General features: G+C 63.2%; 102 protein-coding genes and 1 tRNA gene (2 of these 103 cut by a window edge). 64 read left to right on the top strand and 39 right to left on the bottom strand.

Features of this window, described 5'->3' with window-relative positions; all coding sequences use genetic code 11:
• Positions 1-135: the 3' portion of a hypothetical protein gene (locus tag GTP45_RS18180; protein WP_166454664.1), read on the top strand. Its footprint begins 54 nt before the window's first position; the window shows 135 of its 189 coding nt (coding positions 55-189); its start codon lies beyond the left edge, outside the window; the stop codon is at positions 133-135.
• Here the strand turns inward: GTP45_RS18180 and GTP45_RS18185 are convergent, their stop codons facing one another.
• On the bottom strand, positions 136-792 hold the full coding sequence (locus GTP45_RS18185) for an energy transducer TonB (RefSeq protein ID WP_161015287.1): 657 nt from the start codon (positions 790-792) through the stop codon (positions 136-138). It lies immediately after the preceding gene.
• A 26-nt stretch (positions 793-818) separates the two neighbouring features.
• Between GTP45_RS18185 and GTP45_RS18190 the strand changes: the two genes are divergently transcribed.
• Entirely contained in the window at positions 819-1,061 is a 243-nt protein-coding gene (locus GTP45_RS18190) for a hypothetical protein (RefSeq protein ID WP_161015288.1), read from the top strand.
• A gap of 3 nt (positions 1,062-1,064) precedes the next feature.
• Here the strand turns inward: GTP45_RS18190 and GTP45_RS18195 are convergent, their stop codons facing one another.
• Together GTP45_RS18195 and GTP45_RS18200 are read right to left on the bottom strand one after the other, a co-directional pair.
• Positions 1,065-2,324, bottom strand: a complete 1,260-nt coding sequence (locus GTP45_RS18195; RefSeq protein WP_161015289.1) for an aminotransferase class V-fold PLP-dependent enzyme — start codon at positions 2,322-2,324, stop codon at positions 1,065-1,067.
• Positions 2,325-2,329: 5 nt separating this feature from the next.
• The gene (locus tag GTP45_RS18200; protein ID WP_161015290.1) at positions 2,330-3,226 is read right to left on the bottom strand and encodes a LysR family transcriptional regulator; all 897 of its coding nucleotides are present in this window, start codon (positions 3,224-3,226) and stop codon (positions 2,330-2,332) included.
• Between the two features lie 118 nt (positions 3,227-3,344).
• Between GTP45_RS18200 and GTP45_RS18205 the strand changes: the two genes are divergently transcribed.
• From GTP45_RS18205 to GTP45_RS18215, 3 genes are all read left to right on the top strand, one after another.
• Positions 3,345-4,394 carry an FUSC family protein gene (locus GTP45_RS18205; protein WP_161015291.1) on the top strand — a complete coding sequence of 350 codons (1,050 nt, stop codon included), beginning with the start codon at positions 3,345-3,347 and terminating at the stop codon, positions 4,392-4,394.
• Between the two features lie 40 nt (positions 4,395-4,434).
• Positions 4,435-4,758, top strand: a complete 324-nt coding sequence (locus tag GTP45_RS18210) for a YkgJ family cysteine cluster protein (protein WP_161015292.1) — start codon at positions 4,435-4,437, stop codon at positions 4,756-4,758.
• Between the two features lie 87 nt (positions 4,759-4,845).
• Positions 4,846-5,430, top strand: coding sequence for a hemerythrin domain-containing protein (locus tag GTP45_RS18215; protein WP_161015293.1), 585 nt, complete (start codon positions 4,846-4,848; stop codon positions 5,428-5,430).
• An 18-nt stretch (positions 5,431-5,448) separates the two neighbouring features.
• On the opposite strand, the gene GTP45_RS18220 is transcribed toward GTP45_RS18215, so the two are convergent.
• The 4 genes from GTP45_RS18220 to pepN all read right to left on the bottom strand — a co-directional run bounded on the left by GTP45_RS18220 (position 5,449) and on the right by pepN (position 10,209).
• Positions 5,449-6,228, bottom strand: a complete 780-nt coding sequence (locus GTP45_RS18220) for an EAL domain-containing protein (protein ID WP_161015294.1) — start codon at positions 6,226-6,228, stop codon at positions 5,449-5,451.
• 131 nt (positions 6,229-6,359) lie between these two features.
• Positions 6,360-6,435 (bottom strand) — tRNA-Thr (locus GTP45_RS18225).
• Positions 6,436-6,542: 107 nt separating this feature from the next.
• Positions 6,543-7,544: a class 1 fructose-bisphosphatase gene (locus GTP45_RS18230; RefSeq protein WP_161015295.1), complete on the bottom strand. Its 1,002-nt coding sequence runs from the start codon at positions 7,542-7,544 to the stop codon at positions 6,543-6,545.
• A 22-nt stretch (positions 7,545-7,566) separates the two neighbouring features.
• Positions 7,567-10,209 (bottom strand): aminopeptidase N, encoded by a 2,643-nt coding sequence (pepN, locus tag GTP45_RS18235; RefSeq protein ID WP_161015296.1) that lies wholly within the window; start codon positions 10,207-10,209, stop codon positions 7,567-7,569.
• A gap of 208 nt (positions 10,210-10,417) precedes the next feature.
• On the opposite strand from pepN, the gene GTP45_RS18240 reads away from it, so the two are divergent.
• The gene (locus GTP45_RS18240; RefSeq protein ID WP_161015297.1) at positions 10,418-11,095 is read left to right on the top strand and encodes a DUF4136 domain-containing protein; all 678 of its coding nucleotides are present in this window, start codon (positions 10,418-10,420) and stop codon (positions 11,093-11,095) included.
• Here GTP45_RS18240 and GTP45_RS18245 read toward each other — a convergent pair.
• From GTP45_RS18245 to GTP45_RS18265, 5 genes are all read right to left on the bottom strand, one after another.
• A complete protein-coding gene (locus GTP45_RS18245) occupies positions 11,092-11,553 on the bottom strand; it encodes a DUF6328 family protein (protein WP_161015298.1) in 462 nt (153 codons plus the stop codon). The genes GTP45_RS18240 and GTP45_RS18245 overlap by 4 nt on opposite strands.
• On the bottom strand, positions 11,550-12,524 hold the full coding sequence (locus GTP45_RS18250) for a quinone oxidoreductase family protein (protein ID WP_161015299.1): 975 nt from the start codon (positions 12,522-12,524) through the stop codon (positions 11,550-11,552). Before GTP45_RS18250 ends, GTP45_RS18245 begins: the two co-directional genes overlap by 4 nt.
• Positions 12,525-12,536: 12 nt before the next feature.
• Entirely contained in the window at positions 12,537-12,929 is a 393-nt protein-coding gene (locus GTP45_RS18255) for a methylglyoxal synthase (RefSeq protein ID WP_161015300.1), read from the bottom strand.
• 13 nt (positions 12,930-12,942) lie between these two features.
• Complete coding sequence (locus GTP45_RS18260; protein WP_161015301.1) at positions 12,943-13,848, bottom strand: DMT family transporter; 906 nt, start codon at positions 13,846-13,848, stop codon at positions 12,943-12,945.
• Positions 13,849-14,003: 155 nt separating this feature from the next.
• A complete protein-coding gene (locus GTP45_RS18265; RefSeq protein WP_161015302.1) occupies positions 14,004-16,523 on the bottom strand; it encodes an alkaline phosphatase D family protein in 2,520 nt (839 codons plus the stop codon).
• A 214-nt stretch (positions 16,524-16,737) separates the two neighbouring features.
• Between GTP45_RS18265 and GTP45_RS18270 the strand changes: the two genes are divergently transcribed.
• The 9 genes from GTP45_RS18270 to rng are packed head-to-tail and all read left to right on the top strand — an operon-like array spanning position 16,738 to position 24,654.
• Positions 16,738-17,463, top strand: coding sequence for a YebC/PmpR family DNA-binding transcriptional regulator (locus GTP45_RS18270; RefSeq protein ID WP_161015303.1), 726 nt, complete (start codon positions 16,738-16,740; stop codon positions 17,461-17,463).
• Between the two features lie 17 nt (positions 17,464-17,480).
• Complete coding sequence (gene purD, locus GTP45_RS18275; RefSeq protein ID WP_161015304.1) at positions 17,481-18,749, top strand: phosphoribosylamine--glycine ligase; 1,269 nt, start codon at positions 17,481-17,483, stop codon at positions 18,747-18,749.
• A 1-nt stretch (position 18,750) separates the two neighbouring features.
• A complete protein-coding gene (hemF, locus tag GTP45_RS18280; protein ID WP_161015305.1) occupies positions 18,751-19,665 on the top strand; it encodes an oxygen-dependent coproporphyrinogen oxidase in 915 nt (304 codons plus the stop codon).
• Between the two features lie 13 nt (positions 19,666-19,678).
• Positions 19,679-20,338, top strand: coding sequence for a nicotinate-nucleotide adenylyltransferase (locus tag GTP45_RS18285; RefSeq protein WP_161015306.1), 660 nt, complete (start codon positions 19,679-19,681; stop codon positions 20,336-20,338).
• Positions 20,339-21,025: a ribosome silencing factor gene (gene rsfS / locus GTP45_RS18290; RefSeq protein ID WP_161015307.1), complete on the top strand. Its 687-nt coding sequence runs from the start codon at positions 20,339-20,341 to the stop codon at positions 21,023-21,025.
• A gap of 6 nt (positions 21,026-21,031) precedes the next feature.
• Positions 21,032-21,502, top strand: a complete 471-nt coding sequence (rlmH, locus tag GTP45_RS18295; RefSeq protein ID WP_072789839.1) for a 23S rRNA (pseudouridine(1915)-N(3))-methyltransferase RlmH — start codon at positions 21,032-21,034, stop codon at positions 21,500-21,502.
• A 12-nt stretch (positions 21,503-21,514) separates the two neighbouring features.
• Positions 21,515-22,135, top strand: coding sequence for a Maf family protein (locus GTP45_RS18300; RefSeq protein WP_161015308.1), 621 nt, complete (start codon positions 21,515-21,517; stop codon positions 22,133-22,135).
• Between the two features lie 21 nt (positions 22,136-22,156).
• Positions 22,157-23,149 carry an ABC transporter substrate-binding protein gene (locus tag GTP45_RS18305; RefSeq protein ID WP_161015309.1) on the top strand — a complete coding sequence of 331 codons (993 nt, stop codon included), beginning with the start codon at positions 22,157-22,159 and terminating at the stop codon, positions 23,147-23,149.
• Positions 23,150-23,187: 38 nt separating this feature from the next.
• The gene (gene rng, locus GTP45_RS18310) at positions 23,188-24,654 is read left to right on the top strand and encodes a ribonuclease G (RefSeq protein ID WP_161015310.1); all 1,467 of its coding nucleotides are present in this window, start codon (positions 23,188-23,190) and stop codon (positions 24,652-24,654) included.
• Here rng and GTP45_RS18315 read toward each other — a convergent pair.
• The 4 genes from GTP45_RS18315 to GTP45_RS18330 form a co-directional block, all read right to left on the bottom strand.
• Positions 24,624-24,995, bottom strand: coding sequence for a hypothetical protein (locus GTP45_RS18315; RefSeq protein ID WP_161015311.1), 372 nt, complete (start codon positions 24,993-24,995; stop codon positions 24,624-24,626). The two genes, rng and GTP45_RS18315, sit on opposite strands and share 31 nt — an antisense overlap.
• 395 nt (positions 24,996-25,390) lie before the next feature.
• Positions 25,391-25,972, bottom strand: coding sequence for a PEPxxWA-CTERM sorting domain-containing protein (locus GTP45_RS28760; RefSeq protein ID WP_229258522.1), 582 nt, complete (start codon positions 25,970-25,972; stop codon positions 25,391-25,393).
• 128 nt (positions 25,973-26,100) lie between these two features.
• The gene (locus GTP45_RS18325) at positions 26,101-27,684 is read right to left on the bottom strand and encodes an isocitrate lyase (protein WP_161015312.1); all 1,584 of its coding nucleotides are present in this window, start codon (positions 27,682-27,684) and stop codon (positions 26,101-26,103) included.
• Positions 27,685-27,933: 249 nt separating this feature from the next.
• Positions 27,934-28,788: an aldo/keto reductase family oxidoreductase gene (locus tag GTP45_RS18330; protein WP_161015313.1), complete on the bottom strand. Its 855-nt coding sequence runs from the start codon at positions 28,786-28,788 to the stop codon at positions 27,934-27,936.
• A gap of 106 nt (positions 28,789-28,894) precedes the next feature.
• On the opposite strand from GTP45_RS18330, the gene GTP45_RS18335 reads away from it, so the two are divergent.
• Both GTP45_RS18335 and GTP45_RS18340 read left to right on the top strand, forming a co-directional pair.
• Positions 28,895-29,794 (top strand): LysR family transcriptional regulator, encoded by a 900-nt coding sequence (locus GTP45_RS18335; RefSeq protein WP_161015314.1) that lies wholly within the window; start codon positions 28,895-28,897, stop codon positions 29,792-29,794.
• Positions 29,795-29,869: 75 nt separating this feature from the next.
• Entirely contained in the window at positions 29,870-30,556 is a 687-nt protein-coding gene (locus GTP45_RS18340) for a DUF3108 domain-containing protein (RefSeq protein WP_161015315.1), read from the top strand.
• Between the two features lie 3 nt (positions 30,557-30,559).
• On the opposite strand, the gene GTP45_RS18345 is transcribed toward GTP45_RS18340, so the two are convergent.
• The 3 genes from GTP45_RS18345 to GTP45_RS18355 are packed head-to-tail and all read right to left on the bottom strand — an operon-like array spanning position 30,560 to position 33,044.
• Positions 30,560-31,939: a VWA domain-containing protein gene (locus GTP45_RS18345; protein ID WP_161015316.1), complete on the bottom strand. Its 1,380-nt coding sequence runs from the start codon at positions 31,937-31,939 to the stop codon at positions 30,560-30,562.
• Positions 31,940-31,941: 2 nt separating this feature from the next.
• Complete coding sequence (locus GTP45_RS18350) at positions 31,942-32,571, bottom strand: TadE/TadG family type IV pilus assembly protein (protein WP_161015317.1); 630 nt, start codon at positions 32,569-32,571, stop codon at positions 31,942-31,944.
• Positions 32,571-33,044: a TadE/TadG family type IV pilus assembly protein gene (locus GTP45_RS18355; RefSeq protein ID WP_161015318.1), complete on the bottom strand. Its 474-nt coding sequence runs from the start codon at positions 33,042-33,044 to the stop codon at positions 32,571-32,573. The genes GTP45_RS18350 and GTP45_RS18355 overlap by 1 nt, the downstream gene beginning before the upstream one ends.
• A 341-nt stretch (positions 33,045-33,385) precedes the next feature.
• On the opposite strand from GTP45_RS18355, the gene GTP45_RS29330 reads away from it, so the two are divergent.
• The 17 genes from GTP45_RS29330 to GTP45_RS18440 all read left to right on the top strand — a co-directional run bounded on the left by GTP45_RS29330 (position 33,386) and on the right by GTP45_RS18440 (position 48,992).
• Complete coding sequence (locus tag GTP45_RS29330) at positions 33,386-35,071, top strand: sensor histidine kinase (RefSeq protein ID WP_161015319.1); 1,686 nt, start codon at positions 33,386-33,388, stop codon at positions 35,069-35,071.
• 18 nt (positions 35,072-35,089) lie between these two features.
• The gene (locus GTP45_RS18365; protein ID WP_229258523.1) at positions 35,090-35,761 is read left to right on the top strand and encodes a response regulator transcription factor; all 672 of its coding nucleotides are present in this window, start codon (positions 35,090-35,092) and stop codon (positions 35,759-35,761) included.
• Between the two features lie 172 nt (positions 35,762-35,933).
• Positions 35,934-36,101, top strand: coding sequence for a Flp family type IVb pilin (locus tag GTP45_RS18370; RefSeq protein ID WP_161015320.1), 168 nt, complete (start codon positions 35,934-35,936; stop codon positions 36,099-36,101).
• A 184-nt stretch (positions 36,102-36,285) separates the two neighbouring features.
• On the top strand, positions 36,286-36,432 hold the full coding sequence (locus GTP45_RS18375) for a Flp family type IVb pilin (protein ID WP_166454665.1): 147 nt from the start codon (positions 36,286-36,288) through the stop codon (positions 36,430-36,432).
• Positions 36,433-36,594: 162 nt separating this feature from the next.
• Positions 36,595-36,762, top strand: a complete 168-nt coding sequence (locus tag GTP45_RS18380; RefSeq protein ID WP_161015321.1) for a Flp family type IVb pilin — start codon at positions 36,595-36,597, stop codon at positions 36,760-36,762.
• A 33-nt stretch (positions 36,763-36,795) separates the two neighbouring features.
• The gene (locus GTP45_RS18385) at positions 36,796-36,963 is read left to right on the top strand and encodes a Flp family type IVb pilin (RefSeq protein WP_161015322.1); all 168 of its coding nucleotides are present in this window, start codon (positions 36,796-36,798) and stop codon (positions 36,961-36,963) included.
• Positions 36,964-37,066: 103 nt separating this feature from the next.
• The gene (locus GTP45_RS18390) at positions 37,067-37,642 is read left to right on the top strand and encodes an A24 family peptidase (protein WP_161015323.1); all 576 of its coding nucleotides are present in this window, start codon (positions 37,067-37,069) and stop codon (positions 37,640-37,642) included.
• Positions 37,643-37,650: 8 nt separating this feature from the next.
• Positions 37,651-39,024, top strand: coding sequence for an ATP-binding protein (locus tag GTP45_RS18395; protein WP_161015324.1), 1,374 nt, complete (start codon positions 37,651-37,653; stop codon positions 39,022-39,024).
• A gap of 119 nt (positions 39,025-39,143) precedes the next feature.
• Positions 39,144-40,007: a Flp pilus assembly protein CpaB gene (gene cpaB / locus GTP45_RS18400; RefSeq protein WP_161015325.1), complete on the top strand. Its 864-nt coding sequence runs from the start codon at positions 39,144-39,146 to the stop codon at positions 40,005-40,007.
• Positions 40,008-40,033: 26 nt separating this feature from the next.
• Entirely contained in the window at positions 40,034-41,593 is a 1,560-nt protein-coding gene (locus GTP45_RS18405) for a type II and III secretion system protein family protein (RefSeq protein WP_229258524.1), read from the top strand.
• A 9-nt stretch (positions 41,594-41,602) separates the two neighbouring features.
• Complete coding sequence (locus GTP45_RS18410; RefSeq protein ID WP_161015326.1) at positions 41,603-41,863, top strand: hypothetical protein; 261 nt, start codon at positions 41,603-41,605, stop codon at positions 41,861-41,863.
• 22 nt (positions 41,864-41,885) lie between these two features.
• Positions 41,886-43,055 (top strand): CpaE/TadZ family protein, encoded by a 1,170-nt coding sequence (locus tag GTP45_RS18415; protein ID WP_161015327.1) that lies wholly within the window; start codon positions 41,886-41,888, stop codon positions 43,053-43,055.
• Positions 43,056-43,078: 23 nt separating this feature from the next.
• Positions 43,079-44,419, top strand: a complete 1,341-nt coding sequence (locus GTP45_RS18420) for a TadA family conjugal transfer-associated ATPase (protein ID WP_371874481.1) — start codon at positions 43,079-43,081, stop codon at positions 44,417-44,419.
• A 2-nt stretch (positions 44,420-44,421) separates the two neighbouring features.
• A complete protein-coding gene (locus tag GTP45_RS18425; protein WP_161015329.1) occupies positions 44,422-45,396 on the top strand; it encodes a type II secretion system F family protein in 975 nt (324 codons plus the stop codon).
• Between the two features lie 10 nt (positions 45,397-45,406).
• A complete protein-coding gene (locus GTP45_RS18430) occupies positions 45,407-46,345 on the top strand; it encodes a type II secretion system F family protein (protein WP_161015330.1) in 939 nt (312 codons plus the stop codon).
• A 17-nt stretch (positions 46,346-46,362) separates the two neighbouring features.
• A complete protein-coding gene (locus GTP45_RS18435; protein WP_161015331.1) occupies positions 46,363-48,288 on the top strand; it encodes an Ig-like domain-containing protein in 1,926 nt (641 codons plus the stop codon).
• The gene (locus GTP45_RS18440) at positions 48,288-48,992 is read left to right on the top strand and encodes an alpha/beta hydrolase (protein ID WP_161015332.1); all 705 of its coding nucleotides are present in this window, start codon (positions 48,288-48,290) and stop codon (positions 48,990-48,992) included. Before GTP45_RS18435 ends, GTP45_RS18440 begins: the two co-directional genes overlap by 1 nt.
• Before the next feature lie 33 nt (positions 48,993-49,025).
• Here GTP45_RS18440 and GTP45_RS18445 read toward each other — a convergent pair whose 3' ends face one another.
• The 3 genes from GTP45_RS18445 to GTP45_RS18455 are packed head-to-tail and all read right to left on the bottom strand — an operon-like array spanning position 49,026 to position 52,885.
• Positions 49,026-50,555, bottom strand: a complete 1,530-nt coding sequence (locus tag GTP45_RS18445) for a sensor domain-containing diguanylate cyclase (RefSeq protein ID WP_161015333.1) — start codon at positions 50,553-50,555, stop codon at positions 49,026-49,028.
• A 60-nt stretch (positions 50,556-50,615) separates the two neighbouring features.
• Positions 50,616-51,659, bottom strand: a complete 1,044-nt coding sequence (gene waaF / locus GTP45_RS18450) for a lipopolysaccharide heptosyltransferase II (protein ID WP_161015334.1) — start codon at positions 51,657-51,659, stop codon at positions 50,616-50,618.
• Positions 51,656-52,885, bottom strand: a complete 1,230-nt coding sequence (locus GTP45_RS18455; protein WP_161015335.1) for an O-antigen ligase family protein — start codon at positions 52,883-52,885, stop codon at positions 51,656-51,658. The genes waaF and GTP45_RS18455 overlap by 4 nt, the downstream gene beginning before the upstream one ends.
• 45 nt (positions 52,886-52,930) lie before the next feature.
• On the opposite strand from GTP45_RS18455, the gene GTP45_RS18460 reads away from it, so the two are divergent.
• Entirely contained in the window at positions 52,931-53,743 is an 813-nt protein-coding gene (locus GTP45_RS18460; protein WP_161015336.1) for a glycosyltransferase family 2 protein, read from the top strand.
• Positions 53,740-54,819, top strand: coding sequence for a glycosyltransferase family 2 protein (locus GTP45_RS18465; RefSeq protein ID WP_161015337.1), 1,080 nt, complete (start codon positions 53,740-53,742; stop codon positions 54,817-54,819). The genes GTP45_RS18460 and GTP45_RS18465 overlap by 4 nt, the downstream gene beginning before the upstream one ends.
• Positions 54,820-54,912: 93 nt before the next feature.
• On the opposite strand, the gene GTP45_RS18470 is transcribed toward GTP45_RS18465, so the two are convergent.
• Positions 54,913-55,521 carry a response regulator transcription factor gene (locus GTP45_RS18470; protein ID WP_161015560.1) on the bottom strand — a complete coding sequence of 203 codons (609 nt, stop codon included), beginning with the start codon at positions 55,519-55,521 and terminating at the stop codon, positions 54,913-54,915.
• Complete coding sequence (locus tag GTP45_RS18475) at positions 55,511-57,139, bottom strand: sensor histidine kinase (RefSeq protein WP_161015338.1); 1,629 nt, start codon at positions 57,137-57,139, stop codon at positions 55,511-55,513. The genes GTP45_RS18470 and GTP45_RS18475 overlap by 11 nt, the downstream gene beginning before the upstream one ends.
• A gap of 235 nt (positions 57,140-57,374) precedes the next feature.
• Here GTP45_RS18475 and GTP45_RS18480 point away from each other — a divergent pair, with 235 nt between their 5' ends.
• Positions 57,375-58,346, top strand: coding sequence for a VirK/YbjX family protein (locus tag GTP45_RS18480; protein ID WP_161015339.1), 972 nt, complete (start codon positions 57,375-57,377; stop codon positions 58,344-58,346).
• A gap of 42 nt (positions 58,347-58,388) precedes the next feature.
• Complete coding sequence (locus GTP45_RS18485; protein WP_161015340.1) at positions 58,389-58,622, top strand: DUF6139 family protein; 234 nt, start codon at positions 58,389-58,391, stop codon at positions 58,620-58,622.
• Positions 58,623-58,703: 81 nt separating this feature from the next.
• Here GTP45_RS18485 and dnaE read toward each other — a convergent pair whose 3' ends face one another.
• A complete protein-coding gene (gene dnaE / locus GTP45_RS18490; RefSeq protein WP_161015341.1) occupies positions 58,704-62,246 on the bottom strand; it encodes a DNA polymerase III subunit alpha in 3,543 nt (1,180 codons plus the stop codon).
• 124 nt (positions 62,247-62,370) lie between these two features.
• Here dnaE and GTP45_RS18495 point away from each other — a divergent pair, with 124 nt between their 5' ends.
• Positions 62,371-63,213, top strand: a complete 843-nt coding sequence (locus tag GTP45_RS18495) for a beta-keto acid cleavage family enzyme (protein WP_161015342.1) — start codon at positions 62,371-62,373, stop codon at positions 63,211-63,213.
• On the top strand, positions 63,206-63,883 hold the full coding sequence (locus GTP45_RS18500; RefSeq protein ID WP_161015343.1) for an LbetaH domain-containing protein: 678 nt from the start codon (positions 63,206-63,208) through the stop codon (positions 63,881-63,883). Before GTP45_RS18495 ends, GTP45_RS18500 begins: the two co-directional genes overlap by 8 nt.
• Here GTP45_RS18500 and GTP45_RS18505 read toward each other — a convergent pair.
• Positions 63,861-65,429, bottom strand: a complete 1,569-nt coding sequence (locus tag GTP45_RS18505) for a glycosyltransferase (protein ID WP_161015344.1) — start codon at positions 65,427-65,429, stop codon at positions 63,861-63,863. The genes GTP45_RS18500 and GTP45_RS18505 overlap by 23 nt on opposite strands.
• Positions 65,430-65,472: 43 nt before the next feature.
• On the opposite strand from GTP45_RS18505, the gene GTP45_RS18510 reads away from it, so the two are divergent.
• Complete coding sequence (locus tag GTP45_RS18510) at positions 65,473-66,351, top strand: sulfurtransferase (protein ID WP_161015345.1); 879 nt, start codon at positions 65,473-65,475, stop codon at positions 66,349-66,351.
• Between the two features lie 75 nt (positions 66,352-66,426).
• On the opposite strand, the gene GTP45_RS18515 is transcribed toward GTP45_RS18510, so the two are convergent.
• The 6 genes from GTP45_RS18515 to GTP45_RS18540 all read right to left on the bottom strand — a co-directional run bounded on the left by GTP45_RS18515 (position 66,427) and on the right by GTP45_RS18540 (position 77,607).
• Positions 66,427-67,761 (bottom strand): TolC family outer membrane protein, encoded by a 1,335-nt coding sequence (locus GTP45_RS18515; protein ID WP_161015346.1) that lies wholly within the window; start codon positions 67,759-67,761, stop codon positions 66,427-66,429.
• Between the two features lie 2 nt (positions 67,762-67,763).
• Positions 67,764-69,128: an HlyD family type I secretion periplasmic adaptor subunit gene (locus tag GTP45_RS18520; protein ID WP_161015347.1), complete on the bottom strand. Its 1,365-nt coding sequence runs from the start codon at positions 69,126-69,128 to the stop codon at positions 67,764-67,766.
• Positions 69,129-69,130: 2 nt separating this feature from the next.
• Positions 69,131-70,939, bottom strand: coding sequence for a type I secretion system permease/ATPase (locus GTP45_RS18525; protein WP_161015348.1), 1,809 nt, complete (start codon positions 70,937-70,939; stop codon positions 69,131-69,133).
• A gap of 196 nt (positions 70,940-71,135) precedes the next feature.
• The gene (locus GTP45_RS18530) at positions 71,136-72,674 is read right to left on the bottom strand and encodes a class I SAM-dependent methyltransferase (RefSeq protein ID WP_161015349.1); all 1,539 of its coding nucleotides are present in this window, start codon (positions 72,672-72,674) and stop codon (positions 71,136-71,138) included.
• A gap of 156 nt (positions 72,675-72,830) precedes the next feature.
• Positions 72,831-75,884: a DUF4214 domain-containing protein gene (locus GTP45_RS18535; RefSeq protein ID WP_161015350.1), complete on the bottom strand. Its 3,054-nt coding sequence runs from the start codon at positions 75,882-75,884 to the stop codon at positions 72,831-72,833.
• A 394-nt stretch (positions 75,885-76,278) separates the two neighbouring features.
• Entirely contained in the window at positions 76,279-77,607 is a 1,329-nt protein-coding gene (locus GTP45_RS18540) for a FecR family protein (RefSeq protein ID WP_161015351.1), read from the bottom strand.
• A 228-nt stretch (positions 77,608-77,835) separates the two neighbouring features.
• On the opposite strand from GTP45_RS18540, the gene GTP45_RS18545 reads away from it, so the two are divergent.
• From GTP45_RS18545 to GTP45_RS18630, 18 genes are all read left to right on the top strand, one after another.
• Entirely contained in the window at positions 77,836-79,728 is a 1,893-nt protein-coding gene (locus GTP45_RS18545) for a CHASE2 domain-containing protein (protein WP_161015352.1), read from the top strand.
• 8 nt (positions 79,729-79,736) lie between these two features.
• Positions 79,737-80,960: a tetratricopeptide repeat protein gene (locus GTP45_RS18550; RefSeq protein WP_229258527.1), complete on the top strand. Its 1,224-nt coding sequence runs from the start codon at positions 79,737-79,739 to the stop codon at positions 80,958-80,960.
• Between the two features lie 14 nt (positions 80,961-80,974).
• Positions 80,975-81,301: a VanZ family protein gene (locus tag GTP45_RS18555; RefSeq protein WP_161015353.1), complete on the top strand. Its 327-nt coding sequence runs from the start codon at positions 80,975-80,977 to the stop codon at positions 81,299-81,301.
• 13 nt (positions 81,302-81,314) lie between these two features.
• Positions 81,315-82,070, top strand: coding sequence for a Crp/Fnr family transcriptional regulator (locus GTP45_RS18560; RefSeq protein ID WP_161015354.1), 756 nt, complete (start codon positions 81,315-81,317; stop codon positions 82,068-82,070).
• A 135-nt stretch (positions 82,071-82,205) separates the two neighbouring features.
• The gene (locus tag GTP45_RS18565; RefSeq protein ID WP_161015355.1) at positions 82,206-83,000 is read left to right on the top strand and encodes an ABC transporter permease; all 795 of its coding nucleotides are present in this window, start codon (positions 82,206-82,208) and stop codon (positions 82,998-83,000) included.
• The gene (locus tag GTP45_RS18570) at positions 83,000-84,223 is read left to right on the top strand and encodes an ABC transporter ATP-binding protein (protein WP_161015356.1); all 1,224 of its coding nucleotides are present in this window, start codon (positions 83,000-83,002) and stop codon (positions 84,221-84,223) included. Before GTP45_RS18565 ends, GTP45_RS18570 begins: the two co-directional genes overlap by 1 nt.
• On the top strand, positions 84,220-85,515 hold the full coding sequence (locus GTP45_RS18575; protein WP_161015357.1) for an FkbM family methyltransferase: 1,296 nt from the start codon (positions 84,220-84,222) through the stop codon (positions 85,513-85,515). The genes GTP45_RS18570 and GTP45_RS18575 overlap by 4 nt, the downstream gene beginning before the upstream one ends.
• A 9-nt stretch (positions 85,516-85,524) precedes the next feature.
• Positions 85,525-88,443, top strand: coding sequence for a glycosyltransferase (locus tag GTP45_RS18580; RefSeq protein ID WP_161015358.1), 2,919 nt, complete (start codon positions 85,525-85,527; stop codon positions 88,441-88,443).
• A complete protein-coding gene (locus GTP45_RS18585; protein ID WP_161015359.1) occupies positions 88,440-89,420 on the top strand; it encodes a glycosyltransferase family 2 protein in 981 nt (326 codons plus the stop codon). The genes GTP45_RS18580 and GTP45_RS18585 overlap by 4 nt, the downstream gene beginning before the upstream one ends.
• Complete coding sequence (locus GTP45_RS18590; protein WP_161015360.1) at positions 89,413-89,790, top strand: GtrA family protein; 378 nt, start codon at positions 89,413-89,415, stop codon at positions 89,788-89,790. Before GTP45_RS18585 ends, GTP45_RS18590 begins: the two co-directional genes overlap by 8 nt.
• A complete protein-coding gene (locus GTP45_RS18595) occupies positions 89,787-90,635 on the top strand; it encodes a GNAT family N-acetyltransferase (protein WP_161015361.1) in 849 nt (282 codons plus the stop codon). Before GTP45_RS18590 ends, GTP45_RS18595 begins: the two co-directional genes overlap by 4 nt.
• Positions 90,625-91,401: a PIG-L deacetylase family protein gene (locus tag GTP45_RS18600; RefSeq protein ID WP_161015362.1), complete on the top strand. Its 777-nt coding sequence runs from the start codon at positions 90,625-90,627 to the stop codon at positions 91,399-91,401. The genes GTP45_RS18595 and GTP45_RS18600 overlap by 11 nt, the downstream gene beginning before the upstream one ends.
• A 42-nt stretch (positions 91,402-91,443) precedes the next feature.
• On the top strand, positions 91,444-93,570 hold the full coding sequence (locus GTP45_RS18605) for an ArnT family glycosyltransferase (protein ID WP_161015363.1): 2,127 nt from the start codon (positions 91,444-91,446) through the stop codon (positions 93,568-93,570).
• Positions 93,567-94,253 (top strand): NAD-dependent epimerase/dehydratase family protein, encoded by a 687-nt coding sequence (locus tag GTP45_RS18610; RefSeq protein ID WP_161015364.1) that lies wholly within the window; start codon positions 93,567-93,569, stop codon positions 94,251-94,253. The genes GTP45_RS18605 and GTP45_RS18610 overlap by 4 nt, the downstream gene beginning before the upstream one ends.
• On the top strand, positions 94,243-95,214 hold the full coding sequence (locus GTP45_RS18615; RefSeq protein WP_161015365.1) for a glycosyltransferase family 2 protein: 972 nt from the start codon (positions 94,243-94,245) through the stop codon (positions 95,212-95,214). Before GTP45_RS18610 ends, GTP45_RS18615 begins: the two co-directional genes overlap by 11 nt.
• Positions 95,214-95,603, top strand: coding sequence for a GtrA family protein (locus GTP45_RS18620; RefSeq protein WP_161015366.1), 390 nt, complete (start codon positions 95,214-95,216; stop codon positions 95,601-95,603). Before GTP45_RS18615 ends, GTP45_RS18620 begins: the two co-directional genes overlap by 1 nt.
• 7 nt (positions 95,604-95,610) lie before the next feature.
• On the top strand, positions 95,611-96,936 hold the full coding sequence (locus GTP45_RS18625) for an NAD(P)/FAD-dependent oxidoreductase (RefSeq protein ID WP_161015367.1): 1,326 nt from the start codon (positions 95,611-95,613) through the stop codon (positions 96,934-96,936).
• A gap of 3 nt (positions 96,937-96,939) precedes the next feature.
• On the top strand, positions 96,940-98,880 hold the full coding sequence (locus GTP45_RS18630) for a hypothetical protein (protein WP_161015368.1): 1,941 nt from the start codon (positions 96,940-96,942) through the stop codon (positions 98,878-98,880).
• A 3-nt stretch (positions 98,881-98,883) separates the two neighbouring features.
• Here the strand turns inward: GTP45_RS18630 and GTP45_RS18635 are convergent, their stop codons facing one another.
• A complete protein-coding gene (locus GTP45_RS18635) occupies positions 98,884-100,848 on the bottom strand; it encodes an acyltransferase family protein (protein WP_161015369.1) in 1,965 nt (654 codons plus the stop codon).
• Between the two features lie 124 nt (positions 100,849-100,972).
• On the opposite strand from GTP45_RS18635, the gene GTP45_RS18640 reads away from it, so the two are divergent.
• A complete protein-coding gene (locus tag GTP45_RS18640) occupies positions 100,973-102,088 on the top strand; it encodes an acyltransferase family protein (RefSeq protein WP_161015370.1) in 1,116 nt (371 codons plus the stop codon).
• On the opposite strand, the gene GTP45_RS18645 is transcribed toward GTP45_RS18640, so the two are convergent.
• A complete protein-coding gene (locus tag GTP45_RS18645; RefSeq protein ID WP_161015371.1) occupies positions 102,048-103,526 on the bottom strand; it encodes a DEAD/DEAH box helicase in 1,479 nt (492 codons plus the stop codon). The genes GTP45_RS18640 and GTP45_RS18645 overlap by 41 nt on opposite strands.
• A 138-nt stretch (positions 103,527-103,664) precedes the next feature.
• On the opposite strand from GTP45_RS18645, the gene GTP45_RS18650 reads away from it, so the two are divergent.
• Complete coding sequence (locus GTP45_RS18650; protein WP_161015372.1) at positions 103,665-106,727, top strand: diguanylate cyclase; 3,063 nt, start codon at positions 103,665-103,667, stop codon at positions 106,725-106,727.
• Between the two features lie 7 nt (positions 106,728-106,734).
• The gene (locus GTP45_RS18655; protein WP_161015373.1) at positions 106,735-106,890 is read left to right on the top strand and encodes an oxidoreductase-like domain-containing protein; all 156 of its coding nucleotides are present in this window, start codon (positions 106,735-106,737) and stop codon (positions 106,888-106,890) included.
• 93 nt (positions 106,891-106,983) lie between these two features.
• On the opposite strand, the gene GTP45_RS18660 is transcribed toward GTP45_RS18655, so the two are convergent.
• The gene (locus GTP45_RS18660) at positions 106,984-108,681 is read right to left on the bottom strand and encodes a methyl-accepting chemotaxis protein (protein ID WP_161015374.1); all 1,698 of its coding nucleotides are present in this window, start codon (positions 108,679-108,681) and stop codon (positions 106,984-106,986) included.
• A 114-nt stretch (positions 108,682-108,795) separates the two neighbouring features.
• Entirely contained in the window at positions 108,796-111,042 is a 2,247-nt protein-coding gene (locus GTP45_RS18665) for a TonB-dependent receptor (RefSeq protein ID WP_161015375.1), read from the bottom strand.
• Between the two features lie 119 nt (positions 111,043-111,161).
• On the opposite strand from GTP45_RS18665, the gene GTP45_RS18670 reads away from it, so the two are divergent.
• Positions 111,162-111,491: a hypothetical protein gene (locus GTP45_RS18670; RefSeq protein ID WP_161015376.1), complete on the top strand. Its 330-nt coding sequence runs from the start codon at positions 111,162-111,164 to the stop codon at positions 111,489-111,491.
• Here the strand turns inward: GTP45_RS18670 and GTP45_RS18675 are convergent.
• The 3 genes from GTP45_RS18675 to GTP45_RS18680 are packed head-to-tail and all read right to left on the bottom strand — an operon-like array spanning position 111,484 to position 114,513.
• Positions 111,484-113,397: a putative bifunctional diguanylate cyclase/phosphodiesterase gene (locus GTP45_RS18675; protein ID WP_229258528.1), complete on the bottom strand. Its 1,914-nt coding sequence runs from the start codon at positions 113,395-113,397 to the stop codon at positions 111,484-111,486. The genes GTP45_RS18670 and GTP45_RS18675 overlap by 8 nt on opposite strands.
• Positions 113,309-113,974, bottom strand: coding sequence for a hypothetical protein (locus tag GTP45_RS28770; protein WP_229258529.1), 666 nt, complete (start codon positions 113,972-113,974; stop codon positions 113,309-113,311). The genes GTP45_RS18675 and GTP45_RS28770 overlap by 89 nt, the downstream gene beginning before the upstream one ends.
• Entirely contained in the window at positions 113,908-114,513 is a 606-nt protein-coding gene (locus GTP45_RS18680; protein ID WP_161015377.1) for a LysE/ArgO family amino acid transporter, read from the bottom strand. The genes GTP45_RS28770 and GTP45_RS18680 overlap by 67 nt, the downstream gene beginning before the upstream one ends.
• Before the next feature lie 87 nt (positions 114,514-114,600).
• Here GTP45_RS18680 and GTP45_RS18685 point away from each other — a divergent pair, with 87 nt between their 5' ends.
• On the top strand, positions 114,601-114,694 hold the start of the coding sequence (locus GTP45_RS18685) for a LysR family transcriptional regulator ArgP (RefSeq protein WP_161015378.1). 797 nt of this gene lie beyond the right edge of the window; 94 of the gene's 891 nt are visible here — the first part of the coding sequence; the start codon lies at positions 114,601-114,603; its stop codon lies off the right edge, out of view.

A 114,694-nucleotide genomic window follows, 5' to 3' on the forward strand; every position in this document is an offset into this window, starting at 1 on the left:
GCCATCGCCATGGCGGAGGAAAAAGGCCGCGAGGCGGCGGCCGTGTTTCTGGAAGATGCAGGCGTGCCCCTGCCGGTGATCGCCCGCGTGCTGAGCGAGCCGGAAAAACGCCGCGCCGAGGATCAGCGCATTTAATCAGCGCAGCAGCACGCGGCCGAACCCGGTGTCGGTACGCTCGGCCCGGCTATTCGGGTCGTGAGCGAAGCGGCAGCTTTGCAGATAGGCCACGGCCTGCGCGGTCAGTTCCTGCGGCTGGCTGCCCGCTTCGGCCACGATGCGCACCGGCGCACCTTCCTGATTGACCAGGAAGCGCAGCAGGATGCCTTGCTTGTCGCTGGGCCGCGGATCGGCTTCGCGGAAGGCGGCAAAACGCTCGGACGTCTGGCAACTACCGGCTACCAGCAGCGGCCGGGCCGGCGGAGGGCCATCCAGCTTCCACGCGACTTGAATCGGAAATACCGTGCCTTCGCGCGCGGCGTCGAGCTTAGGCTGAAAGAGGCATTGCGCAATGCTGTGGAGAGCGGCATCATCGAGAATCCGCCAGCCGCTGCTTTGGGTGACGGCCGGTTGCAGCACCTTGCCGTCCATGCCGATGGCGAAGCGCAGAGTGGTGACGCCTTCGATCTCGTAGCGGCGCGCCTCGGCCGGCCATTGCGGCTGAATGCAAGCGCTAGAGCCGACCAGCGCCTGCAAAGGCGCGCGCTGCGGCCCCGATTGCGCAGCCCGGCTAGCCAGATTAAGCACGGCAAAAATCACCGCAACGGCGGCAACGGCAAGCAATTTCTTGTTCATGCCACGATGATAGCAGGAGCCCGACCATGACCAGCGAATACCAACCCATCAGCTGCGACTTCCACGATCTGCTGGAAGTGCACGCGACCAAGCGCCAGGCCACCGACATCCAGTTCCGCGACGCCGGCGGCCAGCTGCAAACCCGCAACGCCGTCATCACCGACGTCTTCGCAAAAGAAGGCGCCGACTACCTCACCCTCAGCACCGGCGAAACCCTGCGGCTGGACCAGCTGGTCGAAGTCGACAAGGCCAAGCTGGCGGATTATTAAGCCTTAGCCGATGGCGAGGTCGCGGATGGCGGTGACTAGTTTGTCGAGGTCGGAGGTGCGGGTGAACAGGCCGGGGGTGACGCGGATGCAGGCGCCGCCTACTGGGCCTTTGCGCATCACGGTGAAGATGCCGTACTGCTCGACCAGGCGGTTCACCAGCACGGCGTTGGCTTCCGGCGTGGTGTGGCCGCGCACGCGGAACGAGGTCACCGCACCATAGGTGCCGGCATCGTCCGGCGTGAGCACCTGGATGTTGGGCAGCTCGCGTACCTGGTGCACCCAATAGTCACGCAGCTCGCGCAGGCGGCGGCCGCGATTGGCGACGCCGATTTCTTCGTGCAGCTTGAGTGCCGCCGGTATCGTCATCAGCGCCGCTGCGTTCACCGTACCCGAATGCACGCGCGAGCGGATGTCCGTCACCGGGTAGTCTTCATCGCCGCGCTCCACGCCGATATCGGCCAAGCGTTCTTTGCGAATGTGCAGGAAGCCCGTACCTAAAGGCGCGCCTACCCACTTATGCAGATTCGCGCCGACGAAATCCGCCCCCAGATCCGGCAGCTTGTAATCAAGCTGCCCCCACGACTGCGCCACGTCCACTATCACGTCGATGCCGCGCGGCTTGGCGATCTTGATGATCTCCTGCACCGGCAGCACGAAGCCGGTGCGGTGGTTGATGTGCGTGAGCAGCAGCAGCTTGGTGCGCGGATGCTGGCGCATCGCTTTCTCGTACACGTCGATGGCGGCCTGGCGCGATACCGGCTCGGGAATCTGCACCAGCGCCACATTGGCGCCGTTGCGCTTCGCCAGATCGTTCATCGCATACTGCATGGCGTCGTAATCGAGATTGCAGTACATGATGGTGTCGCCGCGCTTGAGCAGGCGGTAATTGCAGATCAGGTTTTGCAGCGACTCGGTGGCGCCACGCGTGATCGCCAATTCGTCTGCCGGCACGCCGGTATGCGCCGCCAGTTGCGCGCGCAATTGATCCATGCCTGCGCGATCAAACTGGCGGCGCAAATGGAAGGAGTTATAGCGGTTCAAGTAATCGATATTGCGCTTGAAGTCCTCCGCCACCGGCCGCGCCATGATGCCGTAGTAGGCGTTTTCCAGGTTGACGAAATCGCTGGCGATGTCGTAACTCTGAGCGATACGATCCCAATCCGATTCCGCGGCAGGCGCCGCATACGCGCCCGGCGCCGCCAACGCCGTCAATCCCGCTGCTACTCCCAACAATTTACGCCGATTCGCCTGATGTGCATTCATACTCTCTACTCCTGGAAATGTTTAGCCGCGTGCCGCACCAACTCCGTGAAATTCTTCACCGTGACCGACTTTTCGCGGGGGCGCGTAATCAAAGCAATCGCCGTGCCCAAGTCCTTGTTGCGGATATCTTGATAAGTCACGCCCTCGGCCCGGAACTGCGCTATCGACTCCGGGATGATGGCAACGCCGAATCCCGCCGCCGCCATGTTCACGCCCGACGAAATCTGCGGCGACTCCATTTCAATGCGCGGCGAGAAGCCGGCGGCGCGACACGCACTGATGATGGCGTCGTGAAGTTCAGGATTGATCGCGCGCGGATAGAGGATGAAGGGATCACCGGCCAACTGCTTCAAATCGATGCTCCGGCGGTGGCCCAGCGGATGGCCGCTGGGCAGCACGGCGATCATCTTCTCCTGCACCAGCGGCGTCACCTTCAACTCACCGCAATCGAGCGGCAGACGCACCATGGCGCAATCGACCTGCGCGTCGGCCAGCTTGCCGAGCAGCGCCACGCTGTTGCTCTCCTCCGTGCGGATCTTCACGCCGGGATAATCTTCCCGGAACTTGCGCAGCAGCCGCGCCACCGTGGGATGGAAAACCGTGGAGCCGGCGAAGCCGATCGACAAGTTGCCGCTCTCGCCGCGCGCGGCCATCTTCACGTGTTCCAGCGCGTCGTTGGCGTCGTCCAGCACGCGCTGGGCGCGTTCGCGGAAAATCACGCCGGCCTCGGTCAACTCCACGCGGCGCGGGTGGCGCAGGAACAGCTTGGTGCCGATCTCGCGTTCCAGCTTGATGATCTGCTGGCTCAAGGGCGGTTGCGCGATCCCCAGACGCTCCGCCGCCACCGTGAAATGCAGGTGCTCGGCCACCGCCAGGAAGTAGCGCAGCTGGCGAAATTCCATGATTAGCCTTTCATCTCAAAATGCGTGATTGATTCACGCTTCGATATCTTTTTCGTCTTGAAGAGACTATCACGAAATATTGGATTCGAGGGCGATGCTCTTTTAAGCTGTAGTCATCATGTTCAAATCCATGCTCACCACTGCTGCTGCCAAGGCCAACCTGATGGATGGCATGCGCGCCGCCTCGGCCTCCGCCATCATGCTGCTGGTGGGCTGCGCGCTGCACGCACCGGATTTTTCCTGGGCGGCCATCGGCGCCTTCTGGACTTCGCTGGCGACCGCGCCGCAGACGGCGCGCAGCCGCTTGGCGTCGATGCTGTCGTTTGCCGTGCTATCGACGCTGGGCGGCGGCTTGGCCATCTACGCCGCGAGCCTGGGCGCAGCGGCAGCCGCGCTGACTATCCTGTTCTTCGTGACTGTCGCCGGTCTCACGCGCATTTGGGGCGACCAACCCTATCAAGTGGCGATCCTCGCGGCCACCGCGTGCGTGGTGATGGTCGACCACCCTGCGGCTGGCGGCGCAAGCGGCTACGCGTATCTTGGCCTGTACTTGCTGGGCTGCCTGTTTGCCGCCGCACTGAGCACGGTGCTCTGGCAGATACACCCATCCGCGCCTGAATATCCTCACGATCGCTGGCATCAAGCGGCTGTGCAGTCGGCGCGCGGCGCCCTGCGCCAGCTGCGTGCCCATGCCTCGCTGTCCAGCGATGGCGTCCACTTCGCGCTGCGTCTCGGCGTCGCCACCACGGCGGCCTACCTGACGGTGCACGTGTTGGAACTACCTTGCGGTTATTGGGCCACCATGGCCGTGCTGCTGATCTTGCAGCCGTCGGCGGCCGGCACCCTGCCGCGCAGCGTGGAGCGCGCGCTCGGCACCGTGGTCGGCACGCTGATCGCGGTCGCCATCGGCGAATTGGCGCACACGCCGCTGACCATCGCACTGGCCGTGTTCCCGTTGATTGGACTGACGATGGCCTTGCGGCCGGTGGGCTACAGCGTGTTCGTCGCCTTCCTGACGCCATCGTTCGTGCTGGTGGCCGATTACGCCATGCCTGCCATCGACTACAACTACGCCATGGCGCGACTGGAAAACAACCTGCTCGGCAGCGCCATCGCGATCGCTGCCACACTGATCCTGTGGCCTTTAACGGAACGCGTTAAAAAATGACGGTAAAATGGAAGGCATTGATTGCACTTCCGTTCAACTCATGTCTTTAGATTGCCAGTCCTGCGGCGCCTGTTGCGCCGCCTTCCGTGTCAGCTTTTACTGGAGCGAGTCCACGCTGCATCCCGAGGGCAGCGTTCCGCGTGAACTGGTCACGCCGGTCTCGCCACACTACGTTGCGATGAAGGGCACGCTGCAACTGCCGTCGCGCTGCGTGAGCTTGCGCGGCGAGCTTGGTCAATCTGTCAGCTGCGACATCTACCCGCTGCGCTCCAGCACCTGCCGCGAATGCGAAGCCGGCTCCGAGCAGTGCCTGCGCGCCCGCGAGCTGGCGGGACTGGCTAACGACACGCGCGTCGCGGTCTGACAAACAAATCGGCGCCCTCCTACACGGGCCGGTGGCGGCGGCCAATAAGATGAAACTCCCAGCAGCCCACCCGCCAGGAGTCTTGCCATGTTTTCGCTCAAAAAACTCAGCCCGACCATTACCGACATGATCCGCTTCGACCACTCGCATGTGCTGGTCAGCTTCCACCAATACACGGCCGACGCCAAGCCCAAGGTCAAGAAGGCCCTGGCCGAAACCATTGCCAGTGCGCTCGAAATCCACGCCACGCTGGAAGAAGAACTGTTCTACCCGGCCGTGCGCAACATCGACAGCGGCGAGCCTGTGCTGCTCAAGAGCGTCCCCGAGCACAACGAAATGCGCCGCCTCATCGGCGAGCTGCGCGCCACCGCGCCCACTGATGTTCGTCACGACCAACTGGTGCAACAACTGATGCGCGACGTCATCCATCACGTCGCCGATGAAGAAACCGTGCTGCTGCCGCAAGCGGAACGCCTGCTGAGCAAAGACCGGCTGAGCGAGCTGGGCGCCGACATGACCAGGCGCCGCATCGAACTGGCCGGCCCGAAAGCGGGCAAGCTGGCGCTCGACACCGCCGTGGGCTTCTCCGGCAGCACCGCCGCGTGGACACTGGGCATTGTTGGCGCCCTGGCGGCGGCCACGCTGCTTAGCCGCAAGGCCAAGCCGGCGTAGATCGCCCTCGGTCTCCGGTTAATCCCACGCCGAGGAATCGACGATCCCCTGTGCGCGAAACGCCGGTTTGCAGAACAAGTATCCTTGCATCAGGTCGATGCCTGCCGCGTAAAGGAAGTCCCGCTCAGCCTTGGTTTCAATCCCTTCGGCCAGCACCCGCACCTTGAGCGCGGCGCATATCGCAACCACGCCATGGACGATGGCCTGTTTCGGCGGGCTGCTATCGATATCGCGAACCAAGTCCATGTCGATCTTGATGATGTCGGGCTGGTACTCGGACAACAGGTTCAAGCCCGCATAGCCAGCGCCAAAGTCATCGATCGCGGTGCGGAAGCCGAAGCGATGGTATTCCCTGAAGATATTGACGAGATGCGGTCGATCCTGCACCTGCTCGCCTTCGGTCACTTCAAAAATGATACGCTCGATGGGAAAGCCGTAGTGTCGCGCCGCTTCGAACGTGCTGCGGATACACGCTGCCGGCTGGTAGACCGCGTTGGGCAGAAAATTAATCGACAATAAGCCCTCCAGGCCCAGCTCCGCAGCGCCCTTGATTGCTTGCACTCGGCAGGCCTGGTCGAACGAATAGCGGTTGTCCTCTGTTACCCGCGACAGGATAGAAAAAGCCGACTCGCCATTCGGCCCGCGCACCAACGCCTCGTTCGCATAGATCGAACGGTCACGCAGGTCAACAATGGGCTGGTAAGCGAACGCAATCTCAAACTCCAGTTCTTGCCCCTCTTTGCACTTCTGGCACTTGTCGGATGGCGTGCCGCCCTGCGCGAGTAAAGTCGACGTCATGTGAAACCTATTCTTCTTGAAGACTGCACTGGAAAATGCTATCGCTGGATTTCATGGTACTTCGCACGATTTGAAGAGACAACAAAAAACCCGCTTCCTCCTGGGAGAAAGCGGGTTTTCTGATTATTTCTTGGTGCCGCTTGCCGGAATCGAACTGGCGACCTTTTCATTACGAATGAACTGCTCTACCGACTGAGCTAAAGCGGCGACGACCCGCATTCTAACAAAGAACCTTCACCACACGCTAGCCCTAAAACGATAAATTTTAGACAGCGATGTAATTATTGCATTGCTTTCTGCGGATCTCAGGCTTCTCAGCCTTGATGGTAGCCAGTCACCACCGCCACCTCATCGCGCGAGCCCAGGAACACCGGCACGCGCTGGTGCAGCTTGGTCGGCTGGATGTCGAGGATGCGCTGCTTGCCATCGGTGGCCGCGCCGCCTGCCTGCTCGACGATGAAGGCCATCGGGTTCGCCTCATACATCAAGCGCAGCTTGCCCGGCACCGAGGTGTCGCGCAAATCGGCCGGATACATGAAGATGCCGCCGCGGTTCAGGATGCGGTGCACGTCCGCCACCATCGACGCGATCCAGCGCATATTGAAGTTGGTGCCGCGCGGGCCGGTGTCGCCGGCCAGCAGTTCGCTGACGTAGCGCTGCACCGGCGGATGCCAGTGGCGCTGGTTCGACATATTGATCGCGAATTCCTTGGTCTTGGCAGGAATCTGCATGTCGCGCTGGGTCAGCACCCACGAACCCATCTCGCGATCCAGCGTGAAGCAGTTGACGCCATTGCCGGTGGTGAGCACCAGCATGGTCTGCGGGCCGTACACTGCGTAGCCGGCCGCCACTTGCTTGCTACCTGCCTGCATGAAGTCCGCTTCGCTCGGCTGGGTCATGCCTTCCGGCGCTTTCAGCACCGAGAAGATGGTGCCGATCGAGACGTTGACGTCGATGTTCGACGAGCCGTCCAGTGGATCGAACAGCAGCATGTATTCGCCTTTTGGATAGCGGTTAGGAATCGGGTGGATGGATTCCATTTCTTCCGACGCCATCGCCGCCAGGTGGCCGCCCCACTCATTCGCTTCGAGCAGGATTTCGTTGGAGATGATGTCCAGTTTTTTCTGCACTTCGCCTTGCACGTTTTCGGTGTCGGCGGAACCCAGCACCTCGCCCAGCGCGCCTTTACCTACCGAGTGGCTGATGGTTTTGCACGCGCGCGCCACAACTTCAATCAGCAGGCGAAGTTCCGCCGGGATGTTGTCGTGGAGGCGCTGCTCTTCCACAAGATATTGCGTAAGACTGACTCGTTTCATGTGATACCTCGGTTGATTGTGATTAGTTTGCGAGCGCTTTGGTAATGACTTCAGCGACGTCATTCGACAGCTTGCGCGCGGCGACTTTTTCCAGCGCCTGTTTCATCTTGGCTTGCAGCGCCGGCGCGTAACGGCGCCAGCGATCCATGGCGCGCGCCAGGCGCGCTGCCACTTGCGGGTTGATCGCATCGAGCTTGATGACAAACTCGGCCCAGAATTCGTATGCACTGCCATCGGCCGCGTGGAATTGCGACGGGTTGGCGCTGGTGAAGTTGAAGATCAGCGCGCGTGCGCGGTTCGGCGTTTTCAGCGTGAAGGCCGGGTGCTGCATCAGTTTGCGCACCGCCGCGACATTGGTGGTTGGCGCGGATGCCTGCATGGCAAACCACTTGTCGATGACCAGCGCTTCGTTTTCGAAGTCGTCGTAGAACGCCTTCAGGTACGGGCCTGCTTCGGCGCCGCTGTGGATCATCGCCACCAGCGCGGCCGAGCGGTCGGTCATGTTGGACGCATTTTCAAACTGCTGCTGCGCGAGCTTGAGCTCTGCCAGTTCCGGCGCCACCATCAAGTAGGACAGGCACAGGTTCTTCAACGCGCGCTTGCCGGCCGACAGCGCATCCGGGCTGTACTCGCCCGGCGTTTGATTGGCGTGGTACTGCGCCAGCAGTTCTTCTTTCAAGGCCGCGCCGATGGTACGGCGCATGAATTGGCGCGCGGCGTGGATCGCATGCGGATCCACCACGTCCATCTGCTCGGCGATGATGGTTTCCGACGGCAGGATCAGCGCCAGTTCGCGGAAGGCCGGATCCAGCGTTTCGTCGGTCAGCACGGCGCGCATGGCGTTGATAAAGGTGCTGTCCAGTTTCAGGTTCGCCGCGCCGTTGGAAGCCACTTGCGCGGTCAGCTTGAGCAGGCGCTCCATTGCCAGGCGCTGGCCTGCCTCCCAGCGGTTGACTGGGTCGCTGTCATGGCTGAACAGGTGCAGCAGTTCGTCGTCGGTGTAGTCGTATTCGAGGATCACCGGGGCCGAGAAGTCGCGCAGGATCGACGGCGTAGGACGCTCGTCCACCTGGCGGAAGCGGAAGATCTGTTCTTGCTCGGTCAATTCCAGCACCACCGTGGTGGCGCCCTTGGCGTGCTTGCCGTTCTCCAAGTGCAGCGGCAAGTCCCGGCCCTTGGCGTCGAGCAGGCCTACTGCGACTGGAATGTGGAACGGCAGCTTGTCCGCCTGGCCGCGCTGGCTCAGGATGATGTCGAAGTTGCGCTTGACCGCATCGTAGCGCGTGCGCGCAGTGACGACCGGCGTGCCGGCCTGCGAGTACCAGCGTTCGAACTGGCTCAAGTCGCGCCCATTGGCGTCGGCCATGGCGGCGCGGAAGTCATCGCATTCCACGGCTTGACCATCGTGGCGCTTGAAGTACAAGTCCATGCCTTTGCGGAAGCCCTCGCGGCCCAGCAAGGTTTGGTACATCCGCACGACTTCGGCGCCTTTTTCGTACACGGTCACGGTGTAGAAGTTGTTGATCTCGACGAAGGAGTCGGGACGCACCGGGTGCGACATCGGGCCCGCGTCTTCCGGGAACTGCGCCTGGCGCAGCGTGCGCACCTGGTCGATGCGGGTGACGGCGCGGCCGGAATCGGTGCCGATCATGTCGGCGCTGAACTCCTGGTCGCGGAATACGGTCAAGCCTTCTTTCAGCGACAGCTGGAACCAGTCGCGGCACGTCACGCGGTTGCCAGTCCAGTTGTGGAAGTATTCGTGGCCGACCACCGCTTCAATGCCGGCGTAGTCGATGTCGGTCGCGGTGCGCGGATTGGCCAGCACGAACTTGGTGTTGAAGATGTTCAGGCCCTTGTTTTCCATCGCGCCCATGTTGAAGTCGCCCACGGCGACGATCATGAAGCGATCCAGATCCAGCTCCAGGTTGAAGCGCTCTTCATCCCAGCGGATCGAGTTTTTCAGCGACTGCATGGCGTAGTCGGTTTTGTCGAGGTTGCCCTCTTCCACCCACACTTGCAGCAGCACTTCGCGGCCATCGGCCAGCTTGAATTTCTCTTCCTGGCACACCAGCTTGGCCGCGACCAGCGCAAACAAGTAGGACGGCTTCTTGAACGGGTCTTCCCACTTGGCGTAGTGGCGGCCGTCGCCGAGGTCGCCCTCTTCGATCAGGTTACCGTTGGACAGCAGCACCGGGTAAGCAGCCTTGTCGGCGCGCAGCATCACGGTGTACTTGGCCATCACGTCCGGGCGATCCGGGAAGAAGGTGATGCGGCGGAAGCCTTCGGCCTCGCACTGGGTGAAGAAGTTACCGTTCGAAACGTAAAGACCGGACAGGGTGGTGTTTTCCACCGGCGCGCAGATGGTTTCGATTTCCAGCACCGCTTCCGCCGGGGCGTTGCGGATGGTCAGCGCCGACGACGTCAGTTCGTAGTCGCCGGCGTCCAGCAGTTTGCCGTTCAGGCGCACTTGCACCAGTTCGATTTCCTCGCCGTGCAACACGATGTCGTGGCTGGCCGAGGCGGGATTCTGGCGCACGGTGATGCGGTTGGCGACCACCGTGCGTGCCGGGGCCAGGTCAAAGCCCAGTTCTACCGTATCAACCAGGTAGGCGGGCGGGGTGTAATCTTTGCGGAAAATCGTCGTAGGGCTGCTGTCTGTGCGCATTGGGAACTCTGGTGGGCGAAAGCAAAGACCTATTTTACCAATACCGGCGTCGGCCGACGCATGGAATTGTCATTTGGCTAAAACTAACCGAACTGTAAGTTGCCACTTTCCACGATGCGGTAACATTCTGTAATAATCATGCAAGGTTCAGAGGTGCGTCATACACTTAGCTCTGGAAAATACCGTCTTACCTGAGAGGGGCATTATCATGAAATATCTCGCCGTTCTGGCGACCGCCGCTGCCATGCTGCTCAGCGGCTGCGCCACCACCATCCACAGCAATGTGACCGCTTTCAATGACTGGCCGGCCGACATTCAAGATAAATCGTATGCATTTGAGGCGCCGCAGGGCGCCGACGACACGCTGGAATACCGCAATTACCAGGTGCTGGTCGCCAACGAACTGGGCAAGCTGGGCTTCCGCCAGGTGGCCGATAACCAACAGCCTAAGTTGCTCGTCGGCATGAAATTCTTCACGATTGACCATCCGGTACGGGTGTTGCAGGCCGACGATCCATTCATGGGCCCGTATTGGGGCCCGGGCTTCGGCCGCTATCAATATGGCTGGGGCTACTCGCGCTGGGCCTACCGTCCGTTCTTCTACGATCCTTATCGCTTCGGCCCGACGGTGGTGGAAGAGCGCATCAAGCACCAGTATCAGCGCCAGCTGCGCGTGACCATCAACAACGCCAACGGCGCCAAGCTGTATGACGTCACGGTGCAAAACACCAGCGGCGTGCAAGCGACGCCGCACGTGATGCCGGCGCTGGTGCAAAGCGCGTTCACCGGCTTCCCCGGCCAGAACGGCGTGCCGCGCAATATCGACATCACCATCGAGCCGAAGTCGGAAACGGTGGAAGTCAAAACCCCGCCGAAAGCCGGCTAAATCCTCCGCTTGAGCCAGAGTGGCAGCAGCCACCAGGCGCACAGTATCAATACCGCCATCAGGGCTGACACGATCAGCCCGATGGTGAGTCCAAACACTTCCGACATCACCAGATTCGTCCCCAGCACCAGGGCTATCGCCAGTGTAAATGCACCGGCGACAATCTGGCGCGTTGCTACGCGTTTGAAACCGGCACGGTCTTTCAACGGCCGCATCAGGCGGTGCTGAATGGCCGGTGCGCTCAGCAGCACGAGGCTGGCCAGCGAGAATAAGAAGGTCGCCAAAAACAGCTGCTTCTCCAGATGCACAATCTTTGAAAAACCGGTGTTGAACGGCAAAATGATGAGAAATGCCGACAGCATCTGCGCGCCCGGCAGCAGGATGCGCATTTCGCTCAGCATGTCGGAAAAATCGCCGTCGTCGCGTTCCTCCGCGTCGTAGTCGCGCGGCTCGCTCATGGCAGCAGGATGGTGGAGCCGGTGGTCTTGCGGGCTTCGAGGTCGATGTGGGCCTGGCGCACGTCGGCCAAGGCGTAGCGCTGGCGGATATCGATTTTGACTTCGCCGCTGCTCACCACGCCGAACAGCGACTTGGCCGATGCCTCCAAGTCCTCGCGCTTGGCCATGTAAGCCATCAGCGACGGACGCGTGACGAACAGCGAGCCGCGGCTGGCCAGCTCATTCAAACCAAACGGCGGCACCGGCCCGGACGCATTGCCGAAGCTGACCATCATGCCCAGCGGCTGCAGGCAATCGAGCGAGCCAATAAACGTGTCCTTGCCGATCGAGTCATACACCACCGACACGCCCTTGCCGCCGGTGAGTTCCTTCACGCGCTCGGTGAAGTTTTCCTTGTTGTAGTTGATGACGTGGGTGGCGCCGTTTTCAATCGCCAGCGCGGCCTTCTCTTCCGAGCCGACCGTGCCGATCAGGTTCACGCCCATCACCCGCGCCCACTGGCAGGCGATCAGGCCGACGCCGCCGGCTGCCGCGTGGAACAGTATGGTGTCGCCGGCTTTCAGCGGCACGGTGCGGTGGAACAGATACTGCACCGTCAAGCCTTGCAGCATCATGGCGGCGGCGGTATCGAATTCAATTTGCTTGGGCAGCACCAGAAGTTGCGAGGCCGGGATGTTGCGCGCTTCCGAGTAGGCGCCGAGCGGGCGGCCGCCGTAGGCGACACGGTCGCCGGCTTTTAAATCGGTGACGCCCTCACCCACTTCCTCGACCACGCCGGCGCCTTCCACGCCCAGTGCGCCGGGCAGCGGTTGCGGGTACAGGCCGGTGCGGTGGTAGACGTCGATGTAATTGAGACCGATGGCTTCATGGCGCATTCGCACTTCACCGGGGCCGGGCGGCGGCAAATCCACCTCCACCAGTTCCATCACCTCGGGGCCGCCTACGCGGTTCATGCGGATCGCCTTGACCATGTTCGTTCTCCCTTATTGCGCTGCAGTTTGCTGGATTTGTTGAAGCTGAGACAGTACCAGATGTGCCGACGCCACGTTGGTCGCGCACGGCGTATTGTGCACGTCGCAGGCGCGCACCAGGGCGTTGATGTCCGGTTCGTGCGGCTGCGGCGTCATCGGATCGCGCAGGAAGATCACGGCGTCGATCTGGCCTTCCACCAGCATGGAACCGATCTGCAAGTCGCCGCCGAACGGGCCCGAGTGCTTGCGATCCACGGTCAGGCCAACCTCGTTGATCAAGCGGCCGCCGGTGGTGCCGGTGGCGACCAGCTGGCAGGTCGAGAGGTAGGCCTTGTATTCGCTGGCCAACGCGATCATGTCGTCTTTTTTCTTATCGTGCGCAATCAGGGCAATGCGGGTCTTCATGTCTTGATCCTATTTATTTTTTGGACAGCAGATAAATCCCGGACAGCACGAGCGCGGTTCCGCCCAGCTGCCACGAGGTGACGGGCTCGCCCAGCAGCAGCGCGCCCAAAAACAGCGTAGAAACGGGGCCGATCATACCAGCCTGCGAAGCCGTGCCGGCGCCGATGCGCTCGACCGCGATCATGGTCATGAACACGGGAGCGACGGTGCACATCATGCCGTTCAGCAGCGACAGGCCGTACACCGGCAGCGGTTGCAGCAGGCCCGAGGCCGGGCGCAGCAGGAAGAATTGGCCGACGCAGGCGACCGTGGAGACGCACATGGCGTAGGACACCAGCCGCAACGGGCCAAGCCGCTTCACCATTTCGCCGGATAGCAGCAGGTAGGCGGCGTAAGCGGCAGCCGAGCCGGTGACCAGCGCCGCGCCCAGCACAACGTTGCTGCCGCCTTGCAGGTCGTGCACAAACACCAGCACGATGCCGCAGTAGGAAATTGCCAAGGCCATCCACTGCTTGCGGCCGATGTGGTGCTTGAGGACGGTGGAGCTGATTAGCAGAACAAAGGTGGGCGTCAGGAACAGGATCAGGCGCTCAAGGCCGACCGAGATGTATTGCAGGCCGAGGAAATCGAGGAAGCTGGACAGGTAGTAACCAACCAGACCTAGGCCGAGGATGCGCCAGCGGTCGTTGGTAGTGAGCGGTGCTTCGGTGCGCATCTTCCAGATAGCAATGGTGGCAAACACCGGCAGCGAAAACAGCATGCGGAACGCCAGCACGGTGACCGCGTCAAGCTGATAGCGGTATAGCAGCTTGGCGACAATCGCCTTGGTGGAAAACAAAACCGAACCGCCAATGGCGATGCCTAGCCCGCTGAGAAAAGCGGCACGCGTCAGCCCGCCATGTGTAGTGCTTTTGTCCATACGCAAGATTGTACGGGCAAAAGGGTTTAGCTGCTGAGGCTCCCCGCGTACCTCCTCCCCCGCTTACCCCTTCCCCCGCCGGGGGTCTGACCCCATGCGGGGTCAGACCCCTATGACGCGCCGCTGGCCTGCCGGCACCGCGTGTGGGGTAGGTGCTAGCTAATGGCCACGGAAGGCGAACCCGCTGAAACTACTGCGGTCGTCGTTCTAGCGATTAGGGTTGCGGGGGCGGCGGTGCCGACCAGTTTGTTGACTTGCTTGAATTGGGCGGTCATCTTGCCCGGCGTTAGGGTCACCAGGGTGTAGCCCTGCGCATCCGTGTTCACGTACTTGAGCCACGGGTTGTTGCCCAAACCAGCCAACTGCTGCGCCAAGCCCAACAGGCTGGTGTTGAAGTCGCTATTGGCTTGCAGGCCGGCCAGTACCGCCGTCACGGTCGCATCCAGCTGCGCTTCCGGCACGCCTTTTGCCGCCAAGGCGCCGCGCAATTGCACGCGGGTTTGCTCCAGCAGCGACGCCACCGTCGGCGCAGCTTTACCCATGGTGTAGTCGAGCAGGTTGAAGTTCAGGTTGACCGTGCCCAGCCCCGTCACCGGCACCGCCAGCGGATACGACACCAAGGTGCCGATATCACCCAGCGCCGCCGCCGCATCGCGCAAATAAACGAAGAACGAATCCGAGCTGATGCCCGCCGACACCAAGTCCACCATCACCGGCGTGCCGCCACCAGCCGCATCGAAATCATCATTGACCGTGCCGGCAAAGAACGAGTGTATATCGCCCGTCATCGCCACCACATTGCCGATGTTGTTGGTTTTCAGGTGCGACATCAGCGCCTTGCGCTCGCTGTTGTAGCCGTCCCATTGGTCGCAGTTGAGCAGGAAGCGCGTGAAGAACGCCGCCAGCGCATCCTTCTTGCCCGACGCCGCCACGAAGGCCGAATTAGCCATGTTAGCCTGCACCTCCGGCTTGATGTAGCCGAAGGCGATGGTCTGCGCTGCCGTCGCCGCCAGCACCGCCGGCGTGGCCGCCACGATGCCACTGCCCGCGATGTAGGTCTTGGTATAAGCCGCCACCGCAATCGACGCTTGCGCGGTCGTCAGACCGGCCTTCACGCCAGCCGTAACCTGCGTCTCCACCGTGCTACCCGAGGCAGCGTAAGCGGCCATGATGGCGCCCGCGCCGGCCTGCGCTACCGTGGCCGATGCACCCGCCGTCACACCAGCCACAATTGCGCCAGCCAAGGGGAAGTTGCCGCCTGCTGCTGCCGCTGTACTGCCCACGGACGTCGCCAAGCCACTCACCGCGCCTACCGCCAGCAGGGTCGCAATCGCATCCACGCCGTTGAGGCCCATGCGCAGCAGCGACACTTCATTGCCCCACAATTTCCACGTCGAGGTAGCGGACTTCATTTTGTCCATCCACCACTGGCGCTGGGTGTTGCCAAGGATGGTGGCGGTGGTCAACGGATCGAGGCCGATGGTTTTCGCGCCGGCCATCTTTTGCGCTTCCACGCTGTTGAACAAATCCTGCGGCACCAGATAGCGCGCGCCGATGCGGCCCAGCGGCTTGCCGGTCGCCGGATTGACCGACGATTCCGGGATGATGTGGTCGGAGCGATACAAGCGCTGGTCGGTCATCACCAGCTGCATCAGCTTCCCGAACTGGAAGTCGCGGTAGATTTTGATGTTCTGGAAGGTGGTGTTGGCGCCGTCCAGCGACACGTCCGCCGGCATGAATTCAAACCACGCCTGGTTGGCGTTGCGGCGGCGCGAAGTCTGATGCAGATCCGAGCCGTCGGCGTTGAACGAGCCGTCGTAGGTTTGCGCGTCCTGCCAGCCATCGTCCGAGAATTCGTGATCGTCCCAGATAGCGATGAAGGCAAAGCGCTCGTGCAGCGCTTGCAGGCGCGTATCGGTGCGGTACTTTTTGTACAGGTAGCGATAGTCGGCCAGCGAGTTGGCGTACTTCGCGCCCGAGGTGCCGCTCTTGAACACGCCGTCCGGCAGCACCAGCGCATCGTGACGGCTTTCCACTGCGCCGATCTGAAAGTCCTCGCCCACGGTCTCGTAGATGTAGTCGCCCAGGTGGACGATGAAGTCGAGGTTCTCGGCGGCGATGGCGGTCATCGCGCCCCAGTGGTTCAAGCTCCAGTCCTGGCAAGTCATGTAGGCGAATTGCAGCTGCGCGACATCGGCATCGGCCGCCGGCGCGGTCTTGAAGCGGCCAACGTTGGAGCGGTTGTCGCCGGCGATAAACTGGTAGTAGTAAATGGTGTTGGCCGACAAGCCGGTCAGCTTGTGGCGCACGGTGTTGTCGTACTGCGCTTGCAGCGGCAGCGACACGTCGGCCACCGTGGTGCCGTTCAGCGCCGCATTGCTGCCCAGCGCCTTGCTGTTGTCGGCCGAGGTCACGATCAAGCGGATGGCGCTATCGGCACCCGCTGCCACGGTCGCCACGTTGTCGGCCGACGCCGGCACGGCGCGCGTCCATAGCAAGATACTGTCGGCGCGCGGATCGCCCGACGCCACGCTTTGCGGGAACTTCCACGCGCCGCTGGCCGGCGGCAAGGCGCTGCCGCCGTCGCTGCCGCCGCCGCACGCGCTCAGGCCCGCGCCCGAGGCCACCGATACCGTGATAAAGCTGCCGAATTTAAGAAACTGCCGTCTGTCCATGTCTGCTCCCGCGCTGCGATGATGTCAAAAAGGTAAACGCTAGCAGCAGGATATGACGGCTTCTCTACAAAAAGTGGAGCCTGGCCTCTAGCGGAGGGCCTATGGTGTGTGCTATGAGCGACGGCGGTTTCTGAGCGCCCTCTTATGCTAGAATACCGCCCTCACCGCACACCAATGACTCACCTAACGAAATACCGCCGAAGGAAGACCGAACATGGCTGGACACAGCAAATGGGCCAACATTAAGCACAAAAAGGCAGCAACTGACGCGAAACGCGGCAAGATCTGGACGCGCCTGATTAAAGAAATCACCGTGGCTGCCCGCATGGGCGGCGGCGACATCGCGTCGAATCCGCGCCTGCGCCTCGCCATCGACAAGGCAGCCGACGCCAATATGCCGAAAGATAACGTGCAACGCGCGATCACGCGCGGCACCGGCGGCGAAGACGGCGCATCGTACGAAGAGGTACGCTACGAAGGCTACGGCATCGGCGGCGCCGCCATCATCGTCGACTGCATGACCGACAACCGCGTGCGCACCGTGGCCGAAGTCCGCAACGCCTTCAACAAAAACGGCGGCAACATGGGCAACGAAGGCTCGGTGGCCTTTATGTTCAAGCACTGCGGCCAGTTCCTGTTCGCACCGGGCACCAATGAAGACGCGCTGATGGAAGCCGCGCTCGAAGCCGGCGCCGAAGACGTGGTCACCGACGAAGAAGGCGGCATTGAAGTGCTGTGCGGCCCGCATGATTTCGCCGGCGTGAAAGACGCGCTGGAAGCCAAGGGCTTCAAAGCCGAAGTGGCCGAGATCATCATGAAGCCGGACGTAGTCACTGGCGTCAGCGGCGACAACGCGATCAAGATGCAAAAACTGCTGGATGCACTGGAAGCGCTGGACGACGTCCAGGAAGTGTATTCCAACGTTGAGATCGAAGACTGAGCGAAGACTGAGGACTTATGAAAATTTTGGTAGTCGGCTCCGGCGGCCGTGAGCACGCGCTGGCATGGAAACTGGCGCAATCCGAGCGCATTCAGATGGTGTACGTGGCCCCGGGTAACGGCGGCACCGCGCGCGATCCGCGCCTGGTCAACGTCAATATCACCGACCTGCACGAGCTGGCGAATTTCGTTGAGAGCGAAGGTATCAGCCTGACCGTGGTCGGCCCTGAGACCCCGCTGGCCGGCGGCATCGTCAACCTGTTCCGCGCGCGCGGCCTGAAAGTCTTCGGCCCGACCAAGGAAGCAGCGCAGCTGGAGTCGTCGAAAGACTTCGCCAAGGCGTTCATGCAGCGCCATGGTATCCCGACTGCCAAATATCAAACCTTCTCGGAAGTGGCGCAAGCCCACGCCTACATCGACGCCAACGGCGCGCCTATCGTCATCAAGGCCGACGGCCTGGCTGCCGGCAAAGGCGTGGTAGTGGCAATGACGCTGGAAGACGCGCATGCCGCCGTTGATCACATGCTGTCCGATAACGCCTTCGGCGACGCCGGCGCGCGCATCGTGATCGAAGAATTCCTGGCCGGCGAAGAAGCAAGCTTCATCGTTATGTGCGACGGCAAAAACATTCTGCCGCTGGCCACCAGCCAGGATCACAAGCGCCTGAAGGACAACGACGAAGGCCCGAACACCGGCGGCATGGGCGCTTACTCCCCTGCCCCTATCGTCACGCCGGCCATGCACGCCCGCGTGATGCGCGAGATCATCAACCCGACCATCGCCGGCATGGCGAAGGACGGCATCGTGTTCACCGGCTTCCTGTACGCCGGCCTGATGATCGACGCTCAGGGCAATCCGCGCACGCTGGAATTCAACTGCCGCATGGGCGATCCTGAAACGCAACCGATCATGTCGCGCCTGAAGACCGACTTGGTCAACGTGATGGAACACGCCGTCAACGGCACGCTGGATCAGATCGAGCTGGAATGGGATCGCCGCACCGCCGTCGGCGTGGTGCTGGCCGCCGCCGGCTACCCGGACGCGCCGCTGAAAGGCGCCGTCATCGAAGGCATTCCGGCCGAAACGCCGGAAGCCGTGACCTTCCACGCCGGCACCGCCGATGTGGACGGCCAGCTGCAAGTGACCGGCGGCCGCGTGCTGTGCGTGGTCGGCTTGGGCGACAGCGTCAAGCTGGCGCAGAAAACGGCTTACGAAGCGGTCGACCAGATCACTTTCGAAGGCATGCAGTGCCGCCGCGATATCGGCTGGCGCGGTCTGAAACACTAAGATGTCTTCCGTTCCTAATCCCGCAGCAGTCAAAGCCTGGCTGCTCGACCTGCAAAACCGCATCGTGCAAGCGTTGGAGGCCGTCGACGGCAAATCCTTCCTGCGCGATGAGTGGCAGCGCGCCGAAGGCGGCGGCGGGATTTCGCGCCTGGTTGAAGAAGGCAATGTGATTGAACGCGGCGGGGTGAATTTCTCGCACGTGATGGGCGCCAAGCTGCCGCCATCGGCTGCGGCGCATCGCCCTGACCTCGGCGGCAAACCGTGGGAAGCCATGGGCGTGTCGCTGGTGATCCATCCGCGCAATCCGTACGCGCCGACCGTGCACATGAACGTGCGCTTCTTCACCACGACGACGGCCGACGGCCAGCCGGCATGGTGGTTCGGCGGCGGCATGGATTTGACGCCGTACTACGGCAACAAGGAAGACGTTAAACACTTCCACCAAACCTGTCATGACGCCCTCGCGCCGTTCGGCGACGACCTGCATCACCGGTTTAAGAAATGGTGCGACGAGTATTTCTACCTGAAGCACCGCCAGGAAGCGCGCGGCGTTGGCGGCATCTTCTTCGATGACTACAATGCAGCGGGCTTCGAGCAAAGCTACGCCATGACGCAAAACGTGGGTGATGCCTTCCTGAAGGCTTACCTGCCGATTCTGGAAGCGCGCAAGGACACGCCATACGGCGAACGCGAACGCGATTTCCAGGCCTATCGGCGCGGCCGCTATGTCGAGTTCAACCTGGTATTCGACCGCGGCACGCTGTTTGGCTTGCAGTCGGGCGGCCGCACCGAGGCGATCCTGATGTCGATGCCGCCGATCGTCAAATGGCGCTATCGCTGGGAGCCTGAAGCCGGCTCGCCGGAAGCGGCGCTGTACACCGACTTCCTGCCGCATCGCGACTGGCTCGCTGCGTGACGATGGCCTACTGATGGTCTACCGAACCGCACTGCTGGGAGGCAGCTACGATCCGGTGCATCTAGGTCACGTCGCGTTGGGCGAATACTTCGCCAATCTGCTGCAAGTAGACCAGTTGCGCGTGATCCCGACCGGACTGCCGTGGCAAAAAGCCTCGCTGAAAGCCTCGTCGCAGCAGCGCGCCGACATGGTGGCGCTGGCCTTTGCCGGCCGGCCGTTCAGCGTTGCGGTGGACATGCAGGAAATCGCGCGCGGTGCCCAAGGGTTAGCCACCTACACGATCGACACCTTGCACAATGTGCGCGCCGAACTGGGGCCCACGGCTTCCATCAGCTTCTTGATGGGCGCCGACCAGCTGCAGCGGCTCGACACCTGGCATGAATGGCAGGCGCTGTTCGACTACGCCCATATTTGCGTAGCGGCCCGCCCTGGCTATGACCTCGCCGCCGCCGGGCTACCGGCAGCGGTCGAACAGGCGTTTTCCAGCCGACTGGGAACGCCCGAACAAATCCGTAACACGCCGCATGGTCTGACTTATCTGGCACAAGACTTCGCGGTGGATATCTCCGCTACCCAGATACGTGCGGCATTACAACGGGGGGAACCGGCAAACTCGCTTATCCCGCCGCTAGTGCTAGACTATATTGAACAACACCATCTATACAAAAGCTAAATGGACATCAAAAAACTGCAAACCCTGGTCGTTGACGCTCTCGAAGACGTTAAGGCCCAAGACATCGTCCTGTTCGACACGACCCACTTAACCAGCCTGTTCGACCGCATCGCGATCGCCTCCGGTACCTCCAACCGTCAAACCAAGGCGCTGGCCGCCTCGGTACGCGACAAGATCAAAGCCGCCGGCGGTGAAGTCTACGGCATGGAAGGCGAGGACACCGGTGAATGGGTGCTGGTCGACCTGGGCGACATCATTGTCCACATCATGCAAGCGCCGATCCGTGCCTACTACCGCCTGGAAGAAATCTGGGGCGACAAGCCGGTGAAACTGGGCGCCGCCAAGCGCAAGAACACCGAGGAAGCGAAAGAAGCCGCGCCGAAGAAAATCAGCAGCCACCTCGCCGCTGGCAAGAAAGCCACTGCCGCCGAAGCCGTGGTCGAGAAAAAAGCGCCGGCCCGCAAGCCTGCTGCCGCCAAGACCACCGCTACTTCCGCCACCAAGAAAGCTGCGGCTAAACCAGCTGCTGTCCCAGCCGGCAAGAAGATCAAGGTTGGCGCACCAAAAGCTACCGTCGCTGCTGTGAAAGCACTGAAAGCCACGGCCAAGCCGCGCGCCGCCAAGCCGAAGGCTGAAGAAGCACCAGCTAAAACGGTCATCAAGCGTATCAAAAAAGCAGCCGAGTAATTCGCCATGCAGCTGATCATCGCTGCGGTCGGCCACAAGATGCCGGCCTGGATCGAGACCGGCTACGCCGAGTATGTGAAGCGCATGCCGCCGGAACTGAAGATCGTGCTGAAGGAAATCAAGCCGGTCGAACGTTCGGGCAGCAAGACTGCCGCCACCGCGATGGCGCTCGAACGCGAGCGCATCGAGGCGGCGCTGCCAAAATCGGTGCGCATCATTGCGCTCGATGAGCGGGGCAAGGATCTCACCTCGGTGGGCTTGTCGCAGCAGCTGGAAGCATGGCAGCAGGATGGCCGCGATACGGCTTTCCTGATCGGCGGCGCCGACGGCCTCGATCCAGCGCTGAAGGCGCGTGCAGAAGGTTTGATTCGGATTTCCAGTATGACCCTGCCGCATGGTATGGTGCGGGTGATGCTGGCCGAGCAGCTGTACCGCGCCTGGACCATTACGCAGAACCACCCTTATCACCGCGTTTAAAACGATAACCATATGAAGCCGGTCGACAAGAAGATTTACCTTGCCTCGAAAAGCCCACGCCGGCGCGAACTGCTGCGCCAAGTCGGCATCGACTTCGAGCTGCTGCTGTTGCGCAGCGACGGCCCGCGCGGCCCGGACGTGACGGAAGAAGTACTGCCCGGCGAAGCGCCGCTTGATTACGTGGCGCGCGTGGCGCTGGAGAAAGCCAAATTTGCGGCCAGCCTGGTCACCATGCGCCGCATGGCGCCGCGCCCGGTGCTGTCGGCCGACACCACCGTCACCATCGACGGCGCCATCCTCGGCAAGCCCGCCAATCCGGCCGAGGCCACCGCCATGCTGCAACAGCTGTCGGGCCGCACCCACCAGGTGCTGACCTCCATCGCCGTGGCTTCGGCTGATTTCTCGGCCCAGGTCACGCAAGTGTCGGACGTGCGCTTCGGCGTGCTGTCGCCGGCCGCCATTGCCGCCTACTGCGCCACCTCCGAACCGTACGATAAGGCCGGCGGCTATGGCATTCAAGGGCCGGCTGCGGTGTTCATCGAGCACATCTCCGGCAGCCACTCGGGCATCATGGGCCTGCCGATCTACGAAACCGTGCAGCTGCTGCGGCAGGCCGGTTTGCCGCTACCTTAGGGCCGAGACATGGGCGGGCGCATGATGAAGCTGGCTGTGCTACTTCTACTGCTGCTACAAGCCATCCTGCCGGCAGCGGCGCAATCCGCCCCGCCCACCATCTTGCTGATCGAAAGCTACCACGCCGAATTCGAGTGGGATGCCAGCTACCGCGCCGCCCTGCAGGCGAAGCTGGAACCGGCCTACAAGCTGGTCAGCTTCGAAATGGACACCAAGCGCCTGCCGCCCGAGCGCCACGCGGCCATGGCCGACCAGGCGTGGGCGCTGTACCTGAAGCTGAAACCGGCGCTGGTGATCGTCGGCGACGATGCCGCCCTGAGCATGCTGGTCACGCGGCTGGCGGCCACCACCACACCGGTGGTCTACCTCGGCATCAACAACAATCCGCGCAATTACTTCGATCCCGGCAAGGTACGAAACATCACCGGCGTGCTGGAGCGGCCGCTGGTCAAGCGCAATGTCGCGCAACTGCGCAAGATCATGCCGAAGGCGCGGCGGGTGCTGTTCCTGTTCGATACCAGCATGACCTCCACCGTCATCCTCGGCGAAATTTTCCAGGGCCGCACGCAACAGCAATTTGAAGGGCTAACCGTCGACATCAAGCTGATCGGCGACTGGCGGCAGTGGCAAGACGAAGTGCTGGCGGCACGCAGCAACGGCTACGACGCCCTGTTCTACGGCACCTACCAGGCCGTGCGCGACGGCGCCAAGCCGCCGCGCACGCCGATCAGCATGCTGCGCTGGAGTTCCGAGCATGCGCAAGTGCCGCTGTTCGGCCTGTGGGACTTCTTCGTCGGCGCCGATCTCGCGGCCGGTGGGCTGGTGCTGGATGGGCGCGAGCAAGGCATGGAAGCTGCCGCGATTGCGTTGCGCATCCTGGGCGGCGCCGCGCCGGGCAGCATCTACCCGGTCACTGCGCAGCGGGGCCGCTTTGTGTTCAGCCGCACACAGTTGCAACGCTTCGGCATCACCCTGCCGCCGGAGATTGCAGCGCAAAGCCAGCTGGTCGACTGAGGTTTGCCGCCCCGCAGTGGCGCGTGTATGATCGGGGCATGAATGAAGATATCCTGATCAATATAACGCCTCAAGAGACCCGTGTCGCCCTCATCATGCAGGGCGCCGTGCAGGAACTCCACATCGAACGCACGCTCACGCGCGGACTGGCCGGCAACGTCTACTCCGGCAAGGTGGTGCGCGTGCTGCCGGGCATGCAGTCGGCCTTTATCGATATCGGCCTGGAACGCGCGGCGTTTTTGCACGTCGCCGATATCTGGGAAGCGCGTCCGCATGACGGCGGCAACAACGCTGCGCCGACGCCGATTGAAAAAATCCTGTTCGATGGCCAAGTGCTGACCGTGCAGGTCATCAAAGATCCGATCGGCACCAAGGGCGCGCGCCTGTCGACGCAAATCTCGATCGCGGGCCGCATGCTGGTCTACCTGCCGCAAGATGGGCACATCGGCATCTCGCAGAAAATTGAAAAGGAATCGGATCGCGAAGCATTGCGCACGCGCTTGCAAAGCCTGCTGCCGCCGGAAGAAAAAGGCGGCTACATCGTGCGCACGCAAGCGGAAGATGCGTCGGACTCCGACATCGCCGCCGACGTTGAATACCTGCGCAAGACCTGGGCCGCCATCACGCACGGCGCGCGCACCAAGCCTGCCACCACCTTGCTGCATCAGGACTTGAGCCTGGCCCAGCGCGTGCTGCGCGACTTCGTGCACGACGAGACGGCCACCATCCAGGTCGACTCGCGCGAGAACTATGTGAACTTGCAGGAGTTCGGCAAGGCTTACACGCCGGGCGTGCTGCCACGGCTGCACCACTACACCGGCGAGCGTCCGCTGTTTGATTTATACGGCGTGGAAGAAGAAATCCTGCGCGCGCTGGGCCGGCGCGTGGATTTGAAATCGGGCGGCTACCTGATCGTCGATCAGACCGAGGCCATGACCACCATCGACGTCAACACCGGCGGCTTTGTTGGCGGGCGCAATTTCGCCGATACGATTTTCAAGACCAATCTGGAAGCGGCGCACGCGATTGCGCGCCAACTGCGGCTGCGTAATTTGGGCGGCATCATCATCCTCGACTTCATCGACATGGAAAACACCGAGCACCGCAACGCGGTCTTGGCCGAGTTGAAGAAAGCCCTGTCGCGCGACCGCACCAAAGTTTCGGTCAGCAGCTTCTCGGCATTGGGATTAGTGGAGATGACCCGCAAGCGCACGCGCGAATCGCTGGCTCACATCCTGTGCGAACCCTGCCCGGCTTGCAACGGCCGTGGCCAAGTAAAAACTTCGCGCACCATCTGCTATGAGATCCTGCGTGAACTGCTGCGCGAAGCCAAGCAATTCAACCCACGCGAATTCCGCATCCTCGCCTCGCAGGAAGTGGTGGACTTATTCCTAGAAGAAGAATCCCAGCACCTCGCCATGCTGGGCGACTTCATCGGCAAGAAAATCTCGCTCCAGGTAGAAAACACCTACCATCAAGAACAGTATGACGTGATCTTGATGTGACCAGGAATCTCATCAAGGCGAACGTCATTGTCTCTGAAACGCATACGCTGGTGTAAGGCAGCGCCCACCAGCAGTAACGTTTCGCCATCGGCAAGGAAGGCAAAATAAGTAGGAGTGCCAAATGCGGCTTCACATGCGGCCCGTTGGCGCTCCAACTGCGCCGGTATTGCACTGTGGCTTTTCAGGACGCTCACCTGAACGGCAAACTTTTCGCCGTTACCTACTGCGAGGATATCAGCTTCCTCTCCCATTCCCGGCGGAACGTCTTTATAAGTCCTGTAGCCATTTCTTACCAAGGCCAGCGACACCAATGACACTGCGAAATTATGAGGGATATCCATGTTTCTACCCATGCTTTCGAGTCAAGCACGAAACAAATGTCTTCAGTCCAGCCTCAAAGTAAGCGTGCACTTCTAAGTAAATAGGCATCTGCACTGCCTCATCGGAAAGCGGGAAAAGGCGCGGTACTACGCGCACTCCACTTCTTTGCGCTTCATCCTGCGTACTAAAATTAGCACGAATACCTTGTCGCGGGAGCGCAATTGCAGCAGTAGCTCTAACCTGCAAAAAAGAACGGCCCATACTCCTTGCCATGCGCATCGATCAAGTTGACGATGAAGTCTATAGAGGAACAACCAGTATGCTCAGTTTGTGGTGATGACTCTTGAGATATCTCAGGACATAAAAAAGCCCGCCCGAATGAATCGAGCGGGCTTTTTGGGAATGCGCGGTGCGCTTACTTGCGGGCGCGGCGGCGTGCTGCGAGGCCTACCAGTGCCAGGCCGCCCAGCATCATGCCGTATGTGGCCGGTTCTGGAACCGCCGAAACGGACAGGAAGGCGCGGTAGTTGCTGACGCCGTTAGGCAGGTTGCCAAACGAGAAGGTGGTGCCGGCTGCCAGCGGCTGGGTCCAGTGGAACACCAGTTCGCCACCGCCGTAGTGCACGGCCAAGTAGTCGAACTTGGAGCCGACGGTGAAGCTGCCGGTTTTTACCGAAGTCAGTTCATCGACGTGCGAGGTCAGCGACAGCGAGCCGGTGCCATTGGCAGGCAAGCTGAACAGCGACTCCACCAGGCTTTCGATTTTATCCACGCCTTGGCCGCCCTTCGGATTGCCAGCGTCGTAAATGTACACTTCCGCCGCCTTGGTCGGGCCGTAGGTAACGGTTTTGCCGCCCACCATGAGCGTGGTTGGCGCAGTCACTTTGCTCCAGGTTGGCTCTGCCACAGGGGCTGGCTTATCATTTTTTGCCGCCGACGCGTAGGAAGCCGAGGCTGCGAGAGCAATACCGACAACGAAAGTTTTGGTGAAGGACATAGATCACTCCGTATGGTTGAGGTGCGACAATATCATCGACACAAACGCAGTGCAAGAAAAATAAGAATAATTGAGTAATTGCAACAAAAAAACCCGCCGAGGCGGGTTTTTTGCTGGCAGAACCTGGATTAGTGGAACTGGTTCATGGTGTTGTCTTTGCCGCCGGCCTTCAGGGCTGCTTCGCCACTGAAGTAGTCCTTGTGATCGTCGCCGATGTCGGAGCCGGACATGTTCTGGTGCTTGACGCAGGCGATGCCTTGGCGGATTTCCTTGCGCTGTACGCCAGCCACGTAGCCCAGCATGCCTTGGTCGCCGAAGTATTCCTTGGCCAGGTTGTCGGTCGACAGCGCGGCGGTGTGGTAGGTCGGCAGCGTGATCAGGTGGTGGAAGATGCCGGCTTCGCGCGCTGCATCGGCCTGGAAAGTACGGATCTTCTCGTCTGCCACCTTGGCCAGCACCGTCTCGTCGTACTCGGCGCTCATCAGCTGCGAACGCTCGTAGTTCGACACATCCTGGCCGGCGGCTTTCATCGCATCGTAAGCCTGCTGACGGAAGTTCAGGGTCCAGTTGAACGATGGGCTGTTGTTGTACACCAGCTTGGCGTTCGGGATGACCTTGCGGATTTCGCTGACCATGCCGCCGATCTGGGCGATGTGCGGTTTCTCGGTTTCGATCCACAGCAGGTCGGCGCCGTTTTGCAGCGAGGTGATGCAATCCAGTACGCAGCGTGCTTCGCCGGTGCCAGCTCGGAATTGGAACAGGTTGCTTGGCAGGCGCTTAGGACGCAGCAATTTGCCGTCGCGCTTGATGATCACGTCGCCGTTGCCCAGCGCATCGGCCGACACTTCGTCGCAATCCAGGAAGGCGTTGTATTGGTCGCCCAGATCGCCCGGTTCGTTGGTCACGGCGATTTGCTTGGTCAGGCCGGCGCCCAGCGAGTCGGTACGGGCCACGATGATGCCGTCGTCCACGCCCAGTTCCAGGAAGGCGTAGCGGATGGCGCGGATCTTGGCCAGGAAGTCTTCATGCGGCACAGTGACTTTGCCGTCCTGGTGGCCGCACTGCTTCTCGTCCGACACCTGATTTTCGATCTGGATGCAGCAAGCACCGGCTTCGATGAATTGCTTGGCCAGCAGGTAGGTCGCTTCAGCGTTACCGAAACCGGCGTCGATGTCGGCGATGATAGGCACAACGTGGGTGATGTGGTTGTCGATCTTCGACTGGATCGCAGCTTTTTCAGCGGCAGGCGCAGCGTCCAGCTGGCGGAAAAGGCCGCCCAGTTCGCGGGCATCGGCCTGGCGCAGGAAGGTGTACAGCTCTTTTATCAGCGCCGAGACGGCGGTTTTTTCGTGCATCGACTGGTCTGGCAGCGGGCCGAACTCGGAGCGCAGCGCGGCAACCATCCAGCCCGACAGGTACAGGTAGCGGCGGTCGGTGCTGTTGAAGTGCTTCTTGATCGAGATCATTTTTTGCTGGCCGATGAAACCGTGCCAGCAGCCCAGCGACTGGGTGTATTTCGATGGATCTTTGTCGTAGGCGGCCATGTCGGCGCGCATGATCTTGGCGGTGTACTTGGCAATGTCCAGACCGGTCTTGAATTTGTTCTGGGCGCGCATGCGTGCAGCGGACTCGGGATTGATGGCATTCCAGGCCGAGCCTTGTTGCTCCTTCAAAGTCGCAACTGCCTTGATGTCGTCTTGGTACTGGGACATGGTGTATCTCCTAAAAGAAAAGTAAGTAAGTCTTCAAGCTAAGTCTTCGAGTGCCGAACTGCATGACTAAATAGTAGGCCATTCTGATGCATTGCACAAAGTCTTATATAAGACATATAACTTAAATTTATTCCTTACTTTTCAATTAGATAGACACAATTTTTTGCGATATAAAACGCCTTTTCAAAAAATGGAAAAAACCATGCGGCAGTCCATCATGGCAAATTCCACGATACGAAACGACTTTTCTTATACCGAGGTAATCACACTATTTAGGCGCTGCACGGCCTGCTCCGGCAGCACCAGCTTGCTCGCTGCAAGGTTCTGGCGCAGGTGCGCAACAGTCGAGGTGCCAGGAATCAGCAGGATATTCGGCGCGCGTTGCAGCAGCCAGGCCAGCGCCGTTTGCATCGGCGTCGCGTCCAGTTCAGCAGCCACCTCGGCCAGAATCGACGATTGCAACGGCGAGAAGCCACCGAGCGGGAAGAACGGCACGTAGGCGATGCCCTGTTGCGCCAGTTCGTCGATCAGCGCGTCGTCGTGGCGGAGCACCAGGTTGTACTGGTTCTGCACACAGACGATACCGGTAATAGCGCGCGCCTGCTGCACTTGCCGCGAGGTGGCGTTGCTCAGGCCGATGTGGCGGATCAGGCCGCGCTGCTGCAGTTCGGCCAGCTTGGTGATATGCGCCTCGATATCGCCCTCGGCCGGGGCCATCACGTCAAACATCAGGCGCATGTTCACCACGTCCAGCACGTCGAGGCCGAGGTTGCGCAGGTTGTCGTGCACGGCGGTTTCCAATTCCTGCGGCGACTGCGCCGGCAGCCACGAGGCATCGGCGCCGCGCAGCGCGCCGACCTTGGTGACGATGGTCAGATCGTCGCGGTAAGGATGCAGCGCTTCGCGGATCAGTTGGTTGGTGATGTGCGGGCCGTAGAAATCGCTGGTGTCGATGTGGTTGACGCCACTCTCCACCGCCTCGCGCAGCACCGCCAGCGCTTCATCGCGGTTCTTCGGCTGGCCGAACGCGTGCGCGCCGGCCAATTGCATGGCGCCGTAGCCCATGCGGTTCACGGTCAGATGACCAAGTTGGAAGGTATTCATTTGTTTCTCCTAGCAGAAAGGTTGATGGACACAGTCTAGGCACCTTCGCGCTGTGCGACAATACATCGTAATTGCACAGCTTGTGCTGAAATCAGGACAATCCAGAATGGCAGATTTACAGGACGTTGGCGCCTTCGTGGCCGTGGCCAGGCATGGCGGCTTTCGCGAGGCCGCGCGCAAGACCGGCAGCAGCCCGTCGCAGTTGAGCGAGGCGGTGCGGCGACTGGAGGCAGGACTGGGCGTGCGCCTGCTGCACCGGACCACGCGCAGCGTTGCCGCCACCGATGCCGGCCAGCGCTTGCTGGAACAATTGACGCCTGCGCTGGACGCGGTGGAGACGGCGCTGGACGTGGTCAACGGCTTCCGCGACCGTCCCGCCGGGCGGCTGCGGCTGAACGTGCCGACCAGCGCGGCCAAAGTGATGCTGCCACGTATCCTTCCGCCCTTCCACCACGCCTACCCCGACATCGCGGTGGAAGTGACGGTCGACGACAGCTTTGTCGACCTGCTACGCAGCGGCTGCGACGCCGGCATCCGCTACGGCGAGCGCATGGAGCAGGACATGGTGGCCACGCCGATCGGCCCGCGCCGGCAGCGCTTCGCCCTCGCCGCATCGCCCGCCTACCTGCAGCAGCACGGCGTGCCGAAGAAGCCGCAAGACCTGCTGAACCACATCTGTCTGCGCGGCCGTTTCAACAGCGGCGCCATGCCGCCGTGGGAATTTGAGCACAAGGGCAAGAAGGTGGTGATCGAGCCGAACGGCCCGCTGATCGTCAACCTCGGCGCCGGAGCCGACCTGATGGTCGATGCCGCCGTCGGTGGCGCAGGGCTGGTGTATCTGTTTGAGGACTGGCTCCAGCCCTATTTCGAACGCGGCGAGTTGGCGCCGGTGCTGGAACGCTGGTGGCCAACCTTCGAGGGGCCGATGCTGTACTACCCGGGCCGGCGCTACCTGCCCGCCCCGTTGCGGGCGTTTGTCGACTTCATCCAGTCCATGCGCTGGTAAATTGCTGCACTGCCGCTAGCTCTCTTTCAATGTTGGCGATATAGTCAATGCACAAATCACAACAAAGGAGACAGCATGACCATCAAACGTTCGTTTGCAGTGCTCTGTTTCATCCTGCCGTGCGCACTCGCGCAGGCAGGCAACCACGAATCGGTGCCGGCCCCGGCGCCGGCAGTTGGCGATTCGTGGACCTACCAGTACACCGATGTGTGGAAAGGTTCCAAAGGCAATATCAACCGCATGGAGGTGGCTTCCATCGATGAAGCCGGCGTGCACGTGGATATCAAGCGTGCCGCCAGCGGTGCTTTAATCAGTACCCAGCTGTTCACTGCGGAGATGAACCCGGTCGAGCGCGGCGGCATGCACTTCGCGCCGTCGTTTGCGCGCTACGCTTTCCCGCTATCGCCCGGCAAGGAATGGGCGAGCGACGTGGTCGGCGATAACAGCAAGGCCGGCAAGCAATGGCGCTATCAAATCAAGGGCAAGGTGCAGGACTGGGAAAAGGTGCGCGTGCCGGCCGGCGAGTTTGAAGCGCTGAAGGTGGTGATCGAGGCGCAGTACGGCTCAGTGGACGGCAGCGCCGGCGGTGGGCGCCTGACGGAAACCGTGTGGTTCGTGCCGGCGCTGAACAACTACGTCAAGCTCGACTACCAAGATGCCGATGCGCAGGGCCGCCTCTACAGCCGCGATAGCTGGGAATTGACGGCCTATGCGCACAAGGGCGCGCCGCCACTGGCCGCACTCGCCAAGACCGCGCGCTAAGCCTTATTTCGAAATCCGCAAAATCGCTGACGCCAGCTTGGAGAAGCATGGCGTCAGGTCAGCTTGCGTGGCCGCGAAGCAGTAGACTCCCACCGGCTTGTTGGCGTTGAAGCAGCGCGCCGGCGCGTCGGTGGAGTTGGCCATGCACTTCAAGGTGTCCTCGCCCTTCTCGCCATCGGCGCCGGTGCCGGTCTTCAGGCTCGCGCCCAATCCCAAAGTGAACACGTAGACGCCCTCGTCGCGCGACTTGGACGCCATCGCTTCCACCAGGTTGCGCGCGGCGCGGTTGACGTTTTTGTAGGTGATGGCGCTGGTCACCACGCGCGGCGAACTGGTCACGATGGGGAATTCACGCACCGCTGCCGGATCGTTCCAGATGTTGGTTTGCACGTTGTGGGCGTTGTACCAGTCCGGCAGGGCCGATGCCTTGGTGGTGATGTCGGACGGCGTGCAACTGCCGCCGATGTCATCGGACTGCTTGTTGGTGAAGTACAGCCCGCCCGGCGTACCCGAGCCGTCGTCGTCGGTGGTGATGGTGCCAGCCTGCGGCAGATTGTTGTTGGCGGTGTCCCTGCAGTCGCCGCTGCTGTTCCACTTGAGCGTGGTGCCAAAGGAGTTCGGCGCGCCGTCCGAGAAGAACACGATCACGCGCAAGTTGGAGCGGTTGTTATTGGCGGTCGGCACGCTGTTGATCTGTTCGCGCGCTGCGTACATGCCTTCCGGCGAGGCGGTCGAGCCGGTGAACGAGTAATTCTTGATGTGGTTGATCATGCTGGTGCGGTCGAAGCCGCGTGCGGTCTGCCGGATCTGATCATCGACCACCGCACCGTACGAGAAGTGCAGCAAGCCCACGCGGTCGCGGGCAACGTTGAACTGGTTCAAAAACGTCTGCGCCGAGCTGCGTACATTGGCCGCCGAACCGGACAGCGAACCGGAGGTATCGAGCACCACGATCATATCGAGGTCTTTGCGCTTGGTCTCGGTCAGCACAGCGGGCGACAGCGGCCCGGTGCTAAAGCCGCCAAACAGCGCCGTCGGCATGGTAGCCGACGCGCTTACCGTAATCGTCACCTCGCTGGTGTTGAACGCCACGTTGATATCATTCAGCGTGGCAGTCGACATCAAATAATTCGCCGGGAAATTGGCATTGAAAAACCGCTGCCCTGCCGCCTTGGCATTGGCGATCTGCTCGGTCTGATTGGCGCCGTTGCTGATCGCGCGTGCAGCCGCCAGGCCTGCCGCGTCAGTGGCCGCATTCAGCTTGGACTTCACCATGTAACTCAGGCCAGCGCTGAACGCCAGCCCGACCACGGCCAGCAAAGTCGTCAGCGAGATGATCACCATTACCGTGATGCCGCCGCGTTGTGTGTGCAAGGTGCGCATGATCAGAATACCGTCATCGAGTAAAAGTCCGGCCCCAGCGTGCTGGTGCTGAAGAGGCCAAAGCTGAAGGTCTGGAACAGCATGTTGAACTTGTAAAACACTTCGACCACGTAGATCACTTCGCCGTCGATCAACTGGCCGCTCATCATCGACACCGACGGCGCGTTGTTGCCGGTCGGTACCGAGCAAGTACCGGCAGTACCGCTGGCCCAGTTGGAACACGTCCACACCTTGCTGGCCGGCGCATAGCCGCTGACGCGAAAACCGCGGTTGTTGACGCTGTCATCCCAGCGATACTGCTCCAGCACGATGCTCTTGGTGACGCCGTTGGTGGTCGAACCCATGATGCGGGTCACGTAAATCATGCCCAGCTTATTCAAATCGAGCGGCGGCGCCGAGGCCGCCACTTGGCCGATGATGGTCTGTGCGTTCTCCGACAATTGCAGCTTGCCGCGCGACGCCAGGTTGGCGCCCTCGCGGCTCAGGTTGATGATAATCATATTGGCCTGCAAGGCGCGCGCGACATCGATCAGCGCGAAGAACAGCACCACCAAAATCGGCAGCAGCAGCGCAAACTCAACGGCGGCAATGCCGCGCTGGCGTACCCCGGAGCGATGAGTGGAGGCGCGCATCAGAAGGACTCATTCTGCATGGTGGCGGCCACCGTGAACTTGTATTCGCCGTTAGGGAAGAACACCGCCAGCACCGGCGTCGCCAGTTTCCAGGTGCAGTCAACCCGCAGCACCACGATGTCGCCGGGGCCGCCGAACATGTTGGCGTTGTAGGCGCTGGTGCTGGCGTATGTGGCGCCGTTGACCGAGATCGCGACGTTCAGGCTGTCGTACATGCCCATCGAGCTGTTCTTCATCTGCTGCACCACGGCCAGGTAGCGCTGCTGGTTGTTGGCGGCCGGATCCTTGTCGGTGCGGCCGGTGACGGCGTAGCGCACCGCCTCGCGCACCGCGTACTGCATGGTCAGCGTGGTGTAAAACAAAATGCTGTACTCGATCACGCCGATCAGCAGCAAGAAGGCGATCGGCGCAATGATGGCCATTTCAACGACGGCCGAGCCGCGCTGGCGGCGCTTAAATGCGGGCAATTTCATGGTGTTGCGTCCGTGACACGGTGAAGTGAGCACAGGCGGCAGCGCAGGTGGCGCGGGACTGTGGTTGGGCTGCCCGGCGCGCAGCGGGCCGGTGGCAGCGCCACGGGAGCGAGGTGACGTGAAACCATTCTAACGCGATTCATTTTGTTTCGCCTAGTTATTTAATGTTCGTTAAAAGCATCAAAAACGCGGCGTCCGCCTGGGCGGACGTGAATCATGCAGCACAGCGTAGCACGCTCTTGCTAGACATTGCAGCAATGACTGCGTAGACTCGATTGCGTTAGCAACAACTATCGAATCGCTACTTCGCTTAGTTTGCTTGTATGCAGGAGACATCGGCAGTGATAGCAGAGAGTAACAACTCCCGCGCCGCCAGCTCTGGCGGAGATGCCGTCGGCGCTTCCATGGTGTTCGTGATGCGCCTGGTGCTGGCGCTGACCGCGATCTTGACGCTGTTTGTCGCGCCCGGCGATCTGGGCACCTACCATGGCGAGCTCAGCCTGCTCAGTTCCCTGATCTTCGGTGGCTATCTGCTGCACAGCCTGACTTTGCTGGCGGCCGCGCGCCGTCACCGCAATCCCTTCTGGCATGGCAAAGCCGTCTATTGGATAGACCTCGGCTGGTTCGCGCTGATGGTGTATTGCACCGGCGGCGGCAACAGCTTCTTCTTCCCGTTCTTCTTCTTTGTGATTTTGACCGCCTCGTTCCAGTGGGGCTTTGACGAGGGCGCGCGCATTACGCTGGGCGCGACTTTCGCGCTGGCCTTGGCCACCTGGCTGAGCGACAGCAATATCAACGCCGGCCACTTGCTGCTGCGTACCGCCTTTGTGCTGGCGCTCGGCTACATGATTGCTTACTGGGGCGGCATGGGCGTGGCGCAGCGCCGCCGCTTGCGCTTGCTGCGCGATGTCAGCCGCTTGTCCAACCCGCGCTTCGGCGTCGATCAGACCATTGCCACCATGCTGCAGCAGACGCGCGATTTTTACCACGCCAGCAATTGCCTGCTGCTGATGCGCGATAGCAGCGACGATCTGTGGCAGCTGCATTCCTCGGGCGCACCCGATGGCCGCGCCTCGCTGTCGCGCCTGCCCGAGGGCGCCGCCGCACCGCTGCTGGTGTTTGAGCCGCAGGTGCTGGTGCAGTATGCGTCGGCGCTGCATCCGCGCCTGCCGAATTCGCTGGAGTCGCGCACCCGTGCGCCGGGCGATGCACGCTGGCAGCGCCTGCCGCCGGAGACGGTGGAGCAGCTGATCGACTTGCTCGATGCCAGTTCCTTCGTCAGCGCGCCGCTGCCCTTGCGCAAGGGCGAGGGCCGCATCTACGTTGTGTCGGGTACGCACCGCTTCAGCCGCGCCGATGCGGTTTTTCTGCAACAGCTGGCGGCGCAGGTATTCCCGGTGATCGAGAACATCGTGCTGCTCGACCGGCTGGCCTCGGACGCCGCCTTCCGCGAGCGGCAGAAGATCGCGCGCGACCTGCACGACACCACCATCCAGCCCTACATCGGGCTACGCCACGGCATCAGCGCGATCAGGCAAGCTTTGCAATCGGATCACCCTGTTGCGTCCGAACTTGATAAACTGCTGGACATGACCACGCAGGTGATCGGCGACATGCGCCAGTTCGCCCGCAACGTGCGGCAAGGCGCGGCGCAGACCGACGCCGAGCTGCTGGTGGCCTTGCGCCGGCAGGCGCAGCAAGTGCGAGAGTTCTACGATATCCAGATAACGATACAGGCGGAAGAAGGCCTGTCCATCAGCGACCGGCTCGCTGCTGAGGTGTTCCAGATCGTGAATGAAGGCATGCATAATATACGCAAACACACCCGTGCCCGCACTGGGTTGATCAGCCTGAGCAATGCTGACGGCCAGCTGCGGATACGCATCGAGAATGAAACCCCGGAAGGTCCATCGGCCCCATTCCTGCCTGGATCGCTGGCTGAGCGCACTGCCGCGCTTGGTGGCCACATTGCCATCGACTGCGAGTCGGATGGCGTCACCGCAGTCAGCATCGCCATCCCGGTATAACTATCCGAAGGCAAGACCATGAGCACTATCCGCATCATGCTGGTAGATGACCACAAGACCATGTTGTGGGGGCTGGAAAAACTGATCGAGGGCGGCGGCAGCGACTTGCAATTAGTCGGCACTGCCAACAACAACGACACCGCCTTGCAGCAGGCTAGCGCCCTGAAGCCCGACGTCATCGTACTTGACCTCGACCTGGAGGGCCGCAGCTCGATTGAGATTCTGCCGCAGCTATTGCAGGACAGCGGCGGCGCCAAGGTGATGATCTTGTCGGGCAACCGCGATCAGGGCTTGCTGACGCAGGCCGTCAAGCTGGGCGCGCGCGGCGTAGTCAGCAAGGAAGCGCCGGCCGACGTGGTGCTGAACGGCATCCGCAGCGTGCACCGCGGCGAGACCTGTCTTGATCCAATGCTGATGAATGCCCTGCTGGGCCAATTATCGGCGCCGGCCAAGGCCGATCCCGAGGCCGCGCGCATCGCTTCGCTAACGCCGAAGGAGCGCAAGATCGTCGCGGTAGTCGTAGAAGGCAACGGCGCGCCTAATAAAGAACTGGCCTCGCGCCTGTTCATTGCCGAGCCGACGCTGCGCAACAATCTCACCACCATCTACCAGAAGCTGGGCGTGGCTAACCGCTTGGAACTCTACGTCTACGCCACCAAGCACGGCATGACCAGCGCTCCAGTCTCGTGAGAATCGGTGACAAATGTCACGCTAGATCGTGACGTTTGTCCGCTGTGCAATGGGATTGGTGTGCGTAGAATGACTTTCATCGGCAGCACACAAGCAGTACCTAAAACCCTGACCCTGTTTTAGTGAGTAAGGCCAAATCCATACCATCCACTACACTGAAACGAGGTCTATCATGAACGCAGTCAAAAACTTCATCAACGACGAAGACGGCATCACCGCTATCGAATACGCCCTGATGGCCGCTGCCATCGCCGCCGCGATCACCGCCGGTCTCGCCATCCTCGGCCCTAAGATCACCGCCTCGCTGACCTATATCTCCGGCCTGATCAAGTCGTCCTGATTTCCAGTCTCCTCGTTGTAAAACTCCTAGTTAGACTTTATCCGGGACTCGTCCCGGATTTTTTTTGTCTGAAAAAAAACAATGACAAATGTCACTACACTTCATGACGTTTGTCCGATGTGAAAACGGTGCCACGCCCCTACACTGACAGCTTGAACTCATCTTCGCCCGTAGGAGCAACACAATGCGTCTGTCTCATATCACTCACCGTCTCGCCCGCTTCGTCCGCAACGAGGACGGCGCCACGCTGCTGGAGTACGCCTTGATTGCTGCACTGGCCTCGGTCATCATCATCATTGCCGTGCTGGCCGTGCTGGGCTCGAAGACCTAGTGTGGCGCAGTGACAAATGTCACGAGAGAAAGTGACGTTTGTCTAGTGAAATACCGCAGTACCCGGCGTAGAATAACTTACATCGGCAGTACCTAAAACCCGAACCCCGTTTTAGTTGAAGCAGTAAAACCACCTACTCAACCAACTTTAACGAGGCTCATCATGAACGCAATCCGCAACTTCATCCGCAACGAAGACGGCATCACCGCTATCGAATACGCCCTGATGGCAGCAGCCATCGCAGCCGCCATCACCGCCGGCCTGGCGATCCTGGGTCCAAAAATCACCGCTTCCCTGACCTATATCTCCGGGCTGATCAAATCGTCGTAAGACTTATCAGCAGTACCTCAACCGGAGAATAATATGAACGCAATCCAAAACTTCCTGCGTGACGAAGACGGCATTACCGCCATCGAGTACGCACTGATGGCCGCCGCCCTCGCCGCTGCAATTACCGCCGGCGTGGTGATCCTCGGACCGAAGCTGACCGATTCGCTGACGTATATCTCCGGCTTGCTCAAGTCGTCCTGATTGAGCATCACTGCTGCAACAAAAAAATTTCCAGAACGGTATGCGCCGTTCTGGATTTTTTCTATACACTAGACTCGTCTGTCCCCTTTTCATAAGGCGATCCATGACTTCACTGCCCCTGATCATCCTGTGCGCCTTGCTGGCACTGGCTGTCTGGAACGATTTGCGTACGCGCCGCATACCCAACTCCCTGGTGTTCGGCGGCGCCGTGCTGGGCCTGCTCTTCAATACAGCGTTGCCTCCCGGCGACGGTCTCTTCATACAAGTCTTTGGCGGCATCGGTTTTCTCAAGGCGCTGGGCGGCCTTGCGGTTGGCTTGTGCCTGCTGCTGCCGATGTACGCCATGCGCGCACTGGGCGCGGGCGACGTCAAGCTGATGGCGATGATAGGCGCCTTCGTCGGCCCCGGCGCGGTGGCTGGCATCACGCTACTGACCTTGCTGGCCGGCGGCGTGCTGGCCCTGGTGGTGGCCGGCTTTAATGGCCGCCTGAAAATCATGGTCTACAACACCTGGCACATGATCAAGTACAGCATGCTGCGCTCGCTCGCGGGCGAAGTGCCGAAGATGGATGCGCCTGCTGCGGCCAGCGGCCGCTTGCCGTATGCGGTGGCGATTGCCGCCGGCGCCGCGCCCTACCTGATCGTCGGCGCAAGCAGCGGGCGTAGCCTGTTCTTTTAAAGGACACCATGACCACTCAGCAGATCACAGAATCCCCCGCCGATGCGCGCGCGCCGCGCACTACGGAAGAAACGGGCCTGCCGTTTCTGTTCTTGGTCGAGCTGTTGTCCAAAGTCTTGTTCCAGCGCGGACAAGTCCGCCTGCCGGAATTAGCCGGCCACCTCAAGCTCAGCATTAGCGTGATCACGCCGCTGGTGACTCACTTGCGCAATGAAAAGCTGTGCGAAGTCACGCGCAGCGGCGGCAGCGGCACCGATGCCGACCTTACCTACCACCTGACCGAAGCCGGCATGCAGCGCGCCATCGCCTGCCTCAACCGCAACTCCTACGCCGGCCCCGCGCCGGTCACGCTGGCCGCCTACGTGGCGCAGATGGAAGCGCAAAGCGTGCGCCATCTGCACGTCACGCGCGAAGATGTGCAAAAGACTTTTCATGATGTCGTCGCCAGCCCCTTCGTGCTCGATCAAATGGGCGCGGCCATGAATTCGGGACGCGCGATTTTCATTTATGGACTGGCCGGCAGCGGCAAAACATTCCTGGCCGAGCGCCTGTGCGGCTTGCTGCACGGCGCGATCTCGGTGCCGTACGCGATCATGATCGATGGCGAGGTGGTGCCGTTCTACGACCCGGTGCAGCATCGGCCTATCGAAGGCGGTGCGCCGGCGGAAGAAGGCGGCGACTTGCTGCGCCAGCTCGACGCGCGCTGGGTGCGCGGCCTGCAACGTCCGACCGCACTGACCGGCGGCGAGCTGACGCTGGAGATGCTCGATCTGCGCTTCGATCCCAATACCCGCCTCTACCAGGCGCCTCCTCATTTGAAAGCCAACAACGGCATCTTCATCATCGACGACCTCGGCCGCCAGCGCTGCTCGCCGCTGGAATTGATGAATCGCTGGATCGTGCCGATGGATCGTGGCGTCGATTATCTTTCGTTGCACACTGGACTAGTTTTTCAAGTGCCCTTCGATGTGGTCGTGGTATTCTCGTCTAACTTCCTGCCGGAACGTTTATCCGATGGCGCCTTCTTGCGCCGGCTGGGATACAAGATAGAAGTACCGCCGCAAACCCAAGCGGAATATGAACTCCTGTTCCGCCAGGCCTGCGCGCAGTACGGCATTGCATTCGACGCCGCAGCCTTCGACTACTTGCTGAGCGGTTTGCATGCCAAGGACGAGACACCGCTGCTAGCCTGCTACCCGCGCGACCTGATCCGTCAAGTGCGCGACCTGGCCCGCTACGAAAGCACGCCGCCCACCTTGAGCCAGCGCTCGCTGGATTGGGCATGGCACAACTACTTTGCCGGCGCCGGCGCCCGACGCGTCGCCGCCGAACAGCAGAAGAAGGAACGCGAACGCCGCGATGTACAAACTACACGCACATAGAGCTTGTTTAAAAGCGGTCGCAGCGAGGCGCAGCGACGAAGACAGTGCGCGTGCACGGCGAGGCGCTGCAACGAAGCTGCGGCCGCTTTTAAACAAGCTCTGAATCAGGGAAGGCAAGGATGAGGAATACTCGGGCTCTGACAATGATAGGTGTGGCGCTGTTCCTGGCGCTGGCTGCCGTGGTAGTCGCGGCGCAATGGATCGCCGGCCAGTCGGCCAGCAACAGCAACAAGGTAGCGGTGGCGCTGCTCGACATCAGCATGGGCGCGCGCATCACGCCGGAGCTCATCCACATGGTGGACTGGCCAGCCAGCTCGGTGCCGCCCGGCGCCATGACCGATCCCAAAACACTCGAAGGCCGCATCACGCGCGCCAACATTCAGCGCGGCGAGCCGGTCACCGAGGGCAAGCTGGCCCCTGCCGGCACCTCGGGCGGCTTGTCGGCGGTGGTGGCAGAAGGCAAGCGCGCCATGACGGTACGCGTCAACGACGTGGTAGGCGTGGCCGGCTTCGCACTACCGGGCAATTACGTCGACATCCTGGTCAACACCCAAAGCGACAGCGGCGGCGATCACAACGTGCGCGAACAGGCGATTTCGAAAATCGTGCTGGAGCGCATACTGGTGCTGGCCATCGCACAGGAATCCAACCGCGACGATACCAAGCCGAAAGTCGTCAACGCCGTCACGCTCGAACTGACGCCGGAGCAGGTGGAAAAGCTCGACCTTGCACGCAGCGTGGGCACGCTGTCGCTGGTGCTGCGCAACCAGATCGATCCGAAATCTGCCAACACCGAAGGCGCGACCAAGAGCAGCTTGCTCGACGGCGTGCCGGTGTCGGTCGGCGCGCCGGTGACGCGCAACGAGCCGCCGTCGCCGCAACCGGCGGCCGTCGCCGCAGCGCCGACACCACGGCCGCCGCCACGCGTGGGCGACAAGGTGGAAGTCATCAAAGGGTTGGAGCGTAGTTCACAACAATTTTAAGCATAGCTAGCATTGGAGAACGCGACTTGAGTATCGTATCTTCTGCGCCATTCCATTCCGTGCCGCTGCGGGCGATCGCCCTGGCGGTGTTGCTGAGCGCCGCGCCGCCGCTCACTCTCGCTGCTGCCACTGCCGCCCCTCCGGCCGGCGTGGAATTGGCCAAGGAGATTACGCTCTCGGCCGGCAAGTCCACGCTGATGCGCCTGCCCTCGCCGGCCGCGCGCGTGGCTGTGGGCGACGCCAAGATCGCCGACGTCATCCTGCTCAACCCCAGCGAAATCTACATGCTCGGCAAAACCACCGGCGCGACCAACCTGATCGTCTGGAACCGCGCCAACCAGGCCACCGTAATCGACATCACGGTCGGGCTGGACACCGCCGCCCTGCGCGCGCAGTTCACCGAGTTGTTCCCCAACGAGCGCGACATCCGCATCACCGTTTCCGGCAACTCGCTGATCCTGCACGGCACCGTGGCCGATTCGGTGCGCGCATCGCAAATCGTGGCAGTGACCACCGCCTACTTGCAACGCAACGCCCGCAGCGGCAACCAGGGCACGGCCGCCGCGCCGGATGCTGCCGCGCAAGCGGCACAGGCAGCGGCAGGCGGCGGTGCGCCAACCGCCGCCTCCGGCGCAGCAGCGGGCGCGGCCTTCCAAGCTGCAATGGACCCGATGTCCGGCCTGTCGCAAGGCGGCAATGGCAGCAGCGGCCGCGTGGTCAACATGCTGTCGGTGGCCGCGCCGCAGCAGGTGATGCTGGAAGTGAAAATTGCCGAGGTGTCGAAAACCCTGGTGGATCAGCTTGGCGCCAGCGTCGGCCTCAACGGCTCGCGCGGCAGCTGGACTTACACCATGCTATCGAATCTGCTCAGCGGCAACCCGAGCAAGATCGACGCCTTCAACAACAAGAGCGGCAAGTTCGTCACGCTGGACGCGCAAAAGAACGATGGCCTGATCAAGGTGCTGGCCGAGCCGACCGTGATGGCCATCAGCGGCCAGGAGGCCAGCTTCCTCGCCGGCGGCAAAATTTTCATTCCTGTCTCGCAAAGCAATACCGGCGGCATACCGCAGATTACGCTGGAGGAAAAGGAATACGGCATCGCCGTCAAATTCACGCCAACCGTGCTCGATAACGGCCGCATCAATTTGCGCGTCTCGCCGGAAGTGTCCGAGCTGAACCGCGAGGGTATCGGCGTTGCCGCCACCGGCAGTACCGCCACCGCCATCCTGCCCTCGTTCACCACGCGCCGCGCCAGCACCACGGTGCAGCTATTCGACGGCCAAAGTTTTGCCATCGGCGGACTGATCAAGAACAACGTCACCAGCAGCATCAAGGCCTTCCCCGGCCTGGGCGAGATTCCGATCCTGGGCGCGCTGTTCCGCAGCAGCGACTTCCAGAACGACCGCACCGAGCTGGTGTTCATCGTCACGCCGCATCTGGCCCAGCCACTGCCGGCCGACCACAAGCTGCCGACCGACGACTACGTGCAGCCGAGCCGCGTCGACTTCTTCCTCAATGGGAAGATGGAAGGCAAGCCATCGGCTGCCCCGGCGCCGCAGCCTGCGCCGTCCGGCGGCGACCACTAGGAGGCAGCCATGCGATTACTCATCATCCTGCTCGCCGCCCTGCTGACCGCCTGCGGCACCACACCGCGCCTCGACCGCGAATTCGGCAACACAGTGCGCCTCGCGCGCGCCCAGCAAACACTGAACCCGGACGCCGGCCGCGTGCCGCGCCCCGTCAATGGCCTCGACGCTCAGGCGGCCACGGCGGCCTACCAGAACTATCAGCAGTCCTTCATCACCAAGGACGATCAGAGCAACGGCTTCACCATCGGCGTCGGCAGCAAGCGCTAAGCATAGGTAAGGAGCGCCACACTTGAAAATCACCGTCATATCCCGCGATGAACGCCAACTGGCCGACCTGATGCGCCTGCTGCGCGCGCGTTCGCCATCCGATGAAATCGACCACCTCGTCGGCGGCGTGGGGCGCACGGCCGCGCTCAGCGAAGAGCAGATGCCGGACGTGCTGATCATCGACCGCCCGCAAGCTGCCGACGACGACCTCGAACAGCTGGAGCGCTTCTCGGCCCAGCATCCCAACATCGCCTGCGTGGCGCTGTGCATCGACCAGGATCCGCAATTCCTGCTGCAAGCGATGCGCGCCGGTGTGCGCGAAGTGCTGCCGTCGCCGGTGACCAGCAGCGCGCTGTACCCGGCCATGGAGCGCATCGCCGAAAAACTCGAACGGCGCGGCCAGACCAGCGGCAAGGTACTGGCCTTCATTTCTTGCAAGGGCGGCAGCGGCGCCACCTTCCTCGCCACCAATCTCGGCTATGCGCTGGCCGCCAGCGGCAAACAGAAAGTGGCGTTGATCGACATGAACTTGCAGTTCGGCGACGCCTCGCTATTTGTCTCCGACCACAAACCGCTGGCGACGCTGAGCGATGTGGCGCAGCAAATCCACCGCCTCGACCCCTCGTTCCTGACCTCGTCCATGCTCAGCATCACGCCCAACTACGGCGTGCTGGCCGCGCCGTCCGATCCGGCCCACGCCAACGACGTCAAGCCCGATCATATCGACGCCATCCTCAAGCTGGCGCGCCGCCAATATGACTTCGTGGTGCTGGACGTGGGCCGCAGCCTGGACGCCGTCAGCATCCGTGCGCTCGATCACGCCGACATGATCTTCCCGATTCTGCAAACCACGCTGCCCTACATCCGCGACAGCAAGCGCTTGCTCAACGTGTTCCGCTCGCTGGAATACGGCAAGGAGAAAATCCAGCTGATCGTCAACCGCCACGACAAGAACAGCGAAATTCGTCTAAAAGATCTGGAAAGCGCCTTCGACGCCGAGATCAGTTTCACCATCCCCAACAACTACGACGCGGCCGCCGCCTCGGTCAACCAGGGCGTGCCGGTGCTGCAACTGTCACCAACTTCGCCGCTGAGCCTGTCACTGGCCGAACTGGCGCGCAAGCTCACTGGCGAAGCCGCGCCGGTGCAGCAAGGCAGCGGCTGGCTCGGCAAGCTGGGCCTGCGTAAATAGAGGAAAGCATCATGAGCACTCCCATCTCCCTGCGTGAACGGTTGGAAAACACCGACATTCGCGGCTCCGGCCAGCGTGTGCAAGGTGGCATCGACAACCGCGCCTACCAGAAACTCAAGCAGCGCCTGCACGCCGCCCTGCTCGACCGCGTTGACCTGGAGAGCTTGCAGCGTTTAACGCCCGACCAGATCCGCGTCGAACTGCGCAATCTGGTCGAGAAGCTGCTGGAAGAAGATGCAGTGGTCATCAACGACGCCGAACGCAAAACGCTCACGCGCGATATTCAAAACGAGATGCTCGGCTTCGGCCCGCTGGAGCCGCTGCTGGAAGATCCGACCGTGTCCGATATCCTGGTCAACACCTACCGCCAGATTTACGTCGAGCGGCGCGGCAAGCTGGAACTGACCGATGTTACGTTCAGCGACGACGCCCACCTGATGAAGATCATCGACAAGATCGTCTCGCGCGTGGGCCGCCGCATCGATGAATCGAGCCCGATGGTTGACGCGCGTTTGCCGGATGGTTCGCGAGTCAACGCCATCATCCCGCCGCTGGCGATTGACGGCCCGATTATGTCGATCCGGCGTTTCTCGGCCGATCCGCTGCGCCTCGCTGACCTGGTGGCGTATGGCTCCATGACCGCCGATATGGCCGAAGTGCTGCAAGGACTCGGCAAGGCCAAGGTCAACATCGTGATCTCCGGCGGCACGGGCTCCGGCAAGACCACCATGCTGAACGTGATCTCCGGCTTCATCGGCCAGACCGAACGCATCGTCACCATCGAGGACGCGGCCGAGCTGCAACTGCAACAGCCGCACGTGGTGCGCCTTGAAACGCGCCCGCCGAATATCGAAGGCAAAGGCGAAGTCACGCAGCGCGCACTGGTGCGCAACGCGCTGCGGATGCGGCCCGACCGCATCATCCTCGGCGAGGTGCGCGGCGCCGAAGCGCTCGACATGCTCGGCGCCATGAACACCGGCCACGAAGGCTCGATGGCCACCATCCACGCCAACACCCCGCGCGACGGCCTCACGCGGCTGGAAAACATGGTGTCAATGGCCGCATCCAATTTGCCGACCAAGGCCATGCGCCAGCAAATCAGTTCGGCGGTGGGCGTGGTGATCCAGGTCTCGCGCCTGACCGACGGCAAGCGCAAGGTGATGTCGATCCAGGAAGTCACCGGCATGGAAGGCGAGATCATCACCATGCAGGAAATCTTCGCCTTCAAGCAAACCGGCCTGGCCGACGATGGCAAGGTGCTGGGCCACCACACCGCCACCGGCATTCGGCCGCGCTTCATCGAGCGGCTGCGTAACTTCGGCGTCAACATCGGCTCCACCGTGTTTGATCCATCGGGGCATTGATCATGGACGTGCGGCTGCTGCTCTTCATCATCCTGATTTTCGCCGCCGTGGCGTTGCTGGTGTGGGGCATCTACACCAGCTGGAACAACGCGCGCGGCCCCGAGGCCGAACGCATCGCGCGCCGCTTGCGCAATGCGATAGGCGATAGCGGCAGCGAGCTGGCGGTGTCGATCACCAAGGAACGCACGCTGTCGAACGATCCCAGCATCCAGCAGTTCCTGACGCAACTGCCCGGCATCCAAAAGCTTGACCGGCTGCTGCTGCAAACCGGGCGCAGCATGAGCGCGGCGCAATTGTCGGCGCTGATGGCCGGCTGCTTTCTGGCCGGCTTTATCATCGCCAGCTCGCTCAAGCTGCCGTGGTTCGGGCGCCTGATGCTGAGCTGCGTGGTGGCCTCTCTGCCGGTGTTCGAGGCCATGCGCGCCAAGAACAAGCGCATCCTGCGGATTGAATCGCTGCTGCCCGATGCGCTCGACATGATGGGCCGCGCCATGCGCGCCGGCCACGCCTTCCCTACCGCGCTGAAAATGGTCGGCGAAGAGATTCCCGATCCGCTGGGCGCGGAATTCCGCATCGTGTTCGATGAAGTGAACTTTGGCGTGTCGATGCCGGATGCGCTGATGAACCTCGCGCTGCGCGTGCCCAGCACCGACCTGCGCTACTTCGTGATCGCGGTGCTGATCCAGCGCGAGACCGGCGGCAACCTGACCGACTTGCTGGCCTCGATCAGCGCCATCATCCGCGACCGCCTCAAGCTGCTGGGTCAGGTGAAAGTGATGTCGGCCGAGGGACGCATGTCGGCATGGGTGCTGGGACTGATGCCGTTTGCCGTCGGCGGGCTGGTGTCGGTGGTGAATCCCGGTTCGCTGGAAGTGCTGTTCACCGATCCGGGCGGCCGCAAGATGTTGACCGTGGCCGCCGTGCTAATGGTGATCGGCATGATTGCCATCCGCCGCATCACCACCATACGGATTTGAGGAGCGGGCCATGACCATCATCCAACTCATGTTCCTGTTCGTGGTGTTTATCGCCGTGTTTGGCGGTGTGGTGCTGGCGATACGCCTGTTGACCGTCAATCCGGTTAAAGACCGCCTGGAAGCGCTACGCGACCGCAGCCAGGTCACGCGCAAGAGCGCGGTGTGGATCGAGGCCATCGTCAACCTTGCCGCGCCATTAGCCAAGCTGTCGCTGCCGACCGAGGGCTGGGAAAACTCGCCGGTGCGCATGCGCTTCATCAACGCCGGCTGGCGCACGCCGTCTACACCGGCGCTGTTCTTCGCCGGGAAAACCGGGCTGGCCGTGCTGCTGCCGCTGATCGTGTTTCTGTACTTGAGCAGCAAGGCCGTCGCCACCGATGGTAACGTCAAAATGTTCTGGATGGTGCTCGCCGGCGGCGCGGGCTACTACCTGCCCAACGTTGTGCTCAACCACGTGGTCAAGACGCGCCAGCGCGACATTTTCGAATCCTTCCCCGATGCGCTCGATCTGATGACGGTGTGCGTGGAAGCCGGCCTTGCCATGGACGCCGCCCTCGCCCGCGTCGCCAACGAGATCGGCTTGAAAAGCGTGGTGCTGGCCGAAGAGATGCAGTTGGTCACACTGGAACTGCGCGCCGGCAGCGCCAAGGATAAAGCCCTGCGCAACCTCGCCTTGCGCACCGGCGTGGAAGACGTCGACGCATTGGTCACCATGCTGATCCAGGCCGACCGTTTCGGCACCAGCATTGCCGACTCGCTGCGCGTGCAGTCGGAACAGCTACGCACCAAGCGCCGCCAGCGCGCCGAGGAACACGCGGCCAAGATCTCGCTCAAGCTGCTGTTCCCGCTGATCTTCTTCATCTTCCCGAGCTTGCTCGTCGTGCTGCTGGGGCCAGCGATGCTGAACCTCTACCGCAACCTGCTGCCCGCCATGGCCGGAACCAATTGAACACCACAGGAGACACCATGACCTTGCGATGGATCGACCGCCTACACTGCTTCTTGCTTGCCGCCTTGTGCGCCGTGCTGCTTGCCGCTTGCGGCGGTGGCGGCGGCAGCGGCACGAATGGCTGCACCACCATCGATCCTAACCGCGATCCCAATCTGCCGGGCTGCGGCACCGGCACCACGCCGACCGGCAAGCCGAGCATCACGCTTGCGCTGACCGACAGCAGCGGCGCGGCGCTCACCACGCTGGTACCCGGCGCCAGCGCCACTGTCAGCGCGGTGCTGAAAGACGCCAACAACGCCGCCGTGCCCAACACCACCGTCACTTTCTCCAGCACCGACAAGAACGCCGTGTTCTCGGCCGCCGGCGGCGCGGTGGTTTCGGACGGCAGCGGCAAAGCCACCGTGCAGCTGAGCGCCGGAGCCGCCAGCACCGCCGGCAGCTACGTGGTGACGGCCAGCGCCATTGTCAGCAGTACCGCACTGTCGGCCAGCGCCAACTACGCGCTCGGCGCCAAGCCCGGCGCGACCGGCAGCCAGCTCACCTTTGTTTCGGCCACGCCGCAAAATATCGCGCTCAAGGGCACCGGCGGCGCGGGGCGACAGGAGACCGCCACCGTCACCTTCAAAGTGCTGGATGCCAGCGGCAATCCAGTGATCGGCCAGCAAGTGAACTTTGCGCTCGACACCACGGTCGGCGGCGTCGCGCTGACCGCCACCAGCGCTACCAGCGGCACCGGCGGCCTGGCCACCACCACCGTGATGGCCGGCAGCATCAACACGCCGGTGCGGGTGACGGCCACGCTGGCCGGCAGCAGTGTCACCACGCTATCCGATCAACTGGTGGTGTCGACCGGCGTGCCGGAACAAAATAGCTTCTCGCTCAGCGCCGCCATCAAGAATGTCGAAGGCGGATCGTTCAACGGCTGCCCGGCACCAGCCGGTACTTTGATCACCGCGCGCCTTGCCGACCACTTCCACAACCCTGCACCGGACGGCACCGCCGTCAGCTTCACCGCGGAAGGCGGCAGCGTGGACGCGTCCTGCCTGACCGGCCTGATTCAAACCACCCAACCCGACGGCAGCGTGCTCACCACCAAGGGCACGGCGGGCGAATGCACGGTGCGCTTCTGCGCCGGCAATCCACGCCCGGCCGATGGCCGCGTCACCATCCTCGCTTACGCGCTTGGCGAAGAAAGCTTCACCGACACCAACGGCAACAACCGCTACGATGCCGGTGAAGCCTTCACCGATTTGGGCGATCCATTCCGCAACGACCGCGCGGTGACCGACGCCAACGCCAACGGCATCGACGACCTGTTCACCATCAGCAACGGCATGCGCTTCCCCGGCGAGCAGTACATCGACTCCAACGGCAACAGCACCTGGGATCAGGGCGGCAACGGCGTCTACAACGGCGTGCTGCAAGCGACGCCAAATCTCGGCACCGTGCACGTGCGCCAATCGCTGGTGATGGTGCTGTCCAACAGCACGCCAGCGGTCAGCCTGTTGAGCAGTGCAACCGGCACCGGCACGCTGGCGCTCGCGCATTGCACCACCGGCACGTCCTATGTCAACGATACGCGCAGCTTCAGCTTCGCCATCCGCGACAATAACCCCACCGTGTTTGCCACCAACCGCGCGGCCAATCACACTGGCGATCCGCTGTGGCTGGCAGACCGTCCCGGCAACCCGCTGCCAGCCGGCACCACGATCGTGTTCAGCACGTCCAACGGCACCATCCTCGGCGGCAGCAGCGCTACCGTGCAGAACACCAATGCGGCCGATTCCAGTGCGTGGGTGTACAACGTCTCGATGATCAGCGACGCTTCGCAAGATGCTGCGCTCAACTGCACCAACAACATCAGCAGCGGCGCGCTGACTGTTACCGTCACCACGCCAAACGGCACCGTGTCGCGCTTTAACTTCCCGGTCACCGATTAATGGAACCGCCGCTAGATCCCTATGCCGATGGCCGCCTGCACGCGCGGCCGGATGTGCTGCGGCAAGTAGCGCATCAGCGCCACGCGCCGCTGGAGGCGGGCACGCATCAACTCGCGTTTGCCGATGGCCGCAAGGCGGTGCTGCACGTGCCGCCAAACGCCAATGACGACGGGCGGCGTTTGCACCTGCTGTTGCTGCTGCACGGCGCTGGCGGCCAGCATGGCGGCGGCGATCACATCGCGCTGGCACATGCGATGCGTCACGGTGCGCTGTTGCTGATGCCCGAGGCCGAGGGTAATAGCTGGGATTTCCTGCGCGGCGGCTTTGGCCATGATCTGGCCTTCATCGACCGCTTGCTGCTGTGGACCATGCAGCGCTACGAGGTGGATCAGCATGCGATGTCGATTGCCGGTTTTTCCGATGGCGCTTCCTATGCGCTGTCGGTGGGCTTGATGAATGGGATGCTGTTCAGCGATATCCTGGCGTTCTCGCCCGGCTTCATGGCGCCGCTGCGGCGCGAGGGCGAGCCGCGCGTATTCGTTGCGCACGGCAAGGAAGACCGTGTGCTGCCGGTGGCGCGCGGCGCAGCGATTGCGCAGCGCCTGGCGCAGGAAGGCTATGACGTGGTGTACGAAGAATTCGATGGCGCGCACATCGTCTCGCCGCCGCTGGCGCGCGCGGCGCTGCACCGCCTGGAGCAGTAGCGTCATTCCGGCGGACGCCGGAACGACGCGGGGTCAGGGTTCGGCCAGGCATACGCGGTTGCGGCCTTCGGACTTGGCCACGTACAGCGCCTTGTCGGCCGCTTCCACCAGCATGCTGGCAAGGTGAATGCCGCGCTGGGGCGAGATAGTCGCCACGCCGGCGCTCAAGGTCACATGGCCAAAGGTGCTGCCGCGGTGCGGCAGCTGCAGATTCTCGACCGCGCGGCGGATGCGCTCGGCCACCGCCTGCGCGCCGTTGATATCGGTATTCGGCAGCAGGATGCCGATCTCCTCGCCGCCGTAGCGCGCCGACAAATCGCCGGGCCGCTTCGGCGTCAGCGCGCGGATCAACTTGCTGACACTGCGCAGCACCTCGTCGCCGGCGCTGTGGCCATACACATCGTTGTACTGCTTGAAGTAATCGACATCGATCATGATGAAGGCCAGCGTATCCTCGTGCCGCATGGCGCGGCTGAACTCATTGCCGAGCGTGACGTCAAACTGGCGCCGGTTGGCCAGCCCGGTCAAGCCGTCCTGCATGGCTTGCCGCTCCAAGGTGCGGTTGGCGCTTTCCAGCGCGTCGCGCGCCTTGCGCAGCTCGGCCTCGGCCTGCTCGCGCAGCTTGATCTGCCCCACCAGCCGCTTGCCGAAGAAGCCGATCAGCGCCGCCAGCACCAGCACACCGAGCATGCGCGTGAAGGTGTCGCGCCGCCAGCGCTCCAGCATTTCCTCGCGCGACAAGGCCGCCGTCACGAACAGCGGGTAATGTTCAAGCGGGCGGAAGCTGTTGAGCCGCACCTCGCCGTCGTGGAAGGATGGGAAGAAGGCGCTGCCGATGCGGCCGCTGCCGCCCTGCTTCAGGTAGTGGCGGAACAATTCGCTCTCGCGCATGCTGCCGCCGACGCGCTCGCTGTCATACGGCTGGCGCAGCATCAGCACGCCCGAGTTGGACACCAGCGTCACCGCGCCGCGCGCGCCGACGTCAAAGCTTTGATAGAAACGGCGGAAGTATTCGATGTCCAGCGTGGCCAGCACCACGCCGCCGAAACTGCCATCGGGCTTGTTCAGGCGGCGCGACACCGGCATGATCCACTTGCCAGTGGAACGGCTGATCACCGGGTCGCCTACGTGCGGGCCGCGGTCCTGGTGCAGGCGGTGATAGATGAAATACTCGCGGTCGGAATTATTGTAGGCTTGGCTCAGCACTGCACGCGAATTGACGATCCAGCGGCCGCGCTCATCATAGACAAACAGGCCGACCAGCTGTGGCAGATTTGCCACCTGCGCCGCCATCTGCTTTTGCACGCGGGCCAGTGCAGCCTCGCTCTGCCCTTCGGTTTCGATGCGCTCGACCACATCGGCCAGCGCAGTGTCGGCGGCCTTGATGGTGTCGTCGGCCTGCTGCGCCATGGCGCGCGCGACGTTGGCGCCGAGGCGCTCCATCTCCTGCAGCTGGCCGCTGCGCGCATTGATGCTGCGCCAGACGTCGATCCCGACCAGCGACAGGCAGACCACGCTGACAAACACGGTGGCCCAAAAAGTGATGGAGTATCGCTTGAGCATGTTTCGCGCAGGGCTAAGGCACTCCCTGCTTTATACCGCAAAAAAGCTGTTCTGTGCCGTTCAGCGCACCGCCAGCATCGGTTGCAGTTTTTGCCACGCCAAGTCCGGCGTCAGCTTGACCATGCAGTCCTGGTGGCCGAGCGGGCACTCGCGCTGCTTGCACGGCGCGCAATCGAGGCGCAGCGACAGCGATGCCGCCAGGTCGGAAAACGGCGGCGCGTGATCGGGATCGGTGGGGCCGTACAGCGCCAGCACCGGACGGTTGAGCGCCGAGGCGATGTGCAGCAGGCCGGAATCATTGGCTACCACCGCCGCCGTGCGCGCGATCAGGGCGATTGCTTCCGGCAGGCTGGTGGCGCCGGCCAGGTTGAATACGGCCGCGCCTTCCGGCAAAGCGGCCGCCACTTCTGCGCAGGCGTCCTGGTCTTTCGGTGAACCGAGCAGCGCGATCTGCGTGGACGGCTCGCGCTTGAGCACTTCCTGCGCCAGGCCGGCAAAGTGGCGCGCCGGCCAGCGCTTGGCGCCGCCGAATTCCGCGCCCGGCGCCATCGCCACCACCGGCCGCGAAGGGTCGATGGCGTGGCGCTCGAACACGGCGCCAATCTGCGCTTCACTGGCGACCAGACGCGGCTTGGGCAAGGCGGCGCGCAAGCCCGGCCCCTGCACCGTCACCGGCGGCTTGGCCAGCGCCGCGTAAAACGCCACCATCGGGCGCGGCGGCAGTTCGTCGTGGTGCATCACGTTGATCATGCCGTAGCGGCTTTCGCCCTTGTAGCCGACGCGCTGCCGGATGCCGGCCAGCCAAGGGATCAGGGCGTACTTGATGGTGTTGGGCAGCACGTAGGCGTCGGCGTAGCCGCGCTTGCGCAGCAGCCGGGCAAACTTCCAGCGCTGCTTGAGCTGCAAGGCGCCGTGGCGGAACGGGGTTTCCAGCACCTCGTCGACTTCGGCGCACTGGCGCCAGACGGCCGACACCGCCGGCGGCGCCAGCACGTCGATCGGCCGCTCCGGGTGGGCGGCGCGCAGCAGTTGCAGCAGCGGCTGCGCCATCACGGCGTCGCCGATCCAGTTCGGGGAAATAATCAGGGTACGCAATTCGCTCAACGGCTTTCCTCCTTTGCGTTCAGGCTCAGTCCTGCCAGCAGGAACAGCATCATCGCGTAAAACATATTGCTGCGCACCGACCAGAAGATCACTTCCGTCAGGCCGAAGCTAAAGTAACTCAAGACCAGCAGCATGCCGGCCAGCGCCGGCGCGTTCAGGTGATCGCTCTGGTGCAGCTGGCGGCGGAAGAACAGGAATGGCACCACCAGCGTGGAACCCCACGCCAGCAGCCCGGCCACGCCGCCGAACACCAGCGCTTGCAGGATATCGTTGTGGAAGTGCTCGAATTGCAGCACGTAAGGGTGGGCGCGGCCGCTCTTGACCAGTTGTTCCATTTCGTTCTTGACGGTGGGGATGGAGGCGCCCAGCAGCGGGTGGCGCTCGATCAGCTGCCAGGCGCTGCGCCACAGCTCCAGGCGGATGCCGACGCTGGTGTAGGTCGGGCCGCCGTTGAAGTACTGGTGGACGTCGCTGATGCCCTCGTCGATGCGCTCGCGGGCGCCGGTCTGCGGAATGAAGTAGCTACTCACCACCAGCGCCAGCGCCAGCAGCGCCAAGCCCTTGCGCAGGCGGCCGCGCAGCACGTGGCCGTAGCGCACCAGCAGCACCACCGCAAAGCCGATGGCGATCCAGCCGCCGCGGGTGCCGCTGGCGATCGAACCAATCAGGCCGGCCAGCGCGCCGAGGCCGGGCCAGATGGCGCTGCGGCCGGCAAAGTCCAGGGTGCCGGCCAGGCACATCAGGCTCATGCACAGCATGATGTCGCCGAAGGTAATTGAATTAATCAGGCCGCCGGGGCGCTCCACGCCCATGCCCCAGCGCTGGTAGGCGACGAACACGGCGCCAGCGACGGCCCCGGCAATCAGGCCCCACCACAAGGCCTTGCGGCTGGGACGGCAGGCCAGCACGGTCAGCATCACGGTCGATGCGGCCAGCATGCGGAACGGTTTTTCCAGGTCGCGCAGGCGGCCGTCACCGCTCAGCAGGCCCAGCGCCAGCGCCAGCAACAGCACCGCGCCGAACGCTACCAATACGCCGCGAATCTCAGTAAGATGGCGCAACAGTTCCGGCCAGCCGCGGCGACAGTAGATCACCGCCGTAATCAAAAAGGCAAAGCTACACAGGCCGACCCCAAGGCGGGTAATCAGCAGCAGGAACGGAAACGCGAAGATCAGGCTGTGGATAAAGACAGTGCTGGCTGGAGACTGGGCTGATGTATTATTCATTCATGTTATCGTTTATTGCAAGAAAGCAATCTGCTACCGCTCCCTATGTCATCCGTCCTTATTTCCGTCGTCATCACTACTTACAACCGGCCGGATGCGCTGACCGCCGTGGTGGAGGCCTGCTTTGCGCAGGACGACCGCGGGTTCGAAATCATTATCGCTGATGACGGCTCCGGCCACAACACGCAGCAGGCCGTGGCCGCGCTGCAGGCGCGCTCGCCGGTGCCGCTGCGCCATGTGTGGCAGGAAGACCTCGGCTTCCGCGCGGCACGGGCGCGCAACCTCGGCACCCTGGACGCCAAGGGCGAATACATCGTCTTCCTCGACGGCGACTGCGTGCCGCAGCGCAATTTTATCAGCCAGCACCGCAAGCTGGCGCAGCGCGGCTATCTGGTGCAGGGCAGCCGCATCCTGCTTAGCGAGCAAGCCACGACGCGGGTGCTGGGCCAGCATCTCGATTTGAACGCGCTGGGCGCGGCCGACAAGCTGGCGTGGCGCCGCAGCGGCGCGCTCAACAAGGTGCTGCCGCTGCTGTTCACCCTGCCGGACGTGGGCCGCACCAGCCGCCGCTTCACCTGGCGCCGCATCAAGAGCTGCAACCTGGCCGTGTGGCGCGCCGACCTCGACCTGGTGAACGGCTTCGACGAAAGCTTCCTCGGCTGGGGCCATGAAGATTCCGACCTGGTGGTGCGCCTGTTCAATGCCGGCGTGATGCGCAAGGACGGCGCCTACGCCACCGAGGTGCTGCACCTGTGGCACAAGGAAAACGCGCGCGACCAGGAAACCAGCAACCGCGCCACCGTGTTGCAGCGCGCGGCCGACCGCACCGTGCTGGCGGTGAAAGGATTGCGCGCATGAAGCCGCAACACGCCGACGCCCCGCTGCTGAGCATCCTGGTCCCCGGCTACAACGTTGGCCGCTTCATTACCGACTGCCTCGACCACATCGTCGCGCAGATGCACCACCGCCACGAGCTGATCATGGTGGACGACGGTTCCACCGACGACACTGTGGCGCGCGTGAAAGCCGTGCAAGCAGCTTATCCGCGCTTGCAGATCCGGCTGGTGGAACAGCCGAACCAAGGCATCTCCGACGCCCGCAACCGTGCCCTGCTGGAAGCGCGCGGCGAGTACATCCTGTTTGTCGACAGCGACGACCGCCTGCTGCCGCGCTCACTGGAGGCACTGGAGCGCGTGATCGCCGACCGGCACCCGGACGTGATCGCCACCGCGCTGCGCATGTGGCACCCGGATGCGCCGGACAAGGACCGCGACGTCTACATGAGCTACGCGCCGGAGCAGACCATCACCTGCCAGGACGCGATCCTGACCTCGTTCTTCAACGACCGCCATATGTACGTGTGGTGCAAGGTGTTCAAGCGCGAGATCTACGCGCAGGAAGCCATGCCGCTGTTCCCGTCGCGCCGCCTGTTCGAGGATGTGGCGGTGGTGCCGCGCCTGCTGCAGCGCTGCCGCAGCCTGGTGTATTTGCCGCACGTGCTGTTGGCGTATCGCCAGCATCCGGTCAGCATCACGCGCGTGATCAGCGAGCAGTGGTGCGTGGATTTTGTATCGGCGCTGGCGGCGGTCAAGCCGCACTTCGAGCGGGCCGGCGTGAGCGCGGCGGTGCGCGCGCAGTTTGACCGGGCGGTGTGCCACTTCTACATCGGCATGGTGAAGAATTCCTACCAGCTGCCGGCATCGACCGGCAACGCGGTGCGCGGCAAGGTGCGCGGCATCTTCCTCGACAGCCTGTTCGCGCCGCCGCAGCAAGTGCTGGCCGGCATGGCCGGCAACGGCCGCAAGGACGCCCACACGGCGCGCCAGGTGCAGCGCGCGCTGGATGGCAACCGCTGGTTCCACTTCCAGCAAACGGCGGTGCGCAAGCTCAAGCTGTGGCAGCGCCTGGAACGCACCCGCGCCGCCCTCCGCTAAATTCGGGGTCAGTTCTGCCAATCGGACACGAGCTCTACCCTAGCGACTGCTACGGTAGAGCTCGTGTCCGATTGGCAGAACTGACCCCGGTTTTTACTGCCCTTCAAGCATGCTGATGCGGACGAGGTCGGCGACGTTGTCCACGCCCAGCTTGCTCATCAGGCGCGCTTTGTGCACTTCCACCGTGCGCACGCTGATGCCCAGCGCCGGGCCGATGTCGCGGTTGTGGCGGCCCAGCACTACCAGCTGCATCACTTCGCGCTCGCGCGGCGTCAACTCGCTCAGCAAGTTGGCGCTCTGCTTGCGGCGCTGTAGCTCGCTGTGGTTGGCGTGGGCGCGCGCCAGCGCTTCATCGATGGCGCCGATCAGCTTGGCGTCATCAAACGGCTTTTCCAGGAAATCCACCGCATCGGCCTTGAACGCCGCGCGCGCCGTGCTGACGTCGCCGTGGCCGCTCATCACCACCACCGGCATGCGGCTGCCGCGCTCCAGCAGCTCGCGCTGCAAGCTCAGGCCGTCCATGCCGGACATGCGGATGTCGACCAGCAGGCAACCACTCCAGCCCGGCTGCCAGCCCTGCAGGAAAGCCTCGGCGCTGGCAAACACCGCCGTGCGGTAACCGCGCACGCCCAGCAGCAAGCCCAGCGCATCGCGCACGGCCGGGTCGTCATCGACAATGAATACGGTTAGATCATGCTGCAACATAGTTCTCCTGCCCTTCCACTACGCGGCGCGCCACCGGCAGCGCCATCTTGAATATGCCGTGATTGCCCACTTCGGCCCAGAGCGAGCCGCCATGCGCTTCCATAATGGCCCGGCTTAACACCAGGCCCAGTCCCATGCCTGTGGCCTTGGACGATACAAAAGGTTCAAACAAGCGCGCCGCCAATTCTTCCGACACGCCTTTACCGCTATCTTCCACCGTCAGCTGCAAGCAGCTGGCTTTGCCGTGGCGCTTGCTGTCGAGCAGCTGCAGCGATACCGTGATGCTGCGCCCCCCTTCCGGCTGCTCGCGCACCGCGTCGAGCGCGTTGTCGAGCAGGTTACGCAGCACCAGCTCGATCTGCAAGCGGTCGGCCAGCATCGCCAGCGACGGTATCTCGGCCACCTGCAACTGCACCCCGTGCTCGCGCAGCGCGGCAAAGAATTGCTGGCTGACGCTGGACACCAGCTGCGCCGCATCGACCGGCTCCATCTTCATGGCGCCGGTGCGGAAGAAGTCGCGCAGGCGCCGCACCACGTCGGCCGCGCGGCCCGACTCGGCAATCATGCGCTGGATCGCGTTCTTCAGCATTTCGCTGTTCTGGCCGCCGGCGCCATCGCGCTCCAGCAGAAACTCGCAGGCCTTGCCGTAGGCGCCCAGCGCCGTCAGCGGCTGGTTCAACTCGTGCGCCAGCGCGGCCGCCATCTCGCCCGCCGCCGCCAGACGCAGCGACTGCTTCAAATCGTTCGACACCTGCCGCAGCTCATCGACCAGGATGCCGAGCGAGAAGCCGACCAGCGCCAGCATGGCGTCCAGCATCTGCAACTCCGGCACCGCGATGTTGACCGCGTTATTCCACTTCACCAGCGCGCCGATGCCCAGCTGCAGCACGAACACCATCAGCGCCGTGCCGTACAAGCCCTGCCGCGACGCCGCCCAGATCACCGGCAAGAACAGGAAGTAGAAGTGCTTGAATTCCGAGGTCTCGATGGTGCCGAACACCAGGTACAGCACCACGATGGCCAGCGCCAGGTAGCCCAGCGTTTCATAGCGCCACACCGTTACCCGCAAGCGTTGCCGCCCCTGCGGGCTGGACAGCATCCACACCAGCGGCATCGACACCAGCATGCCGACCATATCGCCAATGCCGAAGCGCAGCACCACCGCCGCCCACTCGCCCGGCGGGATCAGCCCGGCCAACGATAGCAGCGACATGTAGACCACATCGTTCAGCAACGCACCGACCACCAAAATCAGCACCCACTGGAACAGCCGGTGGCGGCTATCGAATACGCCGCTGCTGCCGAAGGTGCGCTTCAGCGCTTCGCCTATGGCGCCGTAGCCGATGGTCAGCCACGCCGACAAAAACAAGGTTAGTACCAGCCCCGCCGGCATGCCGCGCACCAGCACCTCGCCCAGCACCAGCGCGATCCACCATGGCAGCGCCGCGCGCCAGCCGTACAGCAGCCAGCACACCAGTCCCAGCGCGGGATCGGGATTCCAGGGCGTGATGTTCAGGCCATACAGCGGATCGATGTAGGTCGCCCAGTCAAATAGCAGGTACAGCGCAATAAACGCTGGAAACACCAGGTAACGGGACAGGGAGGAGGCGGTCATACGGGCCGGTTTGTATCGCAATGTATCATTATGCGTTGCCGGAGCACATCTTGCATTGCTTTTTGCTAGTACGCGTAACCCTTAGCACAACAGCATCTCCTCTATACAACAGTTCAACTATCCAAGCAGCAATTATTACGGGAAATCCGTAGATCTTTACCCCAATTTACATTGCGTTACATGCCAACTACACTCGGCGCTCGCCCACGAGGCTCCCCCTTAAAGAAGAGTTCCGATGCCGTCGCAGTCCATTACCCTCTATTCCGGCGTCGCCGGCTTTACCGGCCTGAAACAGCTGCGCGAAAAGCTCAAATTGTCGGTGCGCGCCACCGTGCATCGCCGCGCCACCTTGGGCTGGCTGGAACTGCTGAACTCCCACCCTCTGTTTGCCGAGCTGGTGAAAGCCCGCCCGCGCCTGCTGTACAAAATCTACCGCCCTTACCTGAGCAACACCATGCCGATCGCCGCGCGCCTTGAATTGCTGCGCGAGCACTATCGCCACCTGTTCCGCCTCGGCCTCGGCCCGCTGGCGGTGCAGGCGGCACGCGGCGCCGTGGTGCTGGCCAATATCGAGGGCAAGAGCGGCCTGCCGTACCAGCTGCAACTGCGCGCCATCGAGCCGATGGAGCGCGAAGGCGAACTGGTGCTGCAACTGCTGCAAGGCGGCGACCTGGTGTATAGCTGCGCGTTTTCCTTCGTGCACGGCCCGCAAGGCATGCAACTGGGCGTCGGCTGCATGCAAGGCCCGCGCGGCGAGCACGGTCTGCAACTGATCAAGGACGCCACCCGCGAGCTGCACGGCCTGCGTCCGAAGAATTTGATGCTCAAGCTGCTGGGCCAGTTCGCCCATGACCACGGCTGCGCCAGCCTGCGCCTGGTCAGCAACGCCAACCGCGTGGTGTGCAGCGCCACCCGCCAGGGCAAGGTGCATGCGGATTACGATACGCTGTGGCAGGAACTGGGCGCGCAGCCGCGCGCCGATGGCGACTACCAGCTCGCCAGCGAAGCGATTTGCGAACCGGATTTGTCGCTGATCGCGTCGAAGAAACGCTCGGAGGCGCGCAAGCGTCACGAGACCCTGTGCGAGATGGCGCAGGCGATGGCGGTCAGCCTGCACGCGCCGCGCATCGAGGCGGTGCCGGCAGCATTGGTAGAGCCGGTCTTCATCCCTATGGATGAGGAAGAGGATAAGTACGCACTAGCGTAAAGAAATCCGGTAACATGGGCTTTTCGTCCGAGGAGAAATACCATGCGCGTGGATATTTATTGCCGAGATGAAGCACAGGGCAAGCACAGCTATCTAGCTGTACCGGAAGGCAAGCCGATTCCGCAGGAGGCCACCAACACCGACTGGCACCCCGAAGCCCAGCACGTGGAAGTCGATGACGACCATGATGAACTCCCTAAGTATCACATTGAACATACCCTGTCGCAAATCGGGGCGAAGGGGTACGCCATCACTGGCGTCAGCCAGCAGCTGTAAAAGCCGGCGGCACCCCGCGAAACCCGCACACCGTTTGCGTCAGGGTCAGACCCCGTACGGGGTCTGACCCTTCTGGTCGGGTTAATATTCAACCGCAACATCCTGCGCGCCTAACACCTGTTTGAGCGCCAGTTGCAGCTCGTCCGACGGCGCAACCCGCCACCCTTCCCCGAACTGCAATACGCAGCTGACGCCTTGCGGGGTAATGCGCGCCGAGATCGGCAAGCCATCGGCCTGGCGATACGGCGCCAGCACTTCAGCCACCTTCTTCGCATCAACCGTGGTCGGCAGAGCCATGCCCAGCTGCTTGCCGTGCTTGACGCGCGAGCTGATGATGTCGAACACCTTCTCCGCAGAAATCCGCAAGCCGCCGTTGAAACGGTCTTCCGACACCTTGCCGATCACCGCCAGGAATTCGTCTTCCTTGAACATGTGCTTGTTCTCTTCGAACACCTCGGCATACACGGTCACTTCCACCACCGCGCTCTTGTCGTCCAGTGTGACGATCAGCAGCTTGCCGCGCTGGGTCATTTGCGGACGGATGCCGGTAATTACACCGCACAGCATGCGCGGATCGCGCGACGGCTCCAGATCGGCCAGCTTGGTGCGCGCAAAACGCCGCGCTTCCGGCGCGAACGAATCAAACATATGGCCCGACAGGTAGAAGCCCAGCGCGATCTTTTCTTCCGCCAGCTTTTGCCGGTCGGTGAATGGCGCCGCCTTGACGTAATCCGGCGGCGGCTCCAGATCGCTATCGTCGCCGCCAAACAGGCTGACCTGATTGGCCGACTTGGCTTGCTGGTCGGCATACTCCATCGCAAAGCTGACCGATGCCAGCAGCACCGCGCGGTCGACGCCGAAGCAATCAAAGGCGCCGGCGCGAATCAGGGATTCGATGGTGCGGCGGTTGATCTGCTTCTTGTCCACGCGCTTGCAGAAATCGAACAGGCTGGTGAACGGGCCGTCGGCGTTGCGCGCGGCAATGATCGCCTCGATGGCATTCTGGCCGGCGCCCTTGCAAGCGCCGAGGCCGTAGCGGATCTGCGTGACTTTCTTGCCGGTGACCGAAGGCGGCGGGCCGTCCGGCACAAAGCGGAAATCGGACTTGTTGACGTCCGGCGGCAAGATGGTCAGGCCGCACACGTCGATCGCATCTTCGACCAGGATCTTCACCTTCTCGGTGTCTTCCATGGCCAGCGACATATTGGCTGCCATGAACGCGGCCGGGTGGTGCGCCTTCAGGTAAGCGGTATGGTAGGACAGCAGCGCGTACGCGGCGGCGTGCGACTTGTTGAAGCCGTAGCCCGCGAACTTTTCCATCAAGTCGAAAATCTCGTCGGCCTTTTGCTCGCTCAAGCCGTCCTTGGCGGCGCCGGCGCGGAAGATGGCGCGGTGCTCGGCCATCTCCTCGGCTTTTTTCTTACCCATCGCGCGGCGCAGCATGTCGGCGCCGCCCAGCGAGTAGCCGCCGACGATCTGCGCCATCTGCATCACCTGCTCCTGGTACACCATGATGCCGTAGGTTTCGGACAGAATCGATTCGGTGCGCGGATCCGGGTAGTCGAACTTCTCGCCGTGCTTACGCTTGCAGAAGTCCGGGATCAGATCCATCGGGCCCGGACGGTACAGCGCCACCAGCGCGATGATGTCCTCGAAGCGGTCGGGACGCGCGTCTTTCAGCATGCCCTGCATGCCGCGCGATTCAAGCTGGAATACGGCGACGGTCTTGGCCTTGGTCAGCAGCTCGTACGACGGACGATCGGTCAGCGGCAGCTTGGCCAGGTCGAAGTCTTTTTCCTCTGGATCGAGCGCCTTGATGTAGCGTACCGCGCGGTCGAGAATGGTCAGGGTGGTCAGACCCAAAAAGTCGAACTTCACCAGGCCGACGGCTTCGACGTCGTCCTTGTCGTACTGCGACACCACGCCGCCATCGCCGCCCTGCGTGTACAGCGGGCAGAAGTCGGTCAGCTTGCCCGGCGCGATCAGCACGCCACCGGCGTGCATACCGATGTTACGGGTGATGCCTTCCACCTGCTGCGCCAGATCCAGCAGCTGCGCAACTTCTTCTTCGTTTTGCTGGCGTTCTTTCAGCATCGGTTCTTCTTCAATCGCCTCGGCAATCGATACCGGCTTGCCCGGCTTGAACGGAATCAGCTTCGACACGCCGTCGCAGAAGTTGTAGCCGAAGTCCATCACGCGGCCGACGTCGCGGATCGCGCCTTTCGCCGCCATGGTACCGAAGGTGGCGATCTGCGACACCGCATCGCGGCCGTACAGGTCTTTCACGTGCTGGATCACCAGCTCTCGCTTTTCCTGGCAGAAGTCAATATCGAAGTCGGGCATCGATACCCGTTCTGGATTCAGGAAACGTTCGAACAGCAGGTTGTACTTCAGCGGATCGAGGTCGGTAATCTTCAGCGCGTACGCTACCAGCGAGCCTGCGCCGGAACCACGGCCCGGGCCAATCGGCACGTCGTTGTTCTTGCCCCACTGGATAAACTCGGCCACGATCAGGAAGTAGCCGGGGAACTTCATGTTGATGATGGTGTTGTTCTCGAATTCCAGACGGTCTTCGTAGCGCTTGCGGTTGGCTTCGCGCTTTTCTGGATCCGGGTACAGCTGCACCAGGCGTTCTTCCAGGCCCTTCTTGGTCTCGGCGCGCAGGAACTCGTCGATGGTCATGCCCGGCGTTGGGAAGTTCGGCAGCTGCGGCTTGCCCAACACCAGCGTCAGGTTGCAGCGCTTGGCGATTTCCACCGAGTTTTGCAGCGCAGCTGGCAGGTCGTGGAACAGCTCCCCCATTTCCTTCTGCGTGAGGAAACGCATCTGCTCGTTGAAGCGCTTGACGCGCTTGGCGTTGGCCAGCATCTCGCCTTCGGCGATACACACGCGCGCTTCGTGGGCGATGAATTCGTCCTGCGAAATAAACTGCACCGGGTGGGTCGCCACCACCGGCAGGCCCAGCTTGGACGCCAGCGCCACCGAATGGCGCACTTGCATTTCCTGGTTGGGCTGGCCGGCACGCTGGATCTCGATGTAGAAGTGGCCGGGGAAAATCTGCGCCCACTTTTTCGCGTTGGCTTCGGCCAGCGCCGGGTTGCCGTTTTCAATCGCCGTGCCGATGTCGCCGAAGTGCGCGCCGGACAGCGCGATCAGGCCGTTGGCCGGGCTATCGTTGGGCAACAGCGCATAGGTCTTGGAAGTCAGCTCTTGCAGCCACTCGGTGCGGATCTCGGCGCGGCCCTTGTACTGGTTGGTCAGCCAGGCTTGCGACAGCAGTTCGCACAGCTGCAAATAGCCCATGCGGTTTTTGGCGAACAGCATTAATCGGGATGGTTTATCCCGATTCTCATCGTTAGTAATCCACACATCCACGCCGACCACGGGCTTGATGCCCTTGCCGCGCGCGGCCTTGTAGAACTTCACCATGCCGAACATATTGGCCAGGTCGGACACCGCCAGCGCCGCCTGCTTATCCTTGGCGGCCGCGCCGATCAAATCGTCGATGCGCACCAGGCCGTCGACGATGGAGTATTCCGAGTGCACCCGCAAATGGACGAAAGACGGTCCCGCCGGTACGACTGCAGTGCTGGTCATTTCTTGTTCGTTTGCTACCATGTTCATAGGTGGGTTCAATGCAGGTTCAATAACCCCCTATTTTACCGCGCAGCGCGCCGGCGCAGGGCATAAACCGGGCGCGGCGACGGGATATGATTGCATCTTATTCATAGGTGATATCATTCTACTTATGAAATCCCCGCTTATCCTGAATCTGGCGCCGACTGGTATGGTGCCGACGCGCAGCATGTCACCGCACGTCCCCCTGTCCCCTGCTGAAATCGCTGACGACTGCGCGCGTTGCGTTGATCTGGGCGTCTCCATGCTGCACCTGCACGCGCGCGACGACGACGGCGTGCCGACCACCGACGGCGCGGTGTTCGCGGACATCATCCGCGCCGTGCGCCGGCGCGCGCCGGGCGCGGTGATCACCGCCACCACCAGCGGCCGCAACGTCGGCGACGTGCTGCAACGCGCGACCGCACTGTTCGGCGAGGACGACGCCAAGCCCGACATGGCCAGCCTGACACTGAGTTCGCTCAACTTCGCGCGCAGCGCCAGCGTCAATTCGCCGGACACGATTTTCCGCCTGGCGGAACTGATGATGGAGCGCGGCATCCGCCCGGAACTGGAAGTGTTCGACCTCGGCATGGTCAACATGGCGCACATCCTGATCGACAAGGGCCTGATCAAGCCGCCCTACTACTTCAACCTGTTGCTCGGCAATCCATCGTCGGCGCAAGCGCGCCTGCTGCACCTTGGCACGCTGGTGGCTGACCTGCCGGAGCAATCGGTGTGGTCGACCGCCGGCCTGGGCCGCTTCCAAACCACAGCCAGCGCGCTCGGCGTGACGCTGGCCGACGGCGTGCGCACCGGCCTTGAAGACAATCTGTGGTTCGACGATGAACGCAGCCAGCCGGCCACCAACCCCATGCTGGTACAGCGCGTGCGCGCCATGGCCGAGGCACAGGGCCGCGCCATTGCAAGCACGGCGCAAACGCGCGCACGACTGGGGCTGGCGGCCCATGAGTGAGCGTACGCAACTGGTCATCTTCGGCACCAGCAACATCCTGTCCGACATCATCGATTGCGCGCTGGCAGTGGGCTGGGAGATCGGCGCCATCGTCACGCACCTGCCGGAAGATAACGACGAGCGCAGCATTCCGCTGGCGCAGCGGCTGGCCGCGCTGGCGCCGCACGGCGTGCGCCCGCAAGTGGTGGCGCTGGACGATTTCGTGCCGCAGCCGGGACAGCAGTACGTGCTGGGACCGACCACGCCGACCCGCGTCAACCTGGCGGACGAGGTGCAGCGCCGTTTCGGCGTCGGCTTTGCCACGCTGGTGCACCCGACCGCTTACGTATCGCCGCTGGCGATGCTGGGCGCGGGCTGCTTTGTCGGCGCCAACAGCGTGATTGCACCGGGTGCGCAACTGGCGGAACAGGTGTTTGTCAACCGCGCGGCCACCGTTGGACATGACACGCAGGTTGGCGCTTACTCGCGCATCCAGCCGGGCAGCAGCGTCGGCGGCTTGTCGGTGCTGGGACGCGGCGTGACGGTCGGCATCGGCGCCACCGTGATTGAACGCCTGCGCATCGGCGACGGCGCGTTTGTCGGCGCCGGCGCGGTGGTGCTGGAAGACGTGGCCGCTTACACGCTGGTGGCCGGCGTGCCGGCCAAGTTCAAGAAGCAGTTGCCGCAGTAGCGCAGCGCAGTGCGTGGCGCTGCATGGCTTGCGCGCACGCGGCCAGCAGCGACGGCGCCGATTGCCGCACGTCCAGCGTGGCGGCGAAGTGCTGCTGTTGCAGTTGCCCGACGTGATGGCGCATGGCGGCGTCGCCAATCAAGGCCTGCAAGTGGCGGAAATAATGCTCCTCGTCGGGCTGCGCCGTCGCGCCCAGTTTGGCGCCGGCATCGCCGGCCGCCAGCGCCACCACCGGCACCCCTTGCGCCATCGCTTCGCCGGCGCTCAGGCCGCCACCGACGCGCGGTGGATTCACATAGATATCGCTGACCGCCAGCAGGCGGCCGATCTCGCTGGTATGGCCGATGCAGCGGATGCGGCCATGCCCGGCCGCCTCCAGCGCCGGCGGCATCACGGCGTCGCCGCCGACCAGCAGCCAGACGATGCGCTCATGCTCAGCCAGTATCTCCAGCATGCGCGCGGCCCAGTCGCCGCCTATCTCGCTCGGCAAGCGCGCGCCCACCGTTGCCAGCACCAGCTGCCCCGGCGCCAGCCCGAATTCCGCGCGCGGCACATCGGCAACAAGCTCGTGCTGAATGCGGAACGGGTGGTAATGGCCGGCGGCAGGCGGCACGGCGCCGCCCCAGGCGCTGCTCTCGGTGGCAGCCAGCTGGCGGTCGGCGCACAGCCAGGTATCGACCGGCGCCATCGGCGGCACGGCGTGCACGCACAAGCCCAGCACCGGGTAGCGCTGGTACAGCGCAAACACCAGCGGCGACATCAAGCCCACGAACATCACCAGGTCCGGCGCGTACTGCTCGATCTGCTCCAGCTTCTTGCGCCAGCGCGTGTTCAGCGACAGGCGGGCGTCGCTGAGGTGGGCGTTGACATCGGCCGGCAACTGCGAACCCAGCCAACCGGCATCGAACGCCGGCACCATGCCACGGCGGGCGCAGCCGAAATAGTGCTCGGTGTTGGCGATGTCCAGTTCCTGGCACGAATACAGCGTCACTTCAATGCCCTGCTCCGTCAGCAGCTTCAGCTGGTCCAGCGCCATTTGCGACGGCGGGTGGCGCGCATTGCCCAGCGACTGCGCCAGCAATGCCACCTTGCGCAACGGGCCCGCCGGCCGCGGCGGCTGCTGGGGCGCGGGCAGCGCGTCGCCCAGCTGGCGCATCAACTCCGGCAGGCGCGCCTGCACCAGCCTGGCGTGGAAGTCCTGGTGGCCGCTGCTGTCGCGTACCGCCAGCGCCCACTGCAAATTCGCGTAGGCCATGACGCGGTTGGCGTCTTGCGGCTGCCATTGCAACAGCAAGGCAGCGGAGCGCTCCAGCCAATCAGCATCGGGCAGCAGCGCCGCCAGCGCGGTGGCGCGATAGAGGCCGGCAAGACCGGCTTGCGGTACGTGATCAAGAATGATTTGGGCGGCGTAGGCACGCTCGCTGGCGCGGCCGGATTCGTCGAGGCGCTGCATCAGCGCTTGCCACCAATGGTGCTCGGCGGGGTGCAACAGCAACTGCTCAAGGGCGTCGGTGATAAACAGGTTTTCGGGCGGTAAGAAACTCATGGGCGTATAATACCGCCTTTCCCTTTTTTGATCTTTTACCATCATGTCCGCTAATACTGCTTTACAAGCTGAAGCGCATGCTGGCGTTGCACCGCACGTCAACATCGCTGCCTACAAATTCGTCACCTTCGATAACACCGAGGAGATGCGTCCCCAGTACCAGGAAATCTGCGCCCGCCTGGACTTGAAAGGCACCATCCTGTTGACGCCGGAAGGCATCAATATGTTCCTGTCCGGCCCGCGCGTGAACATCGACGAATTCCTCGCCTGGGTACGCAGCGATGCCCGCTTTGCCGATCTGGAAGTGAAGGAAAGCTTCTCGGCCGAGCAGTCGCACAAGCGCATGCTGGTCAAGATCAAAAAAGAAATCATCACCATGCGCATGCCGCTGATCAAGCCGGAAGACGGCCGCGCGCCGTTTGTCGAAGCGCACACCCTCAAGCGCTGGCTCGACAACGGCGTCGACGACAACGGCAAGCCGGTGGTGATGGTCGACACCCGCAACGACTTCGAAGTCGATGTCGGCACCTTCGACAACACGGTCGACTACCGCATCAAGAAATTCACCGAGTTCCCGGACGTGATTGCGGCCCACAAGGACGACTTCGCCGGCAAGACCGTGGTGACCTTCTGCACCGGCGGCATCCGCTGCGAAAAAGCCGCGATCCACATGCAAAACATCGGCTACGACAACGTCTACCAGCTGGAAGGCGGCATCCTGAAATACTTCGAGGAAGTCGGCGGCGCCCACTACACCGGCGATTGCTTCGTGTTCGACTACCGCACCGCGCTGAACCCGAAACTGGAACCGACCGAGACCGTGCAATGCTTCAACTGCCGCGCCGTGGTCACGCCGCGCCAGCAGCTGGCGCCGGAATACGTCTACGAAAAATCCTGCCCGCACTGCTACGGCAAAGAATAAGTTCCAGAGCGCCACAACAAAAAGGCCGGCCCGCTACACAGCGGCCGGCCTTTTTTATCGGGCAGCGAAAAACGCTTAGCGGAAGTAGCCTGCCACTTCGCGCAGATCGTCCACGCCCAGCACGCCGGCGGCGGCCTTCATCTTGACGGTGCTCAGCAGGTAGTTGTAGCGGGCCTGCGCCTGGTCGCGGCGGCTGGTGTACAGCTGCTGGCGCGCGTTCAGCAGGTCGAGGTTGATGCGCACCCCGCCCTTGATGCTTTGCTCGGTCGCGGTAATCAGCAACTCGCCCGACGCTACCGCCTTCTCCAGCGCCAGCACGCGCTTGCTGCTGCTCAGCACAGCACTGTATTGGCGCTTCAGCTCCACCAGCACCTTGTCGGTGTTGGTTTGCAGGTCGGACTTGGATTTCTCGTAGTTGGCCGCCGACTGGCGCGTGGTGGCCGTGGCGTAGCCGCCCGAGAACAGCGGTATCGAGACCTGGATACCCACCGCCCGCACCGTCGACTGCTGGTTGTAGGTGTTGATGGTGTCCGCAGTGTTCTTGCTGTAGCTGGTGACGAAGTCGACGCGCGGCGCGTGGCCGGCGCGGTTCTTGTTCACGTCCTGCCGCGCCGCTTCCACGCCGAATTCCTGCGCGCGGATCTCGGGATTGTTTTTCAGCGCGATGTCTTTCCAGTCCTCGTAGCTGTCCGCCCCCATCGGCGCGATGCGGAATTGCGGCGCCAGGTCGTCCAGCACCATCACCTTCTCGCCCACCAGCGCCGACAGGGTCGCCAGTGCGGTTTGCAGGCTATCTTGCGCTTCCAGCACCTGCGCCTCGGACAAGTCCAGGCGCGCCTGCGTTTCGATCATGTCGGTACGCGTGCCCTCGCCTTTTTCAAACAGACGGTCGTTGACGTTTTTCTGCTCAATGTAGGCGTCGCGCTGCGCTTGCGTCAGGCGCAGCTGCTCGCTTTGCAGCAGCGCATCCAGATACGCGCTGACCAGCCGCACAATCATTTCCTGCTTGCGCGAGTCGAATACCGCCGCGCTGTAATCGGTCTGCGCGACCGATTGCTTGTAGCGCGCCAGCGAGTCCAGGTTCAGGATCGGCTGGCGCAGCTGCACCGACGACGAGCGGCTGAAGTACACCGGGTGCGACGGCGAATCGCCCAGCGGCGTCTGGGTGATGATGTCGGTGCGGTTCTTGCTGGCCGAGTAGTTGGCCGAGATTTGCGGCAGCAACTGCGAGCGGCCGATGGCCTTGTTCTGCTGGCCGGCCTCGTACTCGTGGATCGCGCTGCGGTAAGCGGGATCATTGGCCAGCGCGGCGTTGTAGGCTTGCAGCAGGCCGATGGCGCCGGCCTGGCCGGCACAGCACACCAGCGCTGCGGCCGCTAGCGCCCGCACGCGAAATGGAAACTTGCTCATGATTAGTCCTCCGCCATCGACGACTTGGCGCGGTCAAACACTGGTTTCAACAGATAGCTCATCATGGTGCGCTCACCGGTCTTGATGAACATCTCTACCGGCATACCCGGCTGCACGTCCATCTTCTTGTGGACGATCAGCTGGGCGCCTTCAGGCGTCACGCGGGCGCGCACCTTGTAGTACGGCTGGCCGGTGCGCTCTTCCACCGTGCGGTCGGCCGAGACCTGGATCAGCGTGCCCGGAATGTGCGGCGTCTTGTTGGCGTTAAAGGCCGAGAACATCAGTTCCACCGGCAGGCCGGTGTGCACCTTGTCGATCAGGTTGACCGGCAGCTGGCCTTCCACCACCAGCGCGTCGTCGCTCGGCACGATTTCCATCATCTTCTGGCCGGCGCCGATCACGCCGCCGCGGGTGAACACGTTCAGGCCCACCACGGTGCCGTTGACCGGCGATTTGATTTCAGCGTTGCCAACTTCAAAGTCCTGGCCGGCGATGCGGCTGGCCAGCGCTTCCGCTTCGCGCTGGGTATCGGCGAGCGTGCTGCGCACTTCTTTCTGGTAGTCCTGCAGGCGCTGGGCGCGGCGCAGGGTCAGCTCGCTGATCTGGCGCTGGGTGCGGCCGATGGTGCCGATGTCTTCCGAGATCGAGCCGGTGATCTGCGCGTAGGTACGCTCCAGATCCAGCAAACGGGTGCGCGCCACATAGCCGTCCTTGGCCAGATCGCGCACATTGGTCAGCTGTTCCTTGACGATGGCCTGCTGTTGCAGCTTGCTGTCGCGCGAATCCTTCACGCCTTGCATCTGGATTTTCAAGCCTTCCATATTCTGGTCGACGGCGCCCAGTTCATTTTCCAGCGAGGAGCGGCGCGAATTGAACAGCTGCTGCTGTGCCGCCATCGCTTCCGTGGTGCGCGGATCGTCCTTGTAATCCTTCAGGTCGGCCGGGAACGGCACGCTTTTCAGGCCGTCGCGTTCGGCACTCAGACGCGCTTCAGCAGCGCGCATGTTGACGTACTGGGCGCGCAGCGCCTGCGCCGCCGCATCGACCTGGATGCGGTTCATGCGCACCAGCACCTGGCCGGCTTTGACCACGTCGCCATCCTTGACCAGGATTTCCTGGATGGTGCCGCCGGTCTGGTGCTGAATGGTCTTGCGGCTGCTTTCTTTGGCGACCACGCCGCTCATCGGCACGCCGCGGTCCAGCGGGGCCAGGCTGGCCCACAACAGGAAGCCCAGCACGCCGAACAGGATCACGAACCAGCCCACGCGCGCGTAGGCGGCGGCGTCGGTGTTGACGGTCAGCGGGGTGACGTCGTGCGTGATTACCTCAGCCGCGTCGGCCTTGTTTTTGTCGATTTTATTCTGCATGCTTATTCCTGTTCCGTGGTGGCGCGCGGAGCCTGGCCGGCGGCCGGGGCGGCAACCGCGGCGCGCGCCTGAGCCTGAGCCTGAGCCTGAGCCTGAGCCTGGGCTTGTGCCTGAGCCTGTAACTGTTTATTGCTTTCCTGCAGGGCGTTCAGCACGTCGTTGGTCGGGCCGAACATGGCCACCTGGCCGTCGCGCAGCACCAGCAGCTTGTTGGTGGCGCCGATGATGCTGGTGCGGTGGGTAATCAGCACAATGGTCTTGCCGCGCTGGCGCAGGTCGGCGATGGCGCGCACCAGCGATTGTTCGCCGACGTCGTCCAGGTTCGAGTTCGGTTCGTCGAGCACGATCAGCGACGGGTCGCCATACATGGCGCGCGCCAGGCCCAGGCGCTGACGCTGGCCGCCGGACAAACCGGCACCGCCGTCGCCCAGCAGCGTGTCGTAGCCTTTCGGCAGCTGCAAAATCATTTCGTGCACGCCGGCGCGCTTGGCCGCCAGCACCACTTGTTCCGGGTCCACTTCGCCAAAGCGGGCGATGTTTTCGTTTACGGTGCCGCCAAACAGTTCGATATCCTGCGGCAGGTAGCCGAGGTGCGGGCCCAGTTCGCCCTTGTTCCACTGGTAGATATCGGCGCCATCCAGGCGCACCTTGCCAATCGCGGCCGGCCATACGCCGACCAGCAAGCGCGCCAGCGTCGATTTGCCGGCGCCGCTAGGGCCAACCACACCCAGCACGTCGCCGGCGGCGACAGCAAAGGTCACGCTTTTCAGCACCGCGCTCTGCGCGCCCGGCGGCGCTGCGGTCACTGCTTCCACTGACACCACGCCGCTTGGTTTCGGCAGCGGCATACCGGCCGAGCGTGCGGGATTTTCTTCCAGCAGCTTGGTCAGGCGCTCGTACGAGCTGCGGGTGCTGCTGAACGACTTCCACACGCCGATCAGCTGCTGCACCGGCGCCAGCGCGCGGCCCACCAGAATCGAGGCGGCGATCATCATGCCCGAGGTAATTTTGCCGTCCAATACCAGCAGCGCGCCAAAACCCAGCACCAGCGATTGCAGCGAGGTTTGCACGAACTTGGTCACGGCGCTCACCATGCCCGATTTCTCGCTGGCCTCGGCCTGCAGGTGCAGGAAGCGGCCATGCAGCTTGAACCAGCGGTGCAGCAGGTTGGGCAGCATGCCCATCGATTCGATCACTTCGGCATTGCGCAGGTTGTTGGTGGCCAGCGTCGACGAGGCGATAGCCATGGTGTTGGCCTCGGCCAGCGGCTGGCGCGACACGCGCTCGTTGACGTAGGCCAGCACCACCAGGACCAGGGTGCCGCACAGCGCGAACACGCCCAGCATCGGCTCAAAGATGAAGATCACGATCAGGTAAACCGGGAACCATGGCGCGTCAAAGAAGGCGAACAGCGCGTTACCGGTCAGGAACTGGCGCACCACGGTCAAGTCTTGCAGCGCCTGGCCGGCGTTGACGCCGGAGCGCTTCAGATTTTGCTCAAATGCGGCGGTATAGACACGCTTGTTGAGTTCCATATCGAAGCGCGCGCCCACGCGCACCAGCACGAAGCTGCGCACCAGTTCCAGCACCGACACGAACAGATAGGCGCCCAGCATCATCAGGGTGAGCATCAACAGGGTGGTTTCGTTGCGGCTGCCCAGCACGCGGTCGTAGACCTGCAGCATGTACAGCGATGGCGCCAGCATCAGCAAATTGCTGATGGCGCTGAAGCAGCCAACGGTGAAGAAGGTGCTCTTGAACTTAGCCAGCACTTCCTGCAGCTCGTTGAGGGGTTTGATCAGATTTTTCATGAGATGAACACGCAAAAAAGGGATGGAGAACCGCTGGCCGTACACCGGCCAGAAAATTTCCGACCTGCTATTATCGCCTAGATTTTTCCAAAAATGTGATTTGCGTCACAAATTTTGCATTACCGATGAGAAAAGAGGCCAATTTTGCACAAAAAAAAGGCGGCCACGCGGCCGCCCCTTGTTGAAATACTACGCCTTAGGCCAGCACGCCCAGCGCCAGGTACATCGGCAGGCGGGTGGCTTCGAACTCCTGCGCCTGGCGCTGCAATTCGGCCACATTGTCTTCCGCCGTTTGCAGGGTGGCGCCGTCCTTGATCAGGCGGTGGTTTTGCGCGCTCAAGATCATCCAGACGAAATCGGTCCACGCCGCGGCGCCCCGCTTGCCGTGGCTGTGCGCCAACAGGAACAACTGGTTGATGCGGCCCAGCTGCAAGCCGCCGCCGGTGACCGGGCTGGCCAGTACCGAGGTGTCGTCGCTGGCGCGGGCACGCTCAAACAGCTTCTGGTTGAGGCGCTGGCTGGCCGGGGTGGCAGCCTTGATCTCTTCCGGCGACTGCGCCATTGCCAGCTCACCGCGGCTGCCGAGGATCAGCGCCGCCTCCAGCACTTGCAGCAGGTTGATCTTGCGATCAGCCAGCGCCGCTTCCAGCTGGCCCAGCGTGTGCGGCTTGTAATCGCCCAGGATATCCAGCAGCGGCGTGTAGACCGCCTCGTTGAGGCCGCCCTCGATGGTGGCGCCGCGCACCTTGAGCGAGATGGTCGCGCGCGGTGCGGTCAGTATCACGCGCTGGCGGCGGATGGTTTCCGAGCGCTGCAGCGGATTTTGGCGGCGCGGGCCCTTGACCCAGTAATCGCGGCGGAACTGCTGGTTGACCATGAAGTCGCGCACGCTTTGGCGGAACACCGGATCCGGCAGCTCATCGAGCAGCGCGCGCTGCGGCTGCGTCATGTTGACGCTCTCGATGTGGTCGACGTAGTGCGCCGAGCAAGCGTAGCTGAGCTTGGCTTCGCCCAGCAGTTCGGCCATGTCGGCAAAGCTCATCGGCTGCCAGTCGCGGTTGAAGTATTCGTGCGCCACGTAGTTGCGGTTTTGCGTGCGCAGCAGCTTGAGGCGGTTGGCCACGCTTGGGTTGGCGCTAAAGAAGGCCGGGTTGGTTTCGAGCAGCTTGTCGGCGAAGTCCAGCGCCGCACCGATGCGGTTGCCGATGCCGGCGCCCGGCGCCGCCATCACTTCGGCGTAATTGGTCAGCAGGCCGCGCAGCGGCACCGTCGGCGCCCAGCCCGGCTGGGTGTTGTAGCTGATATAGAGCACGCCGCCGACCTTGAGCTTGCGGCGCACGAAGTCAACAATGATGGCGCGGTTTTCATCCGACACCCAGCTCCAGATGCCGTGCAGGCCGATGAAGTCAAAGTCCGGTAAGTCGGTCCGGGCGCAGTAGTCGGCAAACGCCTGGTCCACAAAGCGCGCGCCGCTGCCCGCGGTGGCGGCCATTTCTTGCGCGAACGCCGCCTGCGCCGGGTTGAAGTCAGTGCCGTGCCACTCGGTGACGGTGGCGGCCGCGTGCACATTGGCGCTCATGCCCTGGCCGAAGCCGAGTTCGCAGGCGGTGCCCATGGCCGGCATTTCCAGGCCGGCGTTGGCAAACGCCAGCGCCACCCGCAGCGGGTTTAATTCTTGGTAATAGCCGTAGGTGTAATCGATGTCCGCCACATAGCCGCCAGTCCAGTCACTCATTGTCTTCCTCGTTGTAAATACAAGTAAATAGTCTGGTGATTCTAGCAGCCGGAATGCCCCTGTGGCGAAGCGTATGCGCGAAAAAAAACCGCAGCCGAAGCTGCGGTTTTTGCTAGCTGACGCAGCAGGCAAGCCTGCTGCGTTCTCACAAGGAGATTAGGCCAGGGTGATGATGTGGTCGCCCACGGTTGCTTTGCTCAGGTCAACCAGACCGGTCAGCTTGACGATGATGTCATCGCCAGCTTTGAAGCCAACGTCAGCCGACTTGTCTTCCACCACGTAGGTGTTGCCTTGGAACTGGAACCACGAGTAGATACCGTTGGTGCTGCCGTCGCCAGCGGTTGCTGCGGCGATGTAGTCAGCGAACAGAGCGGTCGAGGTGTCCAGAACGATCTTGGCATCTTGACCGGTGGTGGTGCTGCCGCCCAGCCACACTTCGGTACCTTGGTCAGCGAACGACAGAACGTCGTCGGTGGTCAGGCCGGTGATGGTGGCGTAGTTGTTGGCGGTTGCTGGGGTGCCTACAACCACGGTGTCGGTGTCGTCGGTGTCCACTGCCAGGGTAACGATCGAAGCGCCCGAACCCAGGGTGATGGTGTTTTCGCCCGAACCTACGGTCACGGTGTCAACGCCGGTGGTGCCGGTCAGGGTTACGGCGTTGTCGCCGTTGCCCAGGGTGATGACCGATTTACCGGTTGCGCTCGAGTTGATGAAGGTGTTGTCGCCATCGCCAGCGGTGATGGTCAGCACTTTACCAGCGGCCAGGTTGGTGTCGGTCAGGCTGTAGTTACCGTCGCCGCCTTTGAAGGTCACGCCAGCAGCTGCCAGGGTCACGCCGGTCAGGTCAACTGCCAGGTCAGCACCGATGCCCGAAACGTCGATGTTTTTCAGGGTTGCGCCAGCGAAGCCGGTCACGGTGATGCCTTCGGTACCAGCGATGGTCAGCGAGGTAGCGGTTGCGTCGGTGATAGCAGCTTTGTTGATGAACGAGCCGTCTTCGTTGCTGCCCAGGCTGTTGATGGTCACGGACTCGATCGAGGTCAGGGTGATGGCTTTGCCCGAGAAGTCAACGCCGTCGGTGTCAGCGGTGCCCAGCGACAGGGTCAGCGCGTCAGCAGCGGTGTTGGTTTTCAGCGAGTAGGTCACAGCGGCGGTTGGAGCGTCGTCCAGTGCCAGGGTGGCGCCAGCCGAAACGTTGGCGAAGGTTACGTCGCCAGCAACTGCGCCAGCGATGTGCAGGCCGGTGAAGCCAGCGGCTTCGTACACGCCGTCAGCAGCTGCGCCCAGACCCAGGACTTCGAAACCGGTGATCTTGGTGTTCGAGGTAACGTCCGACAGAGCGGTTGCCGCGTCGATGTTGATGACCAGTTCGTCAGCCGAACCAGCGCCACCGTCGATGGCTTTGGTTGGGTCTGCGGTCAGGATCACGGTGTCAACGCCCGAACCACCGGTGTAGGTAGCTTTGGTGCCGTCGATGGTGATGGTGTTGTCGCCGCTGGTTGCCGAAGCATCCACGCCGGTCACGGTAGCCAGACCCGAAACGTCAGCGGTCAGACCAGCCGAACCCGAAACGGTTACGGTAGCCAGTTTGGTCAGGCCAGCAACGGAGGTGAAGGTAACAGCGTGGTCACCAGCAACTTTCAGAGCGGTAGCAGCCGAGTCAACGATGTTGGCAATGGTCGAATCTTTGCCGGTCGTGGTCAGGTTGATGGTCTTGAAGTGGTTGCTTGCGTCGGTGATGGTGTTGGTGCCCGACAGACCGTTGACGGTCAGGTTCAGGGTGGTCACGGTTTCCTTGGTCAGGCCGCTGGTGATGCCCAGGGTGCCCGATTTGCCCGACAGGGTCAGGTTGGTCAGGGCGTTCGACGAAATGGTCGAGTCGCCGTAGTTAGCCAGGGAAACGGTGGTGATGGTTGCGGCTTTGGTGGCGCTGCCTGCGTTTGCGTCAGCGATGGTCACTGCGCCGTCAACTACGCCCGACACTTTAGCAGCGGCGGTAGCAGCGGCGGTCTGGGTTACGCTTACGGTGGTGGTGTCCGAGGTGCCGGTTACGCCGATGGCGCCGCCGGTGATGGTTTCGGCGACTGCACCTTTCAGGTTCGCGGTGATGGTGACGGTCGAGCCGCCTTTCACGTTGATGTCCGAAGCGGTCGCGGTGGTTTGCGATGCTTTTTCGGTGGTGGTGATGTTCACTGCGCCGGTTGCGCCGGTGGCGGTGATGGTGCCGCCGGTGGTCACGCCCGAAGCGTTGATGGTGACAGCTTTGCCGCCGGTCACGGTAACGTCGTCACCAGCGGTGGTGGCAACGGTAGCCGACACGTTGGTCGAGGTAGCAGCGGTCAGGGCGGTGGTGCCTACCGAAGCCGAGGTCACTTGGGTCAGGCCAGTCCATGCCGATACGTCGCCATCGATGCCAGCAGCCGAAACCAGCTTGGTGTTTTCGATGTTTTTAACGGTCAGCGAGGTTGGGATCGAGATAGCCGAAACCGAAACCACGTTCAGGGTGTCGTTGCCGGCGCCGCCGTCGATCGAATCCAGGCCGGTCAGGGTTGCTGCTGGGCCGCTTGGGTTTTCGTTGGCGTTGAAGATGTCGTTCGACGCGGTACCAACCACGGTGTCAGGACCGGTGGTCAGGGTGTAGGTGGTGCCGACTGGCTGGCCGCCGGTGATGATGGCTGCCGAGGTGGTGGTTGGCAGAGCTGCCAGGGTCGATGCCAGGGTGGTTGCATCGGTTACGCCTGCCAGGTAGTCACGACCCAGTTGGTTCACGGCGCCGCTCGAGTAAGCAACACGTGCGTCAACGTTGGTGTTCAGGTAGTCGGTGAACTTAACAGCAGCGGCGATTTTGCTTTGCACAGCAACGGTGTCTGCACCTTTGGCTGGGTCTTGCAGAGCCGAAGCGGTAACTTGAGCCACGACGTTGTCGATGGTCAGTACTTTGTTGGTCAGCAGGTCGCTCCAGTATTTCAGGCCGCCAGCGTCTGGCTTGCGGTTGAACAGGTTCTGGTAGATCTGGTTAACAACTTGGTCGTTGCTCAGGCCATTGAAAGTGGCTTTGTATTCTGGGGTAGCAGCGAAGGTTGCGCTGATGGTTGCCAGGCTGGTGCCGGCAGCAACGGACTTAGCCCAGAAATCCAGACCAGCAGCGTCTGCAGGACGGTTGAAGTAGGCCAGGTACAGTTGTTGGATCGATTCTACGGTTGTAGCCATTTTTTAAAGCTCCTAGGTGATTACGAAAGTTGACTACCGGCAACGCTTGCCTGTTGCGGCTAGTGCGTACCGAATAATGGCAGATGAGCCTTAGGACTTAATGTGACGGGCGTCACAAAAAACCCTAAATCGCATCATATTTTTGACGTTTTAGCGACAGAAATTACCACGCGGGCCATTATCAGAGATGAAGAGGCAGAAATCAATAAGTTTACTCAAGCGGGCAACATTGCCACGGCCGTGGTGAGAATGTGTGAATATTTGAGAACAATATAAATTAATACGCTTTTTAAATAGCGGGTATTTATCGATTAATTACCCATAAAAAAACGGCGCGGCTGCACATTCAGTGTGCAACCGCGCCGCTTAGAGGCACTTGACGGGGAAATTGATGTTACTTGGCGGCAGTAGGCGTCCACACGGTCACGCCGGAAATCACCCGGCGCGGGTTGAGCAGGCCCTCGAACAAATAGGTAGCGCCGCCATCGCCGCTCAGCAAGCCATTTACCATCATATTGCTGGCCGCATTATATTGATTCGATGAGCTGAACTGGCCGTCTTTAGTGACACTGCCAAAACTCGCCATCTTGTAGCTGACCGACTGATCCAGCACGTCAAAACTGGTGGTAAACGCGGCCTTGCCGAAGTCGACGTTCAACTGGCCGTTGCTCAGGGTGGCCATCGAGCGCGCCTGCGTCACCGAGTCGCGCACCACCGCCTCGCTGCTGGCCAGCGCGAAACCGGCGTTGCCGCGCTCCGGCAGCACGTACGGCGCGCCGCTGTCGCTGCGGAACAGCACATAGCTTTCGGTCAGCGCCACGCGGGTAGCGCCATCCTTGGACAGCCCGGCGGTCGGCGCCTTGTCGGCCAGCGCCGCCCAGCGGCCCCAGCTCACCACCTGCGGCGCCGGCACTTCCACCGGCGGCACTACCGGCGTCACCGGCTCCACCAACGGCGGCGTCGGCGTGACGGTATTGACCTGCGGCAGTTGCGCCTGCAGGCTCAGGTTTTTCTTGGCGTCGAGGCTGGGCTCGTTGGCGCCCACGCTGCCGCTGCTGCTCTTGCCGGTGCTCGGCTCGTCCGGGCGCGGCGGCGACACCACGTCCGGCAACAGCGACGGGCTGGACATCAGTTGCGCGGCCGACTGGCCGCGCTGGATTTGCAGCAGCTGGCCTTTTTGCGCGGCCGACAGTTCACGCGCCGCCGCGCCTTCGCACGGGCCGGCGCCGTCGGCGCGGCAACCGCCGCTAAAGCCGCTGATGGTGATCGCGCCCGACACCACCGCCACGCGCGAGGTGTCTTTATCTGTGAACACGGTAAAATCGGTGCCGCGCACGCCGATGGCGGCCACCGGCGTGTTGAAACGGAAGTTCTGGCGCGCCAGCTTGACCGCCTCGCCCGACTGGCTGCGCGCCACGCCGCTCAATAACTCCAGCTTGATGCGGGTGTTGGCCGGGTTGGCGGCGTCGATGTGATAGCTGACGATGCGCGCCTCGGTATTCGGGCGCAGGATGAACAGGCCGTTATCCAGCGTCTTGACGTAGACATAGCCGTCGGCGCCGGTGTGCAGCAGGTCGCCTTCCTGGACCGCGCTATTCAATTGCGCGGCCTTACCGGCCACCTGGGCCGAACCGGCGACAAATATGATCTTCCCTGCCTCGGCGGCAAGGGCCTGCCCCGCAAACAAGGCCGCAACAGCGGTGAAGACAAATTGACGCAACATGGTGAGACTCCTTTTTTCCAGATGTCATTATCCGGCGCGCAGCAAGACTTACCGTGATGACTGTCACAATTCTACCGAAATAAAATACCAGCCTTGCCATGCGTTACACTTTGTAGCAAAGCTTTCATCAGTTCGTTTACCGTTGCAATTAAGCTATACTGCGTGATTAGACCCAGCGGCGTCCGCCCCGGCGACGGCCGGCGAGACGCAGCCCCTTTGATTGCATAAATGATATTTTCGGGACTCACTGTTCGCCGCCTGACGCCGTCGCTGCTGATCCGTAGCGGTATCGCCATGGCGGCCGTGCTGCTGACGCTGTGGGCGCAGTGGCTGAGTCCCGCCGGCAGTTCTTTCTTTGCCGATGCCTGGCTGCGCGACCGCTTCCTGCGCCTACAGGTGAGCAGCGCGCCCGAACCCCGCATCTTAGTCGTCGATATCGATGAAGCCAGTCTGGCCGAGCTGGGCCCGTGGCCATGGCCGCGCAGCCGCCTGGCCGACCTGGTGGAAACCTTGCTGACCGCCTACAGCGCGCGCGGCGTCGGCCTCGACATCGTGCTGCCGCGCCCGGCAGACAGCGAGGGCGACACCCGCCTTGCCCTGCTGGCCCGGCACGCGCCGCTGGTGCTGGCGCAAGCCTTTGATTACTCCAGCACCCGCCCCGACCTGCTGCGCGAAGGCCAGCTGGCCGGCGCCGTGCCGCTGCCGCCCGGCGCCACGCCGCTGGCGGCCACCGGCTACATCGCCAACCAGCCTGCGTGGCATGGCGCGCCCCATGTCGGCAATATCGGCTACGTGCCGGACAGCGACGGCGTGCTGCGCCGGGTGCCGCTGCTGACCACCTATCAAGCCCAAGCCTACCCGGCGCTGGCCTTGGCGATCCTGCAAAGTTGCTGCAACGCCAAGCCCGACACCGGCCACGGCGCCGTGCTGCGCGTGCCCTACCAGCGCGACTGGAGCGCCTACACGGTAGTGTCGGCGGCCGACATTCTGGCCCAGCGCATTGCCGCCCACAGCGCCGCCGGCCGCGTGGTGCTGGTCGGCTCCTCCTCGCTCGGCTTGGGCGACCGCGTCGCCACGCCGCTGGCGCCCAACCGCCCCGGCCTCGGGGTGCAGGCGGAAATGCTGTCGGCCCTGCTCGACATCCACGCCGGCGTGCAGCCGGCGCCGTGGCCGGGCCGCCTGCTGGCCGCGCTGTACGCGCTGGGCGTTACCGTGCTGGTGATGAGTGCGCTGCCGCGCCTGTCGGCCGCCGCCGGCGTCGCCCTGCTGGCCGCCGCCGCGCTGCTGTGGCTGGGCCTGGCGTACTTGCTGGCGCCGCACGACCCGGCGCTGGTCAGCACCGGGCCGCTGGCCACGCTGGCCTTCCTGCTGGCGGTGGCCGTACCCTACCAGTGGCAGCAAGCGCAGCGCCGCTCGCGCCATCTGCTCGGCACGCTGCGCCAGTATGTGGCGCCGTCGGTGGTGCAGCAATTGCTGCGGCAAGACATCAAGGATCCGCTGGCCCCGCGCCAGCTCGACGTCACCACCCTGATTGCCGACATGGAGGGCTACACCAGCCACGTTGAATCGCTGCCGGTGGAGCAAGGCGCACTGCTGACGCGCGAGTTCCTGGCCTGCCTGACCGGCCCGGTGATTGAGCAGGAAGGCACGCTCGACAAATACACCGGCGACGGCCTGGTGGCGTTCTGGGGCGCGCCGCTGCCGCAAGACCAGCACGCCGACAAGGCGCTCGATGCCGCGGCAGAAATATTGCGCCGCGTGCGCGCTTTCAGCGCCCAGCGCGAGGCCGACGGTCATGCGCCGCTGCGGGTGCGCATCGGCATCGAAAGCGGCACCGCCATGGCGGGCGACTTTGGCACCAGCTTCCGCAGCATCTATACTGCGGTCGGTGACAGCGTCAACACCGCCTCGCGGCTGGAGCAAGCCGCGCGCGACTTCCCGCACGACGTGATCGTCGGCGCCGGCACGGTAGCGCGCGCGCGCCGTCACCATTTCCTGCTGCTGGGCGAACGCCAGTTGCGCGGCAAGGAAAAAACCACCACTCTTTATACGATTGCGCAGGGCATGGATACTGCTGTTTCTTCAACTGTTACGCCGCCGGCGCTGGCCCCGTCTGCATGATGCGCGCCATGTTGCACCGCGCCGTGCTGCTGGCCGTCCTGGTGACAGGCGCGGCCGCGCACGCCCAGACCGACAATAGCGGCGACGCCACCCAGGACCTGTACCGCGACGCCTTGCGCTCAATCACCGAGGGCCGCCGCGACGACGCCAGCGAAACCCTGAAGCGCGTGATCGAGCAAGAGCCGCTGCACGCCGGAGCCTGGCTCGACCTGGCCCTGATCCAGTGCGCGCTGGGCCGCACCGCCGAAGCCGAACGCCTGTTCGAGGCCATCGAGGACCGCTTCGCGCCGCCGCCGGAAATCCACAAGCTGATCGCCCAAACCCGCGCCGGCGGCTGCAAAAACTGGGAGCCGCGCTCGCAATACAGCATCATCGTCAGCCGCGGCATCGAGCAAAACGTCAACCAGGGCGCCGATAGCGCGGTCTACCTGCCGCCCGGCTCCACCGACGGCGGACTGGTGCTGCTGCCCGACTTTCTGCCCAAGCATGACCAATACACCGTGGTCTCGGCCGACTACATCCGCGACCTTACGCCGAACGGCTCGCAGGGCTTCGTGCAATTCCAGGACCGCCGCAACGACACCCAGCATGCCTACGACAGCTCGGCCCTGTTTGCCGGCATGGATACGCCGTGGCGCTACCGCAACTGGAAGCTGCGCACCACCGTCAGCCTCGGCATGACCACGCTGGGCGGCGCGCTCTACCAGAAACAAGCGCAGTTGCAAGCGCAACTGATGCCGCCGCTGCCCTTGCCGGACACGCTGCAATTCTCGCTGTACAGCGGCCTCACCCACGTCGACTATGAAACCCTGGACAACTTCCGCGGCAACACCGCCGAACTGCGCGGCCAGCTGGTGTACCGCGCCGGCAACCACTATGCCAGCGCCAGCGTCGGCCTGCTGAACGACCGCGCCAGCGAAAACCGTCCCGGCGGCAACCGCCACGGCAGCACGGTCGCCCTGCAATGGCGCCAGTTGCTGCCCTACCTGAGCACCGGCGAACTCGGCTACACACGCCAGGACTGGCAGAGCCAGTCCGTCTATTCGCCGGGCCTGATCGACCAGGTGCGCAAGCAAGTCACGCAAGTGTGGCGCGCCAGTCTGACCTATCCGTTCAGCAAAAATCAAAACCTGCTGATGGAAGTGCGGCGCGTGCAAAATAAGGAAAACATCTCGATCTTTCAGTACAATGACCGCCAATTGCAGCTGAGCTGGCAATGGTTGAGTCCATAAGTTGAAAGAGAAACATGATGGCTTGGGTAGTATTTGGCGCCGCGCTGGTGGCTGTGGTGGTGGCGTGCATGATACCCAACCGTTACTTGCCACGCGCGTTGCCCAACGATAAATTAATGCACGGCATAGCCTTTGCCGTGCTCACTGCGCTGGCCCTGCCGCTGGCGCAAACCGGGACGCAAATGCTGCTGGGGCTGGCCGCCCTGCTGCTGGCCGGCTGGCTGATCGAATGCCTGCAGCAGCTGGTGCCCGACCGCGACTTCTCCTGGCCCGACATGGCCGCCAACGCCGCCGGCATTGCTGTGGTGGCGCTGCCCTATGCCCTGTACCAGCTGATGTGAGATACTTGTAACCATGCAAGCCACGATTCCCAATTCCGCGCCCGCGCCCACCGACGATGCTGTCCAGACCTCGGTGGAACAGGCACGCCAGCCGAATTTGCACGTTCACCTGCGCAAGATTCCACTGCTGTCGCAGCTGAGCGAGGAGGACATGGTCAAGGTCAAGGCCGAGATCCGCATCCGCGGCTACAATAAGCGCGAGATGGTGCTGCACAAGGGCGGCAGCGGCGACGGCTTGCTGTTCCTGCTGTCCGGCCAGCTGCAAGTGGTCGACATCACCGAAGACGGCCGCGCCATCGGCCTGCGCATGCTGGCGCCCGGCGACTTCTTTGGCGAAATCGCGCTGATCAACAACTCCACCCGTTCCGCCTCGGTAGTGGCCACCACCGACGTGCTGGTGGCCTTCCTGCCGGCGCCGCTGGCCATGTACCTGTTCTCGCACTCGCCGTGGGTGGCGCAGCAAATGCTGCAACACCTGGCGCAAAAAATCCAGCGCGACTCGGAATTCCGCGCCCTGCTCAGCATCAACAACACCATCAAGCGCATCTACAACTTCCTGCTGCTGCACCACAAGCAAGTCAACGGCGAGGACGTGGTCGACAACCTGCCGACCCACCAGGATATTGCCAACATGATCAACACCAGCCGCGAGACCGTCACCCGCGCGCTGCTGACCCTGGGCCAGCAAGGCATCGTGCGCAAGGAAACCCACCGCCTGCTGATCCTCGACCTGCCGGCACTGCAAAAACTGGGACAAACTGCCGGCTAACAACGGCCGCGTAACAAGCTGTTACAGCATAGCAAGCTTGCAAGGCCGTGCGGTATAATCCCCGGCTGACTATTGCAGAATGACTATGATTTTTCCCACCCTTCACACCATGCCGCGCGTCCGGCTGAACGGCGCATGAGCGCCATGCTGCGTGCCCTGTGGCACAGCCGCGGCTTCGTGCTGGGTAGCGTACAACGGGAGTTCCAGTCCAAGTACCGCAACACCATGCTGGGTGCGGCCTGGACCGTGCTGAATCCGCTGGCCATGATCCTGGTCTACACGCTGATTTTCTCGCAGGTGATGCAGAGCCGCCTGCCGGGCGACGTCAGCCAGTACGGCTACAGCATCTACCTGTGCGCCGGCGTGCTGACCTGGGGCCTGTTTGCCGAAATCACCAGCCGCGCGCAAAACATGTTCCTCGAACAGGCCAACCTGCTCAAGAAGATCAGCTTCCCGCGCATCTGCCTGCCGGTGATCGTGGTGCTCAACGCGCTGGTCAACTTCGGCATCATCTTCGGCCTGTTCACCGTGTTCCTGATCGCCTCCGGCCAGTTCCCCGGCGCGGTGTTCCTGCTGCTGCTGCCGCTGCTGCTGCTGCAAGTGGCGCTGGCGATCGGCCTGGGCCTGGTGCTGGGCATCCTCAACGTGTTCTTCCGCGACGTCGGCCAGTTCTTCCAGATCTTCATCCAGTTCTGGTTCTGGTTCACGCCCATCGTCTACCCTGCCACCATCCTGCCGGCCGAGCTGCGCCCGCTGCTGGCCTGGAACCCGATGGCGGCCGTGATCCAGGGCTACCAGACCATCCTGCTGAGCGCCCGCGCGCCGGACTGGGCCAGCCTGCTGCCGGCCGCCGTACTGGCGGTGCTGCTGTGCGCGCTGGGCATGAAGCTGTTCCGCGCGCGCGCCGGCGAAATGGTGGATGAACTCTGATGGGCGCGATTACCGTTACCAAACTGGGCAAGGCCTACAAACAATATCCAACGCGCTGGGCGCGGCTGGCGGAATGGCTGCTGCCGTTCTCCGGCCAGCAGCACAAGCTCAAATGGATTTTGCAGGACATTGAATTCCGCGTCGCGCCGGGCGAGGCAGTGGGCCTGATCGGCGTCAACGGCGCCGGCAAGAGCACCTTGCTCAAGCTGATCACCGGCACCACCCAGCCGACCACTGGCAGCGTCTACATGGAAGGCCGCGTGGCCGCACTGCTGGAGCTGGGCATGGGCTTCCACCCGGACTTCACCGGCCGCCAGAACGTCATCATGGCGGGCCAGCTGCTGGGCCTGCGCGTCGATGAAATCCACGCGCTGATGCCGGAGATTGAAGCCTTTGCCGAAATCGGCGACTACATCGACCAGCCGGTGCGCGTGTACTCGAGCGGCATGCAGATGCGCCTGGCCTTCAGCGTCGCCACCGCGCGCCGCCCGGACATTTTAATTGTCGACGAAGCGCTGTCGGTGGGCGATACCTACTTCCAGCACAAGAGCTTCGAGCGCATCCGCCAGTACCGCGCCGCCGGCACCACCCTGCTGCTGGTCTCGCACGACAAGCAGGCGATCCAGTCGGTGTGCGACCGCGCCATCCTGCTGGACGCCGGCCGCCTGTCGCGCCAGGGCCCGCCGGAAGAAATCATGGACTACTACAACGCCATGATCGCCGAGCGCGAGAACGCCACCGTGCGCGTGGAAGAACTGGACGACGGCAAGAAACAAACCACCTCCGGCACCGGCGAAGCAACGGTCAGCTCGATCGCCCTGCTCGATGAATCGGGCGCGCCGGTCGAGGTGGTGGACGTCGGCGCCGAGGTCACGCTGCAAGTGACGGTCACGGCACGCGCCGCGATTCCGCGCATGGTGCTCGGCTACATGATCAAGGACCGCCTCGGCCAGACCATGTACGGCACCAACACCGACCTCAAGCAACTGCCGCTGAACGATGTGCAGCCCGGATCACAAACCGTGTACCGCTTCCGCTTCCCGATGAACCTGGGCGCGGGCACCTACTCGGTGGCCACCGCCATCGTCAGCACCGATACCCATCTGGTCAACAATTACGAATGGCGCGACCTGGCGCTGGTGTTCACCGTGGTGAACATGCGCCGCCCGCATTTCGAAGGTTCGGCCTTCCTTGATCCGGCTATTGAAATCCAACACCCATGAGCTTTATCTCCTACGCCCAAAACGCTGAAGACGTGCTGCTGTGGCGCGCGCTCAAGCACGTGCCGGCCGGTTTCTACATCGACGTCGGCGCCAACGACCCGGAAGAGCATTCGGTCACCAAGGCGTTTTACGACGCCGGCTGGCATGGCATCAACGTCGAGCCGATGCCGTCGTATCACGAGGTATTCCTGCAAGCGCGCCCGCGCGACATCAACCTGGCCGTCGCTTGCGGCGCGCAAGAAGGCAGCATCACGCTGTACGACACGCCATCGGTCAACGGCTGGGCCTCGACCGACGCCAGCACCGCCCAGGCGCACCGCGCCGAAGGCATCGATGTAGTGGAAGTGCAAGTGCCGCTGCGCACGCTGTCCGGCATTTGCGCCGAGTACGCGCCGCAACAAATTCACTTCCTCAAGATCGACGTTGAAGGTTTTGAAGGCGAAGTCCTGCGCGGCATGGACCTGCAAAAATGGCGGCCATGGCTGCTGGTGATTGAAGCCACGCTGCCGAACAGCCGCGAGACCAATCACGCAACGTGGGAGCCGCTGGTGACGCCGCACGGCTACCAGTTCGCCTACTTCGACGGCTTGAACCGCTACTACGTGGCGCAGGAACACCCGGAACTGCTGGCCGCGCTGACGGTGCAGGCCAATGTGTTTGACGATTACATCTTCCATCATCTCGACAAAGCGTGGAAACGCGCCACCGCTGCCGACGTGGCGGCCTCGGAATCCGAAAACCGCCTGGCCGAAATCGACGCCGAGCTGGCGCAGGCGCGCGCCCTGCTGGACGACGCTCATAAGCAAACCGCCGCCGTGCAAGCGCAATACAACGTGGTGGAAGCGGCACTGCGCGAATCCGAACGTGCCAGCAAAATCGTGCAAGACCACGCTGACGCCGCCGAGATCAGCCGCCGCGAAACCGCCGCCTGGGCCTTGCAGCTGGAAGGCCAGCTGAATGCGACCTACGCTAGCACCTCGTGGAAAATCACCAAGCCGCTGCGCCTGGCCGGCCACTACGGCAAGCCGGCCGTGCTGCTGCCGCTGCTGCGTGGCGCGCTGCGCCGCGTGCTGGTGTCGCTGGCCAAGAAGCCTGCCGTGCGCCGTGTGGTGCTGGCCGTGCTGACACGCTTCCCGGCGCTGGATAAGCGCGCCATGGGCTGGTACTCGCGCCTGCGCGGCACCAGCCAGCTGGCGCCGGTGCAGCCCGGCGTGCCGCCGGCGCAGGCCATGATGCCGCAATCGGCGCGCCGCGTGCTGGCCGATTTAAAGCGTTCCCGTTCCTCTTCCTGATCACCGACTATGCGCATCGTTATTGACTTGCAGGCTTGCCAGAACGGCGCCGCCGCCGACACCGCCGCTACCGTGGCGCTGGCGCAGGCCGTGGCGCAGCGCGCCGCAAGCCACCACACCGTTTTGATCCTGCTGCACGCGCGTTACGCGAACAGCATCCCTGCCCTGCGCCTGGCGTTTGCCGGCCAGCAGATTCACGTGTTTGAAGCACCGGCCGGCGACAGCGTCTGGGCCAGGCAAGCGGCTATTGCCATGCACGCCACCATGCTGGCCGACCTGCGCGCCGACGCCGTGTGGACGCCCGGCGCCGCCGTGGCAGCCGCCATCGATGGCATCCACGTCCTGCGCATCAGCAGCGCCGACGGCCTGCAAGCCGCACTGGATGCCCTGCCAGCCACCGCAACAGCAGCGCCGGCCACCAAGCCGCGCATGGCCTACTTGTCGCCGCTGCCGCCGCAGCAATCCGGCATTGCCGACTACAGCGTCGAACTGATCGCGCAACTGCAGCAGTTCTACGACATCGAACTGATCGTCGAACAGCCGGCCGCCTGCGAACAGCGCCTGCAAGCCGCCTACACCCTGCGCGACATTGCATGGTTTGAAGCGCACGCCAGCGAATACCAGCGCGTGCTCTACCACTTCGGCAACAACGGCGTGCACCAGCACATGTTCGAACTGCTGCACCAGTATCCGGGCGTGGTGGTGCTGCACGACTTCTTCCTCAGCGGCGTGCTGGACAACATGGAACGCGACGGCTACCTGCCGCACGCCTTCCTCAGCACCCTGTACGAATCGCACGGCTACACCGGCCTGCTGGCGCACCAGCGCCAGGGCCGCAACCCGTCGATCTGGCAATTCCCGTGCAACAAAGGCGTGCTCGATAACGCCACCGGCATCATCGTCCATTCCGAGTTCTCGCGCCGCCTGGCGCAGCACTGGTACGGCGGCGACACCGGCGCGCTGTGGCAAACCGTGCCGCTGATCCGCGGCCTGCCGGACGGCTATCAGGCCGACAGCACCCGCCAGCAAGCCCGCGCCGCACTGGGCCTGAAAGACGACAGCTTCATGATCTGCAGCTTCGGCATGATGGGCGTGACCAAATTGAATGAGGTGCTGCTGGACGCCTTCCTCGACTCGCCGCTGGCCGCCGATCCGCGCTGCCAGCTGGTATTCGTCGGCGCGCCTGACCCGGGCCAGTACGGCCGCGAAATCAGCCGCAAGATCGCCGCCAGCCCGGCCGCCGGCCGCGTACGCGTCACCGGCTTCGTCAGCGCCGACCAATACGCCAGCTACCTCGCTGCCGCCGATGCCGCCGTCCAGCTGCGCAGCAAGACGCGCGGCGAAACCTCGGCCTCGGTACTGGACTGCCTGCTGTATGGCTTGCCGACCGTCGTCAACGCCCACGGCTCCAGCGCCGACCTGCCGGCCGCGGTGCTGGTCAAACTGGACGACGAATGCAGCAGCGCCGACCTCGGCGCCGCACTGACCAGACTGCACACCGACGTCGGCGAACGCCACGCGCTGGGCCAGCGCGCACGCGCCTACATGGCCGCGCACCACGCGCCGGAACAAGTCGGCCCGCGGTTCCGCGACGCCATCGAACAGCTGACCGCCGCCAGCCCGCAAACGCACTACGCCGAACTGCTGGAGGCGCTGCGCCGCCTGCCGGCGCCGGCCGAACACGAGTTGATGAACACCGCCGAAGCGATCGCCGTCAACCGCCTGCCGACTGCGCCGCGCCAGCTGTTTGTCGATATCTCGGCGCTGGTGCAGACCGACCTGAAGACCGGCATCCAGCGCGTGGTGCGCAGCATCCTGCTGGGCCTGATCGAAGCGCCGCCGGCCGGCTACCGCATCGAACCGGTCTACAGCGACGGCGGCAACCGCCCGTACCGCTACGCGCGCGCCTACACGCTGAAGATGCTGGGCTGCGAACCGATGGCGCTGGAAGACGCGCCGCTGGAAGTGCGCAGCGGCGACATGTTCCTCGGCCTCGACCTGTTCACCAACGGCACCGCGCAAAACCTGCAGCGCCTGCTGGACATGCGCCGCCGCGGCGTGCAAATGTATTTCGTGGTGTACGACCTGCTGCCGGTGCTGCGTCCCGACGTGTTCCCGCTCGGCGCGCAAGGCTACTTTGCCGAATACCTGGACACCATCGACGCCGTTTCCGATGGCCTGGTGTGCATCTCGCGCGCGGTAGCCGACGAGCTGCACGACTGGCTGGCCGCGCGCCCGAACCGTAGCCGCCTCGACCCGCTGCAGCTGGGCTACTTCCACCTCGGCGCCGATATCGACGCCAGCGCGCCGAGCTTCGGCCTGCCGGACAACGCCGAGCACGTGATGGCCAATATCGCCGCCCGTCCTAGCCTGCTGATGGTCGGCACCATCGAGCCGCGCAAGGGCCAGCAGCAGGCGCTGGAAGCGTTCGAGCTGCTGTGGCAGCAAGGCGTGGACGCCAACCTGGTCATCGTCGGCAAGCAAGGCTGGATGATGGAAGCGCTGGCCGACAAAATGCGCGCCCACCCGGAACGCGAGCAGCGCCTGTTCTGGCTGGCCGGCGTGTCGGACGAGATGCTGCTCAAGCTGTACCAGTCCTGCTCGGCCCTGCTGGCCGCGTCCATCGGCGAGGGCTTCGGCCTGCCGCTGATCGAGTCGGCCCAGCACGGCCTGCCGATCATCGCGCGCAGCCTGCCGGTGTTCCGGGAAGTCGGCGGCGAGCACGCTTACTACTTCGACGCCGACAATGCCGCCGAACTGGCCGTCACGCTGCAAGCATGGCTGGATCTGCACGCCGCAGGCAAAGCGCCGCAATCGTCCGCCATGCCTTGGCTGACTTGGAAAGATAGTACCGATCAACTGGTGCACGCCGTGACGCAGCAGCGCTGGTATCGCCAGCTGGCGCCATCGACCACAGGAGCAGCATGAACAATACCGAACAAGCCCGCATTGCGGTCGTGATTCCGAGCTACCGCGTCACCCGCCATATTCTCGGCGTGCTGGCGGCGATCGGCCCGGAAGTGGCGCGCATCTATGTGGTCGACGACAAGTGCCCGGACCACTCCGGCGCGCTGGTGCGCACCCAGTGCAGCGACCCGCGCGTGGTGGTGATCGAGCACCTGGACAACCAGGGCGTCGGCGGCGCCGTCATGAGCGGCTACCAGGCGGCGATTGCCGACGGCATGCAGGTGATGGTCAAGGTCGATGGCGACGGCCAGATGGATCCGAGGCTGATCCCGCAATTCGTCGCGCCGATCCTGAACGGCGAGGCCGACTACACCAAGGGCAACCGCTTCTTCGACCTGGAACAAATCCACCAGATGCCGAAGATGCGCTTGTTCGGCAACGCCGTGCTGTCCTTGATGACCAAGCTGTCGTCCGGCTACTGGGATTTGTTCGACCCAACCAACGGCTACACCGCGATCCACGCCGACGCCGCGCGCCACCTGCCGTTCGCCAAGATCAGCAAGCGCTACTTCTTCGAGACCGACATTCTGTTCCGCCTGAACACCCTGCGCGCGGTGGTGCAGGACGTGCCGATGGACGCCCACTACGGCGACGAAGTGAGTAACCTGAAGATTTCGAAAATCGTCACCGAATTCATGGCCAAGCACCTGCGCAACTTCAGCAAGCGCCTGTTCTACAACTACTACCTGCGCGACATGTCGCTGGCGTCGATCGAACTGCCGACCGGCCTGCTGCTGCTGGCAGGGGGCGCCGCTTACGGCGCGCTGCACTGGCTGGCTTCGGCGCGCGCCGGCGTCGCCACCGCGCCCGGCACCGTCATGCTGTCGGCGCTGCCGATGCTGATGGGCTTGCAGCTGGTGCTGGCCTTCCTCGCCTACGACATCGCCGCCGTGCCGCGCCGTGCCATTCACCGCCTGACGGCGCACCGCCGTGGCTAAGCCGGCGCTGCTGTCGACGCAATTCCTGGTCTTCGTGACCGGCGGCGTGCTGTGCGCGCTGATCGACGTCGGCCTGATGCAAGGCTTGCTGATGGGCGGCGCCGCGCCGCTGACGGCGGCATCGGCCGGCTTCCTGGCCGGCCTGCTGGTCAACTACCTGTTCCACGCCAAGGTCACCTTCAAGCAATTGAGCAGCGGCGCCACCGTGGCGCGCTACTTGTGCGTGGTAGCGATTAATTACCTCATCACGCTGGCGCTGGTGGCGCTGGCGCAGCACTGGTTCGGCATGGCGATGATCGGCAAGCTGGCCTCGCTGCCGGTGGTGGCCGTCAACGGCTACCTGCTGAGCAAACACTGGGTGTTCAAATGATTGCATTCCGTCCCATCCAAGCCGACGCCGCCTCGCTGGCGCGCTACCGCGCCCTGTTTGAAGCTTGCTTCCCCGGCACCGATAAATTCACGCCGGCCTACCTGCAATGGCTGTATGCCGACAACCCGGATGGACAGGCGCTGGGCTTCGACGCCTGGGACGGCGAAACGCTGGCCGCGCACTACGTCTGCATTCCGGCGCGCGCGCGCATCGAGGGCACGGAAGTGAGCGTGCTGCTGTCGCTGAACACGGCCACCCATCCAAACTACCAGGGCCAAGGCCTGTTCACCAGGCTGGCCGCGATGACCTACGAAGCGGGCGCCGCAGCGGGTTTTGATTGCGTGTACGGCGTGGCCAACGCCAACAGCACGCCAGGCTTCGTGCGCAAGCTCGGCTTCCAGCTGGTGCGCCCGCTGGAAGCGCGCGTCGGCATCGGCCGCATCAACCCGATAGCCGATAGCGCGCCGCTGTCGTTCGCGCGCCAGTGGAGCGGCGCCAGCCTCGCTTGGCGCTGCGGCAATCCGGGCCAGCCGGTGCGTGCGCGCCGCCACGGCGCGCGCTGGGGCTTCGACGCCGCCGCACTGGGGCTCGCCCGCGCTTACGATGAATTGACGCTGGCCCTCGATGGCGCCAGCCCCCTGCCAAGCGCAGGCGCGTGGGCGCCGCTGCGGCTCTACCTCGGCCTGCGCCCGGACAGCGCCGGCACGCCGGCCGGCTACGTCAGCATTCCGCAGCGCTTGCGGCCGTCGCCGCTGAACCTGATTTACCGTTCGCTGTCGGGCCGCGTGCCGCAGCTGGACGCCGCGCGCATCCATTTCAGTTTCCTTGACTTCGATGCCTACTGATTTGGCCAAGCGCCCGGTAGCGCTATTCCTGTTCGCTCATCAAGACGATGAGTTTGGCGTGTTCCACGCCATCGAACAATGCCGCCTGCAAGGACTGCGGGTGTGCTGCGCTTACCTGACCCATGGCGCCCACGGCAGCGCGGCGCGCCGCAACGCCGAGTCGCTGGCGGTGCTGGCGCAGCTGGGCGTGGATCAGGCCGACGTCCACTTTGCCGGCGACCAGCTGGGCATTGTCGACGCCAGCCTGCCGCAGCACCTGGACGCGGCCGGCGCCTGGCTGTCCAGCTGGATCGCCAGCTACGGGCAGGTACAGCACATCGCCGTCACAGCGTGGGAAGGCGGCCATCACGATCACGACGCGCTGCACTTCATCACCGTGCACACGGCGCAGCGACTGGGCTTGCTCGCGCAAGTGCGCCAGTACGCGCTGTACAACGCGCACCGCCTGCGCTCGCCGTGGTTCCGCGTGCTGTCGCCGCTGGCCGCGAACGGCGCGGTGGAACGCGCGCGCTTGCCGTGGCGCGCGCGCCTGCGCTACCTGCGCCTGTGCCTCAGCTATCCATCGCAGCGCATGACCTGGATCGGCTTGTTCCCGTTCGTGCTGCTGCATTACCTGCTGCAAGGCAGCCAGACGCTGCAAGCGGCCAGCACGGCGCGCACGGCGCAGCGCCCGCACGAGGGAGCGCTGTACTACGAGCACCGCCGTTTCTACCGCTGGGAGCAATTGCAGCGCGATACCCAGGATTGGCTGGCGCGCCTGGGCTAAGCAGCTGTCCCCTTAGCCTCTTATTTTTTATATAATGTTTTAATGACTAAACCATTTTCATCACCGGATAAGTTGCTGCGCGCTGCATGGCTGCTGGCCTTGCCGCTGTTGTTCGCCTATCTCACGCTGCGCAACACCGGCCTGTATCCGGCCGTGTTTTCCGACGAGTGGAGCTACAGCAGCATCGCGCGCCTGACGCCGCTGGCCGAAGCGCCGCTGCCGTCCTACCTGTACCTTGCGCTGTTCGGCGCCACCAATGCCTGCGGCCCGGCCTTCCTCGATTGCACGCGCGGCCTGAATGCGCTGCTGTTCCTCGGCGCGCTGCCGTTGATTTACGCCGTGGCGCGCCGCGTCACCAGCGCGCCGCTGGCGCTCGGCATCGCCGTGCTGACGGCCGTGAGCCCGCTCAACGTCTACACCACCTACTTCATGCCGGAGGCCAGCTACTTCTTCGTGTTCTGGCTGCTGAGCTGGGCCACGCTGCGCTACCACGCGCAGCCAAGCGCGCAGCGCGCCGCCATCACCGGCGTGGCGATGGGCATGCTGATGCTGATTAAAGTGCACGCGCTGTTCCTGCTGCCGGCCGTGGCTGCCGCCATGCTGTATGCCGGCTGGTCGGCGGCGCCGCCAGGCGCGTTGATCGCGCGCCTGCGCCAGGCCGCGCCGCGCGCGCTGGCGCACGTGGCGCTGATGCTGGCAGTGGCTGCCGTGCTGCGCTTCGGCCTAGGCTACCTGGTGGCCGGGGCCGACGGCTTGAGCCTCAGCGGCAGCCTGTACGCCAATCAATCCGAATACGCCGCCGCCCACCGCAAGCCGCTGCCGGAATTGCTGGCGCTGGCGCTGTTCAACCTGCGCGGCCACGGCATGGGCCTGGCCTTGCTGTACGGCCTGCCGCTGGCCGCCCTGCTCGGCTATGGCCTGAGCCCGGCCGCGCGCCGCGCCGCGCCGCAAGCCGCGCCGCTGGCCCTGTACAGCGCGCTGACCCTGCTGTCGCTGCTGGCCGTGACCGTGCTGTTTACCGCCTCGGTAACCGGCAACGGCCCGTCGGAAAACATCGGCCGCCTGCACTGGCGCTACTACAACTTCGTGCTGCCGCTGCTGGCCATCTTTGCCGCCACCCAGCTCAATAACGATGCCGCCGGCAGCCGCGTGCTGCGCGTGTGCGCCGCCCTGCCGTTCATCGCGCTGGCCGAGTGGGGCCGCTTCGCCCTGCTGGGCGATTTCACGCCGTCCTACGTCGACAGCCCGGAACTGCGCGGCCTCACCGCCCAGCCGCAGCTGTACCGCCTGCTGGCCTACGTGGCCGTGATGGCGCTGATCGGCTGGATCTGGCGCGCGCGCCTCGGTGCGCAGTTGTTCCTGTTTGCCTTCCTGCCGCTGTGGGCGCTGGGCGCCGGGCGCATGATCGACACCGACGTGCGCCAGGCACGCAACGGCGACGTCTACGACCGCGCCGGCCAGTACGCGCGCGCGCAGCTGACGCCGGCCCAGGTGGCCAGCCTGACCCTGGTGGGGGCCGACCACGGCGGCCTGTTCAAGGCCAAGTTCCAGCTCGATCAAACCGCGCCGCGGCTGCTGCCGACGCCGGCCGGCGCCGCCATCGACCTGACCGATCTCAGCGAGACCGGCTGGCTGCTGGTGTTCGGCGACTACGCGCCGCCGCCGTACGCGGTGCAGCGCATGCGCCAGCCCGGCTTTACGCTGTACGAGCAAGTCGCGCCACAGCAGCCGCAACTGCTCGATTTCCAGCGCGCCGATCTGTCGGCGCAACTGCAATCGAGCGAAGGGCTCGGCGTGGCGGAACCGTGGGGCCGCTGGTCCAACGGCAAGCAAGTCACGCTGCGCTTCGTCAAGCCGCTGCCGCCGCACCTGACCTTGCGCCTGCTCGGCCACGCCTTCGGCCCCAACGCCGGGCAGGACGTGCTGGTGCGGGTCGGCCAGCAGGAAGGCAAGCTGCGCCTGACTGGCGATCAGCGCAAAGTGGCGCTGAGCCTGAATAACCCGGGCGGCGAGACCACCCTCACTCTGGTGGTGCCGCAGCCCATCTCGCCGCGCGAACTGGGCTGGGGCGACGATGGCCGCGCCCTCGGCATCGCCTTCACCCGCCTCGACATCGGCAGCGCACCAGCGGCGCCGCCATTGCAAACCTCTACTGCTGGAACTTTATGATTATCGGTAACGGACTACTGGCCAGGGCCTACGCTCCCTATTTCTCGGACAACGCCGGCGTGATCGTCTTCGCCTCGGGCGTGTCGAACTCGCGCGAGACCGACCCAGAGGAGTTCGCGCGCGAACGCCGCATGCTGGAAAAAGCGCTCGCCCAGGACAAGCACCTGGTGTACTTCAGCACCTGCTCGATCGCCGACCCCGATCAAGCCAACGCCCCTTACGTGCTGCACAAGCAGGCGCAGGAAAAGCTGATTGCCGAGCGCTCCAGCCGCTACGCGATTTTCCGCCTGCCGCAAGTGGTGGGCCGCATCGACAATCCGCACACGCTGACCAACTACCTGTACCAGACCATCTCCAGCGGCGACGTGTTCCACGTCTGGACCAAGGCGCGCCGCAATCTGATCGACGTCGACGATGTTGCCGCCATTGGCGCCCGCCTGCTGGCGCGCGGCGACGCCGACAACCGCGTCACCAATATCGCCTGCCCGTACTCGGTGGCCATTCTCGACCTGGTGCGCATCTTTGAATCGGTCATGGACCGCCGCGCCTACTTCGACCTGATCGAATCGGGCGGCAGCTACGACATCGACGTGGAACTGGCCATGGCCGCCGCCGCCGACGTCGGCATCGTCATCGACGATCACTATATCAACGAACTGATACGGAAATACTATGCTGACTGATACCGCGCCCTACCTGTCGTTCGTGATCCCAGTGTATGGCAGCGAGAAAGTCCTGCCGGAGCTGGTGTCGCGCCTTGACGCCGTGATGGAGACCATGGCGGAAACCCGCCAGAACTACGAAGTCATCTTCGTCTGCGACCAGTCGCCCGACCGCAGCTGGCACGTGATCCAGCAGCTGTCGGCCCGGCACCCGTGGGTGCGCGGCATCCTGCTGCGCATGAACGCCGGCCAGCACAATGCGCTGATGGCCGGCTTTGCCGAGGCGCGCGGCCAGGTCGTCATGACCATGGACGACGACTTGCAGCACTCGCCGTCCGACATCCCGACCCTGCTGGCCGAACTGGCCACCGGCCGCGACGTGGTGTATGCGCGCTTCAAGAACCGCCAGCACGCCAGCTGGAAAGTCTGGGGCAGCCGCCTCAACGACAAGGTGGCCGGCTACCTGATGAACAAGCCTGCCGATCTGTATCTGTCGCCGTTCCGCGCCATGCGCGCCGCCATCGTGCGCGACATCCTGCGCTACACCGGCCCTTACGTCTACGTCGACGGCCTGGTGCTGTCGATGACGCGCAATATCGGCACGGTGGAAGTGGAACACCACGACCGCTTTGCCGGCGACAGCGGCTATAGCTTGAAGAAGTCGATCTCGCTGTGGCTGAAGATGGCCACCAACTTCTCCATCGTGCCGCTGCGTTTGACCTCGTTTGCGGGCCTGGTGATGGCCGGCGTCGGCTTTATCCTGGCGGTGCTGCTGGTGATCCAGAAATTCACGCTGGACGCCATGCCGATCGGCTGGTCGTCGCTGATCGTCACGATCCTGATGATAGGCGGCGTGCAGCTGGTGGCGCTGGGCATGCTCGGTGAATATCTGGGCCGTGTGCTGCTGACCTTGAACTCGCGGCCGCAATACGTGATCGGCGAGACCGTCGGCCTGCTGGCCAAAGAAGAGGAGCAAGCCTGATGCGCCAGTTCATCCTGTACTGCCTGTGCGGCGGCCTCGGCGTCAGCACCGACTACCTGGTGTTCTTCCTCAGCGTGACGGCTGGCCTGTGGTATCAGGGCGCCAATCTGCTCGGCTATCTGGCCGGCACGCTGCTGAGCTTTGCGCTGAACCGGGTGCTGACCTTCGGCATGCGCGACCGCGTGGCGCAGCGCCTGGCCATGTTCCTCGGCGTGGCGGCGATCGGCTTCGGCGCCTCGGCCGCGCTGCTGGCGCTGCTGGTGGACGTGCTGCACTTCGATCCGCGCATTGCCAAGCTGCTGACTTTACCGATGGTGGTGGTGCTGCAATTCACCCTCAACCGCAAACTGACTTTCAACGCTGCGCAGCGCGCAGCCGCTTCCAACTGATACTGCAATGACGACCAATTTTGATGCTGTAATCGTCGGCGCCGGCTTTACCGGCCTGACCTCCGCCCTGCAACTGGCGCGCGCCGGCCAAAAAGTCCTGGTGCTGGAAGCCGACACCGTCCCCGGCGGCCTGGCCGGCACCTTTGATTTTAAAGATGGCGTGACCATCGAGAAGTTCTACCACCACTGGTTCGACAACGACAAGTACGTGCCGGAACTGGTGCGCGAACTGGGCATGGAAGGCGACGTGGTGATCATGCCGTCCAAGACCGGCATGTACTTCAACGGCCGCCACTGGCGCCTGTCGACGCCGCTCGACTTGCTGCGCTTTAGCCCGCTGCCTTTCCTCGACCGCATCCGCCTCGGCCTGATGGTGTTCAAGGTGCGCAAGGTCAAGGACTGGAAATCGATCGAGCACCTGACCATCCGCGAATGGCTGGAGCCGCTGTGCGGCAAGAACGCTTACCGCATCGTCTGGCAGCCGCTGATCGAAAACAAATTCTCGGTGGTGGCGGATGCCGTCAACGCCGTGTGGATGTGGAAGAAGCTGGTGCTGCGCGGCAGCACCCGCGACTCCAAGGGCGGCGAGCAGCTGGCCTATTTCAAGGGCGGTTTCGGCCGCCTGGCGCAAGCGATGGCCGATGAAATCACCCGCCTCGGCGGCGAGATCCGCTACAACACGCCGGTCACCGGCGTCGAAGCCGACGCTGGCCGCATCACCGCCATGCATACGCCAGCCGAGACCGTGCAAGCGCGCGAGTACCTGCTGACGCCGGCCTTCCCCATCGTTGCCAACATCCTCGAAGGCAAAGCCGACGAACACTACCTGGCCAAGCTGCGCCGCGTCGGCTACCTGGCCAATCTGTGCCTGGTGCTGGAACTGGACCGCAGCCTGTCCGATACCTACTGGATCAACGTCAACGATCCGGGCTTCCCGTTTGTCGGCGTGATCGAACACACCAACTTCGACAGCCCGGCCAACTACGACGGCAAGCACATCGTGTTCCTGTCGCGCTATCTGCCGAAGGCCGATCCGCTGTGGAACTACAGCGACGAAGAGTATCTGAACTTCGCACTCGGCCACGTACAGCGCATGTTCCCCGAGTTCAAGCGCGAATGGATCAGCGAGTACCGCGTCTGGCGCGCCGACTACGCCCAGCCGATCACCGAGCGCGGCTACTCGGACTATGTGCCGGGCCGCGCCACGCCATTCAGCAACGCCACCATCAGCACCATGGCGCAGATCTACCCGGAAGACCGCGGCACCAACTACGCGATCCGCGAAGGCAAGTCGGTCGCGGCCGAGCTGGTCAAGCGCCTGAGTAAGGCTTAAGCCGTGGGCCGCCCGCTGCTGACCGGCGCCGCCCTGCGCGCCGCCCTGCCCTACCTCGCGATCGGCGCCGGCGTGCTGGCGCTATTCCTGTGGCTGGGCACCCTGCCGGCAGCGCGCGTGGGCGACGGCTCGGAGTACTACGCCATGTTCTACGCGTGGACCGACGGCCTGCGCCCGTGGATGACGCCGGCCGCCAACGCCGCCTACGACGCCCTGCAGCGCAGCGGTGAGATCAGCGGCTTGGTTGAGCGCGACTGGTTCTACCAGGCCTTCAGCGAACTGCGCGTCGGCGACACCACCGACTTCAACCACTTCTGGCTGTACAGCTTGCTGGCCGTGCTGTGCCAACAGGCGGCGGCGCTGTTGCAGATCCACTTGTCGAGCCACGCCAGCTTCCTCACCCTCCACGCGCTGCTGGTGGGCGGCACGCTGGCGGCGGCCTACCGCTACTACGGCTGGCGCGGCGCCGGCGTGATGCTCGCCATGACGCTGTGTTCGCCGATGCTGTGGTATCTCGATAAAGTCCACACCGAACCAATGACGGTGTGCCTGCTGCTGCTGGCGTTGATGCAGATGCACCGCGAGCGCTATGCCGCGGCCGCGCTGCTGCTGGCCCTGACCTCGACGCAGAATCCCAGCTTTGCCCTGATCGCCGGTATTCCGTGGGCTTACCGCGTGCTGCTGCAATGGCGCCAGCGCTACAGCATCGGCGAACTGGCGCTGCTGGCCGGCGCCGCTGTCACTGTGCTGCTGCACCCGGCCTACTACTTCTGGCGCTACCACGTGGTGACGCCGCAGTTGCTGGCCGGCGGCGCCAAGCTGGGCGGCGAGCTGTCGACCTTCTACATCTGGATTCTCGATCCCGACCTCGGCCTGCTGCCGAACTGGCCGCTGGGCGTGGCGATGCTGCTGCTCGGCGCACTGCTGTGGCTGCGCCAGCGCGCCGGCAAAGAAGCTTCGCTGCATTGGCCGGAAGTGCTATTCATCAGCGTCTATCTGCTGGTGAACTTCTATGCCAACTCGTCCACCAATAACCTGAACTCGGCGGCGACGCCGGGGCTGGCGCGCTACGCGCTGTGGTATATGCCGCTGGGCTTTACGCTGCTGCTGTGGATCGTCCAGCGCACTGCATGGCGCACGCTAGCCGGCGGGCTGACTGCATTACTGCTGCTGGCGGCGATGGGGTGTTCGGCATGGCTGTACCATCCGCTGCAACCGGAGCGCTACACCACGCCGTCGGCAAGTTCGCTGTGGCTGCAAACCCATGCGCCGGGCCTGTACAACCCGCCGCCGGAAGTGTTCATGGAGCGTTATTCGGGCGTCGGCGAAGACCGCGCCTTTAACGTGGTGGTTGGCCCGGACTGCAGCAAGCTGCTGCTGGTGCGCGCCGTGCCGGGGGCAGGCGGCGTCGCCACGCCACCGCGCTGCCTGTACGACAGCGCCAAGCTGCAAGCCTACCAGCAATCGATGCTGCCAACCTTCGACAAGTATCGCTACGCGCAACTCACGTCCACGCAAGCGCGCAGCCTGCAGCAGGCGCTCAGCGACGCAGTGCACTCCACCGCGCTCGGCGCCAACGGCAGCTTCGCGCTGGGCGAGGGCTGGAGCACGCAGGAAGCCTGGGGCGTGTGGTCGCAGGCCCAGCGGGTGACCATGTACCTGCCGTGCGCCGGCCAGCCGTTCCGCCTCAGCATGTACTTGCACAGCTACGGCAAGCAAGCGCTGGCCGTGCGCAGCGGCGACCAGCTGTTGTTTGAGGGCCCGGTGGCGCAGGACGGCGGCACGCTGCAATTCACGGTGCCGCCGCAAGCCTGCCGCGGCGCGGTGGCAAAACTCGACCTGCGCATCTCTGATCCGCACGCGCCGTCGGAACAAGGCAACCCGGCCGATCAGCGGCTGCTGGGCATTGCCTTGCACAATTTCCAGCTCAGCCGCCTGCCTTGATCCTCATCGGCTGCGCGCAGCATCAAGCGCGCGGCCGAAGCGCTCGCCCACGTACAAATCGCCCTCGTAGCTGAGGTGGTGGGTGTCGCGGTACATCATTTTCCCATCGATGATGACGTTGCAGCGCTGCGCGTCGCACAGCTGCGCTGCGGTGTCCAGCACCTGCACCTGCGGGAAGTCTTTCAGCACCTGCGCCACGGCGGCGTGATGTAGCCTGGTGGCGTCATCAAAGGCCTGGCGCGTGACCCAGCAATCGTTGCGGGTTTGGCTGGTCGGCACGCCGGCGCGGCGGATGCAGGTGCGCGGATCGAAGTCCAGCATCGGCAAGTCGTTCACCCAGATCACCTTGCGGCCACTGTCGATGAAGCGCGACAGCGTGGTGCGGAAGGCCCGCACGCCGGCTTGGCCGTCCGGCGTTTCGTTGTTCAGCTTGGCGGCGGTGGACAGGATCACGGTGCGCACGCTCGGCGTGTTGAGTGCCGATTCCAGCATGCGCGGCGTGGCCTGCTGGTACTCGTCGTTATCGCCGCCGAGGCCGAAGAACGGCACGCGCGTGCCCAGGTACCACAGGTTGTCGCCGTGCCCGCGGTAGTAGCGGCTCAGGCCGGCAACGATGTGATAGCCGTGGCTGTCGCCGATCAGCGCCACGGTCGGCTCCTTGCCCGGCTGGTCCAGCAGGCAGTATTCGAACTTGGTCTGGAAGCCGTAGCGCTGCTTGCACAGCTCGGCGTTGTGCTTGTCTTCGACCACGATCAGGGCTTGTTGCTGGGCGGCGTTTTCCACCACCGAGCGGCGCAGCGGCAAGCCTTCCTGCAAGTAAATCCAGCCGCCAAAAGCGCCCAGCGCGGCGATGGCCAGCGCCAGCACGGTCACCTTGCGCGCGCCGTGCGTTGGACGGCGCAGCGGACGCTCGACGAAGTAGTAAGTCAGCCATGCCAGCGCCACCGCTGCCGCCAGCGCCGTTGCGCGCATCATGCGGCTCAGCAGCGGGCCTTCGAGGATATGCAGGAAGGACAGGATGGGCCAATGCCACAGGTACAGCGGGTAGCTGATCAGACCGAACCACGCTACCAGCTTATTGCCCAGCAGGTAGCGATTGATCAGCGCCGCCGGGCCGGCGGCAATCAGCAGCAGCGCGCCCAGCGTCGGCAGCAACGCCCACCAGCCGGGGAAGTGCTTGCCCGGCGCCGCCAGCGCGAGGCCGGCGGCGAGCAGCAGCAGCCCGGCCACGGCCGCGCAATTGCGCGCGCGCGGGCCGGAGAAATCGGCCAGGCGGTCGCCGTCCGCGCCGCGCACGCCGGCCAGCAGGCCGATGCGGTTGACGCTCATATAGGCCAGCAGCGCGCCCATCAGCAATTCCCACATGCGGCTCAGCGGCGAGTAGAAAGTCGCGGTTGCATAGCGGTGCACGCCACCGACGTTGACCGCGAACGAGAGCGCAGCCACCAGCAGCGCCAGCTTCCACGGCGCCCAGCGGCGGCGGAACGCCAGCCACAGGGCCAGCGGCCAGATGATGTAGAACTGCTCTTCCACCGCCAGCGACCACAGGTGCAGCAGCGGCTTGGTGTCGGCCGTGGTGTCGAAGTAGCCGACCTCTTCCCACAAGAAGAAGTTGGAAACGAAGGTCGCGCCGCCGAAGAGGTGCTTGCCCAGCATCTTGTACTCGTCCGGGAACAAGGCGAACCAGCCTAGCGCAACGCAACAGGCCATGACGATGGCCAGCGCCGGGAAAATGCGGCGCACGCGGCGCGCGTAGAAATCGGCAAAGCTGAACTGCCCGGCCTGCAAGCCCTTGAGCAAGATGCTGCCGATCAGGAAACCGGAAATGATGAAGAAGATGTCGACGCCGGTAAAACCACCGGGCAGCAGCGACGGAAAAGCGTGGAACACCACGACCGATAGCACGGCGATGGCGCGCAGGCCGTCGATATCCGCGCGGTATGCGGGATGCAGGGAAGCTTGTTGCATGTAGCGGTACTGGAAACTGACGAATCCGCCAGTGTATAAAAAAAACCGTGGCGGCGCTGGCTTTTTTTGCAATTAATTCCACCAAGTTAACATTGCTTTTTTAAAAACCAGCCTACAATGGGGCATGACTGAACACAACAAGAACCTCAACTGGATCCAGCTGCTGCGCGGCGTGGCCGCCCTGCTGGTGGTGCTGACCCACGCCCGCTACGCCCTGCTCAACACTGACAGCTTCGCACTGGCCGACCAGTTATTGCGCCCCGGCGCGTTCGGCGTCGATCTATTCTTCCTGATTAGCGGCTTCATCATGTGCTACTCGACCGCGGGCGCCGACGGCAGTCCGGCTTACGCGGCGCGCTTCCTCGTCAAGCGCTGGGCGCGGGTGTGGCCGGTGTACGCGGTGATCACGATATTGGCGATCTTTGTGCTGCAAGGCGGCATTGACTACTTCCATTACGGCGATCAGCGCAAGGCCCTCTGGCATTCGCTCGCCATGCTGCCGGTCAACCCGCACCGGGCGCCCTACTTCGACCTGACGCTGGGCGTGGGCTGGACGCTGGAATTTGAAATGTATTTTTACCTGGTGTTTGCGGCCTGCCTGCTGTTCGGCCGATGGCGCTGGCTGGCCTTGGCGGCGTGGATAGCACTGACCGTGCTGGTGCTGCCGCAGGGGATGGCGCTGAGCGTGGAGCGCGATTACGGCGGCTCCGGCTACATGAACGTCGTCACCAATCCGTTTGTGCTGGAGTTTGGCGCCGGTGTGCTGATCGGCTGGCTGTATTTGCAACCGTGGTTCCGCCTGCCGGGCCGCAGCCAACAATTGGCGTGGCACGTGGCAGGCCTGGGCTGCGCATTTGCGGCGTGGGCGATTTACAGCGGCGCGGTGGGCGGCCACGGGCCGCTGAACTATGGCTGGCCGCTGGCCTTGATGCTGGCGGCGCTGGCCTTGGCCAGCAAGACGGTACACCTGCCGGCGCCACCGCTGGCGCTATGGCTGGGCGGGATTTCGTATTCGCTGTACTTGACCCACTTGCTGACGCAACGCTTGGTCGAGCAGGCCATGGCGTGGGCCGGCGTGGCGCCGCTGGTGCACACGTGGGGTTATATCTTCATTTCCACCGCGTGTGCGGTGTCGCTGGCGGCGCTGTCGCACCGCTATCTGGAGCAAGGCTTGTCCAATCGCGTGCGCGACTGGCTGCTTAAGCCTTTGGCGCGCCGCCCAGCAGGAAGGCCAGCTTAGGCTTGGCCTTGCTGATGCTGCAGCCCGTCGTTGGCGCGGCTGGCGCCGCCACCACGGCCTTGCTTGGCTCGTAAGGCTTGAGGAACCATGGATCGACTTTTTCGCGGCGTGGCGGGCCGCCGCCGCCCAGTGCGCGTGGCGGACGCTCGGCCGAACGGCCGGCCGGGGTACGGCCGATGTCTTCGCTGCGGCGCGGACGGCGCTCACCGCGCTCATCGGCAAAGGTCGGCGCCGGATTGAAACCTTCCGGCTCGGCGCGCTTGATAGTTTGCTTGATCAATTTTTCGATGTCGGCCAGCAGACGCTCGTCTTTGTCCGAGAAGATCGAAATCGCATCGCCGGAGGCGCCGGCGCGGCCGGTACGGCCGATGCGGTGCACGTAATCTTCCGCGTTGTACGGCAGATCGTAGTTGATCACGCACGGCAGATCGGAGATGTCCAGACCACGGGCGGCAACGTCGGTCGCCACCAGGATGTCGATCTCGTTTTTCTTGAACGCGTCCAGCGCGGCCATGCGCTCTTGCTGGCTGCGGTCGCCGTGAATGGCGACCGCCTTCATGCCTTCACGCTCCAGTTCACGCGCCAGACGCGAGGCGCCGAGCTTGGTGTTGGAGAAGATGATGACTTGCTTCAGCTCGCGCTGGCGCAAAATGTGCGCGACCAGTGCGTGCTTCTGGTTTTCGGCCACCTTGTAGACCACCTGGGTGACGGTATCGGCGGTCTTGTTGGCGCGCGCCACTTCGATGGTCACCGGGTCGGTCAGGAAGGTGTTGGCCAGCTTTTTGATCTCCGGCGAGAAGGTGGCCGAGAACATCAGGTTCTGGCGCTTCTTCGGCAGCAGGTTGATGATGCGCTGCAGGTCCGGCAGGAAGCCCATATCCAGCATGCGGTCGGCTTCGTCCATGACCAGCATTTGCACCTGGTTCAGGCTGATGTTCTTTTGCTCCACGTGATCGAGCAGACGGCCCGGGGTTGCAATCACGATTTCCACGCCGGCCTTCAGGATCACGGTCTGCGGCTTCATGTCCATGCCGCCGAAGACTTCGGTGGCGCGCAGCGGCGTGTGCTTGCAGTAGGCCTTGACGTTCTCGGCCACCTGCACCGCCAGTTCGCGGGTCGGCGCCAGGATCAGCGCGCGCACCGGGTGGCGCGCCGGCGAGGTGCTGGTGCTGGCGTGCTGCAGCAGCATCTGGATGATCGGCAGCGAGAAGCTGGCGGTCTTGCCGGTACCGGTCTGGGCCGCACCCATCACGTCGCGGCCTTGCAGCAGCACCGGGATGGCCTGAGCCTGGATCGGCGTCGGGTGCTCGTAGCCTTGCTCGTTCAACGCGCGCAGGATATTCGGCGACAGGCCGAAATCGGCGAAACGAACTTGGACGGGAGCTTCGGCGGCAGCCTGCTCGGGAATGGTCGGGGTGGTGATCTCGGTATCGGACATAATGTGGGCGGATGGTGAAGCGCCGTAAACTATACCCTAATTTCTGGCAACTGCGCTAAAAAACGGCAGCTTTTATCGCGGAAGCCTTGCATCAATGGCATGTATAATAGTTTTTTTGATTAGAAACTAGATTAATCCGTGCGCCGTTTTTTATTGCTATGCCTGCTGCTGGCGGTGAGTCTTGCCAGCGCCGCCCCCGCCCCTTCGCTACGCTTTAAGAAACTCGGCCCGCTCGGCGGCGACGAGCCGTCCATGCTGTCGCTGATCCAGGACCGCAAGGGTTTTGTCTGGGTCGGCACCCATACCAACGGCCTGTACCGCTACAACGGCTACCAGTCGGTCAAGTACATCAACAACCCGGCCGATCCGGCCAGCCTGCCGCACGACCGGGTGTCGGCCATCTTCGAGGACAACAAGGGCCGCATCTGGGCCGCCACCCAGAACGGGCTGGCGCGCTTCAATCCCGAGACCAACAACTTCACCACCTTCACCACCGACAAGGCGCCAAAGAACCACCGCATCGTCAAGAACATCATCTCGGACGGCAAGGACGGCTTGTGGATCGGCACCTGGGGCGGCTTGCAGCACTTCGATCCGAACACCGGCAAGTTCGACGCCATTTACGCCCACGACGAAAACAACCCTGACAGCCTCGGCAGCAACGACCTGAACGCGCTGGCGCTCGACGCCAAGGGCGGCCTGTGGGTCGGCACCTGGCCGGGCGGCATGGATTACCTGGCGCCCGGCGCCAAGATCTTCAAGCACCACCAGGTCGACCCGGCGCCCAAGCCCGACGCCCGCGTCAACATCGTGCGCGCGCTGCAATTCGATAACAGCGGCGCGCTGTGGATAGGCACCGAGTCCGGCATCATCCGCTGGGACGGCAAGAGCGACTGGGACACGCGCAAGGCCATCGCCTCGCCGTATAGCCGCATCACCAACTTCGGCATCGACAACAAGGGCGTGCTGTGGGCCACCACGCTGTCGGCCGGCCTGCTGCGCTGGAATGAATCGAACGGCGAATTCGACCAATTTGTACACGCGGCCGACGACCCGTACAGCCTGCCCGGCGACAACCTGCGCGCGGTGATGCAAGACCGCGGCGGCATGCTGTGGATCGCCTCCTTCACCGACGGCATCGCGCTGGCCAACCTGAGCAGCGAAGGCTTCACGCGCCACGTGCCGTTCCGCATCGACAGCCGCTCGGCGCCGGCCAGCAATGCGCTGCTGAGCCTGGCGCGCGCGCCGGGCGGCAAGGTCTGGCTGGGCGGCAACGTCGGCATGAGCTTGTACGATCCGGCCACCAGCACGGTGCTGCGCAGCTACCGCGCCGACGACAAGACGCCGGGCAAGCTGTCGCACTCCATCGTCTACAGCATGTACCAGGACGACGAGGGCAAAGGCCCGCTGTGGCTGGGCACCTCGAACGGCTTGAACCGGCTCGACTCGCCCGATAGCCCGTTCCAGGCCATCCACTTCGGCAACACCGCCAGCGACTACATCAACGCGATTGCACCGGGCGCGGGCGGGGTGCTGTGGCTGGCCACCGGCAACAGCCTGATCCGCTACGAGATCAAGACCGATGCGCGCAAGTTTTATTACAACGATCCGCAAGACCCGAACACGCGCGCGGTCAACGGCACCTCGGCGGTGCTGGAAGACCGGCAGGGCCGGGTGTGGGCCGGCTCGGAGTGGAACGGCGGCGGGCTCGACTTGCTCGACCCGGCCACCGGCAAGTTCCGCCATTTCCGCCACTCGACCAAGCACACCGGCAGCCTCAGCGATGACAACGTCGCCAGCCTGCACGAAGATGCGCAAGGCCGCATCTGGGTCGGCACCAGCAAGGGCCTGGACCTGGTGCTGGTCAAGCCGGACGGTTCGATCGCGTTCAAATCCTATGCGGCCGGCATGCGCGCCGCCAAGGTGCTGTCGATCCAGCACGATAGCGATGGCAAGATCTGGAGCAGCACCATTGCCGGCCTGTACCGCCTCGATCCCGAGACCGGCAAGATGACGCTGTTCACCGCGTCCGATGGCTTGACCGAGGGCTTCACCGTCAACTCGTCGGCGTTTGGCGCGGACGGCACCTTGTACTTCGGCGGCGTGCATGGCATGACGGCCGTGGTGCCGGCCAAGGTGAAGACCAGCTCGGTGCCGCCGCAAGTGGCCATCACCGACATCACCGTGTTCAACCACTCGCTGCAAAACGGCCAGCCGGCCGAGAACGTCAAGGCCGAAGGCCCGGTAACGGCGCCGACGGCGCTGACCTTGTCCTCGCAGGCGTCGGTGTTTGCGCTGGAGTTCGCGGCGCTGCATTACACCGAGCCGTCCGGCAACCGCTACTCCTACCAGTTGCAGGGCTTCGACCGCGACTGGGTCGAGACCGACGCCACCCACCGCACGGCCAGCTACACCAATCTGAATCCGGGCAAGTATGTGTTCCGCGTCAAGGCCGCCAATCACCTCGGCGTATGGAATGAGCAGCCGGCCACCTTGAACATCACGATCACGCCGCCGTTCTGGCAGCGCTGGTGGTTCCGTTCCGGCGTGGCGGCGCTGGTGGTCGGTTCGCTGGTGCTGGCCTACAAGACCCGCATCAATCGCTTGACGCGCCACCAGTCCGAGCTGGAGCAAACGGTGGCGGCGCGCACGGCGGAGCTGGAGGAATCCAACCGCAAGCTGGCCGCGCTCAGCACTACCGACGGCTTGACGGGCGTGAGCAATCGCCGCGGTTTCGACCTGGCGCTGGAAGCCGAGTGGCGGCGCGCCGCGCGCACCGGCCAGACCTTGGCCTTGTCGATGCTGGACGTGGATTACTTCAAGAAGTACAACGATCACTACGGCCACCTGGCCGGCGACGCGGCCTTGCGCACGGTGGCGGAGTTGATCACCACGCACGGCCGCCGCACCAGCGATTTGGTGGCGCGTTACGGCGGCGAGGAGTTCGCGCTGCTGGCGGCGGCCACCGATGCGACCGATGCGTTTGGCGTGGCGGAAGAGATTTGCGCCGAGCTGGTGCGCAGGGCCTTGCCGCATGAACAGTCGCCGTTTGGTATCATGACGATCAGTATCGGCGTGGCGGTGATGGTGCCGACCGAGGACACCTCGCCGCAGGACCTGGTACAGCTGGCCGACCGCGCCTTGTACCGCGCCAAGGAGAAAGGGCGAAACATGGCGTTGTTGGCCATGCCGCCGATGTGAGAAGAAAATGACTGACGATCCAAAACCAGAGCCGCCGGTGCCACCGGAACCCGGCGATTGCTGCCATAGCGGCTGTGCTTATTGCGTAGATGACTTGTACCAGGAAGCCTTAGACAAATACCGCGCCGACCTCGCTGCGTGGCAGGCCCGAAACCCGGAATAGCCAACACTCCGGCAACGGCCTGAAGGGGTCTGACCCCGAACGGGGTCAGACCCCGACGCTGATATACCGCCGTGGGGTGCAGGCAACCGCAGTCTAGAACGCCTCCCACTCATCGCCGCCCGCCGTTTCCTTCACCGGCCGCTTCACCCCGACGCGAGGGGTTGGGGTCTTCGCGCTCGCGACTACAGCCTTCGGCACGGATGGCTTGCGTGGCGCCGGACGCGGTGCTTGCGTTTGCGCCGTCGCCAGCAGCTTGAACACGCTCACCACCTCGCTTAGCTTGGCCGCCTGATCCTGCATCGATTCCGCCGCCGCTGCCGCCTCTTCCACCAGCGCCGCATTCTGCTGCGTCACCTGATCCATCTGCACAATCGCCGTGTTGACTTGCTCGATGCCTGCGCTCTGCTCCACGCTGGCCGAGGTAATCTCACTCATGATGTCGGTCACGCGCGTAATGCTGGTCACGATCTCGCTCATGGTTTCGCCGGCCTGGTTCACCAGCGCCGACCCAGCCTCCACCTTCTCCACCGAATCGCCTATCAGCAACTTGATGTCCTTGGCCGCCGCCGCCGAGCGATGCGCCAGATTGCGCACCTCGCTGGCCACCACCGCAAAGCCCCTGCCCTGCTCGCCCGCGCGCGCCGCTTCCACCGCTGCATTCAAGGCCAGGATATTGGTCTGGAACGCGATCCCATCAATCACGGAAATAATGTCCACAATCTTGCGCGACGATTCGTTAATCGACGCCATAGTCCCCACCACCTGCCCCACCACGTCGCCACCCTTGAGCGCGATGCCGGACGCCGATTGCGCCAATTGATTCGCCTGGCGCGCATTGTCGGCATTCTGCTTGACGGTGCTGGTCAACTCCTCCATTGAGGACGCGGTCTCTTCCAGCGAACTAGCCTGCTGCTCGGTGCGCGACGACAAGTCCTGGTTGCCGCTGGCGATTTCCGAGGACGCCGTCGCTATTGTGTCCGTGCCTTGCCGCACCTGGCTCACCAAGCCCTGCAAGTTGCTGGTCATATCTTTGAGCGCCTGCATCAGCTGCCCGGTTTCGCAGGCGCTTTTCACGTCAATGGAACGGGTCAGGTCGCCGTCGGCCACGTTGCGTGCCAGCGATACCGCCTCCTGCAAGGGCGCCGCCACGATGCGCGCCACCCAGATCGCCAGCACCATGCCAATGCCGATGTTAATCACCAGCAGCACGACCGAGGTCATGCGCGCATTCTGGAAGGTGGCCGTGGCGTCGTCGCTGGCCGCATCGCCGCCATCGACATTAATCTTGACCAGCTTGTTGACGTTGTCGGTAATCAGGCCCAAGGTCTTGGCCGAGGTGGTGCTGGCGACATCGCGCGCTTCGACTTTTTTGCCGGCGCGCGACAAATCGATCATCTTGGCGTGATCGCCCATGAACATCACGAGGTTCTTGTCGAACTCGCCGGCTGTGGCTTTTTCTTCCGGGCTGGAGATCAGTTTTTCGTAGGCGTCGCGGTGCTTTTTCAGCAGGGCCAGCGTATCGTCCATGCGTTTTTCGTAATCGGCCATGGCGGCCGGCTGCTCGTTGAGCAAGTGCGCCAGTTCCCAGCGCCGCAGCTCGCCCACGTCGGAGCGCAAGTCCATCACGGCGCGCACGCTGGGCATCCAGTTTTCAGCAAGATCGGTGGAGGCCTGGTTGACCCGGTTCATCGAGACAATGTTGCTGATGCCGAGAATCAGTGTTAGCAATAACACGGCACCGAAAGAAACGATCAGTTTTGTGGCTATTTTCAGATCGTAAAACCATTTCATGGCTCATCTCCTGATAGCTGCTGGCTGGTCGTCCAGTATGCAACTATCAGGAGCACCATGCCAGCGCCACGCTGTTCCTGTGTTGTCCCAGCAACAGCGTGGCGCTGGGAGTGCTTACAGCTTGCCGTTCAAGGTGATAAACACCTGGCGTGGCGCGCCGGTCAGCAGGGTCTGGGCGGTGCCGTTCGGATCGCTGGCCTGGAAGCCGTTGGTGCCGATCGAGCTGATGTACTGCTTGTCGAACAGGTTGGTGACGTTGACTTGCAGCGACAGGTCTTTCACGAAGCCCAGGTTTTTCATCTTGTAGCCAGCCGACAGGTTGGCCAGCCAGAACGATGGCACGCCGCCGTCATTCAGGTAGGTGTAGTAGCGCTTGCCGGTGTACTTGCCGCCGGCACGGGCGAACCACGCGCCTCCTTCATACGACAGCTCGGTGTTGAACAGCTGGCGCGGTGCATCGACCACGGTCTTGCCGCTGACTGCCACCAGGGTGGTGCCGTCCATGTAGTTCGACTTGTACTTGGAATCGTTGAAGGTCGCCGAGTTGAACCAGCTGATTTCGCGGTTGAACTTCCACACGGCGATGGCTTCCACGCCCTTGGTGTCGACCTTGCCGACGTTGACCAGGGTCGATGGGCAGCCCAGGATGCCGGCGCAGGTAGCCACGCTCAGTTGGCGGTCGTCGAAGCGCGCGTTATACACGGCCAGCGAGCCTTGCAGGTTTTCGCGCTTGAAGCGGTAGCCGAGGTCGACGTTGACCGAGGTTTCCGGCTTCAGGTTGGCCACGCCGGCGTTGTAGGCGGCTTGCGTCTGCGAGAACGGGCCGGTGACGCCTGGCTGGTGGGCACGCATGTTTTTCGAGGCCGAGCCGAACACTTCATCGTCGCTGGTGACGGCGTAATTAAAGCCGGCCTGCGGCAGGAAGTTCTTCTTGGCGGTCAGGCTGCCGGCGGCGCGGGTGCCGACCAGGTTGGTGGCCTTGATGTCCACTTCCAGCGCCTTGAAGCCGGCGTTCAGTTTCAGCTTGCCGTCCATCAGCGCCAGCGTGTCTTGCAGGTAGTACTGCGAGGTGGTGGTGATGAAGTTCTGCTTCCAGTCGGTGGCGAACGGCTTGGACAGGTAGTACATGGTGTCGGCCGGGCCGGTCACGCCGTAGTAGTTGCGGCTGGCGGTGTGGTTGTTACGCTCGCCCCAGACACCGGCGTTGATGGTGTGGTCGCCCAGTTCCACCGTGACATCGCTGATGACGCCGTCGCGGCCGATGGTGTACTCGGTGGTGCGCAGCGAGATCGGGTTGCTGGCGTCGGTCTTCACGTACGGGGTGTACCAGTGGCCCTGGCCCTCGTTGTCGTGGTGGTAGATGGTGGTTTTCAGGTCGACGTTGGAGGTCAAGTGCAGATCCAGCGTCAGGCCGCTGAGGGTGTCCTTGCGCAGGCCGCCGGCCGAGTAGTACGCATCGTCGAGGCTGTTGACGCCGCCGCTGAACACGCCCTTGGCGGCGTTCACTGCGCGGGCCCAGTCGGACTCGTAGTTGTCCCAGTTGTAGCCAAGGCGCCTGACCATTTCCAGCGACATGTCCTGGTAGTCAACTTCCTTGCGGTCGGAGTAGTTGATGAAGCCGGTCAGGCTGTTGTCGCCGAAGTTGAACACGAAGCGCGAATTCAGCTGATCCTGGTCTTGCTTGCCTTCGCCCTTGGTCTTGTCGGTGCGCTGGCGGGTGCCGCTGATGTAGGCCTTGAAGACGCCGTTGATCAGGCCGGTGTCCACGCGGGCAAAGGTGCGCGAGGTGGAATCGCTGCCCAGCGTTTGCGCGAAGGTCAGGCCGCGCTCGTTGGTTGGCGCCAGGGTGAAGAATTGCACGGTGCCGCCGAGGTTGCTCGACGAGGCGGTGCCCAGCGAACCCGCGCCCTGCGAGACCGACACGCTGCCGATGTTTTCCGACGAGATCGCGCGGCTGATGTGCAGGCCGTTGTTGTTACCGTAGGTCATGTCGCCGAGCGGGATGCCGTCCAGCGTGAAGCCCAGCTGGTTCTGGTTGAAGCCGCGGATGCTGAAGCGGGTCGACCACTCATAGGCGCCGAACGGGTCGGCCGATTGGAAGTTCACGCCCGGCAGTTTTTCCAGCACTTTCAATGGGCTGGTGCCTGGCAGCGCTTCGGCCAGGTCGGCCTTGTTGATGTTCTGTACTTGGCGCGACTGGCCGCGACCGGTGATTTCCACCGATTGCACCGGGCCGGCCATGGCGGCTGCGGTGGCGCTGTCATCGGCAGCGGCGTCGGCCGGCTCGGCGGCATAAGCGTGGCAGGCCAGTGCTTGCAGGACCAGCAGGCACAATGGTTTCAGGGGGAATCGCTGGGTCATGGCTGTTGTTCTTTCTTGCTAGGTTGGTGGAAAATCAACTGGCAAGATTGTAGAAACAGCATGTGACGATGCGATGACGCGACGGTGACATCTTGATGACACTGAAGTAAGATGGCCGCATGATGCGCCTAATTGGACTCTTCTTAGCAGCTATTCTGGCCCTGCCCGCGCAGGCCATCGAGCGCCCGTTCCCGGCCAATATCTTGCGCGGCAAGTTCACGCCGGGCTATTTCCCCGATATCACGCTGGACGGCAAAGCGCGCAAGTTGTCGCCCGCTGCGCGCATTTTCAACGAAGATAACCGCATCGAGCTGCCGGCTGCCGTGCGCGGCAAGGACATCGTGGTCAATTACACGGTAGATGCCATGGGCTATATCGACCGCATCTGGATCCTCACCGCCGACGAGGCGGCGCAGAAAGTGCCCACCGCCGCCGACCTCGCTAAATAGCGAAATCGCCGTGCGGCGCCGGCGCCATGCTGATGCGCTGGTCAGCAAAGCGCAACAGTTCGGCCGGCGGGATCGGCCGCGAGATGTGGTAGCCCTGCAAGTAGTGGCAGCCCATCTTTTCCAGGATGGCCGCCTGCCCGGCCGTCTCCACGCCCTCCGCCACCAGTTGCAGCCCGAGGCTGTGGCCCATGGCAATGATGGCGTGCACTAGATTGTTGCTGCGCTCGCTGTGCTCGATGTCCATCACGAAGGCGCGGTCGATTTTCAGGGTGTTGAGGTGGAACTGGGTCAGGTAGCTGAGCGAGGAATAGCCGGTGCCGAAGTCATCCAGCGAAATGCCCACGCCCAGCGCCCTCAACTGCCCCAGCACGGCTTGGACGTTGGCGGCGTCCTCGATCAGCACGCGCTCGGTCAGCTCCAGTTCCAGCTGATGCGGCGCCAGGTCGTTGCGGATCAGCGCCTGCGACACCAGCTTGACGAAGCCGGGATCGGCCAGCTGCCACGCGGAGACGTTGATGCTGATGGTAACGTCGTCCAGCGTGCCCTGCTTCCACGCGCCCATTTGCCGGCAAGCCTGTTCCAACACCCAAGTGCCAAGCTCGATAATCATGCCGCTGTCTTCCGCCACCGGGATGAAGCGGTCGGGCGGCACCGGGCCCAGCAGGGAACTATGCCAGCGCAGCAGCGCTTCCACCTTGGTCAGCTTGCCGGTGTGGGCGTTGGTGATGGCCTGGTAGACCAGGTGGAACTCGTTGGCCTCGATGGCACCGCGCAGTGCGCCGTCGATCACCAGGCCGTCCTTGGCGGCGGCGTTCATGGCGTCGTAGAACACGCGCTGCTCGGCGCGGCCGGCTTTCTTGGCCTCGTACATGGCGATGTCGGCGTTGCGGATCAGGGTTTCGCTATCGCTGCCGTGATTCGGATAGCAGGCGATGCCAACGCTGGCCGAGGCGCTGATGGTGTGGTAGGACAACTCGAAGCCCTTGCGCATGGCATTGATGATGGCAACCGCGCAATCCACGCCCATCTGCGCGGCGCTGCCCGGCGGCAAGTCGGGAATGACGACGATGAATTCGTCGCCGCCGAAGCGGGCCAGCACGTCCTGCGGCCGCAACAGGCCGTGCAGGCGGTTGGCGGCGGTGCGCAGCAACTCGTCGCCGGCGGCATGGCCGAAGGAATCGTTGACCCGCTTGAATTTGTCGAGGTCGATGAACAGCACGGCGCATTCGCGGCCGTCGGCGGCGGCTTGTTCCAGCGCCTGCGTCAGCCGGGCCGTCAGCGCGTAGCGGTTGAAGAAGCCGGTGATGGAATCGATGCGGGCGGCCTGGTACAGCAAGTCATCCTTCTTTTTGCGCTCGCTGATGTCCAGCAGCTGGACCAGGCAGTACAAGCGGCCACGCTCGATGTACGGCGAGCCGAGCAGCTCGACCGGCAGACTGTTGCCGTTCCGCAATCGCATGACGGCGGTATCGGCGATCGGATATTGCACGCCCTCGGCCTCAAAACGGCGGAAATATTGGTCGGCCATGTCGCGCGTGAGGTGGGGCAGCAAGTCGCAGACATGGAGGCCGATCAGCTCTTGCGCGGTGTTAAAACCGAGCAATCTTGCACAGCGTTCATTGGCGACGTGGACGTAGCCGCGCCGGTCGCGGATCAGGAAACCATGGCTGAGGCTGTCGATGGTGCGGGCGTAACGTTGCTGGATTTCATCTTGCACCGCATACACCAGTCCCAGCATCGACAGTACTTTTAGACAACCGCTGCCGATGAACCACGCGACGTAGACCTCGGTTTGGAAGGTGGCCGCGATAATCAAATTAAAACCGCCACGCAGCATTAAAGTCAGGCCCAGTATCCGATAACGATGCTCCACGGCGAATAATCGCAAACCGGCCCAAAACATCATCAGCCCTATTCCCAAGGCGCTGCCGGGAACCAGCCAGCTGCCATTGGTATTCCATAGCAAGGAGAATATCAGGCCGCCGGATATAATCCCTGGAATCAACAATCGCATATGCATAGAACGCAATTTCCCGATAAAGAATTGCGTGCCGGCCCAATAACCGGCCATGCCTATCGCCAAGGAAAATCCGCAGAAATAAAAGCGCCATGGAATCGGTAATAAAAAATCCCCCAGCAGCCAAACCGCGCTGCCGCTCATTACCGCCAATTGACCTATACCCCAGAATAGCGCATGCTTTTCTTTGCGCTGCATAAGCCAAAGAAAAATCAATATGGCGCTCAATATGGCATCGGCGGAAAACTCTACCGCCATCGCGGTGAGATAGCTCTGGTCTGCGCTCATCGATCTCCGGCGCCAGGGGGCGCTGTTCAAGGTGACTAGCACCATTGTACGGCGATCCCGGCCTTTTCATGCTAAAAATTGGCACGTACCTACCAGTTTTTAGCTTGTGTGCTACAGAAACAGGGAGATTGCCAAGGTCCACATGACGACCGCGATAATCGCATCCAAAATCCGCCATGCCGCCGGCTTGGAAAATACCGGCGTCAAATAGCGCGCTCCCAGGCCTAAACTGCTAAACCATATGACGGACGCCAACATTGCGCCCAAGGCAAAATACAACCGTCCATTTCCCGCTTGCTGGCCGCCGATCGAACCTAATAACACCACGGTATCCAGATAAACATGGGGATTTAACAGGCTGAATGCCAGCATGGCAGCAATTACCGCGCGCCGATCCGGCGCAGCATTATTTTGATCCGTAATCAGGGCCGAAGGATTTAATGCCGAACGCGCGGCGCGCAAGCCGTACCAGAATAAAAAACCGGCGCCGGCAATTTTTATCCAGAATAACAAGGACGGCGCACCGGTAATTAATTGGCCCATACCGGCTACGCCGGCGGCAATGAGCACGACGTCGCAGATAATGCAGATCGCAATGCAGGTGATAACAAACTCGCGTTTTAAAGCCTGCCTAAGCAAATAAGCATTTTGTGAACCAATAGCAACTATCAAGCTGCCGCCCAAGCCAATGCCTTTCAAAAAAGCGGTGACTTCCATGACCTTCTCCGTGCAAAAAAACGCCAGATTACGGCCCGCACGGAGATAAGTATAATTAATCTTATTTGCCAAATATTAGGTACGCTAATGAGCCGCGTAGACTACCGTGGACTGGCGGCGCTGGACGCCGTGATTGATTATGGCAGTTTTGATAAGGCTGCCGCCGCGCTGGCGATCACCC

It is taken from the genome of Duganella rivi, from assembly GCF_009857435.1.
GTDB classification, from domain to species: domain Bacteria; phylum Pseudomonadota; class Gammaproteobacteria; order Burkholderiales; family Burkholderiaceae_D; genus Rugamonas; species Rugamonas rivi.

Excerpts from the sequence above, each read along its gene's own strand:
- GTP45_RS18325 (WP_161015312.1), bottom strand. The coding sequence starts at position 27,684 with ATGTCCCAGTACCAAGACGACATCAAGGCAGTTGCGACTTTGAAGGAG.
- GTP45_RS18445 (WP_161015333.1), bottom strand. The coding sequence starts at position 50,555 with ATGCTCAAGCGATACTCCATCACTTTTTGGGCCACCGTGTTTGTCAGC.
- pepN (WP_161015296.1), bottom strand. The coding sequence starts at position 10,209 with ATGCGCACAGACAGCAGCCCTACGACGATTTTCCGCAAAGATTACACC.
- GTP45_RS18595 (WP_161015361.1), top strand. The coding sequence starts at position 89,787 with ATGATTGCATTCCGTCCCATCCAAGCCGACGCCGCCTCGCTGGCGCGC.
- GTP45_RS18260 (WP_161015301.1), bottom strand. The coding sequence starts at position 13,848 with ATGGACAAAAGCACTACACATGGCGGGCTGACGCGTGCCGCTTTTCTC.
- GTP45_RS18555 (WP_161015353.1), top strand. The coding sequence starts at position 80,975 with ATGATGGCTTGGGTAGTATTTGGCGCCGCGCTGGTGGCTGTGGTGGTG.
- GTP45_RS18220 (WP_161015294.1), bottom strand. The coding sequence starts at position 6,228 with ATGACGTCGACTTTACTCGCGCAGGGCGGCACGCCATCCGACAAGTGC.
- GTP45_RS18345 (WP_161015316.1), bottom strand. The coding sequence starts at position 31,939 with ATGCGCACCTTGCACACACAACGCGGCGGCATCACGGTAATGGTGATC.
- GTP45_RS18640 (WP_161015370.1), top strand. The coding sequence starts at position 100,973 with ATGACTGAACACAACAAGAACCTCAACTGGATCCAGCTGCTGCGCGGC.
- GTP45_RS18575 (WP_161015357.1), top strand. The coding sequence starts at position 84,220 with ATGAGCTTTATCTCCTACGCCCAAAACGCTGAAGACGTGCTGCTGTGG.
- GTP45_RS18385 (WP_161015322.1), top strand. The coding sequence starts at position 36,796 with ATGAACGCAATCCAAAACTTCCTGCGTGACGAAGACGGCATTACCGCC.
- GTP45_RS18520 (WP_161015347.1), bottom strand. The coding sequence starts at position 69,128 with ATGCAGAATAAAATCGACAAAAACAAGGCCGACGCGGCTGAGGTAATC.
- GTP45_RS18620 (WP_161015366.1), top strand. The coding sequence starts at position 95,214 with ATGCGCCAGTTCATCCTGTACTGCCTGTGCGGCGGCCTCGGCGTCAGC.
- rsfS (WP_161015307.1), top strand. The coding sequence starts at position 20,339 with ATGGACATCAAAAAACTGCAAACCCTGGTCGTTGACGCTCTCGAAGAC.
- rng (WP_161015310.1), top strand. The coding sequence starts at position 23,188 with ATGAATGAAGATATCCTGATCAATATAACGCCTCAAGAGACCCGTGTC.
- GTP45_RS18530 (WP_161015349.1), bottom strand. The coding sequence starts at position 72,674 with ATGAGTGACTGGACTGGCGGCTATGTGGCGGACATCGATTACACCTAC.
- GTP45_RS18515 (WP_161015346.1), bottom strand. The coding sequence starts at position 67,761 with ATGAGCAAGTTTCCATTTCGCGTGCGGGCGCTAGCGGCCGCAGCGCTG.
- GTP45_RS18215 (WP_161015293.1), top strand. The coding sequence starts at position 4,846 with ATGTTTTCGCTCAAAAAACTCAGCCCGACCATTACCGACATGATCCGC.
- GTP45_RS18435 (WP_161015331.1), top strand. The coding sequence starts at position 46,363 with ATGACCTTGCGATGGATCGACCGCCTACACTGCTTCTTGCTTGCCGCC.
- GTP45_RS18365 (WP_229258523.1), top strand. The coding sequence starts at position 35,090 with ATGAGCACTATCCGCATCATGCTGGTAGATGACCACAAGACCATGTTG.
- GTP45_RS18665 (WP_161015375.1), bottom strand. The coding sequence starts at position 111,042 with ATGACCCAGCGATTCCCCCTGAAACCATTGTGCCTGCTGGTCCTGCAA.
- GTP45_RS18550 (WP_229258527.1), top strand. The coding sequence starts at position 79,737 with ATGTTGCACCGCGCCGTGCTGCTGGCCGTCCTGGTGACAGGCGCGGCC.
- GTP45_RS18285 (WP_161015306.1), top strand. The coding sequence starts at position 19,679 with ATGGTCTACCGAACCGCACTGCTGGGAGGCAGCTACGATCCGGTGCAT.
- GTP45_RS18255 (WP_161015300.1), bottom strand. The coding sequence starts at position 12,929 with ATGAAGACCCGCATTGCCCTGATTGCGCACGATAAGAAAAAAGACGAC.
- GTP45_RS18635 (WP_161015369.1), bottom strand. The coding sequence starts at position 100,848 with ATGCAACAAGCTTCCCTGCATCCCGCATACCGCGCGGATATCGACGGC.
- GTP45_RS18495 (WP_161015342.1), top strand. The coding sequence starts at position 62,371 with ATGAAATCCCCGCTTATCCTGAATCTGGCGCCGACTGGTATGGTGCCG.
- GTP45_RS18335 (WP_161015314.1), top strand. The coding sequence starts at position 28,895 with ATGGCAGATTTACAGGACGTTGGCGCCTTCGTGGCCGTGGCCAGGCAT.
- GTP45_RS18535 (WP_161015350.1), bottom strand. The coding sequence starts at position 75,884 with ATGGCTACAACCGTAGAATCGATCCAACAACTGTACCTGGCCTACTTC.
- GTP45_RS18355 (WP_161015318.1), bottom strand. The coding sequence starts at position 33,044 with ATGAAATTGCCCGCATTTAAGCGCCGCCAGCGCGGCTCGGCCGTCGTT.
- GTP45_RS18425 (WP_161015329.1), top strand. The coding sequence starts at position 44,422 with ATGGACGTGCGGCTGCTGCTCTTCATCATCCTGATTTTCGCCGCCGTG.
- GTP45_RS18300 (WP_161015308.1), top strand. The coding sequence starts at position 21,515 with ATGAAGCCGGTCGACAAGAAGATTTACCTTGCCTCGAAAAGCCCACGC.
- GTP45_RS18315 (WP_161015311.1), bottom strand. The coding sequence starts at position 24,995 with ATGGATATCCCTCATAATTTCGCAGTGTCATTGGTGTCGCTGGCCTTG.
- GTP45_RS18205 (WP_161015291.1), top strand. The coding sequence starts at position 3,345 with ATGTTCAAATCCATGCTCACCACTGCTGCTGCCAAGGCCAACCTGATG.
- GTP45_RS18485 (WP_161015340.1), top strand. The coding sequence starts at position 58,389 with ATGCGCGTGGATATTTATTGCCGAGATGAAGCACAGGGCAAGCACAGC.
- GTP45_RS18625 (WP_161015367.1), top strand. The coding sequence starts at position 95,611 with ATGACGACCAATTTTGATGCTGTAATCGTCGGCGCCGGCTTTACCGGC.
- GTP45_RS18660 (WP_161015374.1), bottom strand. The coding sequence starts at position 108,681 with ATGAAATGGTTTTACGATCTGAAAATAGCCACAAAACTGATCGTTTCT.
- GTP45_RS18565 (WP_161015355.1), top strand. The coding sequence starts at position 82,206 with ATGAGCGCCATGCTGCGTGCCCTGTGGCACAGCCGCGGCTTCGTGCTG.
- GTP45_RS18190 (WP_161015288.1), top strand. The coding sequence starts at position 819 with ATGACCAGCGAATACCAACCCATCAGCTGCGACTTCCACGATCTGCTG.
- GTP45_RS18585 (WP_161015359.1), top strand. The coding sequence starts at position 88,440 with ATGAACAATACCGAACAAGCCCGCATTGCGGTCGTGATTCCGAGCTAC.
- GTP45_RS18540 (WP_161015351.1), bottom strand. The coding sequence starts at position 77,607 with ATGTTGCGTCAATTTGTCTTCACCGCTGTTGCGGCCTTGTTTGCGGGG.
- dnaE (WP_161015341.1), bottom strand. The coding sequence starts at position 62,246 with ATGAACATGGTAGCAAACGAACAAGAAATGACCAGCACTGCAGTCGTA.
- GTP45_RS18370 (WP_161015320.1), top strand. The coding sequence starts at position 35,934 with ATGAACGCAGTCAAAAACTTCATCAACGACGAAGACGGCATCACCGCT.
- GTP45_RS18680 (WP_161015377.1), bottom strand. The coding sequence starts at position 114,513 with ATGGAAGTCACCGCTTTTTTGAAAGGCATTGGCTTGGGCGGCAGCTTG.
- GTP45_RS18200 (WP_161015290.1), bottom strand. The coding sequence starts at position 3,226 with ATGGAATTTCGCCAGCTGCGCTACTTCCTGGCGGTGGCCGAGCACCTG.
- GTP45_RS18505 (WP_161015344.1), bottom strand. The coding sequence starts at position 65,429 with ATGAGTTTCTTACCGCCCGAAAACCTGTTTATCACCGACGCCCTTGAG.
- GTP45_RS18395 (WP_161015324.1), top strand. The coding sequence starts at position 37,651 with ATGACCACTCAGCAGATCACAGAATCCCCCGCCGATGCGCGCGCGCCG.
- GTP45_RS18195 (WP_161015289.1), bottom strand. The coding sequence starts at position 2,324 with ATGAATGCACATCAGGCGAATCGGCGTAAATTGTTGGGAGTAGCAGCG.
- GTP45_RS18380 (WP_161015321.1), top strand. The coding sequence starts at position 36,595 with ATGAACGCAATCCGCAACTTCATCCGCAACGAAGACGGCATCACCGCT.
- GTP45_RS18330 (WP_161015313.1), bottom strand. The coding sequence starts at position 28,788 with ATGAATACCTTCCAACTTGGTCATCTGACCGTGAACCGCATGGGCTAC.
- GTP45_RS18265 (WP_161015302.1), bottom strand. The coding sequence starts at position 16,523 with ATGGACAGACGGCAGTTTCTTAAATTCGGCAGCTTTATCACGGTATCG.
- GTP45_RS18250 (WP_161015299.1), bottom strand. The coding sequence starts at position 12,524 with ATGGTCAAGGCGATCCGCATGAACCGCGTAGGCGGCCCCGAGGTGATG.
- rlmH (WP_072789839.1), top strand. The coding sequence starts at position 21,032 with ATGCAGCTGATCATCGCTGCGGTCGGCCACAAGATGCCGGCCTGGATC.
- GTP45_RS18245 (WP_161015298.1), bottom strand. The coding sequence starts at position 11,553 with ATGAGCGAGCCGCGCGACTACGACGCGGAGGAACGCGACGACGGCGAT.
- hemF (WP_161015305.1), top strand. The coding sequence starts at position 18,751 with ATGTCTTCCGTTCCTAATCCCGCAGCAGTCAAAGCCTGGCTGCTCGAC.
- GTP45_RS18510 (WP_161015345.1), top strand. The coding sequence starts at position 65,473 with ATGTCCGCTAATACTGCTTTACAAGCTGAAGCGCATGCTGGCGTTGCA.
- GTP45_RS18605 (WP_161015363.1), top strand. The coding sequence starts at position 91,444 with ATGACTAAACCATTTTCATCACCGGATAAGTTGCTGCGCGCTGCATGG.
- GTP45_RS18615 (WP_161015365.1), top strand. The coding sequence starts at position 94,243 with ATGCTGACTGATACCGCGCCCTACCTGTCGTTCGTGATCCCAGTGTAT.
- GTP45_RS18390 (WP_161015323.1), top strand. The coding sequence starts at position 37,067 with ATGACTTCACTGCCCCTGATCATCCTGTGCGCCTTGCTGGCACTGGCT.
- GTP45_RS18340 (WP_161015315.1), top strand. The coding sequence starts at position 29,870 with ATGACCATCAAACGTTCGTTTGCAGTGCTCTGTTTCATCCTGCCGTGC.
- GTP45_RS28770 (WP_229258529.1), bottom strand. The coding sequence starts at position 113,974 with ATGGCGGATTTTGGATGCGATTATCGCGGTCGTCATGTGGACCTTGGC.
- GTP45_RS18525 (WP_161015348.1), bottom strand. The coding sequence starts at position 70,939 with ATGAAAAATCTGATCAAACCCCTCAACGAGCTGCAGGAAGTGCTGGCT.
- GTP45_RS18580 (WP_161015358.1), top strand. The coding sequence starts at position 85,525 with ATGCGCATCGTTATTGACTTGCAGGCTTGCCAGAACGGCGCCGCCGCC.
- GTP45_RS18670 (WP_161015376.1), top strand. The coding sequence starts at position 111,162 with ATGATGCGCCTAATTGGACTCTTCTTAGCAGCTATTCTGGCCCTGCCC.
- GTP45_RS18610 (WP_161015364.1), top strand. The coding sequence starts at position 93,567 with ATGATTATCGGTAACGGACTACTGGCCAGGGCCTACGCTCCCTATTTC.
- GTP45_RS18375 (WP_166454665.1), top strand. The coding sequence starts at position 36,286 with ATGCGTCTGTCTCATATCACTCACCGTCTCGCCCGCTTCGTCCGCAAC.
- GTP45_RS18185 (WP_161015287.1), bottom strand. The coding sequence starts at position 792 with ATGAACAAGAAATTGCTTGCCGTTGCCGCCGTTGCGGTGATTTTTGCC.
- GTP45_RS18500 (WP_161015343.1), top strand. The coding sequence starts at position 63,206 with ATGAGTGAGCGTACGCAACTGGTCATCTTCGGCACCAGCAACATCCTG.
- GTP45_RS18645 (WP_161015371.1), bottom strand. The coding sequence starts at position 103,526 with ATGTCCGATACCGAGATCACCACCCCGACCATTCCCGAGCAGGCTGCC.
- GTP45_RS18305 (WP_161015309.1), top strand. The coding sequence starts at position 22,157 with ATGATGAAGCTGGCTGTGCTACTTCTACTGCTGCTACAAGCCATCCTG.
- GTP45_RS18655 (WP_161015373.1), top strand. The coding sequence starts at position 106,735 with ATGACTGACGATCCAAAACCAGAGCCGCCGGTGCCACCGGAACCCGGC.
- GTP45_RS18430 (WP_161015330.1), top strand. The coding sequence starts at position 45,407 with ATGACCATCATCCAACTCATGTTCCTGTTCGTGGTGTTTATCGCCGTG.
- GTP45_RS18230 (WP_161015295.1), bottom strand. The coding sequence starts at position 7,544 with ATGAAACGAGTCAGTCTTACGCAATATCTTGTGGAAGAGCAGCGCCTC.
- GTP45_RS18240 (WP_161015297.1), top strand. The coding sequence starts at position 10,418 with ATGAAATATCTCGCCGTTCTGGCGACCGCCGCTGCCATGCTGCTCAGC.
- GTP45_RS18600 (WP_161015362.1), top strand. The coding sequence starts at position 90,625 with ATGCCTACTGATTTGGCCAAGCGCCCGGTAGCGCTATTCCTGTTCGCT.
- GTP45_RS18440 (WP_161015332.1), top strand. The coding sequence starts at position 48,288 with ATGGAACCGCCGCTAGATCCCTATGCCGATGGCCGCCTGCACGCGCGG.
- GTP45_RS18675 (WP_229258528.1), bottom strand. The coding sequence starts at position 113,397 with ATGATGTTTTGGGCCGGTTTGCGATTATTCGCCGTGGAGCATCGTTAT.
- GTP45_RS18570 (WP_161015356.1), top strand. The coding sequence starts at position 83,000 with ATGGGCGCGATTACCGTTACCAAACTGGGCAAGGCCTACAAACAATAT.
- GTP45_RS18560 (WP_161015354.1), top strand. The coding sequence starts at position 81,315 with ATGCAAGCCACGATTCCCAATTCCGCGCCCGCGCCCACCGACGATGCT.
- purD (WP_161015304.1), top strand. The coding sequence starts at position 17,481 with ATGAAAATTTTGGTAGTCGGCTCCGGCGGCCGTGAGCACGCGCTGGCA.
- GTP45_RS18545 (WP_161015352.1), top strand. The coding sequence starts at position 77,836 with ATGATATTTTCGGGACTCACTGTTCGCCGCCTGACGCCGTCGCTGCTG.
- GTP45_RS18455 (WP_161015335.1), bottom strand. The coding sequence starts at position 52,885 with ATGAATAATACATCAGCCCAGTCTCCAGCCAGCACTGTCTTTATCCAC.
- GTP45_RS18270 (WP_161015303.1), top strand. The coding sequence starts at position 16,738 with ATGGCTGGACACAGCAAATGGGCCAACATTAAGCACAAAAAGGCAGCA.
- GTP45_RS18460 (WP_161015336.1), top strand. The coding sequence starts at position 52,931 with ATGTCATCCGTCCTTATTTCCGTCGTCATCACTACTTACAACCGGCCG.
- GTP45_RS18410 (WP_161015326.1), top strand. The coding sequence starts at position 41,603 with ATGCGATTACTCATCATCCTGCTCGCCGCCCTGCTGACCGCCTGCGGC.
- GTP45_RS28760 (WP_229258522.1), bottom strand. The coding sequence starts at position 25,972 with ATGTCCTTCACCAAAACTTTCGTTGTCGGTATTGCTCTCGCAGCCTCG.
- GTP45_RS18475 (WP_161015338.1), bottom strand. The coding sequence starts at position 57,139 with ATGACCGCCTCCTCCCTGTCCCGTTACCTGGTGTTTCCAGCGTTTATT.
- cpaB (WP_161015325.1), top strand. The coding sequence starts at position 39,144 with ATGAGGAATACTCGGGCTCTGACAATGATAGGTGTGGCGCTGTTCCTG.
- GTP45_RS18480 (WP_161015339.1), top strand. The coding sequence starts at position 57,375 with ATGCCGTCGCAGTCCATTACCCTCTATTCCGGCGTCGCCGGCTTTACC.
- GTP45_RS18350 (WP_161015317.1), bottom strand. The coding sequence starts at position 32,571 with ATGCGCGCCTCCACTCATCGCTCCGGGGTACGCCAGCGCGGCATTGCC.
- GTP45_RS18465 (WP_161015337.1), top strand. The coding sequence starts at position 53,740 with ATGAAGCCGCAACACGCCGACGCCCCGCTGCTGAGCATCCTGGTCCCC.
- GTP45_RS18210 (WP_161015292.1), top strand. The coding sequence starts at position 4,435 with ATGTCTTTAGATTGCCAGTCCTGCGGCGCCTGTTGCGCCGCCTTCCGT.